Annotated in this window: 104 protein-coding genes, 3 tRNA genes, 1 pseudogene and 1 riboswitch (2 of these 109 running past the window's edge); of the genes and pseudogenes, 35 read left to right on the top strand and 73 right to left on the bottom strand. The window is 60.5% G+C overall.

From position 1 onward, the window contains the following. Together pyk and AACL53_RS02670 are read left to right on the top strand one after the other, a co-directional pair. Positions 1–1295, top strand: the 3' portion of a protein-coding gene (gene pyk, locus AACL53_RS02675; protein WP_339082214.1) for a pyruvate kinase. The gene continues 151 nt to the left of window position 1, outside the view; only the last 1295 of its 1446 coding nucleotides appear in the window; its start codon lies beyond the left edge, outside the window; its stop codon occupies positions 1293–1295. 149 nt (positions 1296–1444) lie between these two features. Then, positions 1445–2776 (top strand): TAXI family TRAP transporter solute-binding subunit, encoded by a 1332-nt coding sequence (locus AACL53_RS02670; protein WP_339082212.1) that lies wholly within the window; start codon positions 1445–1447, stop codon positions 2774–2776. 60 nt (positions 2777–2836) lie between these two features. Here AACL53_RS02670 and AACL53_RS02665 read toward each other — a convergent pair whose 3' ends face one another. Together AACL53_RS02665 and ykgO are read right to left on the bottom strand one after the other, a co-directional pair. After that, positions 2837–3490 carry a tetratricopeptide repeat protein gene (locus tag AACL53_RS02665; protein ID WP_339086859.1) on the bottom strand — a complete coding sequence of 218 codons (654 nt, stop codon included), beginning with the start codon at positions 3488–3490 and terminating at the stop codon, positions 2837–2839. A gap of 164 nt (positions 3491–3654) precedes the next feature. After that, positions 3655–3780: a type B 50S ribosomal protein L36 gene (gene ykgO / locus AACL53_RS02660; protein WP_013216601.1), complete on the bottom strand. Its 126-nt coding sequence runs from the start codon at positions 3778–3780 to the stop codon at positions 3655–3657. Positions 3781–4356: 576 nt separating this feature from the next. Between ykgO and AACL53_RS02655 the strand changes: the two genes are divergently transcribed. The 3 genes from AACL53_RS02655 (at position 4357) to AACL53_RS02645 (ending at position 7096) form a co-directional block, all read left to right on the top strand. Then, on the top strand, positions 4357–5262 hold the full coding sequence (locus tag AACL53_RS02655) for a Kdo hydroxylase family protein (protein ID WP_339082205.1): 906 nt from the start codon (positions 4357–4359) through the stop codon (positions 5260–5262). 388 nt (positions 5263–5650) lie between these two features. Further along, on the top strand, positions 5651–6829 hold the full coding sequence (locus AACL53_RS02650; protein ID WP_339082203.1) for a DUF937 domain-containing protein: 1179 nt from the start codon (positions 5651–5653) through the stop codon (positions 6827–6829). Between the two features lie 54 nt (positions 6830–6883). After that, the gene (locus AACL53_RS02645; RefSeq protein ID WP_339082201.1) at positions 6884–7096 is read left to right on the top strand and encodes a hypothetical protein; all 213 of its coding nucleotides are present in this window, start codon (positions 6884–6886) and stop codon (positions 7094–7096) included. A 341-nt stretch (positions 7097–7437) separates the two neighbouring features. Here the strand turns inward: AACL53_RS02645 and AACL53_RS02640 are convergent, their stop codons facing one another. Continuing rightward, a complete protein-coding gene (locus AACL53_RS02640; RefSeq protein WP_339082199.1) occupies positions 7438–7950 on the bottom strand; it encodes an ester cyclase in 513 nt (170 codons plus the stop codon). Between the two features lie 134 nt (positions 7951–8084). Between AACL53_RS02640 and AACL53_RS02635 the strand changes: the two genes are divergently transcribed. After that, the gene (locus AACL53_RS02635) at positions 8085–8444 is read left to right on the top strand and encodes a helix-turn-helix domain-containing protein (RefSeq protein WP_339082197.1); all 360 of its coding nucleotides are present in this window, start codon (positions 8085–8087) and stop codon (positions 8442–8444) included. Between the two features lie 103 nt (positions 8445–8547). On the opposite strand, the gene AACL53_RS02630 is transcribed toward AACL53_RS02635, so the two are convergent. From AACL53_RS02630 to AACL53_RS02620, 3 genes are all read right to left on the bottom strand, one after another. Next, on the bottom strand, positions 8548–8835 hold the full coding sequence (locus AACL53_RS02630; protein WP_339082195.1) for a hypothetical protein: 288 nt from the start codon (positions 8833–8835) through the stop codon (positions 8548–8550). Between the two features lie 498 nt (positions 8836–9333). After that, positions 9334–9408: transfer RNA gene (locus AACL53_RS02625), tRNA-Val, on the bottom strand. Between the two features lie 87 nt (positions 9409–9495). Next, positions 9496–9882 (bottom strand): cell cycle two-component system response regulator CpdR, encoded by a 387-nt coding sequence (locus AACL53_RS02620; RefSeq protein WP_045837081.1) that lies wholly within the window; start codon positions 9880–9882, stop codon positions 9496–9498. Between the two features lie 284 nt (positions 9883–10166). Between AACL53_RS02620 and AACL53_RS02615 the strand changes: the two genes are divergently transcribed. Next, a complete protein-coding gene (locus AACL53_RS02615) occupies positions 10167–11066 on the top strand; it encodes an N-formylglutamate amidohydrolase (RefSeq protein WP_339082191.1) in 900 nt (299 codons plus the stop codon). A gap of 547 nt (positions 11067–11613) precedes the next feature. Then, positions 11614–12426 (top strand): histidinol-phosphatase, encoded by an 813-nt coding sequence (hisN, locus tag AACL53_RS02610; protein WP_339082189.1) that lies wholly within the window; start codon positions 11614–11616, stop codon positions 12424–12426. Here the strand turns inward: hisN and AACL53_RS02605 are convergent. Further along, on the bottom strand, positions 12423–13391 hold the full coding sequence (locus AACL53_RS02605) for an alpha/beta fold hydrolase (protein WP_339082186.1): 969 nt from the start codon (positions 13389–13391) through the stop codon (positions 12423–12425). The two genes, hisN and AACL53_RS02605, sit on opposite strands and share 4 nt — an antisense overlap. A gap of 258 nt (positions 13392–13649) precedes the next feature. Here AACL53_RS02605 and AACL53_RS02600 point away from each other — a divergent pair, with 258 nt between their 5' ends. The 3 genes from AACL53_RS02600 to AACL53_RS02590 all read left to right on the top strand — a co-directional run bounded on the left by AACL53_RS02600 (position 13650) and on the right by AACL53_RS02590 (position 20908). Then, on the top strand, positions 13650–14108 hold the full coding sequence (locus AACL53_RS02600) for an Hsp20 family protein (RefSeq protein WP_339082183.1): 459 nt from the start codon (positions 13650–13652) through the stop codon (positions 14106–14108). Positions 14109–14695: 587 nt separating this feature from the next. Further along, a complete protein-coding gene (gene gltB, locus AACL53_RS02595; RefSeq protein WP_339082181.1) occupies positions 14696–19426 on the top strand; it encodes a glutamate synthase large subunit in 4731 nt (1576 codons plus the stop codon). Between the two features lie 42 nt (positions 19427–19468). Then, entirely contained in the window at positions 19469–20908 is a 1440-nt protein-coding gene (locus AACL53_RS02590; protein WP_339082178.1) for a glutamate synthase subunit beta, read from the top strand. A gap of 134 nt (positions 20909–21042) precedes the next feature. On the opposite strand, the gene AACL53_RS02585 is transcribed toward AACL53_RS02590, so the two are convergent. The 4 genes from AACL53_RS02585 to galE form a co-directional block, all read right to left on the bottom strand. Beyond that, on the bottom strand, positions 21043–21573 hold the full coding sequence (locus AACL53_RS02585; protein ID WP_339082175.1) for a dihydrofolate reductase family protein: 531 nt from the start codon (positions 21571–21573) through the stop codon (positions 21043–21045). Between the two features lie 56 nt (positions 21574–21629). Beyond that, positions 21630–22976, bottom strand: a complete 1347-nt coding sequence (locus tag AACL53_RS02580; protein ID WP_339082172.1) for a GDSL-type esterase/lipase family protein — start codon at positions 22974–22976, stop codon at positions 21630–21632. Positions 22977–23098: 122 nt separating this feature from the next. Next, the gene (locus AACL53_RS02575; RefSeq protein ID WP_339082170.1) at positions 23099–24364 is read right to left on the bottom strand and encodes a lytic murein transglycosylase; all 1266 of its coding nucleotides are present in this window, start codon (positions 24362–24364) and stop codon (positions 23099–23101) included. Between the two features lie 79 nt (positions 24365–24443). After that, complete coding sequence (gene galE, locus AACL53_RS02570) at positions 24444–25445, bottom strand: UDP-glucose 4-epimerase GalE (protein ID WP_339082169.1); 1002 nt, start codon at positions 25443–25445, stop codon at positions 24444–24446. A gap of 200 nt (positions 25446–25645) precedes the next feature. On the opposite strand from galE, the gene AACL53_RS02565 reads away from it, so the two are divergent. Next, positions 25646–26542, top strand: a complete 897-nt coding sequence (locus tag AACL53_RS02565; RefSeq protein WP_339082166.1) for a UTP--glucose-1-phosphate uridylyltransferase — start codon at positions 25646–25648, stop codon at positions 26540–26542. Between the two features lie 29 nt (positions 26543–26571). On the opposite strand, the gene AACL53_RS02560 is transcribed toward AACL53_RS02565, so the two are convergent. Further along, positions 26572–28203: an outer membrane beta-barrel protein gene (locus tag AACL53_RS02560; RefSeq protein WP_339082164.1), complete on the bottom strand. Its 1632-nt coding sequence runs from the start codon at positions 28201–28203 to the stop codon at positions 26572–26574. Positions 28204–28396: 193 nt separating this feature from the next. On the opposite strand from AACL53_RS02560, the gene AACL53_RS02555 reads away from it, so the two are divergent. Then, positions 28397–29428, top strand: a complete 1032-nt coding sequence (locus AACL53_RS02555; protein WP_339082162.1) for an SIS domain-containing protein — start codon at positions 28397–28399, stop codon at positions 29426–29428. A gap of 45 nt (positions 29429–29473) precedes the next feature. On the opposite strand, the gene hemH is transcribed toward AACL53_RS02555, so the two are convergent. From hemH to thiS, 5 genes are all read right to left on the bottom strand, one after another. Beyond that, positions 29474–30535 (bottom strand): ferrochelatase, encoded by a 1062-nt coding sequence (gene hemH / locus AACL53_RS02550; RefSeq protein WP_339082160.1) that lies wholly within the window; start codon positions 30533–30535, stop codon positions 29474–29476. Between the two features lie 39 nt (positions 30536–30574). Continuing rightward, positions 30575–31651 carry a CHAD domain-containing protein gene (locus AACL53_RS02545; protein WP_339082158.1) on the bottom strand — a complete coding sequence of 359 codons (1077 nt, stop codon included), beginning with the start codon at positions 31649–31651 and terminating at the stop codon, positions 30575–30577. 103 nt (positions 31652–31754) lie between these two features. Continuing rightward, positions 31755–32372 (bottom strand): thiamine phosphate synthase, encoded by a 618-nt coding sequence (locus tag AACL53_RS02540; protein WP_339082156.1) that lies wholly within the window; start codon positions 32370–32372, stop codon positions 31755–31757. 7 nt (positions 32373–32379) lie between these two features. Continuing rightward, complete coding sequence (locus AACL53_RS02535; protein WP_339082154.1) at positions 32380–33195, bottom strand: thiazole synthase; 816 nt, start codon at positions 33193–33195, stop codon at positions 32380–32382. A 46-nt stretch (positions 33196–33241) separates the two neighbouring features. Continuing rightward, the gene (thiS, locus tag AACL53_RS02530) at positions 33242–33460 is read right to left on the bottom strand and encodes a sulfur carrier protein ThiS (protein ID WP_339082152.1); all 219 of its coding nucleotides are present in this window, start codon (positions 33458–33460) and stop codon (positions 33242–33244) included. Positions 33461–33619: 159 nt separating this feature from the next. Between thiS and AACL53_RS02525 the strand changes: the two genes are divergently transcribed. Next, on the top strand, positions 33620–37066 hold the full coding sequence (locus tag AACL53_RS02525; protein ID WP_339082150.1) for an acyl-[ACP]--phospholipid O-acyltransferase: 3447 nt from the start codon (positions 33620–33622) through the stop codon (positions 37064–37066). Here the strand turns inward: AACL53_RS02525 and AACL53_RS02520 are convergent. Both AACL53_RS02520 and ggt read right to left on the bottom strand, forming a co-directional pair. Further along, positions 37022–38020, bottom strand: coding sequence for an FAD-dependent oxidoreductase (locus tag AACL53_RS02520; RefSeq protein ID WP_339082148.1), 999 nt, complete (start codon positions 38018–38020; stop codon positions 37022–37024). The genes AACL53_RS02525 and AACL53_RS02520 overlap by 45 nt on opposite strands. Before the next feature lie 37 nt (positions 38021–38057). Continuing rightward, positions 38058–39800 (bottom strand): gamma-glutamyltransferase, encoded by a 1743-nt coding sequence (gene ggt / locus AACL53_RS02515; RefSeq protein WP_339082146.1) that lies wholly within the window; start codon positions 39798–39800, stop codon positions 38058–38060. A gap of 106 nt (positions 39801–39906) precedes the next feature. Between ggt and AACL53_RS02510 the strand changes: the two genes are divergently transcribed. After that, positions 39907–40356: a cupin domain-containing protein gene (locus AACL53_RS02510; protein ID WP_339082144.1), complete on the top strand. Its 450-nt coding sequence runs from the start codon at positions 39907–39909 to the stop codon at positions 40354–40356. A 24-nt stretch (positions 40357–40380) separates the two neighbouring features. Here AACL53_RS02510 and AACL53_RS02505 read toward each other — a convergent pair whose 3' ends face one another. After that, positions 40381–40806: a cupin domain-containing protein gene (locus tag AACL53_RS02505; protein WP_339082142.1), complete on the bottom strand. Its 426-nt coding sequence runs from the start codon at positions 40804–40806 to the stop codon at positions 40381–40383. A 179-nt stretch (positions 40807–40985) separates the two neighbouring features. Here AACL53_RS02505 and AACL53_RS02500 point away from each other — a divergent pair, with 179 nt between their 5' ends. Next, positions 40986–41243 (top strand): hypothetical protein, encoded by a 258-nt coding sequence (locus tag AACL53_RS02500; RefSeq protein ID WP_339082140.1) that lies wholly within the window; start codon positions 40986–40988, stop codon positions 41241–41243. A gap of 67 nt (positions 41244–41310) precedes the next feature. Here AACL53_RS02500 and AACL53_RS02495 read toward each other — a convergent pair whose 3' ends face one another. The 4 genes and pseudogenes from AACL53_RS02495 to AACL53_RS02480 form a co-directional block, all read right to left on the bottom strand. Then, positions 41311–44166: an error-prone DNA polymerase gene (locus AACL53_RS02495; RefSeq protein ID WP_339082138.1), complete on the bottom strand. Its 2856-nt coding sequence runs from the start codon at positions 44164–44166 to the stop codon at positions 41311–41313. Positions 44167–44520: 354 nt separating this feature from the next. Beyond that, positions 44521–44916, bottom strand: a pseudogene (locus AACL53_RS02490) (PHP domain-containing protein); the annotation flags it as partial. A 10-nt stretch (positions 44917–44926) separates the two neighbouring features. Beyond that, positions 44927–46525 (bottom strand): DNA polymerase Y family protein, encoded by a 1599-nt coding sequence (locus AACL53_RS02485; protein WP_339082136.1) that lies wholly within the window; start codon positions 46523–46525, stop codon positions 44927–44929. Beyond that, positions 46422–47123: a hypothetical protein gene (locus AACL53_RS02480; RefSeq protein ID WP_339082134.1), complete on the bottom strand. Its 702-nt coding sequence runs from the start codon at positions 47121–47123 to the stop codon at positions 46422–46424. Before AACL53_RS02480 ends, AACL53_RS02485 begins: the two co-directional genes overlap by 104 nt. A 594-nt stretch (positions 47124–47717) precedes the next feature. Between AACL53_RS02480 and AACL53_RS02475 the strand changes: the two genes are divergently transcribed. From AACL53_RS02475 to otnI, 3 genes are all read left to right on the top strand, one after another. After that, a complete protein-coding gene (locus AACL53_RS02475) occupies positions 47718–48962 on the top strand; it encodes a L,D-transpeptidase (protein WP_339082132.1) in 1245 nt (414 codons plus the stop codon). A 183-nt stretch (positions 48963–49145) separates the two neighbouring features. Continuing rightward, complete coding sequence (lipA, locus tag AACL53_RS02470; protein WP_339082130.1) at positions 49146–50105, top strand: lipoyl synthase; 960 nt, start codon at positions 49146–49148, stop codon at positions 50103–50105. Positions 50106–50132: 27 nt separating this feature from the next. Beyond that, positions 50133–50927 carry a 2-oxo-tetronate isomerase gene (gene otnI / locus AACL53_RS02465; RefSeq protein ID WP_339082129.1) on the top strand — a complete coding sequence of 265 codons (795 nt, stop codon included), beginning with the start codon at positions 50133–50135 and terminating at the stop codon, positions 50925–50927. A gap of 30 nt (positions 50928–50957) precedes the next feature. Here the strand turns inward: otnI and AACL53_RS02460 are convergent, their stop codons facing one another. The 12 genes from AACL53_RS02460 to AACL53_RS02405 all read right to left on the bottom strand — a co-directional run bounded on the left by AACL53_RS02460 (position 50958) and on the right by AACL53_RS02405 (position 62768). Next, on the bottom strand, positions 50958–51887 hold the full coding sequence (locus AACL53_RS02460) for a CysB family HTH-type transcriptional regulator (RefSeq protein WP_339082127.1): 930 nt from the start codon (positions 51885–51887) through the stop codon (positions 50958–50960). Then, on the bottom strand, positions 51884–52981 hold the full coding sequence (locus tag AACL53_RS02455; RefSeq protein ID WP_339082125.1) for a sulfate/molybdate ABC transporter ATP-binding protein: 1098 nt from the start codon (positions 52979–52981) through the stop codon (positions 51884–51886). Before AACL53_RS02455 ends, AACL53_RS02460 begins: the two co-directional genes overlap by 4 nt. Beyond that, positions 52978–53874: a sulfate ABC transporter permease subunit CysW gene (cysW, locus tag AACL53_RS02450; RefSeq protein WP_339082123.1), complete on the bottom strand. Its 897-nt coding sequence runs from the start codon at positions 53872–53874 to the stop codon at positions 52978–52980. Before cysW ends, AACL53_RS02455 begins: the two co-directional genes overlap by 4 nt. Next, entirely contained in the window at positions 53874–54707 is an 834-nt protein-coding gene (gene cysT, locus AACL53_RS02445; protein WP_339082121.1) for a sulfate ABC transporter permease subunit CysT, read from the bottom strand. The genes cysW and cysT overlap by 1 nt, the downstream gene beginning before the upstream one ends. Before the next feature lie 224 nt (positions 54708–54931). After that, the gene (locus AACL53_RS02440; RefSeq protein WP_339082119.1) at positions 54932–55567 is read right to left on the bottom strand and encodes a helix-turn-helix domain-containing protein; all 636 of its coding nucleotides are present in this window, start codon (positions 55565–55567) and stop codon (positions 54932–54934) included. 245 nt (positions 55568–55812) lie between these two features. Next, a complete protein-coding gene (locus AACL53_RS02435; RefSeq protein ID WP_339082116.1) occupies positions 55813–57144 on the bottom strand; it encodes a porin in 1332 nt (443 codons plus the stop codon). A 134-nt stretch (positions 57145–57278) separates the two neighbouring features. Continuing rightward, positions 57279–58001 (bottom strand): alpha/beta hydrolase, encoded by a 723-nt coding sequence (locus AACL53_RS02430; protein ID WP_339082114.1) that lies wholly within the window; start codon positions 57999–58001, stop codon positions 57279–57281. A 292-nt stretch (positions 58002–58293) separates the two neighbouring features. Then, a complete protein-coding gene (locus AACL53_RS02425; protein WP_339082112.1) occupies positions 58294–59328 on the bottom strand; it encodes a sulfate ABC transporter substrate-binding protein in 1035 nt (344 codons plus the stop codon). Positions 59329–59570: 242 nt separating this feature from the next. After that, entirely contained in the window at positions 59571–60146 is a 576-nt protein-coding gene (locus AACL53_RS02420; protein ID WP_339082111.1) for a DUF3299 domain-containing protein, read from the bottom strand. A 29-nt stretch (positions 60147–60175) separates the two neighbouring features. Then, on the bottom strand, positions 60176–61435 hold the full coding sequence (locus AACL53_RS02415) for an ABC transporter permease (RefSeq protein ID WP_339082110.1): 1260 nt from the start codon (positions 61433–61435) through the stop codon (positions 60176–60178). Further along, positions 61432–62190: an ABC transporter ATP-binding protein gene (locus tag AACL53_RS02410; RefSeq protein ID WP_339082109.1), complete on the bottom strand. Its 759-nt coding sequence runs from the start codon at positions 62188–62190 to the stop codon at positions 61432–61434. Before AACL53_RS02410 ends, AACL53_RS02415 begins: the two co-directional genes overlap by 4 nt. Before the next feature lie 2 nt (positions 62191–62192). Further along, positions 62193–62768, bottom strand: a complete 576-nt coding sequence (locus tag AACL53_RS02405) for a DUF2796 domain-containing protein (RefSeq protein WP_339082107.1) — start codon at positions 62766–62768, stop codon at positions 62193–62195. A gap of 829 nt (positions 62769–63597) precedes the next feature. Between AACL53_RS02405 and AACL53_RS02400 the strand changes: the two genes are divergently transcribed. Both AACL53_RS02400 and AACL53_RS02395 read left to right on the top strand, forming a co-directional pair. Further along, positions 63598–65523 carry an HWE histidine kinase domain-containing protein gene (locus AACL53_RS02400; RefSeq protein ID WP_339082105.1) on the top strand — a complete coding sequence of 642 codons (1926 nt, stop codon included), beginning with the start codon at positions 63598–63600 and terminating at the stop codon, positions 65521–65523. 89 nt (positions 65524–65612) lie between these two features. Further along, positions 65613–66044 (top strand): response regulator, encoded by a 432-nt coding sequence (locus AACL53_RS02395; protein ID WP_339082103.1) that lies wholly within the window; start codon positions 65613–65615, stop codon positions 66042–66044. 19 nt (positions 66045–66063) lie between these two features. Here the strand turns inward: AACL53_RS02395 and AACL53_RS02390 are convergent, their stop codons facing one another. Beyond that, complete coding sequence (locus AACL53_RS02390) at positions 66064–67497, bottom strand: CHASE3 domain-containing protein (RefSeq protein ID WP_339082101.1); 1434 nt, start codon at positions 67495–67497, stop codon at positions 66064–66066. 642 nt (positions 67498–68139) lie between these two features. Between AACL53_RS02390 and AACL53_RS02385 the strand changes: the two genes are divergently transcribed. Beyond that, entirely contained in the window at positions 68140–68577 is a 438-nt protein-coding gene (locus tag AACL53_RS02385; RefSeq protein ID WP_339082099.1) for a PRC-barrel domain-containing protein, read from the top strand. A 66-nt stretch (positions 68578–68643) separates the two neighbouring features. On the opposite strand, the gene AACL53_RS02380 is transcribed toward AACL53_RS02385, so the two are convergent. The 7 genes from AACL53_RS02380 to cbiE all read right to left on the bottom strand — a co-directional run bounded on the left by AACL53_RS02380 (position 68644) and on the right by cbiE (position 74227). Further along, a complete protein-coding gene (locus AACL53_RS02380; RefSeq protein ID WP_291164632.1) occupies positions 68644–69450 on the bottom strand; it encodes a response regulator in 807 nt (268 codons plus the stop codon). Positions 69451–69582: 132 nt separating this feature from the next. Beyond that, positions 69583–70140: a sigma-70 family RNA polymerase sigma factor gene (locus AACL53_RS02375; protein ID WP_339082093.1), complete on the bottom strand. Its 558-nt coding sequence runs from the start codon at positions 70138–70140 to the stop codon at positions 69583–69585. After that, a complete protein-coding gene (locus AACL53_RS02370) occupies positions 70127–70309 on the bottom strand; it encodes a NepR family anti-sigma factor (protein WP_339082091.1) in 183 nt (60 codons plus the stop codon). Before AACL53_RS02370 ends, AACL53_RS02375 begins: the two co-directional genes overlap by 14 nt. Positions 70310–70521: 212 nt before the next feature. After that, entirely contained in the window at positions 70522–71853 is a 1332-nt protein-coding gene (locus tag AACL53_RS02365) for a cobyrinate a,c-diamide synthase (protein WP_339082089.1), read from the bottom strand. A gap of 15 nt (positions 71854–71868) precedes the next feature. After that, a complete protein-coding gene (gene cobM / locus AACL53_RS02360) occupies positions 71869–72624 on the bottom strand; it encodes a precorrin-4 C(11)-methyltransferase (protein ID WP_339082086.1) in 756 nt (251 codons plus the stop codon). Further along, complete coding sequence (locus tag AACL53_RS02355; protein WP_339082082.1) at positions 72621–73037, bottom strand: cobalamin biosynthesis protein; 417 nt, start codon at positions 73035–73037, stop codon at positions 72621–72623. Before AACL53_RS02355 ends, cobM begins: the two co-directional genes overlap by 4 nt. Further along, positions 73004–74227, bottom strand: coding sequence for a precorrin-6y C5,15-methyltransferase (decarboxylating) subunit CbiE (cbiE, locus tag AACL53_RS02350; protein WP_339082079.1), 1224 nt, complete (start codon positions 74225–74227; stop codon positions 73004–73006). Before cbiE ends, AACL53_RS02355 begins: the two co-directional genes overlap by 34 nt. 17 nt (positions 74228–74244) lie before the next feature. Here cbiE and AACL53_RS02345 point away from each other — a divergent pair, with 17 nt between their 5' ends. Beyond that, positions 74245–75030 (top strand): cobalt-precorrin-6A reductase, encoded by a 786-nt coding sequence (locus AACL53_RS02345; RefSeq protein ID WP_339082078.1) that lies wholly within the window; start codon positions 74245–74247, stop codon positions 75028–75030. Here AACL53_RS02345 and cobJ read toward each other — a convergent pair. From cobJ to cobW, 6 genes are read right to left on the bottom strand one after another with little or no spacing between them, the layout of a single operon-like run. Next, positions 75003–75758 (bottom strand): precorrin-3B C(17)-methyltransferase, encoded by a 756-nt coding sequence (gene cobJ, locus AACL53_RS02340; RefSeq protein WP_339082076.1) that lies wholly within the window; start codon positions 75756–75758, stop codon positions 75003–75005. The genes AACL53_RS02345 and cobJ overlap by 28 nt on opposite strands. Then, on the bottom strand, positions 75755–76498 hold the full coding sequence (locus AACL53_RS02335; RefSeq protein WP_339082075.1) for a precorrin-2 C(20)-methyltransferase: 744 nt from the start codon (positions 76496–76498) through the stop codon (positions 75755–75757). The genes cobJ and AACL53_RS02335 overlap by 4 nt, the downstream gene beginning before the upstream one ends. Next, positions 76495–77124, bottom strand: a complete 630-nt coding sequence (locus tag AACL53_RS02330; protein ID WP_339082074.1) for a precorrin-8X methylmutase — start codon at positions 77122–77124, stop codon at positions 76495–76497. Before AACL53_RS02330 ends, AACL53_RS02335 begins: the two co-directional genes overlap by 4 nt. Next, on the bottom strand, positions 77121–78404 hold the full coding sequence (cobG, locus tag AACL53_RS02325) for a precorrin-3B synthase (RefSeq protein WP_339082071.1): 1284 nt from the start codon (positions 78402–78404) through the stop codon (positions 77121–77123). Before cobG ends, AACL53_RS02330 begins: the two co-directional genes overlap by 4 nt. Continuing rightward, a complete protein-coding gene (gene cobN / locus AACL53_RS02320) occupies positions 78401–81685 on the bottom strand; it encodes a cobaltochelatase subunit CobN (protein ID WP_339082069.1) in 3285 nt (1094 codons plus the stop codon). Before cobN ends, cobG begins: the two co-directional genes overlap by 4 nt. Beyond that, positions 81685–82722, bottom strand: a complete 1038-nt coding sequence (gene cobW / locus AACL53_RS02315) for a cobalamin biosynthesis protein CobW (RefSeq protein WP_339082067.1) — start codon at positions 82720–82722, stop codon at positions 81685–81687. The genes cobN and cobW overlap by 1 nt, the downstream gene beginning before the upstream one ends. A 174-nt stretch (positions 82723–82896) precedes the next feature. Then, a riboswitch (cobalamin riboswitch) is annotated at positions 82897–83080 on the bottom strand. A 59-nt stretch (positions 83081–83139) separates the two neighbouring features. On the opposite strand from cobW, the gene cobU reads away from it, so the two are divergent. Genes cobU through AACL53_RS02300 form a run of 3 tightly spaced genes read left to right on the top strand, consistent with a single transcriptional unit; the run spans position 83140 to position 85757 of the window. Next, complete coding sequence (cobU, locus tag AACL53_RS02310; RefSeq protein ID WP_339082065.1) at positions 83140–83664, top strand: bifunctional adenosylcobinamide kinase/adenosylcobinamide-phosphate guanylyltransferase; 525 nt, start codon at positions 83140–83142, stop codon at positions 83662–83664. Between the two features lie 3 nt (positions 83665–83667). Further along, a complete protein-coding gene (gene cobO, locus AACL53_RS02305; RefSeq protein ID WP_339082063.1) occupies positions 83668–84285 on the top strand; it encodes a cob(I)yrinic acid a,c-diamide adenosyltransferase in 618 nt (205 codons plus the stop codon). Further along, a complete protein-coding gene (locus AACL53_RS02300) occupies positions 84285–85757 on the top strand; it encodes a cobyric acid synthase (protein WP_339082060.1) in 1473 nt (490 codons plus the stop codon). Before cobO ends, AACL53_RS02300 begins: the two co-directional genes overlap by 1 nt. Here the strand turns inward: AACL53_RS02300 and cbiB are convergent. The 7 genes from cbiB to rfbC form a co-directional block, all read right to left on the bottom strand. Further along, positions 85741–86715 (bottom strand): adenosylcobinamide-phosphate synthase CbiB, encoded by a 975-nt coding sequence (cbiB, locus tag AACL53_RS02295; protein ID WP_339082058.1) that lies wholly within the window; start codon positions 86713–86715, stop codon positions 85741–85743. The genes AACL53_RS02300 and cbiB overlap by 17 nt on opposite strands. A 48-nt stretch (positions 86716–86763) precedes the next feature. Beyond that, the gene (gene cobA, locus AACL53_RS02290; protein ID WP_339082056.1) at positions 86764–88260 is read right to left on the bottom strand and encodes a uroporphyrinogen-III C-methyltransferase; all 1497 of its coding nucleotides are present in this window, start codon (positions 88258–88260) and stop codon (positions 86764–86766) included. Between the two features lie 153 nt (positions 88261–88413). Next, entirely contained in the window at positions 88414–89235 is an 822-nt protein-coding gene (locus AACL53_RS02285; protein WP_339082054.1) for a rhodanese-related sulfurtransferase, read from the bottom strand. Positions 89236–89400: 165 nt separating this feature from the next. Then, positions 89401–90279, bottom strand: coding sequence for a glucose-1-phosphate thymidylyltransferase RfbA (rfbA, locus tag AACL53_RS02280; protein ID WP_339082052.1), 879 nt, complete (start codon positions 90277–90279; stop codon positions 89401–89403). 10 nt (positions 90280–90289) lie between these two features. Beyond that, a complete protein-coding gene (rfbD, locus tag AACL53_RS02275; RefSeq protein WP_339082050.1) occupies positions 90290–91246 on the bottom strand; it encodes a dTDP-4-dehydrorhamnose reductase in 957 nt (318 codons plus the stop codon). Further along, complete coding sequence (gene rfbB / locus AACL53_RS02270; protein ID WP_339082048.1) at positions 91243–92334, bottom strand: dTDP-glucose 4,6-dehydratase; 1092 nt, start codon at positions 92332–92334, stop codon at positions 91243–91245. Before rfbB ends, rfbD begins: the two co-directional genes overlap by 4 nt. 26 nt (positions 92335–92360) lie before the next feature. Continuing rightward, positions 92361–92912, bottom strand: a complete 552-nt coding sequence (gene rfbC / locus AACL53_RS02265; protein ID WP_339082046.1) for a dTDP-4-dehydrorhamnose 3,5-epimerase — start codon at positions 92910–92912, stop codon at positions 92361–92363. 428 nt (positions 92913–93340) lie between these two features. Here rfbC and AACL53_RS02260 point away from each other — a divergent pair, with 428 nt between their 5' ends. From AACL53_RS02260 to AACL53_RS02250, 3 genes are all read left to right on the top strand, one after another. Next, positions 93341–94276 carry a glycosyltransferase family 2 protein gene (locus AACL53_RS02260; RefSeq protein WP_339082044.1) on the top strand — a complete coding sequence of 312 codons (936 nt, stop codon included), beginning with the start codon at positions 93341–93343 and terminating at the stop codon, positions 94274–94276. A gap of 76 nt (positions 94277–94352) precedes the next feature. Next, a complete protein-coding gene (locus AACL53_RS02255) occupies positions 94353–95501 on the top strand; it encodes a glycosyltransferase family 4 protein (protein ID WP_339082042.1) in 1149 nt (382 codons plus the stop codon). Between the two features lie 105 nt (positions 95502–95606). Further along, positions 95607–96686: a rhamnan synthesis F family protein gene (locus AACL53_RS02250; protein WP_339082040.1), complete on the top strand. Its 1080-nt coding sequence runs from the start codon at positions 95607–95609 to the stop codon at positions 96684–96686. A 15-nt stretch (positions 96687–96701) separates the two neighbouring features. Here the strand turns inward: AACL53_RS02250 and AACL53_RS02245 are convergent, their stop codons facing one another. Next, complete coding sequence (locus tag AACL53_RS02245; protein ID WP_339082037.1) at positions 96702–97577, bottom strand: ParA family protein; 876 nt, start codon at positions 97575–97577, stop codon at positions 96702–96704. 943 nt (positions 97578–98520) lie between these two features. Here AACL53_RS02245 and AACL53_RS02240 point away from each other — a divergent pair. Next, entirely contained in the window at positions 98521–99045 is a 525-nt protein-coding gene (locus tag AACL53_RS02240; RefSeq protein ID WP_339082035.1) for a tetratricopeptide repeat protein, read from the top strand. Positions 99046–99163: 118 nt separating this feature from the next. On the opposite strand, the gene AACL53_RS02235 is transcribed toward AACL53_RS02240, so the two are convergent. From AACL53_RS02235 to AACL53_RS02225, 3 genes are all read right to left on the bottom strand, one after another. Beyond that, positions 99164–99239 (bottom strand) — tRNA-Phe (locus AACL53_RS02235). Between the two features lie 90 nt (positions 99240–99329). Then, the gene (yacG, locus tag AACL53_RS02230; protein WP_339082033.1) at positions 99330–99554 is read right to left on the bottom strand and encodes a DNA gyrase inhibitor YacG; all 225 of its coding nucleotides are present in this window, start codon (positions 99552–99554) and stop codon (positions 99330–99332) included. Positions 99555–99561: 7 nt separating this feature from the next. Next, the gene (locus AACL53_RS02225) at positions 99562–100311 is read right to left on the bottom strand and encodes a Maf family nucleotide pyrophosphatase (RefSeq protein WP_339082031.1); all 750 of its coding nucleotides are present in this window, start codon (positions 100309–100311) and stop codon (positions 99562–99564) included. A gap of 150 nt (positions 100312–100461) precedes the next feature. Here AACL53_RS02225 and AACL53_RS02220 point away from each other — a divergent pair, with 150 nt between their 5' ends. Together AACL53_RS02220 and AACL53_RS02215 are read left to right on the top strand one after the other, a co-directional pair. Next, a complete protein-coding gene (locus AACL53_RS02220) occupies positions 100462–101169 on the top strand; it encodes a Crp/Fnr family transcriptional regulator (protein WP_339082029.1) in 708 nt (235 codons plus the stop codon). Positions 101170–101201: 32 nt separating this feature from the next. Then, a complete protein-coding gene (locus AACL53_RS02215) occupies positions 101202–102524 on the top strand; it encodes an adenylate/guanylate cyclase domain-containing protein (protein ID WP_339082027.1) in 1323 nt (440 codons plus the stop codon). Here the strand turns inward: AACL53_RS02215 and AACL53_RS02210 are convergent. The 5 genes from AACL53_RS02210 to AACL53_RS02190 all read right to left on the bottom strand — a co-directional run bounded on the left by AACL53_RS02210 (position 102490) and on the right by AACL53_RS02190 (position 106506). Next, positions 102490–102987, bottom strand: a complete 498-nt coding sequence (locus AACL53_RS02210; protein WP_339082025.1) for a UPF0262 family protein — start codon at positions 102985–102987, stop codon at positions 102490–102492. The genes AACL53_RS02215 and AACL53_RS02210 overlap by 35 nt on opposite strands. Before the next feature lie 6 nt (positions 102988–102993). After that, the gene (gene hisD / locus AACL53_RS02205; protein ID WP_339082023.1) at positions 102994–104292 is read right to left on the bottom strand and encodes a histidinol dehydrogenase; all 1299 of its coding nucleotides are present in this window, start codon (positions 104290–104292) and stop codon (positions 102994–102996) included. A gap of 36 nt (positions 104293–104328) precedes the next feature. Next, positions 104329–104802, bottom strand: a complete 474-nt coding sequence (locus tag AACL53_RS02200; RefSeq protein ID WP_339082021.1) for a DUF2948 family protein — start codon at positions 104800–104802, stop codon at positions 104329–104331. A 107-nt stretch (positions 104803–104909) separates the two neighbouring features. Continuing rightward, positions 104910–106202 (bottom strand): UDP-N-acetylglucosamine 1-carboxyvinyltransferase, encoded by a 1293-nt coding sequence (gene murA / locus AACL53_RS02195; protein ID WP_339082019.1) that lies wholly within the window; start codon positions 106200–106202, stop codon positions 104910–104912. Positions 106203–106323: 121 nt separating this feature from the next. Further along, a complete protein-coding gene (locus tag AACL53_RS02190; RefSeq protein ID WP_339082017.1) occupies positions 106324–106506 on the bottom strand; it encodes a hypothetical protein in 183 nt (60 codons plus the stop codon). 184 nt (positions 106507–106690) lie between these two features. Here AACL53_RS02190 and AACL53_RS02185 point away from each other — a divergent pair. Then, positions 106691–106765 (top strand) — tRNA-Thr (locus AACL53_RS02185). Between the two features lie 283 nt (positions 106766–107048). Here AACL53_RS02185 and rnk read toward each other — a convergent pair. Then, on the bottom strand, positions 107049–107462 hold the full coding sequence (rnk, locus tag AACL53_RS02180) for a nucleoside diphosphate kinase regulator (protein WP_339082015.1): 414 nt from the start codon (positions 107460–107462) through the stop codon (positions 107049–107051). Between the two features lie 250 nt (positions 107463–107712). Continuing rightward, positions 107713–108489 (bottom strand): glycosyltransferase family 25 protein, encoded by a 777-nt coding sequence (locus tag AACL53_RS02175; RefSeq protein WP_339082014.1) that lies wholly within the window; start codon positions 108487–108489, stop codon positions 107713–107715. Between the two features lie 365 nt (positions 108490–108854). Here AACL53_RS02175 and mgtE point away from each other — a divergent pair, with 365 nt between their 5' ends. Beyond that, on the top strand, positions 108855–110225 hold the full coding sequence (gene mgtE / locus AACL53_RS02170) for a magnesium transporter (RefSeq protein WP_339082012.1): 1371 nt from the start codon (positions 108855–108857) through the stop codon (positions 110223–110225). Positions 110226–110465: 240 nt separating this feature from the next. Next, positions 110466–111059 carry a GTP cyclohydrolase I FolE gene (gene folE / locus AACL53_RS02165; protein ID WP_339082009.1) on the top strand — a complete coding sequence of 198 codons (594 nt, stop codon included), beginning with the start codon at positions 110466–110468 and terminating at the stop codon, positions 111057–111059. Here the strand turns inward: folE and truA are convergent. The 5 genes from truA to AACL53_RS02140 all read right to left on the bottom strand — a co-directional run. After that, a complete protein-coding gene (truA, locus tag AACL53_RS02160) occupies positions 111007–111807 on the bottom strand; it encodes a tRNA pseudouridine(38-40) synthase TruA (RefSeq protein WP_339082006.1) in 801 nt (266 codons plus the stop codon). The two genes, folE and truA, sit on opposite strands and share 53 nt — an antisense overlap. 94 nt (positions 111808–111901) lie before the next feature. After that, a complete protein-coding gene (locus tag AACL53_RS02155) occupies positions 111902–112324 on the bottom strand; it encodes a hypothetical protein (RefSeq protein ID WP_339082004.1) in 423 nt (140 codons plus the stop codon). A gap of 80 nt (positions 112325–112404) precedes the next feature. Beyond that, entirely contained in the window at positions 112405–113340 is a 936-nt protein-coding gene (gene fmt / locus AACL53_RS02150; protein WP_339082002.1) for a methionyl-tRNA formyltransferase, read from the bottom strand. Between the two features lie 66 nt (positions 113341–113406). Further along, entirely contained in the window at positions 113407–113922 is a 516-nt protein-coding gene (gene def, locus AACL53_RS02145; protein ID WP_339082000.1) for a peptide deformylase, read from the bottom strand. Positions 113923–113953: 31 nt separating this feature from the next. Further along, positions 113954–114881 carry the 3' portion of an NAD-dependent epimerase/dehydratase family protein gene (locus AACL53_RS02140; protein WP_339081997.1) on the bottom strand. The gene runs 77 nt beyond the window's last position, so only the last 928 of its 1005 coding nucleotides appear in the window; its start codon lies beyond the right edge, outside the window — the gene reads right to left on this strand; its stop codon occupies positions 113954–113956.

Raw genomic sequence — 114881 nt, 5'->3', positions numbered from 1 at the left:
ATGCCGTCCGTGCCTGCGCCGCGCGCCATCGCCACCCGATCGGCATTCTCGCCGATCTCCAGGGCCCTAAATTCCGCATCGGCAATTTCGAGACCGGCCGTGTGAACGTCGCGACGAAATCGATCTTCAAGTTTGATCGCGACGAGACGCTCGGAACCGAAGAGCGCGTTCATCTGCCCCACGCTCAGATATTCGAGGCGATCCAGCCCGGCCACATGCTCGTTCTCGACGACGGCAAGCTGAAAATGCGCGTCGTCGAAACGACGCCTGTACAGATCAAAGCCGAAGTCCTGACTGGCGGAATGCTGGCAAGCCGCAAGGGCATCTCGATGCCCGATACGCTGCTGCGGATCAGTCCGCTCACAGAGAAAGATAAGGCCGACCTCGCGCACGCGCTGAAGCTCGGCGTCGATTGGGTTGCACTGTCGTTCGTCCAGCGCGCCGAAGACGTCCACGACGTCAGGAAAATGATCGGCACCCGTGCCGCCATCCTGTCCAAAATCGAAAAGCCCTCAGCCGTCGCCGACCTCGAGGAAGTCATCGCGGCATCGGATGCCATCATGGTCGCGCGCGGCGATCTCGGCGTCGAGATGCCCGTCGAGAAAGTTCCAGGCATTCAGAAGCGGATTACGCGTCTGTCACGGGCAGCCGGCAAGCCCGTCATCATCGCGACGCAGATGCTCGAAAGCATGATCTCCTCCCCCATGCCGACGCGCGCGGAAGTCTCAGACGTCGCAACCGCCGTGTTCGACGGGGCCGACGCGATCATGCTTTCGGCGGAAAGCGCCGTTGGCCAATATCCCGTCGAAGCCATCCAGATGATGGACAAGATCGCCGTCGAGGTTGAGCACGATCCGGTTTACGAGCCTATGCTCTACGCAACGCAGACGGAGCCGCAGCCGACGGGCGCCGACGCGATTGCCGCCGCCGCGTCCGCCATCGCCGATACAGTCCGCCTCGGCGCGATCGTTTGCTATACGGCGACCGGCTCGACGGTTCTCCGCGTAACGCGCGAACGCCCGGGCATTCCGGTCATCGGCCTAACGCCGATCGAGTCGACCGCGCGGCGCTTGGCCCTCGTCTGGGGCGTGCACACGATCCTGACCGGCGATCCGGAGAATCTTTCGCACATGGTCAGGAAAGCCTGCCGCATCGCGTTCGAGGAAGGTCTCGTCAAAGCCCGCGAAGGCATCCTCATCACGGCAGGTATTCCGCTCGGAAGCCCCGGCGCAACGAACATGATCCGCATCGCCTTCGTCGACGAATCCGGCGCACCGATCGCTGAAGAGGTCTAAGGTCATTGAAATCCCGCGCAAACCGCGCAGGGTTTCGCTAGGCGCTTACCCTTGAGCATCCCAGGCGCAATAGACGTGACATGTTCGCGGCTATCCATCGTGTTATGTCCGACACTGGCTTGTAGCGGTTGAAGTCGGGGGGACATCCAATGCGATCTAGATTTGTGCGCTTCCAGCTCCGCGATTTGCTGCTGATCATGGTGCCGGTGCTGATAGCCGTCGCAGGCGCCACCTGGATTACCTTTCGTTTCGCCCATCCGGCGCCGCCCGATACTCTTGTGCTATCCGCGGCTGCTGCCGGCAGCCCCTATTATCGTTATGCCGAGCGGTACCGGGCGGTCTTTGAACGCAACGGCGTCAAGCTCGAAATCCGCGAATCTGGCGGATCGCTGGCCAATCTCAAATCTTTATCTGACCCCGGCTCTGGCGTGGACGCGGCCTTCGTCCAAGGCGGACTTGCCTCAAGCAAAGACACGCATGGGTTGCTGTCCCTCGGGCGCGTCGCGTACGAGCCGCTTTGGGTTTTCTATACCGGCAGCACGCCGCTTGAGCGGCTAACCGAGCTCAAAGGCAAGCGCATACTGGTCGGCCCTGCTGGCAGTGGAACCAATAGGCTGGCGTTGCGGCTCCTTGCGGCCAACGGCATCACCAATGAAACGGCGACGCTGATCAATCACGAGCTACCGGATTATGTCGACCTGCTCGCCAAGGGAGATGCGGACGCGGGCTTTCTCGTGCTCGCGCCAGAGGCGAAGACGATCCAGCGGCTGCTGAGAACTCCCGACATTCACTTTATGAGTTTTGCGAACGCTGATGCTTACGCCCAGCGCTTCCCATTCCTTTCACGACTCGTATTGCGGCAGGGCGTCGTCGACTTCGCGGACAATGTCCCTCATAGCGACACCACGCTCATCTCGACGACCGTAGCTGTAGTGGTGCGGGAGAGCCTGCACCCTGCACTTATCAACCTCCTGGCCCAGGCCCTGCAGGAGGTGCATGGACAGTCGACGGTCAACGATGCCGGCGAAGTGCAATTGTTTCAGAGCGCCGGCGAATTCCCGACGGCCAATGATCCCGAATTCGCATTTTCCGATGAGGCACGCCGGGTTTACCGCTCGGGAGCTCCGCTTCTTCAACGCTACGTGCCGTTTTGGGTGGCAACGACTGTCGATCGCTTGATGATTTCTCTTGTGGTCTTGGTGCCAATTCTCATTCCGCTGCTGCGCTTCGCGCCCCAGATTTATGATTGGCGCATTCGCCGCCGCATCATCCATTGGTATGGAGAACTCAAGCGTTTGGAGTCCGCCGCCAAGAGCGCAACAACCTCCGAGGAACGCGCCGCAAAGTTGCGAGATCTCGAGATGATCGAAGCGGCTGTCGACAACCTGCCAATTCCGCTTGGCTTTGCTGACCGGCTGTATCAATTGCGCCAACACATTGAACTGGCGCGCCGCCGCCTGACGTTCGCCGGACGGTTCTGACGTTTCAATTGCGGGAGTTAGGAATTCAGTTGGAGTTAGGAACGAGCGGAGTACGGGAACTCAAATCCCCTGGCCCTGAATTTCTTTCTTGAGCTTATCGCGCGCGGTCTCGGCGCCTTCGATGTTGGGGTGCACCTTGAGAAGCTGGTCGTAGACCTCGAGCGCGGCCTTCTTCTCGCCCATCAGAACGAGAATCTTCGCCATCCCGTCCAACGCCCGAAAGTGGTTCGGCTCGATAGCGAGCGCACGCCGGAGATCGCCCAGCGCAGCCGTGTAATTGTTCAGCCGGTATTCGACATAGGCGCGATGGCTCCACGCCTCGGCGTATTCGGGCGCGAGTTCCACCGCCGCGTCCAGGAACGGCATCGCCTTCTCGTTCTCGTTTCGAGAAGAGAAAATCTCCCCGCGATCGATGAGCAGGTTGACGGTGTCGCCACCTTCGAGCCGCCACAGCCGCTCAATGGCGGCACCGATTTCGCCCCCCTGGCGATGGTCGCTCTCGGTTGCGAGAAAGGCGTAAAGGTTGTCGAGAGTCTTGGCGGTTTCTTCCGGCGTCTTCGGCCAGGGCAAGCCCATCATGCCGGGTTCGCCCTTTTGGCTTGCGGCAGCACCGGGCGAAGGCGCGACCGGCGGCGACTTCTTCTTTACGGCAGGCAGCTCCTCGCGCGGCCGCGCCGGCGGGGCCGGGACTTCGGGGAAAGGCTGGGTCTTCAAAAGCTCATCGTCGGCTGCAGCGTTAGCCGCGCCGGCTGAGACCGCCAAAAGAAGGAGAAGAAGGCGTGCGCAAAAAATCATGCCTCGAAGCTAATCGAGGCATGGGATTTGGTCAAAAAGACTCTCGTGAATTCGCCGTAACGTCGCGCTCTGGCGCAACGTTCTCAACCCTGGCGGGCCTTGAAGCGACGGTGAGTCTTGTTGATGACGTAAACCCGGCCTTTGCGGCGGACCACGCGGTTATCGCGGTGCCGTGAGCGCAGGGACTTCAAAGAGTTTCTAACTTTCATAACGACACCGGTTAATATGGTGGGCCCCAGAGAGATCGACCCTCCGACCCTGACCATGTCAAAAGAGATGGAAGCCGGGCTTGTACCCGCCAGAAGCCGGGAAAACAAGGCCATTCCGACGAAAAGCCGCGCTAGAACGAGCCAAGAAGCCTCAAGTCCCGAAAACGACGGCCGATTCAGGCCCAAACGGCCGGAATCTGGGCGAATTTGCCGTCAGGCAGCCGGAGCACTCCACCCCTTGTATTTCGACACCCCAGATGGCGGATTGAAGGCTCAATCGCTGCCAAAATGAGCTTGGCCCTGCATATCCATTAGAACGCATTTGAGCCCTCCGACTTCCGGATTTTCTGTGGATAAGCAGAAGGCGAGCGCCTGAATAGACCGTTTGGCAGCTTTTCGACTCCCTCGCGGCCATGCTTCTTTCCGCCGGGGGTTGCCGGTATTTCAGCATCCACCGGCATGTCACTGATTTTTCGACGCTAATGTTTACGTAGGCCCGCATTTTTATTCAGCCGGGTCCGATTTTTATTTCGCACGAATTTTTACTTCATCAGGCACCGATATTGGGAGCCACCCATGCTTTCAGGGAATCCGTCGCTCGAAATTTTTAGCGCTTCCATCTGGAATGACTCGTTCGCGCCTGAAGATCAGCGCCGGGCAGTCAACAGCTTGGAAGACGGCCGCATCCTTTATTTCAGACACCTTTCGTTTCAGCTCGATGAGCCGGAAAGATTTCTGCTGGCGACATCCTGGTCCAACCAGAAGGCAAAAAACATCAGCCTCGATCCGAACGAAGGCAAGTTGCGCGGCACGAAGGTCGAGGGACCGGACAGCGATCAACTGACGGCGATGATGCGGCGGTATGCATCTTACACGCAGCAATTCATGCAATTGCTGTTGCCTGGGTACGCTCCACGTCTGCAACTCGGGCGAACCAGCTTTCGGCCGCAGGAGATCGAAGGCAGAGAACCCGCCTCCTATCGCAAAGATGATCGGCGCTTGCATCTCGACACATTTCCTTCGCGGCCGTGCCGGGGAGCGCGCATCTTGCGCGTGTTCACCAACATAAATCCTGCCGGCAAACCGCGCCAATGGCTGGTGGGAGAACCTTTCGAAGCATTCGCCGAACGGTTTCTACCGAGCGTGAGACCGGCGGTGCCCGGCCTTTCGCGCATCGAGTATGCGCTCGGCATCACCAAAAAGCCGAGAACACCTTACGATCACATCATGCTGCAATTGCATGACCGCGCTAAAGGCGACGCACGCTATCAGCGCGAGGCGCCACGCCAGGAGGTCGCCTTCGAAGCAGGTAGCACCTGGGTCGTTTTCACGGATCAGGTTGCGCACGCCGCAACGAGAGGCCAATTCGCATTGGAGCAAACGTTTGAGCTCCCGGTCGCAGCACAACAGCGGCCTGACCGGTCTCCTCTGCGCGTTCTCGAACGCATGACCGGCCGCTCGCTCGCGCCGGCAACGAACTGAAGCAAGGTTCTCGTACGCAACGCGGGTAAGCGTTACGAATCTTTGCTCAAGTGAGACGGCCGCCTTGCGTATCAGGCGGCCGTTTGCTTTGAAAAAAATGCATGTAAAGTTGAAATAACGAAGATCCACTTCGGGAAGCTCTTCAGAACCCGAGCGAAAAGCCCCTGGTTAGTTTTTCTTAAACGATTTCGAGACGATCTGCGTGTCGGTTGGCTTCAAATTTCTTACCAGAAAACGGCCTGGACTATCGTCGGATGAGCGCGCATATGGCCATATCGTATGCGCACTGATCAATGTGATCTAGATCAGTGCACCCCAAAAGAGACGGCACTAAGTAAGCAACGTTGGGGGGATTTGTCGGGGGGACAACCGATAAGGAGGTTGGCCCATGGACTTGGTCTCCAATATCACTCAGATGCTCAGCTCTAGTTTGGTATCGCGTATAGCTTCGAGCCTCGGCCTCGATAGGTCACTCACAGAAAAAGCAATCAGTGCTGGTGTCCCCGGCCTACTGGCTGCGCTCACGTCGCTCGTTTCCAGACCCAACGGCGCTACGGCGCTCAATGGCGCCATTGCGCGACAACAACCCGGATTGCTCTCGAGTTTAGGCAACATGCTCGGCGGCTCTGCGCAGTCGAACATTATTGAAACAGGCACCAGCACCCTCACGTCTCTTCTTGGCGGCGAGACTATATCTGCACTCACCAACGCGGTTGGTCAGTACGCAGGGATCGGGAACGCGGGCTCGAAGAGCCTTTTGGGCCTGCTCGGACCTGTCGTGATGGGCGTACTGGGACAGCAGCAGCGCGCAAGCGGGCTCGATGCGACGGGCCTCGCAAACCTACTCACTTCACAGAAAGATAATATCGCCCGTGCGCTTCCCGCTGGCTTCTCGAATTATCTTAGCGGTACGGGCATTCTGGACGGCCTTGGTGGCACGACCGATACGCGGGGTGCATCGGCGACAGCGAGACCAAGTTACACGACGATGCCACCACCGACACCGAGACCTGCGGACCGGTCTCCCAATATGCAATCATGGGGCTGGGTACTCCCCGTAATCGGCGCGCTGATACTCGGCGGCCTCGCTTGGCACTGGTTGCGCCCAAACCCAACGGAAACGGCTCTCAATTCTCCTCCGCCGTCTATGGCACCATCAAGCACGGGAACCAGCACCGGCGTCTCGGGGCTCGGAGCAATGCCCGCATCCTTTGAGGCGCTCGAAAATCTGCGTGGCATCAAGGTCGGTGACGTCGACATTGGCACGCAACTCGCCAACGCGGAGACCGGCATGCGTTCCGCGATTATCAGCGTTCAGGATGTGAATTCGGCGCAAGCAGCCGTGGCGCCGCTGGCAAGTTCCGCGAACGATTTTGCCAGGCTGACAAAGCTTCTCGATAAGCTCCCCCCCGACACCCGCATCTCGGTCGTGAAAACAGTCATTGCGACGAGACCGGCCCTTGATCAGCTCTTCGACAAGGCGCTCGCAATTCCTGGAGTGAGCTCTGTCATCAAGCCGACCGTCGATAAAGTTCACTCTCAGTTCGATGCACTGACGACGGCCTGAGCCACGCGAGAAGAATGCCCGAATTAGAAGATCAAATTGGAAAGGAACACGATCATGGCGACGACTACGACCAAGCATCCAGCAGTCGAGGAACATCTTTCGGCGGCTTCACACCACGCGGCAGCGGCTCATCATCACCACGAGGCAGCGCATCAGCATGCTCACGGCAAGCAGGAAGAGAGCAAACAGCACTCGGCGGCGGCGCATGAGCATAGCGAGAAGGCTCACAAGCACACGACTGAAGCTCACAAGCTAACAACCAAATAGCTTCGGCCTGAGTTCGGATAGTCGCTTTAGCCCCACGAGTTGGTGCACCATGGGTGCGCGCCAATCTCGGAGCCAACGAATGATGGAAACTCGATTGCTGGCAGTCCCTGTCGGCAACAGCGGCCATCTCTGGGACAATGCCGCAATGCGGCCGAGACCTCATCGCCTGAAAATTGCTAAAGCGAGCTCTCCTTCGTTTTAGGAACTCAAATATCCTCTGATGCGGTCAGACGGCGTCACGCTGGGCCATATTGAATTATTCTGGTTGATCACTGGAAAGTGGTTCCGACGGATTTCCAGATAGCAGAGCCGCGCAATTGGATCGCGCGGCTCCGAAGGTGTTAGTTGATGGTGCCCAGCTGCTTGAACAGACTGTAGACGTCGAGCACATCCCAATGCTCGGCGAGTTTGCCGTCCTGGACGCGAAAGATGTCCACTGCGTCGAACTTGTAAGCCTTCCCGGTGGCAGGGATGCCGAGCCAGTCGCCCTTGTGCGTCCCGGAGTAGGTTCCGTAGACCCACACCTTGTCGCCTTCGGACACGATCTGCTTCAGCTCGAACTTGAAGTCAGGAGACGCCTTGAACCAGGCTTCGAAGAAATCCTTGAAGCCCTTGCTCCCCTGCCCAACGAGCGGATTGTGCTGAATGTAGTCTTCCCGCATCAGGCCACCGAGAACGGTAAAATCCTTTTCTCCGAAAATCTTGGCGCCAAACTGTGCCAATAGTGCCTTCGGGTCTGACATCTGTACATCCTGTGTTTGCTGGGGCCGATTTTCCTCGGCGGCAAGTGCTTCGAGAGACGCCGAGCCTCCAAGAAGCGCGCAAGCAACCAGCGTGGCAGTAATCCTTTGCATTTCGATCATCCTCTCATGCGTGCAACTCAGCGGAAGCGCCGACGAAGAGGATTTCGGCACATAGGTTTCCATTGTAAAGAAGGCACCAGTTCGATATATAGGTACCCGTTGGTAACCTTGGGTAGTCATTCAAGATGAAGTGGAATCCTTACGCTGCAAAGTGCCCAACGCGTCAGCTACTCGACCGCATTTCGGACAAGTGGGTGGTGCTCGTGCTCTCACTGCTGGCCAATGGGCCAAAGCGTTTCAGTATGTTGAAACGCGAGATCGACGGCATATCCCAAAAGATGCTCTCGCAGACGCTGCGCGCACTCGAACAAGACGGACTTCTTACCCGTCGCGCGTTTCCGACCGTACCCGTGACGGTTGAATATGAACTGACCGCCCTGGGTCAGTCTCTAAACATCGCGATGGGTCCCGTCGAAAAATGGGCGATCGCGAACATGAGTCGCGTTCTGAAAGCGCGCGAAAGTTTTGATAAGAAGCCGATGTAGTGAATGCCGAGGCAGAGCCGCTTAGTGTCACAAGTATGAGCACGTCCGAGGCATCAGACAGGTGGAAGCACTTTCAAAATTGAACCACTGACGCGTCGAGATATCACGCTGGAGGCTTCAAAGGGGCGGGCGGATGACCCGGCTCATGGTGAAAATATTTGAGTGTTACATACGCACCGATCCAAGAGCCGACGATCGCAAATCCTACGTAGACCCAATTATTGGTATAGCTGATGACCGCGAACGAAGAGAGCATGTACCAGATGCCGCTCCAATTTGCTGCCGAGAGAGGCCGCTTGGAGACCACTGAGGCTGTGAACTTCACATAAGCCGCGTCGGTTGCCGCCGTCGCAATCAGTACTCCGGCTCCGATCCAGGGTTCGAAAATCATAAGATTCTCCTTTTCCAGGCAGTCCGGCGTAGCGCTTGCGCAGCGCCGACCGGGGGCATCGCGGCCGCTCGGAGATCGTAATCCAGACCGGTCAAGAATTCCCTCCGAACGGATCACCCCCGAACGGCGTCTCGACCATGAGCAGGGTCCCCACGCCTCAGTTGCGGAAGACAAAGAATGGGAAGCCGCGCGTGGTCGTGCTCGACTCGAGGCTGGTCAAAGCGATTCGGCTATTCGTTTCACAAGCTCGGCCGGCACGCGTTCGTGGCCCGGCTGCTCGAAAGCCGCGGCAGTCTCAAGGAGGCTCAGGAGGCTGGCGGCTGGGCATCGACCCAAATCGTCGCCGACACCTACCAGCATTTGAAGGAATGGCCGCTTTCCAGACCGCTCTTGGCAAAGCCGCTAAAGTCGCGCCCCTTTTCGTTGGCACACACGGCGAACGGCCAACACAGAAAGGGAAGTCTAATCCGGAAAAACCATCGAACCCTGAGGTTTCGATGGTGGGCACTACAGGGATCGAACCTGTGACCCCTACCATGTCAAGGTAGTGCTCTACCGCTGAGCTAAGTGCCCGGAAGAAGCGAGCTTCTAGAGTGTTAGCGATACTCCGGTCAAGCCCTGGAATACGGCAAATCGGCCGCAGGTGAAAATAAGCCCGTCTCAGACCGCCAGAAGACGGTCAACCTCGCGCACCAAATCCTTCAGATGGAAGGGCTTCGACAGAACGCGGGCGTCCTTGGGAGGCTGGTTTTCGCTGTTGAGAACGACGGCCGCAAAACCCGTGATGAACATGATCTTGAGGTCGGGATCGATCTCGCTGGCGCGGCGGGCGAGTTCGATGCCGTCCATTTTCGGCATGACGATGTCGGTGAGCAGAAGCGTGAAGGGCTCGGTCTTGAGGCGGTCGTACGCGTCTTCGCCATTCTCGAAGGCGACGACGTCATAGTTCGCTTTTTCGAGCGCCTTGACGAGGAAACCGCGCATGGAGTCGTCATCCTCGGCGAGCAGGATGCGGCGGATCGGCAGGCTGGAGGGCTTGGCTGTCATGACTACTCTGATGTGCGGAAGGTCCCAGACGAGAAGTACCCGATATCTCATCTAATGCAAACTTGGCCCGACTTTGGTAAACGGAGAATGAAACTGTGGAAATGCCGAACGCAGCGCGGCAGTACTGCATCACTCGGGCATGACGCCGGCAACCTTCGCTCCGCAAGTTATGTGCAATCGACGCGCGCCTAAGTCTTCCATGGACTTACGCGTGCTGCATTGGCAATGTATTCCGCAACGAAACACCGAATTGCGGCCGGGATCTGAACGAGACACAACTGACTATGGCCGACGATAGAACTCACGACGTACCGAGAGCATTTTTCCCGTCTTTCGACGTACTGGCACCACGCGTTCAATCCGCACCCTTCGTGTTCTCTTCGCCCCACTCCGGCAGGCTCTATCCTCCTGAGTTTCTTGCGATCTCGCGGCTTGATCCGAAAACGCTGCGCCGCTCCGAAGACTGCTTCGTCGACCGGCTTTTCCGGCCCGTGGCGAGTTTGGGAGCGCCGATCATCAGCGCCCGCTTTCCGCGCGCCTATCTTGATCTGAACCGCGAGCCTTACGAGCTCGACCCGGAACTTGTCGGCGAGCCTTTGCCGGCCCACGCGAACACGCAGTCGATTCGCGTGGCGGGCGGACTGGGTACCGTCGCTCGCATCGTCGCTGACGGCGAAGAAATTTATCCGGACCGGTTGAGCCTCGACAGCGTGCTCGCACGAATCGAGCAGCTCTATTTTCCCTTCCACGCCGAGTTGTCGAGGCTGATCACGTCGACGCGCGAGACATTCGGCTACGCCGTCCTCATCGACTGCCACTCCATGCCGTCGACGGCGATGGCACCGGGTGGCGCACAACGGCCCGATATCGTCGTAGGTGACAGGTTCGGCGCCGCCGCCGATCCGCGGCTGACGCTGCTGGTCAGAGACGAGTTTCAGCGCCGTGGCTTCAAGGTGCAGTTGAACCGGCCGTACGCCGGCGGCTACATAACCGAACATCACGGCCGGCCGGCGCGCGGCACGCATGCCATTCAGGTTGAAATCAACCGCGGCCTCTACATCAACGAACTGACATTCCAGGAAACGGCTGGCTACGCGCGTCTTGCAGAAGCGCTGAAAGAGATCGTCACGTCTCTGTTTCGCGAAGTACCGGCGCTGCTCGACTATCGCGCCGCAGCCGAGTAACGCGCCGCTTTACCAAATTTATAAAGAAAAAGGGCCGTCCGAATTTTTCACGAACGGCCCAAGTCTAGGGAGGAAACGCCCAAGGAGGGCTGCGAAGCGCGAGCCGAGCTCACATATCGCACTGCAAAAAATAAAGGTGCAGCGCATTATCAGCAAATGCGATTTGCGCAGGTCTGACGAGCTTGAAACGCGGACCTCGCCGCAAGGCCCATTTTCCGGGCGTCCCAGTTGCAACTGGCGCGCGAAGAGCAATTCCCATAAAGAAAGGCCGTCCGAAGCCGAACGGCCCAAGTCTAGGGAGGAAACGCCCAAATTGGGCAGCGATTGCGATGAAGCGTGTCAACGCAATCACCTCGTAACGATGGGCTGCTTCGACCCTCGCCGCAATCTCCACGAGTATTATCCTAGCACATTGGGATGCGCGTGTATCAGGCCCGCAACAACTTACGTTACTAATGTGTATCTAGCTCAAGATTGCAGTATCTCGAAGTAACGTCTGATAGTAATTGGGACATCTAGCAAACACTTGAAATCGCAGGGTGAGCGCGTGCCGGGAACGTCACCCGCAGCGGAACTTCAGGCCATAATCCGCGTGGCCCACGAACTGGCCGATATTTCAGGCCCGGTTATCCTCAAGCATTTTCGCAAGACAATGCCTGTGGAAAACAAAGCCATAGGCGGCGCCTTCGACCCGGTAACCAAGGCTGACCGCGGCGCGGAAAAAGCCATATCGCAAGCGCTGGCAACAAGATTCCCTGATCACGGCATCGTCGGCGAAGAGTTCGGAACGAAATCCGGTTCGAGCCCCTACCAATGGATCATCGATCCGATCGACGGCACGCGATCATTTATCATCGGGTCGCCGCTTTGGGGCACGTTGATCGGCGTTCTCCAGGACGGCGTGCCGGTCTTCGGCCTCATGGATCAGCCCTTCACCGGCGAACGCTTCTGGTCCACCGATAAGGCTGCCTATCACAGCGTCCGAGGCGGCCGGCCCGTGCGGCTCAAGACGCGCGAGTGCACCCGCATCGACGATGCAGTTTTGACGACCACCCACCCCGAAATGTTCGAAGGGCCCGAACAACAGTCCGCCCTTTCGACGCTGAAGGAAAAGGCGCGGCTCACGCGCTATGGCGGCGACTGCTACGGTTACTGCCTGCTCGCCGCAGGTCTCATCGATATCATCATCGAGCCCGGTCTGAAGTCCTACGATATCGCGGCGCTCATCCCGATCATCGAACGTGCTGGCGGCGTCATCACGACGTGGACCGGCGGCAGCCCAGCGAGCGGCGGAAACATCATTGCGACGGGCGACGCCCGTCTGCATGAAGACGCCCTCACGATGATCAATAAACTCTAAACCCGTTCCGACAACGACGTTTCGATGCCCATGTACGCGTCGAAGGCTGCCCAAAACCGCTGGCGTATGGCGTCGGTCTCTTGCAAAATTTCGTGTCGCGAGCCCGGCATGAGGATGTGCCCGCCGGATTTGAGATCCACGGCGAAATCCTCGATTGCCTGCGATGAAACGACATGATCCGCACCGGCGGCGAACACCATCATCGGCACAGAGACGTATTTCGGGTAGTCCGGCCGCGAAAGCATCGCACAACTGCGAAGGGCAGCTCGGAGCCAGCCGACGGTCGGCGCACCCAGCGCCAGATCAGGGGCGGCTTCGATGATCGATTTAACGCGTGACCAGCGCACGTGGTCGGCCGTCAGCCTGTTGCCCTCGAATTCGCCGAGGTCGTTCGGCTCATCCCCGCCGCCGCGGACGTACGTGGTCGCAAACCCGCAGAGCGACAGGATCGAAGAATACGCTGTCGCAACGGGCCGGCTGGCGCCAAGCATCCGCTCGTGGATCTCGATCATCGGCGACAGCAGGATCATCCGCGCGAAAGGACTCGCTTCGTCCTGCGCCCCGCGCAGCAGGATATTGCCCCCGAGCGAATGGCCAAGCCCGATCAATGGTTGCGGCAACGATGGCTTCACGACCTCATCGATGAAGATTGCGAGATCGCGGTCGTATTCGGTGAAGGCCACGACGTGCCCTTTGCGCCGGTTCGAGAGCATGCGCTCCGAACCGCCCTGCCCGCGCAGATCGAATGTCGCGACGGCGAACCCGCGCCGCCGCAAGTCCGCGATAACCTCGAAATACTTTTCAATGAACTCGCCGCGGCCCTGCACGATGCAGACCGTACCCCGCGATGGCCCCCGCGTCGCTTCCCAGAGAGCGCACCGAAGCTTCAACCCGTCGTAGCCGTCGAAGGCTGTCACCTTCGCGCCGCTCGGAACGGGATTGATTGAGAGTGAAACGAGTTCCATCTGCCTCTCTTTTTAGGCTGCATCCGGCGGTCGGCCACCCCGGAGCCGGAGCCCGGCTACGGTAATTCCGAATAACGCCGTAACACACGATATCGCCGGAAACTCTCGCGAAACTCTCGCGAAACTCTGGCGAAACCCTCTTGAAGCCCTTTTTCCGCTTCCTACCTCTGTGTTGCGGTCGCCGCAAAGCGGGGCCGCACAAAGAAAAGGGCCGGTCCAGAAGGCCGGCTCACATGTCGCTTCTTAAGAGGATATGTCATGAGACACGCAGAATTCGCTCCCTTTTATCGCTCCGCTATCGGCTTCGATCGGCTCTTCCAGCTGTTGGATCAGTCCGCCGGCTACGACAGCGAATCCACGTATCCGCCATATAACATTGAACGCACCGGAGAGAACGCCTACCGGATCACTCTGGCGGTCGCAGGCTTTGCGCAGAACGAGCTGATGATCGAGGTCAAGGAGCAGACCCTTTCGGTTGCTGGTGAGAAGGCTCCAGAAGCCGCGGAGAAGACATATCTGCATCGCGGCATTGCAGCCCGAGCGTTCGAGCGCCGCTTCCAGCTCGCTGATCACGTCGATGTCACTGGCGCGAAGTTCGAGAACGGCCTCCTCCACATCGACCTGGTCCGCAACGTCCCTGAGAGCAAGAAGCCCCGGACGATCGCGATCGGCACATCGGGTGGCGTCCAGCAGCTTGAGGCCAATGCTGCCGCCTGACGTCTGACGGCCACCGCCTGACACCCGCGCCCGGCGGACCCCGTTTCACCACTTAATGCCACGTATCGAGCGGCAGCTGCGTCCCGGCGCGGCTGCCGTTTGCATTGTCCCCTCCGCCTGAGGAAATTTTGTTGCTGCGCGAGGTCTTGAACCTTGCCAAAAACGATTGCGACGGTCAGTGCTTCTTACCGCTTGTGCCGCAGTGCCAAATCTGTAGAATTTGTTAGATAGGTCAACATTGCTGTCCTTTGTGCGCCGATCCGGCTAGCACGAAGAACGGTGCGGACGTTACACGATCGGCCGAGGCAATGCTTTGCGGCGTGACGTGGCGTGGGAGAACATTAGGTGTTTGATAGCAGGATGTGCGGTTTGCAGAGCCGCGAATTCGGCCGCGGGCTTCATGCCGTACGCCGCAGCGCCTTGGCCCGATGTGACCGAAAACGCCCGCGCTATGCGTGACCGGTGGTCTCCTCCGGCGGCGTAGCGCTGCACCAAACATTGAATGAGCCGCGCCTTCGATAGGCGTCCTACCACACCGAAGTTTTGAAATTTAGGCCACACAGGCCTACGAGGCAACGAGGCAACAGATGAGCGAAGGCTACCAGTATCCGCTGGATGATGAAATCGGCGATGAGACCCGCCCGGCGGCGCAAGGGCTTTTTGATCCAGCCCTTGAACGCGACGCATGTGGCGTCGGATTTATTGCGAACCTCAAAGGACTGAAGTCGCACGCCATTGTTGAAGGCGCGCTCAAAATTCTCGAAAACCTCGAGCACCGTGGCGCTGTTGGCGCCGACCCCCTCTCCGGCGACGGCGCCGGCATTCTGATACAAATTCCCCACGATTTCTTAGCCGCCGAGACGAAGGCCGCTGGCTTCGAACTGCCGGCGCCGGGTCACTATGCGGTCGGCCAGATCTTCATGCCGCGCGATGACCGGCTGCGCGCCCACTGCGAGCGCGTCTGGTCGCGCTGCCTCAAGGAAGAAGGTCTCGAGCTGATCGGCTGGCGCACGGTGCCCGTCGACAACAGCTGTCTCTCGGTAATGGTGCGCGACGTCGAACCGGTGCAGCGTCAGGTATTCATCCGCCGACCCGCATCGATGACCGATCAGGAAGAATTCGAACGCCACCTCTATATCGTTCGCAAGGTCGTCTCGAACGCAATTCACGATGCCTACAAGGGTCGCGACATCGGCCATTACACGGTGTCCCTGTCGACTCGCACCGTCGTCTACAAGGGCATGTTCCTGTCGTATCAGGTGAAGGCCTATTACAAAGACCTCTCCGATCCGCGCCTCGTGTCGGCGCTTGCCCTCGTCCACCAGCGTTTCTCGACCAACACCTTCCCGTCGTGGAAGCTCGCCCATCCCTACCGGATGGTTGCCCATAACGGCGAAATCAACACGCTGCGCGGCAACGTCAACTGGATGGCGGCACGTCAGGCATCCGTATCGTCGCCGCTATTCGGCGATCGCATCTCGAAGCTCTGGCCGATCTCCTATGAAGGCCAGTCCGACACCGCGTGCTTCGACAACGCCCTCGAGTTCCTCGTCATGGGCGGCTACAGCCTTTCGCACGCTGCGATGATGCTGATCCCGGAAGCCTGGGCCGGCAATCCGACGATGGATACCAAGCGCCGTGCATTCTACGAATATCATGCCTGCTTGATGGAGCCGTGGGACGGCCCCGCCGCGATGGCGTTCACCGACGGCCGCCAGATCGGCGCGACGCTCGATCGCAACGGTTTGCGCCCGGCACGCTATCTCGTCACCAAAGACGACACCGTCATCATGTCGTCGGAGTCTGGCGTGCTGCCGGTCGCCGAGGAAAACATCGTCAAGAAGTGGCGACTGCAGCCCGGCAAGATGCTGCTGATCGACCTCGAGAAGGGTTGCATCATCTCCGATGAGGAGCTGAAGGCCGAGATCGCGGCAAGCCATCCATATGAAACGTGGCTGAAGCGCACGCAGATCAAGGTCTCCGACCTGCCGCTCCCGTCAAAAGGCATCATCGCGCCGAAGTCGAACGTTGCGCTGCTCGATCTGCAGCAGTCGTTCGGCTACACGCAGGAAAGCATCAAGTTCCTGCTGACCCCCATGGCCGAGAAGGGCGAAGAAGCCACCGGCTCGATGGGAACCGACACCCCGATCTCGGCGCTCTCGTCGAAGTCGAAGCTGCTGCACACTTACTTCAAGCAAAACTTCGCGCAGGTGACGAACCCGCCGATCGACTCGATCCGCGAAGAGCTGGTGATGAGTCTCGTCTCGTTCATCGGTCCGCGTCCGAACCTGCTCGATCTTCAGGGCACCTCGAAGCAGAAGCGGCTCGAAGTCGATCAGCCTATCCTGACGAACGAAGACCTCGAGCGTATTCGCGGCATCGGCGCCGTGAAGGACAACGATTTCGAATCGATCACGATCGACATCACCTATCCCGCCGAGAAGGGCGAAGGCGGCATGGGCCCCGCGCTCGACGGCATCTGCGCCGAAGCGGAAGAGTACGTTCGCGCCAAAGAATACAACATCATCATCTTGTCCGATCGGCGCGCCGGTCCGGACCGCGTGGCGCTGCCCTCGTTGCTCGCAACCTCGGCCGTCCACCATCACCTGATCAAGCAAGGTTTGCGAACCTCGGTCGGTCTCGTCGTCGAGACGGGCGAAGCCCACGAGATCAATCAATTCTGCACGCTTGCAGGCTACGGCGCCGAGGCGATCAATCCCTATCTCGCGTTCGAAACGCTCTACACCATGCTGCCGGATCTTCCCGAGGGAACGACCCCCGAGATGGTCAAGAAGCGCTTCATCAAGGCCATCGGCAAAGCCATGCTGAAGGTCATGGCGAAGATGGGCATCTCCACCTATCAGTCCTATTGCGGCGCGCAGATCTTCGACGCTGTCGGCCTGCGTTCGAGCTTCGTCGATCGCTACTTCACCGGCACGCATACGCAGGTGGAGGGCGTCGGCCTCCGAGAGATCGCCCGCGAAACGGTCGAGCGCCACAAGACGGCATTCGGCGACGTACCCACTCTTGCCAACGCGCTGGAAGTCGGTGGCGAATACGCTTACCGCGTCCGCGGCGAAGCCCACATGTGGCGGCCGGGAACGGTGGCCGATCTTCAGCACGCCGTTCGCGCAACCGACAACAAGGATGCGATGGGCGGCAACGTCCCGCAGAAATTCCGCGAATACTCGAAGTCGATCAACGACCAGTCGGAACAGCTGATGACGCTACGCGGCATGTTCCGCCTGCGCTCGGCGGAATCCTTGGGCCGCAAGTCCATTCCCATCGAACAGGTGGAACCGGCTGCCAACATCGTGAAGCGGTTCGCGACCGGCGCGATGAGCTATGGCTCGATCAGCCGCGAAGCTCACACCACGCTCGCGATCGCTATGAACCGCATCGGCGGCCGCTCGAACACGGGCGAAGGCGGCGAAGAATCCGATCGCTTCAAACCGATGGCGAACGGCGACTCGATGCGCTCCGCGATCAAGCAGGTTGCTTCCGGCCGCTTCGGCGTGACGACGGAATATCTCGTCAACTCCGACGTGATGCAGATCAAGATGGCCCAGGGCGCCAAGCCCGGCGAAGGCGGCCAGCTACCCGGACACAAGGTCGACGCAACGATCGCCAAGGTCCGTCACTCGACGCCGGGCGTGACCCTCGTCTCGCCGCCGCCGCACCACGACATCTACTCGATCGAGGATCTCGCACAGCTCATCTACGACCTGAAGAACGTCAACCCGACGGCTGACGTCTCGGTGAAGCTCGTCTCCGAGGTCGGTGTCGGCACCGTCGCGGCAGGCGTCGCCAAGGCGCGCGCCGATCATGTGACGATTTCCGGCTTCGAAGGTGGCACCGGCGCATCTCCGCTGACGTCGATCAAGCACGCGGGCTCTCCGTGGGAAATCGGCCTTGCGGAAACGCATCAGACCCTCGTCGCCAATCGGCTGCGCGGCCGTATCGCGGTCCAGGTCGACGGCGGCATCAGAACCGGCCGTGACGTCGTCATCGGTGCCCTTCTCGGCGCCGACGAGTTCGGCTTTGCGACCGCACCGTTGATCGCAGCAGGCTGCATCATGATGCGCAAGTGTCACTTGAACACCTGCCCTGTCGGCGTCGCCACGCAAGACCCCGTCTTGCGCGCGAAGTTCTCCGGCAAGCCCGAGCATGTCATCAATTTCTTCTTCTTCGTCGCCGAAGAAGTCCGCGAGATCATGGCGCAGCTCGGGTTCCGCAACTTCAGCGAGATGATCGGTCAGAGCGACCAGCTCGATAAGGATCGCGCCATCGAGCACTGGAAGGCGCGCGGGCTCGACTTCACGAAGCTCTTCCACAAGCCCCATGCTCCGAAGGGCGTCGCGGTGTTCAATAGCGAACGCCAGGACCACGGCCTCGAAAAGGTGTTGGACGTCCAGCTGATCGATATCGCGAAGCCGGCGCTCGAACTGAAGAGACCGGTAAAAGGCGAACTGGAAATCAGGAACGTCAACCGCTCGACGGGCGCCATGCTCTCAGGCGAAGTTGCTAAGCGCTTCGGCCATGCCGGTCTGCCGGAAGACACCATCTGGCTATCCTTCAAAGGCACGGCCGGACAGGCGTTCGGCGCGTGGGTGGCGCATGGCGTCACGCTCGACCTCGTCGGCGAAGGCAACGACTATGTCGGCAAGGGATTGTCGGGCGGCAAGTTGATCGTCCGCCCTGATCCGAAATCCGGGATCGTACCGGAAAACAGCATCATCGTCGGCAATACCGTGCTTTACGGCGCGATCACCGGCGAATGCTATTTCCGCGGTGTCGCCGGCGAACGCTTCGCCGTCCGCAACTCCGGTGCCTACGCTGTCGTCGAAGGCACCGGCGACCACGGCTGCGAATACATGACCGGCGGCGTTGTCGTTGTTCTGGGTGAAACCGGCCGCAACTTCGCAGCCGGCATGTCAGGCGGCATCGCCTACGTGCTCGACGAGAAGGGCGACTTCGAAAACCGTCTCAACAAGGAGATGGTCCAGCTCGAAGCGCTGACGGCTGATGCGGGCTCTCTGCAGAAGCTTGCCCAGCAAGGCGGCGATGTCGCGATCGCGGTTCGTAACGTCATGGTCGATATGCGCGAGCAGGACGTCGAACGCCTGCACACGCTCATCTCGCGTCATGCCCATTACACCAACTCGCGCCGCGCCCAGGAAATCCTGAAAGACTTCCCGGCCTTCCTGCCGAAGTTCAAAAAGGTGATGCCGGTCGAATACCGTCGCGCACTGACTGAGCTGGCCAAGGCCCGCGAAACCAATCGCGAGGCTGAGCTTGAGGCCGCAACCAAGCAATAGCTATCGCTCTGCCAATCGCGAATTAGAAAGACGAAAGAAGAAATGGGCAAGCCGACTGGTTTTCTGGAAATCGACCGCGCCGACCGCAAGTACAAGCCGGTCGAAGAGCGTTTGAAGCACTATAAGGAATTCGTCGTTCCGCTGGCCGAGCCTGAGGTCAAGAAACAGGCTTCGCGCTGCATGGATTGCGGCATTCCCTATTGCCACACGGGCTGTCCGGTGAACAACCAGATCCCCGATTGGAACGACCTCGTCTATCACGGCGATTGGAAGAACGCGGCCGACAACCTCCATTCGACGAACAACTTCCCCGAGGTAACGGGCCGTATCTGCCCGGCGCCATGCGAAGCGGCCTGCACGCTGAATATCGACGACAAGCCGGTGACGATCAAAACGATCGAGAACTCGATCGCGGATCGCGCTTGGGAAGAAGGCTGGATCCGTCCGCTGCCGCCCGAAAAGAAGACCGGCAAGAAAGTCGCCATTATCGGCTCTGGCCCCGCAGGCCTCGCGGCAGCCCAGCAGCTCGCGCGCGCCGGTCATGACGTTCATGTCTACGAGAAGAACGCCCGCCCGGGCGGCCTGCTCGTTTACGGCATTCCCGACTTCAAAATGGAAAAGGCGATCATCGCTCGCCGCGTCAAGCAGATCGAAGCGGAAGGCGTCACGTTCCATTGCGGAATTCACGTCGGCCAGGATCTCTCGGCAAAGTACCTCGAATCGAAGCACGACGCGGTGTTGATCGCGATCGGCTCCGAGCAGCCGTTTGACTTCTTCGCCAAGTCGCCGGGACGCGATCTCGACGGCCTTCACTACGCGATGGACTTCCTGCCTCAGCAGAACCGGCGCAATGCCGGCGAGGCGCAGAAGCCAAAGACCCATGAGATCTCTGCAAAGGACAAGCACGTCATCGTCATCGGTGGCGGCGACACCGGCTCCGACTGCATCGGCACCTCGTTCCGCCAGGGCGCGAAGAGCGTGACGCAGCTCGAGATCATGCCGATGCCGCCTGAGAAAGAGAACAAGGCGCTCTCTTGGCCACATTGGCCGCTGAAGCTGCGCGTGTCCTCTTCGCAAGCCGAAGGCGCGAAAACCGAGTACTCGATTTCTACGACGGGCTTCTCGGGCGAAGGCGGCAAGGTCAAGAAGCTCCACTACACGCGCGTGAACGCCAACCTGCAGCCGATCAAGGGAACCGAAGGCGCGCTCGACGCCGATCTCGTTCTTTTCGCCATGGGCTTCTCGGGCCCAATCGAAAGCGACATCGTCAAGGAGTTCCAACTTCCCGTTGTGCCGCGCGGGCGCTTCAAGGGGCTGGACGCGACGGACAAGGATTACAAACTCGCGACCTCGCCGAAGCTTTTCTGCGCTGGCGATATCCGGCGCGGTCAGTCGCTCGTCGTGTGGGCGATCCGCGAAGGCCGTCAGGCGGCCCACACCATCGACAAGTTCCTGATGGGCTCGACCGTTCTGCCGCGCTGAACGGCGACGTTACGCGACACGCGGCGCAGTTGCGCCGAGACCGATAAGGCAGGCGCCGGCAATTCGTGCCGGCTCCAGCTGCTTGCATTCTAGCGCAACTGACATGGCGTATAGGCGCAGTACGTCCGTCGCTATCAAGCGGGAACGTACGTCAACCTGATCACGTCCTCGCCAATTCGATCGCTGGCCACAAGGCGGAGCGGTGGCCGGGGGCCGGCGAAGAAAGGCTTGCCGCGACCGAGCACGACGGGATGAAGGTACAGCCGATACTCATCAATAAGACCAAGGTCGCCTAGGCTTCGTGCCAAGTCTGGTCCGCCAACTTGAACCTCCCCAACAAGCTGAGCCTTGAGCGCGCGTATAGCCGCCTCGATGTCATTGTCGACAAGCGTGGCGTTAGGGCCGACCGACTTCAACGAGCGCGAAACGACCCACTTCTGTTGGCGCCGCCACGCGGCTGCGAAGTCGCGCCGCGCCGCATCCCACTCGGGATGATCGTCGTCCCAATATCGCATGAGTTCGTACAAGCGGCGACCGTACACGCTACCCACCTGGTCGCGCGCCTGCTCGATGTAATGATGGAAAAGCGTTGGGCTTGGCGCATACGCCATGTGATCGACGTAGCCGTCTAAGGACTGGTTCATTCCAAATACGAGCTTCGCCATACTGCGCTACCGCGGGATCATGTTGGCTGTGGACCGGTGAATCGGTTGCGCATCCCTTAGCCCCGGGGCGCGGCTTCTGAAGGCTTCGCCTGGCTCGTCGTGTCGGGCTTCGGCGGCCACGTCACATCGTCCGCACGACCGGCTTTCGGTTGCAACCGCTCGCCCTTTACCAGCAGCCGGAAATACGGCGCCTGCGTGGGCGACAGACGTCCGCGATCCTTGTTGCCCGCAGGCGAGATCGAACTCATCAACGTCAAGCCGCCCGCGATCTGATCGACGAGAAGATCACCCCTCTGACCCGATCCTTCGCGCCGCGCCATCAGCGTCACGACCGACGCCGGGATCGCTGGCCTGACGATTTCGATCGTCTGAGATTCCTCGCGGCCGTTATTGCCGATCATCTTGAGCGTGATCTTGCCGTTGTCCGCCTTCTGATCGCCGGTACCGTCACCTGCTGCCGACGGCGGCGATCCATCGAGCGAAGCCCCGCGCACGACCGGCGCATGCGAAGCGGCCTCCGCTTTCTGCGCCACGGGCGACGATGGCGCTGGAGTCTTTACCGCATTGTCCGGATTGATCTTCGCCTGCTCGGGCTCGGCGCCGAGCAACGGGATGTTGCGATTGGCCTTGGCCTGAATGAGATCCGGCCGCAATTCCTTCTCGACGAAATGCGCGAGCTTGCGATTGCCGGCATCCGTGAAGTGGACGCCATCCCTGAGACGCAAGAGCCGGATCGCGCCTTCGAGATCGGGGCCATAAGACGAGTAAGCACCATTCTCGTCGGTGAAGCCCTGATAGGCATCGATATATTTATAGCCGTTGAGGTAAGCGCGCTCGCGGATGACATCGTTCATTTTCTGCGCGAGTTCGTTCGCATCCGAGCGCGCCAAATTCGGCATGCCGACCCAATAAACGCCCGCGTTCTTGGCTTTGAAGGCCCGCATGAGCCGATCGACGCGCCGCGTATATTCGGCGAGCCACGCATCGCCTCCGACCGGCAATCGTTTGCCGTCGGGGCCACGGAATGACATGCGGTCGTCTTCGCCGACCATGACGATGGCGATGTTGAGCGGCTGCGCGGCGATCGCCTTTTCGAGCGTCGCGACTTTCGCGTCGAAGTCGCCGAGACCGATGCCCGAAAATGGCGTCACCTGCCGCTGAATATTCAGCCGGATATCCGGACCGAAGGCTGCGACGAGGCCCGCGAGCAGACCTTCCGCAAACCCGTCGCCATAGACGCTCACCTGATAGACGTCGTTATCCGGAAATGAGGTGAGGAACGTCCCGCCCTGATTCTCGTCTCCGGCGCGCGCGGGCAATCCAGGCACGACCAGAAACGCCAGGAGAAACGCCACGAGAAACGCGGCGAGCATGGGGGTCAGGTACCTGGAGAAGGCGCTCATCCGGTCGTGTGCCTTTTGCAACCCGCAAGCCTGCCGAGGTTTGATTCCGGGCCCCACCATACAGCGCCGGCCCCAGGTCTCCAACGGGGTCTCCAACCGCCGCAGCCGGCAACGCACTCGTCTTAGCGCGTCGCCTGCGAATTCGCGTGCGCCAACACCCCGTCGGAGGGCCAGCAATCGATTTTCAGCCCATTGGCCTTCTGATAGAGGCCGATCTGCTTGCGCGTGTTGGAACCGATTTTTCCGTCGGTCTTGTCCATCGGATAGCCCAGCACTTTGAGCTTGGCCTGCAGATCATGAACCGTTTGCGTTTTCGGCTGCGCGAACGACTTCCACGGCGTCGCGAAATCTCCCTCGCCCCGTATGCGGTCGCCGAGGTTTCCGACGAACAGCGCATAGAGATCCGACGTGTTGTAGAGCCGGATGACGCGAAAGTTCTGGGCTGCCAAAAACGCCGGGCCATAGGCTCCGGCCGGCATCATGAGATAGGCGTCTTCAGCAAGTTGCGCCTTGCTGAACGGCGCGCCGTTCGCCTTCTTGAAACCCATCGCCACCCAATCGCCGATCGGGCGCGCATCGGGCGGTCCCTCGAGCGAACAATCGGCTTTCGGCGGCGCGATCACCTCATACCCCCAGCGTGCGCCACGAACCCAGCCCTTGCCCTCGAGCTGCTTGGCCGTGAATGCAAGCGCATCGGCAACAGACCGCCAGATGTCGATCTTCCCATCGCCGTCGCCGTCGACAGCGAATTTAAGATACTCGGTCGGCATAGCCTGCGTGAGGCCGAGCGCCCCGGCCCACGATGATTTCATGTCCGAGCGCGGCACGCCCTGTTGCAGCATCACGAGCGCCGCGATCAGCTCCTCCCGAAACTTCTCCTTGCGCTTTCCGGTGTAAGCGAGCGTCGCGAGCATGCGGATCGCATCGTTCGGGGGATGATATGAGCCGTAAGCCGTTTCACGACCCCAAATGGCGACCAGCGTATAGCGGTCGACGCCCGTCATCTTCTCGATGCGCTCGAGGTCGGCCTTGTGCTCGGCGAGAAACGCGCGGCCTTGAACGGCAAGCTTTTCGAGATAAGGCTTCGACAAGTAATCGGCCGCCGTCTTCGTGAATTCAGCCTGACCGCTGTTGTCGACTTTGGGCCGTCCGGGAATATCGAGATCGGGGATCGTCAAGTCGGGTTCAACACCGGCAAAGGCGGTGTCGAACGTCTGGCGGCTGACGCCGGCGCTCTTTGCGTCGGGCCACAAAGTCTCGACGAACGCACGAAACTCGTCCGCCGGTTTCGCGTGAACATCCGGCGCCGCAAAGGTCATCGCAACCGCCAGGAACGCAACCAGGAAAGCAGCAGACAAAATCTCGAAATGGCGTCGTATTAACAGCATTGAATCGCTGCCTTCCTTGCATAGCGGGCCGCAGTGCGGATGACAGCGCGTGCCCGATTTTCAGGGCATTTTTGGGGCCTCACGCCTCGTGAGCCGCGGCCTTTAAGGCGTCGACACGCCGCTCCCAGTTAAGCGCCTGCGCGACGATCTGTTCCAAATCGTCATGCTGAGGCTGCCAGCCGAGCTTCTCGCGGATTTTGGCCGACGCGGCAACGATGGCCGCCGGGTCGCCCGGCCGCCGCGGAGACAGCAGAACCTTGAAATCGACGCCGGATACGTGCTTCACCGCGGCGATGACCTCGATGACGGAATACCCCTTCGAATAGCCGCAGTTGAAGATATCCGAAACACCGCCCCGGCGCAGATGATCGAGAGCGACCGAGTGCGCGTTGGCGAGGTCGCTGACGTGGATGTAGTCGCGCACGCAGGTGCCGTCGGCGGTCGGATAATCGGTCCCGAAGACTTCCATCTGCGGCCGTTTGCCGAGAGCCGTTTCGCACGCGACCTTGATCAGATGCGTAGCGCGCGGCGTCGACTGGCCGGATCGGCCCTCGGGATCGGCGCCCGCGACGTTGAAATAGCGAAGTGCGACAAAACGGAAATCATGTGCGCGCGAGGCGTCCGACAGCATGATCTCGGTCATCAGCTTCGAGGAACCGTAGGGCGACATCGGCGCCGGAGGCGCGCTTTCCGAAACGGGATTGTCTTCGGGATTCCCGTAGACGGCGGCGGTCGAGGAAAAGATGAAATTCTTGACGCCGGTCCGGACGGCCGCCGCAATCAGGCCCCGTGATTTGACCGTATTGTTCAAATAATAGCCGAGCGGGTCGGCGACTGAATCCGGCACCACGATCGACCCGGCGAAGTGAATGATCGCATTCACGCCATGAGCACGGATCGTTTCCTCGACGAGAGCGTTATCGGCAATGTCTCCCACCACCAGCGTCGCCCGGCGATCAACGGCCCACCGAAATCCCGTAGACAGATTATCGATGACGACGACGTCCTCACCCCGATCCACCAACTCCAGCACCATGTGGCTGCCGATGTAGCCGGCACCGCCCGTGACGAGAACGCTCATGGTTGCATTGGACTCCCGAGTTAGATACCCACACTCGCGGCCGATTTTCCGTCAAAAAGGCCGTTCAGACCTAAAGGAGACGGCGCCCCGGCGCAAACGACCCTCCCGCGTTCCCCGCGAGAAACTTCTCAAATTCGGGGATTAGACATAAATCGTTACCAAATGGGCTTAGACCGCTTCTGCTGTCCTCGGAGCATATGATGAGCGTTGTGAAAAGACCTATCCGTAAAGCCGTCTTCCCGGTCGCCGGTCTCGGAACCCGATTTCTCCCCGCGACGAAGGCCGTGCCCAAGGAAATGCTGACCGTGGTCGACCGGCCCGTCTTGCAGCACGTCGTCGACGAGGCCCGCACCGCCGGCATCGAGCATTTCATTTTCGTCACGGGACGGAACAAGGGAGTCATCGAAGATCACTTCGACAAGCAGTTCGAATTGGAATCGACGCTTGCCGCCCGCGGCAAGAACAAAGAGATCGAGGCCCTCGCGCGCGACCTTCCGCAGGCGGGCCAAACGAGCTTTACCCGCCAGCAGTCTCCACTCGGCCTCGGCCACGCCGTTTGGTGTGCGCGGGAACTCGTCGGCGACGAGCCGTTTGCATTGCTCCTGCCGGACATGCTCCACCATGGCCGCTCGTCATGCCTCGCCGATATGATCGAAGCCTACGCCACGACAGGCGGCAACCTAATCGCTGTCGCCCCCGTGCCCGATGATCAGACGCATCAGTACGGCATCGTCGGCGTAATGGATGCAAAGGCGAAGGTTTCCCCGATCACCGGAATGGTCGAGAAACCGAAGCAAGGCACCGCGCCGTCTAACCTGCACATCACCGGCCGCTACGTCCTGCAGCCTGAAATTTTCGGCCTTCTCGAGAAGCAGGAGCGGGGCGCGGGCGGCGAAATCCAGCTCACCGACTCGATGATCGGCCTGATGCAGGCCGCCGACCAGCCATTCCACGCCGTACGTTTCGACGGCGAGATTTATGACTGCGGATCGAAGCTCGGATTTCTGACAGCCAACGTCGCGCTGGCCCTTGAGCGACCGGATCTCGCCGACGACTTCCGGCGTGATTTGAACCGGCTGCTCGCGACCAATAAATAAGGGTCCGAGCCGCTTAACAGCGAAGATCCCTATTGGCGCAACCGGACGCCGAAGTGGACTTCGTCTCCGACGTAGTCGTTCGGTGCGCCAACGCCATTGAAATCGACGTGCGCGTATTTCCCGAAGAGCACGGTGTTGCGGTTGGCATAATATTCGATGCCCGCCGTTTGCCGCCATTCGGTATCGTTGATGATCCCGTCTTGCGAGTTCTGGTTGGAATAGATCAACCCAGCCGAAGCAACGAGATAGCTTCTGAGCTCGTGACGAACCTCAACGCCGACCGTGCGAAAGAATGCGCCGCCGACGTTGGCGGTTGTCGTCTCGGAAACATCCGTACTGGCGTTGAGCAGAACCGACGTCAGTGCCGTCGCCCGCCACGTCGCGTTGGCATCGAACGTCAAACCGTCGACTGAGTGCAGACGCGAATCTTCGGGCGTCTGAATACCGTAGCCGAGACTGATGTCACCGCGAATAATTTCGCCCGTATTTCCGAATGACACGCCGAACCGGTAACGCTGGCCGTTCGAAGTACGATTGATAAAATCGTACTGCGCCGCTTCGCCATAGTCGCGATGATTATAGGCGAACTCGAAGTAGGGCGAGAACGATGGCTTGAACTCCCACGAGGTCCGGAACGTCTCTTCATAGATCGTGTAATCGCGATCGCTGTTAGAGGTGACCCGGCCGTCATCTTCGACGCTGCCGTAAGTATAGTCCTGCACGCTGCCGCGCAGCTGATACGACAGGCGATTGAAGCGCTGATTGTAGGCAAGTTCCGCGCGGTTCGTATCGATGACCGATCGCGTGCCGGCCGAACTCGCATCGAGCGCCGAACGGCTCTCGAGATATTGCTGCCGGGAAACGAGCGCCTGGATATTCGTGCGCTTCGTTATGTCGAGCCGCCCGCGCGCCTCGAGCGTATAGTCGCGATCGTCTTCGGTCGGAAAATCATTGTAGAAACTCAGCACGCCGACGGCTCTGAACTCGAGCGCATGCGTTCCCCAGTTCGAAACGAGCCGCGCTCCTGGCTTCACATCCATCGCCCAATCGGACGGCGAGCCGGGCGCGTGAAAGACGTTCGAGTAATAGGACGCGCCGAACTCCACCTCGGGAAAGAGCACGAAACTACCGACCTTGATGCCGACCGGATCATAAGGCTCCTGACGGAAGAGGCGCCTTGGCGTTCGGTTATCGACGTAGGGATTGAGATCTTCGATCTGGAAGAGCAGTGGGTCGTAACCGGCAGGCGGACCAGCGAAGATTGCCGCATCATCACCATCCCGCGCCTCGCTGGCGGCAGGATCGGTCCCCTCGACCGGCTCCGCCGCATCGACGCCGCCATCGACGACACCCGAAGTATCGGCTGTGAGGCCCGCGTCGCCATCCGCCGCTTGTCCCGCTTTCGAAGCCGGGTCGAGCAGGTCTTGTTCGGTCGTCTTGAAATTTGGATCGTCGCCCGACGCCGCGGCATCGTCATCGTCTTGGGAATCGGATTGGAGCGAGATCGGCCGCGTCGGCCCGGACGCATAACTTTCGCTGATCGTCGTCTCGCCGCCTTGTGCGGCATTAGGTACCTGAGCGCGGACAGACGGACAGAACACGCCCGAGAGCGTTACAGCCACAATTCCACTTATCAACCAGGCGAACGGCCGGTCGACCATTTCAGCGTCCCCATGCGCGACTTCCACTCGAAACGCTACTAACGATCGACCGTAGAAACGGTTGGTTAATGCCGGTTTAAAATGCTCGCAGGGGTTGCTTCGAGCGCCGCCAGACGCGAAAGTGTTAACGCGGTTCGGCCGAGTCTTTTTTTGGACGGGTCGATCGATCGCGCAACGGGGGAACATCGAGCGGATGCAGAAGGTAATTCCATTCCAGCTGCCCGAAGGCGAGCGCCGGGAAGCTGAAAGCGAAACCGACCAGACGACGCCGATCGCTTCAGCGCTTCGAACGCTCAACCTCGGGGCCGAAGGGTTGGCCCAGCTCGCCAACGAGGTCGCCGGCCCGATGGCGCCGGCTTTCGATGAAGCCGTTCGACGCCTGAAGGCCGTCACGGGCCGGGTCATCGTGACTGGCATCGGCAAGAGCGGTCACGTCGCCCAGAAGATCGCCGCAACGTTCGCCTCCACGGGGACGCCCGCGTTCTTTGTCCACCCAGGCGAGGCCTCACACGGCGACCTCGGCATGATCACGCGATCGGATCTCATCCTCGCGCTGTCGTGGTCCGGCGAAACCGTCGAGTTGAAGCCCATCATCACCTATTCTCGCCGGTTCGCGGTTCCATTGATCGCGATAACCTCGCAGGCGAATTCCGCGCTCGGAGAGCAGGCCGACATTCTGTTGCTTCTGCCGCGCGTGAAGGAGGCCTGCCCGCACGGCCTCGCACCGACGACCTCGACCACCATTCAGCTCGCGATCGGAGACAGTCTCGCCATCGCGTTGCTCGACGCGCGCGGCTTCACGGCCCACGACTTCAAGATCTTCCATCCGGGCGGATCTCTCGGCGCCAACCTCAAGTACGTCGCCGACGTCATGCATCCGTCCGATCAACTGCCGTTGATCGGCAGCGGCGCGCTGATGTCGGAAGCACTTGTCGCCATGACCGAGAAAAGCTTCGGCTGCGTCGGCGTGACGGATAGCAAAGGCAAGCTGCTCGGCGTGATCACCGACGGCGACTTGCGCCGTCACATGGGCGACAAATTGCTCGAAGCCAAAGTCGATGACGTGATGACGGCGAAGCCCAAGACGATTGCGCCGACACTGCTCGCGTCGGCCGCCCTGGAGCTCATCAACTCATCGCGCATTACCGCGCTGTTCGTCGTCGAGAAGCAGAAGCCCATCGGCATCGTGCACGTTCACGATCTGCTGCGATTGGGCGTCGCCTAGGCGAGCTGCACGAAACAAGTTGCACGCGGCAAGCTGCGCGGCCGGTCAAAGCCAGCCTTGCAGCTCCCGGCGCACCACCGCCTCGATCACATCGACGCCTTCAGCACTGTCGTTGAGCGCTTTGAGATAAGCGAATTTCTCGCCGCCGTTCGACTCGAAAATGTGCCGGTTCTCAACGTCGAGTTCTTCGAGCGTCTCGAGGCAGTCGGCCGAAAATCCCGGCGCAACCAGAGCCAATTTTTTGACGCCCGACTTGGCCAGCGCTTCGACGGTTTTATCCGTATAGGGCTGCAGCCAGGGATCGTTGCCGAAACGCGACTGGAACGTCGTCAGCCAGCGCTCCTCGGGAATTCCCAATTTCTGCCGCAGCAACCGCGACGTTTTCTGGCACTGACAATGGTAGGGATCGCCCGCCTTGAAATATTTCTCCGGCATGCCGTGGAAGGTCGCGATGATTTTCTCCGGCTCGAAATCGAGTTCGGCCAAACTCTTGCGCATCGAGCGCGCGAGCGCATCGATGTAAGCGGGATGATCATGATAGCTTGGCGCCGTGCGAACCGCCGGTTGCCAGCGCATTTTCATCAGCGCCCGAAATGCTTGATCGCACGCAGTCGCAGTCGTCGCCGCCGCGTATTGCGGATAAAGCGGCACGAACAGAATGCGGTCGCAACCTTGCTCCTTGAGCGCAAGTATGCGGCTCTCCGTCGACGGGTTGGCGTAGCGCATCGCCCAGTCGACCACGATTCGCGGCTCACCCCCGAACCTCGCCGTCAATTGCTCGGCTTGATTGCGCGTGATCGTCTTCAGGGGGCCTTCGTCGCGCTCGTTATTCCAGATGGTCGCGTAGTCGCGCCCCTTTCGGCTCGGCCGCGACGTCAGAATGATGAGATTGAGGATCGGCCACCACTTCCACTTCGGTTCCTCGATGACGCGCTCATCGGACAGGAACTCCCGCAGATAGCGGCGCATCGGCCAGTATGTGGTGCCGTCGGGCGTTCCGAGGTTGAGAAGAAGAATGCCGACCCGGCCGAGCGCGACCGGAGCATGCCCAGGCGGCAGCTTCACGGACTCGGTATCAAAGCGATCTTGTTTTGGAACTTCGTTCATCCGCTCTCCGAAATCAGAAATCAGCGCGACCCTAACGGATCATGCGCGCCGTTGCGATGGGGCAGAGGCGACGGATTTCGTGGCAAGCCTCGGCTTGGACGACGCCCGGGCTTTTTCAGGCTCCCCCCCTCGTTCATCGCTCCGCTCATCAGCCCGGCCATTGGCGTCGGCCCGTACGGCATCCGCCGGTTTCGGACCCGGCGGCACTAGAGATGGTGCGTCGACCAGCGGATCCAATGCCCGGCCATGCTCCCAATATGCCGCCGCGCGCTTGATGAAGGCCCGCGTCTTTTCGGAGAATAGCCGCTTCACGCGAAATTCGGCCTTTGCGCGGAGAACCTGCTGCTGCCGCCGGCAAATGGAGATAGCCGCTTCCTTCTGCTCGTCCGTCATATCGGGTGCGGCCGAGACAGCAGCGGCCAGCACTGCAAGATCATGGTCGTCGCCGAGCCACTGCGATAGCTCACGCGAGGCATTCACCCGGACCGCGAATTCATCCGGCCACGCACGCGCAAGCAGCGCCATCTGACGCCAATGCCATTGCACGGCCTTCCGCAATTCGTGGAAATTTTCATCCGTCGGCTCGTCGTAAGCGTAGGCGATCGCCTTCCTGGCCTTCCGGTAACTTGTGTCGAGGCCACCCGCGAGCGCCGCGAAGCCCTGATGCTTGAAATCGAGACGCTCGATCTTCTTCGCTTCCGCGCCGAGCAACCCGCGCGCGCGATCGGCCGTCTCGGCGTCGAGCCGCTCCGGCTGATTTCCCGCCCGCGCTGTCAGCGTCGCCTTCAATGGCGCGAATGCGGCTCCTGCCTCCGGAAACTCCTGGGCAAGTTTTTCGATGGTTTCGAACATGACGGTCTGGTCGCGCCGGGCCGACAGAAGTCTCCCGATTTCGCCGAGCGCCTTCGTGCGCCGCCGCGCCTTTTTGGTTCCGATGGTCGCCGCCGTAAGACGTATGAGCGCGCGCAGCCGCTTGATGGATTTCCGGCACTCGTGCACGCTCTTGGGATCGGCCGTCGGACCCGCCAATTCCGCAATCGAGCTATCGAATTGCTCGCGCGCAATGCGTCGAAAACCCTTTTCGACGGGCTCGTTGATTTTGAATCGATACGGCATAACGCGGGAACGGCTTCGAAAAGAGGAGAAGGCTTGTCGTAGATCCGAACCACATAAAACTGTCACAAACAACGCCGCGATAGTTAACACATGGTTGCCCTACTTATCGAGCCTCCAACTGTCGCAACCATTGAACCACGCGTTCATTTGGGTCTGAGGCCGTTATGAAGTCGGTTATGACGGCCAAGGTATCGGCCCCCGCCGCCAGCACCCCGGTGGCCCTCTCCGGCGTCAAACCGCCGATGGCGACCAACGGCAGCTGACCAATTTTACCGCGCCATTCCTTAACCTTCTCAAGCCCTTGAGGCCCCCAGGGCATGGCTTTGAGCTTGGTTTCGTAAATCGGGCCCAGCGCCACATAGTCAGGTTCCGCAGCCAGAGCGATCTCGAGTTCGGCTTCATCGTGCGTCGATACCCCAAACCTGATCCGAGCGAGCTTAATCGCCTCGAAATCAGCCGTGCGCAGATCTTCCTGGCCGAGATGAATGTAGTCGACCCCGGTATCGAGCGCGACTTCCCAATAGTCATTGAGGATGAGCTGACAGTTGTTCTCGCGGCAGAAATCGAACGCCCGCTTCGCTTGCGCCGCGATCTCGGCTGGAGAACTATCCTTGATCCTGAGCTGCACGAGCTTCACGCCGAGCGGCACGATGCGTTCGAGCCAACCGACGTCGGGCACGATCGGATAAAAGCGCGCGAGCTTGGTTTGCGTTGAATTCAAAGCACGTTCAATCGAGATCGAAAAACGGAGTGCCGGCGACGGGCGTCGACGGTACCGCCATATCGCGAGGCGGGATCAGCCCGGCTTCATACCCCAAATGCCCCGACTGGATCGCCGACGCGAATGCCGCCGCCATCTTCACCGGATCAGCGGCTTTCGCAACCGCCGTGTTGAGCAATACGGCGTCGTAGCCAAGCTCCATGGCGAGCGCCGCGTGCGACGGCGCGCCGATGCCCGCATCGATGATCAGCGTCACATCGGGGAAGTAGGCGCGCAAGCTTGTCAGCGCCTGAACGTTGGCGAGACCGCGGCCGCTGCCGATTGGCGCGCCCCACGGCATGATCACCTCGCATCCGGCGCGCTGCAGCCGTTCGGCGACGGAAAGATCTTCTGTTGTATAAGGCAGAACCTTGAAGCCGTCGCGACTGAGCGTGCCAGCCGCTTCGACGAGACCGAAGACATCCGGCTGCAGAGTGTCGTCGTTGCCGATGACCTCAAGCTTGATCCAGTCCGTTCCGAAAAGCTCGCGTGCCATCTGGGCGGTGGCAATGGCTTCCCCCGGCGTCCGGCATCCGGCCGTGTTGGGAAGAACACGAACACCCAAATCCTTGATGATGTCGAGGAACCGCTCGCCGGCCTTCCCGCCGGCGGCCTCACGGCGCAACGAGACGGTGACGATCTCCGCACCCGACGCCTTCACCGCGCTTGCCAGAATGGCCGGAGACGGATAGCCCGCCGTCCCGACCAGAAGCCGCGAAGAAATCGCCTCCCCGTAAACGGTGAGCGCACGCCCCGCATGCAACGACTGATCACGAACGTTCATTTTAAGCGTAACTCGTCCTTTTGACCGCTGAGTTTAGGCGCCGATCTTATCCGCCTTGCCGAGCCGATACGATCTCGACACGGTCGCCGCTGCTCAACGCCGTCGTAGCACGCCGCGCCTCAGGCACGAACTGTCCGTTGAGCGCCGTCGCGACCTTCGCCTCGCCGAGGCCCTGCTCCACAATGAGCGCCGCAAGCGTACCAGCCTCACTGACGGTTTTGCGGCCGTTGACGATCAATTCAGTGCTCGCTTCGTGTTGTAGCATCGCTCAATTTGACCTGAAGGGCGGACATGGGCATTTAATCGCCGTTTACCAGAGCATTGGAGAGTTTTTTACCGCATATAATCCGGGCGGGTCAAAGGGACCCGCCAATCCGCCGCAATTAGCATCTGAATCTCCGGCGTCGAAATTGAGGATCGCCCGATGTTTTCGCGCCTGATGTCGTCTCGCCGTTTCGCTCCGCTCTTCTGGAGCCAGCTGCTAGCTGCCCTGAACGACAACCTTCTCAAGAACGCCCTGGCGATGCTCGTCGTCTACAAGCTGGCGATGGAAAACGGCCCGGCCCTCGGAACGCTTGCAGGCGCGGCCCTCGTACTTCCCTTCTTCGTCTTCTCCGCGCTTGCGGGACAGCTCGCCGACAAGTTCGACAAGGGGAAGGTTGCAGTTCGCGTTCGCCTCTTGGAAATTCCGGTCGCCGTAATCGCGGCCACCGGATTCATACTGCCATCGGTGCCGTTGCTGTTTGCGGCTCTCATCCTCTTCGGCACACTCAGCGCCTTCTTCGGACCAGTAAAATACGGGCTGCTCCCGTCCCATCTCGAAACCAGAGAGCTTCCATCCGGCAACGCCCTGATCGAAGGCGCAACCTTCATAGCGATTCTGATTGGAACCATCGGCGGCAATCTCGCGTCAGGCGGCGAGACGGAAATCATCATCATCGCGAGCGCCATCGTCGGCATCTCGGTGCTCGGCTGGATCTCGGCGCGCTTCATTCCGCCCGCGCCGTCCTCGGTGCCCGATCTCGTCGTCGATAGAAACGTCGTCACCTCGACCGCCACGCTGTTGAAAGACCTGCGCGCCGACAAACGCATTTGGCAAGGCGCACTTATCACGTCCTGGTTCTGGCTTGTTGGCGCCGCCGTGCTGGCACTGCTGCAAAACCTCATTCCACAAACCTTGAACGGCGCACCATCCGTTTATACGCTGGCGCTTTTCACATTTGCGGTCGCAGTTGCACTCGGATCTATCGTCGCGGCGCGCGCCAGCACCAATCGGCCCAACCTCGCGCTCGTCCCCATCGGTGCACTGTTGATGGGCCTTTTCCTGCTCGATCTGGCGTGGGTCGCGTCCGCCATGAAGCCAGCTCCGGAACCCCTCGGCGCGGCAGCCATTTTGACCTCGGTCGAAGGCCTTCACATGCTTGTCGACCTCGCCGGCATTGCATTCGCCGGCGGCCTCTTCATCGTACCCTCGTTTGCAGCCGTACAGGCATGGTCGCCCGTCGAGCGCCGCTCTCGCGTCATCGCCGGATGCAACGTCCTGTCGGCCGCATTCATGACGCTCGTCGGCATCGCGATCGCGGGGCTCCAGTACGAGAAGATCTCCGTCGCGCTCCTCTATGCCGGCCTCGGAGTTGCAAACCTTCTCGTCGTGGTGCTCGTCCTTCGAGCTTGGGGCGCCGAGGGCGTGAAGGACGTCGTCGTCTTCATGTTCAAAACGTTCTTCGGGCTGGAGGTCAGAGGTCTCGAAAATCTCCCCAAACCCGGACAACGCGCCATCATCGCGCCCAACCACGTCAGCCTTCTCGATGCGGGATTGTTGAACGGGCTTCTTCCGTCCCACAATGCCTATGCAGTCGATACCGCCATCGCCAACACGTGGTGGGCGAAGCCGTTCCTGAAGCTCGCACAGTTCTACACGGTCGATCCAACGCGCCCGCTCGGCATGCGCCATCTGATCCAGGCCGTCAAAGATGGAACCTCGCTCGTGATCTTCCCCGAGGGACGCCTGACCGTCACCGGCGGACTGATGAAAGTCTACGACGGCACGGCGATGATCGCGGACAAGGCGAATGCACCGGTCATTCCCGTTCGCATCGATGGCCTTGAGCGCTCGCATTTTGGCTATCTCAGCAGCTCTCAGACAAAGAAAGTCTGGTTTCCGAAGACAATCGTCACCATTCTTCCTCCGGTCTGGCTGAAGGTCGATCCTGCGCTCCGCGGCAAGGCGCGGCGCCAGGCGGCAGGCGCGGCGTTGCAAGACATCATGACTGACTCTGCAGTGCTGACGACGCCGATCGATCAAACGCTCTTCGAAGCGCTCGTAGCCGCCCACAAGACGCGCGACACCGGCAAGCCTGCGATCGAAGATCCGCTCGGAACCAAGCTCTCATACAAGAAGCTGATCGTCGGCGCGCAGGTGCTGGGAGCGAAACTCGCGCCGATGTTGCCGCCGCCTGGGTCATCCGTCGGCGTGCTGCTGCCGAATTCCGCGGGCGTCGCGGTGACGTTCTTCGCACTGCAGACGGTCGGGCGCGTCCCGGCGATGCTCAATTTCTCGGCCGGGGCTGCCAACGTCGTCTCTGCCTGCAAGGCGGCGAACGTGTCGGTCGTGCTGACATCCCGCGTCTTCGTTGAAAAGGGACACCTGGAGCCGCTCATCCAGGCCCTCGAAGCGGTCGTGCGCGTGATCTATCTGGAAGACGTGCGCCCGACGATAACATTTGGCGATAAGCTGAAAGGCCTCGTGCAAGGTGGAAGGCCCCAAGTCAAAGCCGACTACAACGCGCCCGCAGCAATCCTCTTCACGTCGGGCTCCGAAGGAACGCCAAAGGGCGTGGTTCTCTCTCACCGAAACATTCTGGCGAACTGTGCTCAAAGCCTCACGCGCGTTGCCTGCAACGGCACCGACAAGGTTTTCAACGCGCTTCCAGTGTTCCATTCGTTTGGCTTGACCGCGGGCCTGTTGATGCCACTCGTCGCCGGCGTGCCGGTCTATCTCTATCCGACGCCGCTGCACTACCGCATCATTCCCGAACTCGTTTATCAGTCGAATGCCACCATCATGTTCGGCACCGACACCTTCCTCGCCGGCTATGCACGCGTCGCGCACCCTTATGATTTCGCGCGCGTACGCCTCATTCTCGCGGGCGCCGAGGCGGTAAAGGATCGGACAAGGCAACTCTACATGGATCGTTTCGGCGTGCGCATTCTCGAAGGCTACGGCGTGACGGAAACCGCGCCCGTACTCGCGATCAACACGCCGCTTGCGAATAAGGCTGGCAGCGTCGGCCGCCTTTCGCCGCTGATGGAAGCGCGCCTCGATCCGGTTCCCGGCATAGAGGCCGGCGGCCGCCTCTACGTTCGCGGGCCGAACGTGATGCTCGGCTATTATCGGGCCGAAAACCCCGGTGTTCTCGAACCGCCAACGGACGGCTGGCATGACACGGGCGATATCGTCGATATCGATCCGCAGGGCTTCATCATGATCAAAGGCCGCGCCAAGCGGTTCGCCAAGATCGGCGGCGAGATGATTTCGCTGTCCGCCGTGGAGGCATTGGCCGCCGAGCTTTGGCCGCAACAGATACCGGTCGTCGTCGCCCTCCCCGATCAGCGAAAAGGCGAGCGCCTGGCGCTGCTGACGACCGATCCGAATTGCACGCGCGACGCGTTCTCTCAGTTCGTGCGCAGAAAGGGCGTAACCGAGCTTATGACGCCCGCGGACGTTTTCGTCGTGTCGAAAATTCCGCTGCTCGGCTCCGGCAAGCCCGATTATGTTGCAGCTCTCGAACTCGCGAAGCAAACGTTGGCCGCCAAGGCTAGCCCCTCAGGGAGCAGCGAACAGCGGCCCCTCACGCCGGTTGTCGGATAGATAACCGGCAACGGCCCGCGCAAGTACCGGCGCCAGAAGGAACCCGTGCCGGTACGCACCGTTGACGCGGACGACGCGCCCCGCGTCCTCGACAATGATCCGCGGCACGTTATCGGAAAAAGCAGGCCTGACCCCCGCGCCCATCTCGAGAACGGATGCCTCCCCGAACGCCGGATGCACCGCATAGGCCGAGCCGAGAAGATCGAGCGCCGATCGGAGCGACATCGGACCATCGTCTTCCCGCTCGATAACGGTCGCGCCGACGACGAACCGCCCATCCCCCTGCGGCACGACATAGATCGGCTGACGCGGATGCAGGAGGCGAACCGGGCGCGACAAGCTCACATCGTTCGTTCGAATGAGAACGCGTTCGCCGCGCACACCCCTGAGCGACGGTAGATCTTCGTGGGCGCCAATCCCCCGGCAATCGATCGCAACGTCTTCCGGCGTGCCGTTCCAACGGCTTTCAAACTGGATATCCGCACCGAGCAAGCGAAGCTGATCGACGAGCCAGCTCATTGCTTTTTGCGCATCGACGTGCGCTTCGCTCTCGAAATAAAGCCCGCGCTCGAAACGGCCGGCGAGCGACGGCTCGAGATCGGCGATGCGTGGACCCGCAACCGCCGCATGGCCTTCCGTCATGTTGGCGAAGCGAGCCAGATCCCCCGCATCGCGTGCGTGCGCCACCACGAGTGTTCCGTTGCTCATGATGTCGGGATAGGTGTCGCGCCAAATGCGGAGCCCTTCACGTCCCAAATCGCGAACGCTGAGCGGCGCACCTTCGGCCTCGCACTCCGGCGCGATCATCGCCCCAGCCCAACGGCTCGATGATCGCGCAAACGGATCGCGACCCGCCTCGATCAGGCGTACGCGATATCCGGCGCGCGCCAAGGCAAATGCTTGCCAAAGGCCGAATATGCCGGCGCCGACGACGAGGATTGACGGTTTGCTCAAGGTCGAAACTCTTCAGGACGTTTCGCTTCCTCTAGCATCAATCGCCGAGAGCGACACCCTCGCGGCGCGGATCGGCCCCGCCTTCGAGACGGCCGTCGCGCCGAACGATCATGTTCACGCCGGACGTCATGGTCGCCCCCGAGATCGTTTGGCCATAGGACGTCAGCTCGTAAGCCGGCCAGACAATTGGCAGCGAATATTCGATCAGGAACGGTCCGCCCTGGCTGCCGAAATTCGTGAGCGACGCGGCTTGCTGCGCATCGAGCCCCCAATCCAGTACGGCAACGAGAGTTTTCACGACGTAGAGGATGATCTGCGAGCCGCCCGGCGAGCCGGTAACGATTTCGGGCGTGCCATCCGCAGCAAGAACGATCGTCGGCGCCATAGAGCTTCTCGGCCGCTTTCCACCCTCTATTCGATTGGCGACGGCCATGCCGTTCGGATCGACCGGCGCGAATGAGAAATCCGTCAGCTCGTTGTTGAGCAGAAAGCCTTTCGCCCAAAGGTGTGACCCAAACGCGCTTTCGATCGTCGCAGTCAGCGACACCGCGTTGCCTTCGCCGTCGATGATCGAAACCTGCGTCGTTCCCGGCACTTCGTAAGTGGCATCCTGACCGAACGACTTTTTGGCAAGGCCCGGCGGTAATCCAGGCTCAGCCTTCGCCATCGCCTTCTTCGGATCGATAAGCTTCCGCCGCTCGGCGAGGTAAGCGTCATCGAGCAACCCTGACGGAACCGCAACCCGATCCGGATCGGCGATGTACATATTGCGATCGGCAAAGGCGAGCTTCTCTGCCTCGGCGATGATCTGCATAGCGGGCGCGGTCATCAGCGCTGAAGCACCCTGCACCTGAGGAAATGGCTCGATGAGTTTCAGCACCGCGCCCACGGTGAGTGCGCCCGAGGAAGGCGGACCGACGCTGCAAACCTGCCGGCCGCGATAGGCGACACAAACTGGCTCGCGCTCCTTTGCGGTATACCCCGCAATATCCTCAGCACTCAGATCGCCAGGAATGGTGTGAGCTTCTTTGACGGCCTTGACCATCGCATCGGCAATGTCGCCGGTGTAAAACGCATCAGGCCCGCGCTCTGCAATCGTTCGGAGCGTCGCCGCGTATTCGGGGTTCTTGAGCAGCGATCCTGCAGCTCTCGGCGTAACGCCGCCCTCATAAAAATATGAGCGCGCATCGAGCGCGAACTTTTCCGCGCTCTCGGATTTCAGAAGAACGTTGAGCCGTGGCGATACGGGAAATCCATTCTCGGCGAGCGTTATCGCCGGCTCGAAGAGCTTCGCCCAAGGCAGCTTACCGTATTTCTCGTGTGCTGCATGAAGCGCGCGCAGAAGGCCCGGCACACCGACGCTCAAACCCGAGTTCACGGCCTCCTCGAACTTCATCGGCTGGCCGTCTTTGAGAAACCGGTCGGGTCGCGCCGCGGCGGGCGCCGTTTCGCGGCCATCGAACGTCGTCATCGAACGCGTTTTGGCATCCCACAGGGTAATGAACGCGCCGCCGCCAAGACCCGACGACTGCGGCTCAACAAGGCCGAGCACCAGCTCAGTCGCAATGGCGGCATCGATTGCAGATCCGCCTTGCCGCAATATTTCGCGACCTGCCTCGGCAGCCAGGGGCTCCGCAGCGACGACCATGTGATGCTTGGCTACAACGAGAGATTTCTCGCGCCTGCCCGACGCACCTTCAGGAACCGGCCGGAATTCCTGCGCCGACGCCGTAACCGCGACAATCGAGCACAAAACCGCGAGCAAAATTCTGAAAGTCATGAAATCCCCAGGGATGAGCCGAGCCAAATGAAGCTACCGGCGAACCTCACAGAGCAAAAGATTAAGGTCCGCAGGTTATCTATGCCGGAAAACATGGGTGACAACGATGTCTCTTTCCATAAGCAAAAAAGTCCTATGCGCACTGGCTGCGCCTACACTTTTCGCCCTCGGCGCCGCAACTGCGATGGCGCTCGCGCCATCGATAACGTTTACGCCGCTGCTCCAAACGTCGAAAACAGTCATCGACGAGCCGATCGTCTACCCGACCGGCGCGCCGGCGAAGATCACAGCCGGATACATCGATGTGCCGCCGGGCGTCTCCACTGGCTGGCATCAGCACGGTATTCCTCTTGTTGGCATGGTGATGGAAGGGGAGCTGACCGTCGACTATGGAAACAAAGGCAAGCGCACCTATAAGCAGGGCGATACCTTTGTCGAAGCGATCAACCAGACGCACCAGGGCACCAACACAGGAACTGCCCCCCTCCGGCTCCTGGCCGTCTACATCGGCGCGGAAGGCATGCCGACCTCGATCCCGGAAAAGCCCCCCGAATAGTTGCCGGATTGGTTCGCAAGCAGATCAATAGCTCTGCTGAACGAAACTTTCCGGCGTACCATCCTCGGGATTGACGAAAATGATATCCTTCGGATCGCGCCGTGGCGTATCGACCGACAGAAAAACAACCGGCTCTTCGATGATCTCCGGCAGGGCGTGAACCGTTCCCTTCTCGAAGAACAGCAATTGCCCGGGACCGAACTCCCCGATCGTCGAGGCATCGCGCATCCAGAAAGTGCCGCGCCCCGAAAACACATAGAGATATTCATCGCACGTCGCGTGATAGTGCGGCGGCGTCGGCCTGTAGACGCGAAAGACGCGGGCGCTCGCCGCCTCGCGGTCGGTCAGATAGCGGTCGACGAGCAGCGTCGTCGCGGATGATGGAAACGACGCGGCGACCTCGCCGATATCGAACCGGCCAACGCTCGCCTGCTGAGCCTTCTCGTCCATGTGCTCAACCCCATTCCAATTATCACGAATTCGTAAGGTTTGCCGTGCCGCCGGTCGTTCAGTGGCAATTCCGGCACGCACTTCAATTCCTTTGTGCATACCACAACGAGACTGCCTGTCCTTCGGTTGAACCCTCGACTAATTTCCCCGCCGAAAGACCTGATTATCTGGAGGGGCAAATGCGCTCATTGAAACTCGGCGTCGCTGCGGCTGCGGTGATGGTTGCACTATCTGCGACGGCTCAAGCCGCCGACTGCGTCCGCGTCGGAGCGATTGGCGATGGGCTGACGCACGACCTCGCAGTTATCATGTCGACGCACGGCTTGGCGAACATCATCGAAGCCAAGGGCCGGACGCCGAAGGGCACGGTCCACACGTCCTGCAAGCCAGGCACGTTCGGCGAGCAGTGCCAGTCGTCGCAGCTGGCCTGCAAGTAACAAGACATTCTGACTTTCGAGGGCTAACGGCATCATCGTGCGGAATTCCGCACGATGATGTTTTCGTTTAGTGAAAGTCCCGTGATTTCGGAATGACGCGAACGTTGCGCGGATGACGCGGCTTCGGCTCGCGCGAGAAACGCGGATGAATACGCCGGTCGTCTTTTCGGCTCGGATGCGCGGAGCCGGGCTCCGGGTGCAGCACCTCATCCGCATTCGCCACCGGCACGTCCATATCCGCAGCCCATTCCGAAAGACGCAGCAGCCAATCGCTTCTGTCGATAAGCTTCGTCGACACCACGTGAATGATATCCGCGTGCTTCTCGACCTGCCTTTGAAGACGCCCTTCAATCACGATGAGCCGCGACGTCATCACGACCTTGCGAAAACGTTCGAGCAGCTTCGGCCAGATGATGACATTGGCAATGCCGGTCTCATCCTCGATCGTCATGAACACGACGTTCCCCGTCCCCGGCCGTTGCCGGACGAGCACGACGCCCGCCACCCGAACGAAGGAGTCGTTTTTCGCATTGGCCAACTCCTTGCAGGAAAGCACGCGCTCGCGGCGAAAATCCTCGCGCAGAAACGACATCGGATGCGCCTTGAGCGAAAGACGCAGCGTCTGGTAATCGTTGACCACATGCTCTGAGAGCGCCATCTCGGGCAATTTGACGTCGGCCTCCTTCCCAACGTCCTGCGTCTCGCTCCAGGAAAAGAGTGGCAGCGGCGGCGCATTGGAGAGCGCTTTGACTTCCCACAGAGCCTGCCGGCGATCGAGCCCCAGCGAGCGAAACGCATCCGCCGCCGCAAGCTTCTCGAGCGTGCTGACGCTTCCGCGCTTTGCGACATCCGCAATGCCTTGAAATCTTCTGTTCGTCCCGTGCTTCTGCGTCCCATGCGCAGTCGGAGGTGACGGCGGAATGAGCGTCGGGAATTTTCGGTGCAAAGCCTGCTTCTTCTCCGGATCTTTTTCCGGAACCTCATGAATGTCGGCTTCGCTGAGGCCATCGATGAGACGCAGTCCGAGCCTCAACGCGGGACGGCCTCCTTCGAGTGTCCGCTCCAATGTCGAATCCCAGTCGGAGAAATTGACGTCCGTCTCCCGAACCTCCACCCCGTGCTCGTGAGCATCGCGCACGATCTGCGCGGGCGCATAAAATCCCATCGGCTGCGAATTCAAAAGCGCGCACGCAAACGCCGCCGGATAATGACATTTGATCCAGGACGACACATAGACGAGCAGTGCGAAGCTCGCCGCATGGCTCTCGGGAAAGCCGTATTCGCCGAAGCCCTTGATCTGCGCAAAACAGCGCGCCGCAAATTCCTCTTCATAGCCGCGCTCGACCATGCGCGAGACCATCTTCTCTTCTAGCAGACCGATCGTGCCGACACGGCGAAACGTTGCCATCGCCCGCCGGAGATCGTTGACCTCCTTATCGTTGAACTTGGCGGCAACCATCGCAATGCGCATCGCCTGCTCTTGAAAAAGCGGCACGCCTAATGTCTTGCCGAGAATATTCTTGAGTTCGTCCTCGTCGCCACCCTTGGGATAAGGATAGACTACGGCCTCGAGTTCGTTGCGGCGCCTGAGATAGGGATGCACCATGTCGCCTTGGATCGGCCCCGGACGCACGATCGCGACCTCAATGACGAGATCATAGAATTCCTGCGGCTTCAGCCTTGGCAGCATGTTCATCTGCGCCCGGCTTTCGACCTGGAACACGCCGAGGGAATCCGCACGGCACAGCATATCGTAAGTCGGCTTGTTCGCACGCGGCACGGTTGCGAGCGTATACGTCTCGCCATGATGCTTCTCGATCAGATCGAAAGCCTTGCGGATGCAGGTCAGCATGCCGAGCGCCAGAACGTCTACCTTCATCAATCCCAGCGCCGCGATGTCATCCTTGTCCCATTCGATGAAGGTGCGGTCAGCCATCGCCGCATTGCCGACCGGCACGACCTCGACCAAAGGACCGCGCGTCAGCACGAAGCCGCCGACGTGCTGCGACAGATGCCGCGGAAATCCCATCAATTCCTGCGCAAGCTTCATCGCCGCAGCAAGCGTCCGGTCCGCCGGATCGAGCCCCGCGCCGCGCACGTGTTTTTTTGGAACGCCGCCCCCATGCGTTCCCCACACCATGCCGGCAAGCGCCGAGATCGTATCTTCCGAAAGGCCGAACACCTTGCCGACATCGCGCACGGCCGATCGCGAACGATACGAAATGACGGTTGCGGTCAGCCCCGCACGGTCGCGGCCATAGCGTTCATAGATCCATTGAATGACCTCTTCGCGCCGCTCGTGTTCGAAATCGACATCGATGTCGGGCGGCTCCAGACGCGCAGACGAGATGAAACGCTCGAAGAGCAGATTGACCTCGATCGGGTTCACCGCCGTAATGCCGAGGCAATAGCAGACGACCGAATTCGCAGCCGAACCACGCCCCTGGCAGAGAATGTCCTTGGATCTCGCGAACGCAACGATGTCGTGGACGGTCAGAAAATACGGCGCGAATTTGAGCTCGCCGATCAGCTTGAGCTCTTTCTCAATCGTGTCCCGAACTTTTTCCGGCAAGCCTTCGGGAAAGTGGCTTTGCGCACCTTTCCAGGTCAGCTCGACGAGATGCTCCTGCGGGGTCTTGCCTGGAGGCACAGGCTCGTCTGGATATTCGTATCTGAGATCGCCGAGCGAAAAGCGGCAGGCGTCCACGATATCGAGCGTCCGCGCCAGCGCCGCTTCGTGGCCCCTGAAGAGATACGCCATTTCCTCGGGGCTTTTGATGTATCGCTCGGCGTTGGCCTCGAGCCGAAGACCCGCTTCACGAAGCGTCGTCTTCTCGCGAATGCAGGTGACGACATCCTGCAGCGGACGGCATTCAGCGTGATGATAAAGCACATCATTGGTCGCGACGATCGGCGTGCCCAATGATGTGCTTTAACATCACGTTGAATGGCGTCCGCTGCAGTATCTCGTCATCTGCATGCTCGAGAAGACGACGCTTCGTGAAGCGGGTCTTCGGCTCGCGCCCGACGCCTAGCGATGCAGCAAAATCCTCGAGGAACTTGTGTATTTCTGTCCATTAGACACATCTGAAGCTGACGACGATCTTACTCGTCGTATCTTGCTCGGGGAGGGGTTAGGGGTGGGGACTGCAACGATCGCTTACCCCTTCCCCGCAAGGGGAGCCGAACGGTCCAAACGCTCACGCACGAATGGAAAAATCTGCGCGCTCGTCGGCTGAGCTGATGGCGTCACCTCCCGCCAATCCCAATCGTCCGGCGGCAGCGCAATGAAGATCTGGCCTTCCGCATGCGCGGCGACATCGGCGAGATAGAGAATGCATTTGCCTTTGTCCGCTCTGAGTTGCCCATGCGAGAGTAAGCGGCAGAGCCGCCCATAGGCCGCGCGGTCCGTCGGATAGACGAGCAGGCTCGGCGCATCTTCGAGATCGAGACGCGCGCCGATCACGAGACGAATTTTAGGGTTCTCTTCCCCCTCGTCCTGTTTCGCCGCAACGTACGCACGCACGACGCCGGCGAGCGAATTGCGATCCGTCACCGCAATCGCCGCAAGACCAAGCGCCTTAGCCTGCTCGACAAGATCCTCCGCATGCGAGGCACCCCGCAGAAACGAAAAATTCGTTGTCACCTGAAGCTCGGCGTAGCGAAGCGTCATCGGCATCGCCTCACGCAAATAGCCCATGCAGGAACCAACGAGGCCGCTCGCTTCCCTCTTCGCCCTCATAAAGGCCATGCCGGAAAACCCAGTACATCGCGCCTTGCTGATCCTCTATCCGGTAATAGTCGCGCGTGCGCGGCCGCTTCTGATCTTCATCGAGATAGAGCGTCCGCCACCATTCAGGCGCGATGCGCTCCGGCCCTTGGGCGCGCGCCACGCGACGCTCGACACGCCGCCAGATGAAGCTCGCGGGCGGCCCATCCGGCACACCGGCCGTAACTTGGATCGGCTCAGGCCGCGAAAGCATGAAGGCCGGACGAAGCAATCGCTTCGGATAGGGCCAAGGCGGCGTGTAGGACTGAACGCGCGAAGACGTTTCAGCCGCCAGAACATCGAGCGCCGGGAGCCGAATTTCCGCACGCTCCGGGATGTGGCTGCCATTGGGACGCAGCACCGTTATCGCGTCGCGCCCGAGACGATTGACGAGACGGTCGACAAGTTCCGAAGGATCACGAAAGGCCGCGCTCTGAGGCGAGGCAAAACCCTTTTGATTGGCTCCGCGCTTTCCCGCACGCACCGCGTCGAGCCGGAGAATATCGACCCCGAAGCCCGCGTCGATGCTCGAAAATTTCTCGCTGAGCAGGGCCATCATGTGGCGAGCGTCGTGACAAGGCGTGCTCATCGCGGCAGCTATCGTTCCGCTCGTGCCGTCGGCCCGATAGAACGTCAGCCGAAGAACCCGCGCGCCGAGATCCTTCGCAGCAAGCGCGGCAGCGAGTTCGTCCGCGAGTTCATTCGTGAAGGCCTCCAAGGCTTCCGAAGAGATCAGAGGCTCGGCGAAAGCCCGCGCAACCGAGAGGACGGGCGGCGGCTGCATCGGCCGGCGCGGCTCCTCCATCGCGCCAAGGGCCTGATCGAGCCGCACGAGAACGGCAGCGGCAACGTCGGAGGAACGAAACCGGCGCGCCAAGCTATCGCGCGGAATATCGTAGAGCTGACTGATGTGGCGGAGGCCCAGTCGCTTCAGCAGCAGAATACGCGGAGCATCGAGCCGCAGCGCCTCGACGGGAAGAAAGCCGATCGCCGCGCGCGTCTCGGAAACCGGCGCCATCGCCCACGCAGCATCGGGCGGACAGCCAAAACGGGCGAGCGCATGCGCGGCGCCAAGCGTATCGGCAAGCCCAGCCTGCACGGCAACGCCGAACGACAAAAGATGCTGCGTCATATCATTGAGCAAGTTCTCTTCGCCCCCGAAGAGATGAGCGACGCCGCTGACGTCGATCCATAAGCCATCACTTCCCTCGACGTGCCGGTTCGGACCGTAGCGGCCGGCCCAGCGCGCAAGCTTCAAAAGCGCGATGCGATCCTTCTCGGGCTCGGAGGGACGCGACAGGAGATCGGGATGCGCCGCCCTGGCATCGGCCAGCGATGTGCCGGCCTCGATTCCGAGACGCGCGGCAGCCTCGTTGACGGCCACGATCGCCAGACCATGCGCTCCGCTCTCAATAAGCGCGAACGGCTGCTGGGACGGTACAGCCGTCGGCTCCGCGCGCTTGAGCCGGAAGATCGGCCACGACGGAAGCCAAATCGAAACGACGCGTTTCATCACTCCACTCCAGAAGCATAGGAGACCGGGCGGCGCTTTCAGGACGCGCCCTGCAACGCTCCAGCGCGATCGAAAAGCGCGTAGATCCTGGCGCACGCGGATCGAAAGTGTGCGGCGCACTCCCACCGCGCTTAACGCGCCATCGGGTTGCCGTTGCCCCGGCGGGCTCGGAAGCGGGATGCGTGACGAGAAGGCAGGGCGTTGCCGTCTCTCCAGACGCAAGGCTCAAGCGGCGCGCCGGTGTCAACTCCGCCTCCTCGACAATGCCGATGACGACGGCGAGGCTCTGAGCCCGGAGACTCTCTTCGATCGCATTCAACGCGTCGCCCGCACGCGCCGTCTCGACGATGATGAGGCGCGATGGATCGAGACCGAGGCTCGCAAGGCCAGCCGCCGACGGAGAACCGAATTCGCCCGCAAGCTGACGCGGCCAGCACCACAGCACCCAAGGCCCAATCCCGGAACCAGCCATCGAAGAAGACCCATTGGTTTCTTGGGTCGTCGCAAATGTATCGAGCCGGCGAACGGCGAGCCGAGCCGCAAAACCTATCCCAGCCATCCAGTCGGCCGCCGACGCGCCATGAATAGCAGAAGGCACGCCCTTGATTTCATGAAGAGAATTCGCCTCGAGCCCTCTCGGCAGAAGATCATCGCAGGCCGGACAGCCAAGCTCCCAACGCAACCGCCGCCGCGAGCAGGGCAATGGGGAATTTTCCGGCACCGCAGATACCCCCCGGCGCGGAGCATGCCGCTCGATATGTAAAATGCGGGAGCGCAAGCTCTCGATAACCGCATCCTTCCCGGACTCCGGGGATAGACCCGAGACGGCGGTGGAAACTCTCGGGTCCAATAGGAACCTCATGGTAAAGAAGTCCGTTTAGGGAACGCCCACGAGCGACCCCATAAATGTTCGCCTTTTGTTCTAATGCCAGCCCTTCAATCCGTCAAGTCTGCGCAGACAAAGAACGAACTCGGATTACGCCGTCATCCAACCGCAACACATCGTTCTAAAATTCGTAAAACCCTAGGAATGTCAGCGGGGAGCGATGCAATCCCCATGGAACTGTGACTTCCCTGCTCTGCCGACGGCACCGAGACTGAATTATACCGGCTCTTCACCATTCGAAGCACAGGATGACCCCCTCATTCTGTGTTTAGTATATTTGTTGTTCACCAACCGGAGCATCCCCCGATGAGCCTGCGCTTCCTCAGCGGATTAACCCTCTCCGCCATCGTTATGGCCGGCGGGTTGATGTCCGCATCATCGGCCAAGGCCGAAGACCTGATCGATTTCCTCTGGGGCGGCAGCGCCGAATACGGCGGCGGCCGCAGCATTGTATCGTTCGATCCGAAGTACAAACCCGGTCAGGTGATCGTTTCGTTCTCCGACCGCCGGCTCTATTGGATCACGAAGCCCGGCGAGGCGATGACCTATCCCGTCGCGGTTCCCAAGGAAGGCGCCCGTTGGCAGGGCGTGACCTCGGTGACCAACAAGCGCATCAACCCGCCGTGGACCCCGACGCCGGAAATGGTCAGCAAAAATCCGCGCCTGCCGCGTTGGGTTCCAGGTGGCCATCCGATGAACCCGCTCGGCATCCGGGCGATGTATCTCGGCAGCAGCACGTACCGTATCCACGGCACCGACGCGCCCTGGACAATCGGCCAGGCCGTTTCGGCCGGCTGCATCCGCATGACCAACGAAGACGTGCTCGACCTCTATCCGCGCGTACCTATGGGTACGCGGGTGACTGTTACTTGGCAGCAGTTCTCGACGCGGCCTATCGCTTCCAGCGACAAGTACCCGCGCTACGGCGATGCCGATTCGAACCCTCGCGCAGCCTCAGCATCGTCCGCTTCGGCTAACCCGGCGCCGAAGGCTTCTGCCTCGGCCTCTTCGTCGAACTCGTCCTACGAATACGGAGCTTACAACTCGGGCAAAGCGCAGACCGCCCGCGCCGCCAGCACACAATCGAACGGCGATGACCAGAATAACTACTTCTGGGACGACAATCCGAAGAAGACGGCGTCTGTTTCCCAGGCCGCTCAGCAAGCACCGGATCAAGCCTCGCAGGACGCTACGAAGGACGACGATCTGGCGCTGACCCAAAAGTCCGATCCGCAGCAGAGGGACGCCGAGAAGGCGCCCAAGCACAAATCTGTTGAGGCAAAATCGGAAACCGAGCAGTCGGCGTCATCGGAGAAGAAGAAAGTTGCCAACACTTCGAGCGCGAAGAAGAAAGCAACGTCCGATTCCGCATCCGACCCCCATGTTGATCCGGTTATGAGCCCCGCGATGGCTGTTCCGGATCCGGTAAAGCCGAGCGCAGTGTCGGCTCCGGCGAAGGAATCCGATTCCGGCGCGGCGACAACGCGGGCATCGGCTTCGGAAGCAGATGGGCTCCCCGTCCATAAGGCTGCTGCCGTCCAGGTTCAGTGACGCGGCGCCTGAAGTCCATCATCGAGAATTTGAGGGCGGCTGATCAAGCCGCCCTTTTTCTTTGACGTCTTCAACGGCCGATCCCACATGAGCGAAGGGGCGAGCGCGCCTGAATAGGCGTCTGTTACATTCTGCCCGCACCGGCTAGTATGTTGCGACAGTTGTCTTTTGCCGATGGCGCCCTTGGTGACCTTGCTCGACAGTACCGGCACGACGCCGCGCCCGCGCCACCCCGAGAAGGTCGCGCATTCTGACACGCCGTCGTTGCCCAAACCGAACTGGTTAAGGGTCCGCGCACCAGGCTCGCCGGGGTACGACCATACGCGAGCCATCGTTCGCGAACACAAGCTTCACACCGTCTGCGAGGAGGCCGCCTGCCCAAACATCGGCGATTGCTGGCAAAAGCGGCACGCCACAATGATGATCATGGGCGGGATTTGTACGCGCGCCTGCGCCTTCTGCAACGTCGCGACAGGCCTGCCGTCAGCTCTCGACGCCGATGAGCCGCGACGCGTCGGCGATGCCGTCGCGCGGCTCGCACTCGAACACATCGTCGTAACGTCCGTTGATCGCGACGATCTCGCAGATGGCGGCGCCCAGCATTTTGCCGAAACCATCCGCGCCATTCGCGTGGCTTCCCCGGGCACGACGATCGAAGTCTTGACGCCGGACTTTCTGCGCAAGGATGGCGCGCTCGAAATCGTGATTGCAGCGCAGCCCGACGTCTTCAACCACAATCTTGAAACCGTGCCGGGCCTTTATCTGCGCATTCGCCCGGGCGCCCGTTATTTCCATTCACTCCGGCTCCTGCAGCGAGCCAAGGAAATCGACCGGAAGACCTTCACGAAGTCGGGGATCATGGTCGGCCTTGGAGAAACCCGCGAAGAAGTCCTCCAGGTCATGGACGACCTCCGGTCGGCGGGCGTCGACTTCCTGACGATCGGCCAATACCTGCAGCCGACGCGGAAACATGCCGCTGTCGCCCGCTATGTTCCGCCGGAAGAGTTCGAAGGCCTGGCACAAGCCGCACGCGCCAAGGGTTTCCTGCTCGTCGCCGCGTCTCCTTTGACGCGATCGTCTTACCACGCCGGCGACGATTTCCGCCGCCTTCAGGCAGCTCACCGCGCGCACGTTTCAACTTAATCAACTCATCTTGCAAGCAGAGCGATCATGTTAAAATTCGCGGCCAATCTATCGCTGCTGTTCAACGAGATGCCGTTTCTCGATCGCTTCGAAGCAGCCGCGGCGCAAGGCTTCGAAGGCGCCGAATTTCTTTTCCCCTATGAGTTCAACGCCGACGACATCGCCGCGCGTTTGAAGGCGAACGGGCTTCGCCAAGCGCTATTCAATTTGCCCGCCGGCAACTGGGAAGCCGGCGAACGCGGCATCGCGATTTATCCGAACCTCGTCAGCGAATTCCGCGATAGCGTTGCCCGCGCCGTGAAGTACGCGAAGGTGCTCGGCTGCACGCAGCTCCATTGCCTTGCAGGCATCGCGCCCCTCGGCGCCGACCATCGGGCGATGCGCAAAACTTACGTCGATAACCTACGTTTCGCCGCGCGCGCCCTGGCGGATGAAGGCATGACGCTGCTGATCGAACCGATCAATACGCGCGACATCCCAGGCTACTTTCTCGATTCGACCGCGAAGGCGGCAGACATCATCGAAACGGTGGAGGCGGAGAACCTGCGTCTCCAATACGACGTCTATCACATGCAGATCATGGAAGGCGATCTGACGCCGACGATCGACAAGTACCTGAAGATCATCGCCCACATTCAGATCGCCGACACGCCCGGCCGCCATCAGCCCGGCACCGGGGAGATCAACTACCCGTTCATATTCAGCCATCTCGACCGGATCGGCTACAAAGGATGGGTCGGCTGTGAATACAGGCCGCTCGCCGGAACCTACGACAGCCTCGCGTGGTTCCGGGCGCAGAAGGCGAAGTCGCCGGTCGCCTGACGTCGTCCGTCATCGAGCGTGCCAGCAGCGTCAGTCGGACGGCGAAGCAATGCCGTCCTTGATGACCTTCTCGGTGAGATCCGGCGCGCAAAGCTCGATGAACCGGTAGGCGAAGCCGCGCAGAAAGCGGCCGCGGCGGAGCGCGATGCGCGACGTCGATTTCGGGAAAAGGTGCGTCGTGTCGAGAAGCGTCAGGCCCGTATCACGGCTGGCATCGTAAGACATCGACGCAGCAATGCCGATGCCGAGACCGACTTCGACATATGTTTTGATGACGTCGGCATCGAGCGCGACCATCACGATATCAGGCGCGAGATTGGCCGAGGCGAACGCCGCATCGATTGCGGGCCGCCCCGTGAAGCCCTCGTGATACGTGATGATCGGCCAATCGGCGATCTTCTCCAACGTCACCGGCGTCTGCGTTTCGAGCGGATGCCCTTTCGGCACGATCACGCCGTGATGCCAGGAATAGAATGGAAAGGTCACGTGCTCGGCGGTGTCTTCCAGCGCCTCGGTGGCAATACCGATGTCGGCCGTACCATCGTTGAGCATCGTCGCGATTTCTCTCGGCGTCCCTTGATGCAAAACCAGATGGACGTTCGGAAACTCCTTCCGGAACGCCGCGATCGGCCCCGGAAGCGCATAACGCGCCTGCGTGTGCGTCGTTGCGATGAGAATCTCGCCGCGATCCGACCCCGCGAACTGATCGGCAAGCCGTTTGATGTTCGCCGTATCGAGCAAGATCCGGTCGACGATCAACGCCAGCTCTTTGCCGGGCTCGGTAAGACCGAGGAGCCGCTTGCCACGGCGCACGAACAGCTCAACCCCGAGTTCATCCTCGAGGTCTTTGATGTGTTTCGAAACGCCGGATTGCGACGTATAGAGCGCATTCGCGACTTCGGTAAGATTGAAATTGCGGCGGAGTGTTTCGCGGATAATGCGGAGTTGCTGGAAGTTCACGATGCGGCCTGTGTTCCGTTCTGATCTGCAAAGACGCTCAACCGCCGCCCTCTGAGCTTGACGTGCTGGCCCGTCGATAACCCGAGCGACTGAACATCGGAGCCCGGAATTTCGACTTCGAAGAACTCCTTGCGGCCCTCGCGCGCCTCGCCATTGGCCACAAGTTCTACCCGCGCCACGGCGCCGGTGCCAAGAATTCTCTTGATGCTCGCAGATACGCCGTCTTCAGACTGCGGGTTCGCAACGATTTCGGTATCGTGAGGACGGCTGAACGCAATGACCTCTTGACCGTTCTTGAACGTCCCCGTCTGGAAACGCAGCTTCTCATCCCCGACGCGCACGAAGTCGCCGTCGACGCGGCCGCGGAATTCGTTAACCGAGCCGATAAAGCTATAGGCAAACGCCGTCGCCGGCTGCTCGTAGATCTCTTTCGGCGTGCCGATCTGCTCGACTTGCCCCTTGTTGACGAGAACGATCCGGTCGGAAACTTCGAGCGCCTCTTCCTGATCGTGCGTCACGAATATCGACGAAATGTGCAGTTCGTCGTGGAGCGTGCGAAGCCAGCGCCTGAGCTCTTTTCTGACTTTGGCGTCGAGCGCGCCGAACGGCTCGTCGAGAAGCAGAACGCGCGGTTCGACGGCGAGAGCCCGGGCGAGCGCGATGCGCTGCCGTTGGCCGCCCGAAAGCTGCGACGGAAAGCGGTTCGCCACCCATCCGAGCTGCACGAGATCGAGCAGCCGGTTGACCTTGGCGCGAATGTCTTTCTCGCTCGGCCGCTCACGGCGCGGGCGAACGCGAAGACCAAAAGCGATGTTTTCAAACACCGTCATGTGCCGGAAAAGCGCGTAATGCTGAAAGACGAATCCGACGCGGCGTTGGCGCACATCTTTGTCCGTCGCGTCCGTGCCGTCGAGCACGATGCGACCGGTGTCGGCATGCTCGAGGCCCGCGATGACGCGCAGAAGCGTTGTCTTTCCGCAGCCCGACGGGCCGAGGAGCGCGACGAGCTCTCCATCCGGAAAATTGAGCGAGACGTTGTTCAGTGCCTTGAACGTGCCGAACGTCTTGCTGACGCCAATGACCTCGATGCTCATGAAACCTGTTCCTCGGCAACCGGACGGTGGGAGCGCCACTCGACGTAAGTTTTCAAAACGAGCGTTACCAGCGCCAGCAGCGCCAATAGCGATGCCACTGCGAAGGCGGCGGCGAATTGATATTCGTTGTAGAGAATCTCGACGTGCAGCGGCATCGTGTTCGTTTCGCCGCGGATATGGCCTGAGACGACCGACACCGCACCGAACTCGCCCATCGCGCGAGCGTTGCACAGGATGACCCCGTAGAGCAGCGCCCATTTCACGTTCGGGATCGTCACGCGCCAGAACGTCTGAAGGCCCGACGCGCCAAGCGATATCGCTGCTTCCTCCTCGTCGCGTCCCTGCGCCTGCATCAAGGGAATGAGTTCGCGCGCGATGAACGGAAACGTGACGAAAACCGTAGCGAGGACGATGCCCGGCACCGCGAAGATGATTTTTATATCGTGCTCATGCAGCCAGGGACCGAACCAGCCCTGCAATCCAAACACCAACACGTAGATCAGACCGGCGACCACGGGCGATACGGAAAACGGCAGATCGATGAGGGTGATCAGAAAATTCTTGCCGGGGAATTGAAACTTCGCGATCGCCCAGGCGGCCGACACCCCGAAGATAAGATTGAACGGCACGGCGATTGCGGCGGCCAGGATTGTCAGACGAACTGCCGACAATGCGTCGGGTTCGACAAGCGCTGCGAAATACGTGCCCGCGCCTTTGCGGAAGGCTTCCACGAACACCGCGATCAAGGGCAGCAAAAGGAAGACGGCGAAATAGGTGAGCCCAACGCCGATCACCAGGTACTTCACCCAAGCCGAATCCCGCGTCGCCGGATTGGCTTCGAATTTACCGGCCGTATCGGACCGGGCGTCGAATGTTGCAGCAACGACAGCCATCAGATCGCCCTCCCCGTACGTCGCGCCGTCCATGCCTGGAGGCCATTGATCACGAGGAGCAGCAGGAACGAAATGACCAGCATGACGGAAGCAACGGCCGTCGCGCCCTTGTAGTCGAACTGTTCGAGCTTCGTGATAATGATGAGCGGCGTGATTTCGGAAACCATCGGAATATTCCCGGCGATGAAGATCACCGATCCGTATTCCCCGACAGCGCGCGCAAATGCCAGCGCGAAACCGGTCAGCAACGCCGGAAAGAGCGTCGGAAACACAACGCGCTGAAACGCCTGCCAGCGGGTCGCCCCAAGGCTCGCAGCAGCCTCCTCATACTCTGTTTCAAGATCTTCAAGCACCGGCTGAACGGTCCGGACAACGAAAGGCAGCCCGATAAAAGTCAGCGCGACGAGAACGCCCGGAGGGCCGAAAGCGATTTTGATTCCGAGCGGTTCGAGAAGCGCGCCGATCCATCCGTTTTTCGCGTAGATCGCGGTCAGCGCGATACCCGCAACAGCCGTCGGCAACGCGAAGGGAAGATCGATGAGCGCGTCGACGATCTTACGGCCGGGAAACGTGTAGCGCGTCAAACCCCAGGCGAGCAGCAAACCGAAAACGGCGTTGATCGCCGCCGCCAAAAACGATGCCCCGAACGTCAACTTGTAGGACGCGACGACGCGCGGCGCGGCAACCGCATTCACGAATTCATCCCAGCTCATCGTCGATGTCTTGAGAAAGACGGCCGACAGCGGAATGAGAACGATCAGCGACAGGTACACAAGCGTAAACCCGAGCGATAGCCCGAAGCCCGGCAGCACCCTCTTATTGACCCCAGACATCCCCGCCCCTTAAATCAGCACAGCCAGCACGACCACGAACCCGGCGGCAGCGATAACGCCGGCCCAGGAAAACGCCCTGCCGAAAATGGTCCCGTCGAGAGTCATTCACTCGTCTTTCTGCTAAAACGACCGACCCGCACACTATTTGAGAGCCGCGCCACGGCTAACGAACAATAGCTGCTAAGCATATGAGATTATCGGGGGTTGCTCAGGTGGCGGTCGCCTTAACCCTGCCGGCCCCGCGAGTTGGAACCATCAAGCCCCGTGACGACCAAGAATGCTTTTGCGTCATCGTCCCCCGGATTGTGAAAATGATGCGGAGTATCCGCATTGAAGAGGATCGCATCACCCTCGATCAACCGGGCAGGAGAATCCTCCCCCACGACGATTTCGACCGTGCCCTTGACGACGACGAGGTTCTTTTTGGCGCCCGCTGTCTGCGCCGCGAACACTTCGCGATGCTGCGCGCCAATCGTCACCTCATAAATTTCAATGCGTTGTGGATCCCCCCAGGGGAAAAGAGCGCGGCTGACAAAACCGCCTTCGCTCGATGAAACCACCGTCGCTCGGTCGCGCGGGACAACGACCGTGCCGCCCACGCCTGGACTGGAAATGAGGCTTGGCACCGAGACCTTCAACGCCTCGGCAATGCGCCCCAATAGGTTGATCGTCGGCGCGCTCTTGCCCGTTTCTATCTGCCCGAGCATCGCGCGGCTGACGCCCGAGATGATACCAAGCTGTTCCAACGACAGACCGCTCTTGCGCCTGAGATGACGCAAATTTTCCCCGACGATGATGGAAAGCTTCGCCGGGCCGCTGTCTGCACCTTCGAGAGTCTCGAAATCTTCTTTTCTCGCCATTACCATCGCCGCCGACTTTCGCAGTTCGCTTTGCGTCTGCAAATACGGATAGCCGAGCTGCGATACCGGCGGAACGAAGAAGAAGTTATGAGCTTATGAGGGAATTGCTTGCTGCGAGCATGGCTCAAGCGGCGGCGCGTATTCCGCGCAAAAGGCGAGAAGGAAAGCCTGAAAAGCCATCCTTCTCGCATGTGATCTGACGGGAGCGTCAGACGTTTCCTGACTTCCGAAGCGGCAGCGCCGTCTTAGAAGTTGATCTTCATACCGCCGATGACCTGCTGCATCGCCGACAACTCGGTGGCTGACGTATTCGTGCCGACCGTCACATCACCATCAGCATGCTGATAGATGAGATAGAGGGTCGCTTCAGCAGCTTCGATGTTCTGCGCAGCACCAACTGCCCAGAAATCGATGTTGGCACCCGTTGTTCTGATAGTGCCCGTGCCGGTCACGTCAGAACCGGAGTCATCCTGGCGGTACATACCGAATACGTTGGTCTTACCCAGCGGGATCCACTTCTTTTCGATGCCACCCTGCACGAACCAGGTCGTGCTGTCTTTATCGAGTATCTTAGCGTCGATGGCGGGGTTGTTCGAGCCGTCGTGCTGCTTGCCGTATCCGCCGTAGACGAACAAACCCGTTGGCGCGTGCTGCAGGAACGCCGAAACGCCCCACCACTCGCAATTGAGAGCGTTATCAGGCGAAGAGCCGGAGCCGTGGCACGGTGTCGAGAAGCCATCCGTAGACTGGCCATATCCGGCCCGCGCGTTGTAGTTGAAATCTCCGGACTCGCCCTTGTAGATCACAGCGGCATCCCAGATGTCGTCCTCGCCCCAGGCGGTCGCAACACTGAAGCCCGCGAACGTCGGCGACTCGTAACGCACAACGTTCCGGCGTCCGTCATCGCCTGGCGTCGAGTTGTTGAAACCGCGGAGCGCGTCCCCCCACTTCAAGTTTGAAGAGCCAGACGGAATCCGATTCCCAGCCTTATCGCGCAGGTAAAACGACTGCAGATAGTCAGGAGGACCTTCAGCGTCGTAAAAATTACGCGTCAAAGACGTGTCGGCATCGTCGAGCAAATGGTAGGTCGCCGTGCTTTCCTGACCAACGGAAACTTTACCGAACGTCTTGCTCTTTAAGTACCAGTTGCTTTTGCGAACCGAAAGGCTGTTGGCGCCAGTCGCGCCATCCGGGTTGTCCTGGTCGGCCTTACCGAGGTTGCCGCCAAATACGCCGATCTCAAGCACATAACCCGCCGACCAATCTGCGTTTATCTTCGCGTCGCCGACGAAGCGGAAACGGGATTGCTCAACAGGGTTCGTACCGACGTAAGCATTCCTCTCGCTGCCGTCGTCCCACCAGATCACGCTCTCGTTCACCCAGCCCGAAACCGTCAGGCTGACCTTACGGTTGCCTTTGCGAGCCGTTGTAGCTTCGAGTTCCGCAACGCGCTCTTCGAGATCCGCGCAGCAATCGCCGCCGAGATCGGCAGCGGCTACGGGCATCGCCCATCCGCCAACCATCAAGGCAGCTACCGAGACACCCCAGAGGCGTCCCTTTCTCGTTACTAGTTTCATGTACTTCAGACCCCCGTCTGTTTAATTAGATGAACTTCTGATTAGTTCATTGATTTCTCAGCTATTTTTTACGATCCCTTCTCCAAGTCAATTACATATCCTCAGTGGCACGTACATCTGCAATAGCGGAGTGACTATCTTGCACCTTGGGCTGTCACCCTCGGCGCACCCACGGTCCAACCGGCTGCGCGAAGCAGCGCCGCGGCGCCGGCGAGATCGCGATGATCGATGGATTGTGCGCCCCGTCCCAACGCATATCGCCGGCGCGCGAGCCAGTGCCGTTGCAAAGGCTGAGACTGAGACAAATCCAAAGCCGCAAGCCGTTCAGCCGCCGAGCGAAATTCTCCGGCTCGCCGTAGCCTTTCAAGCAGCGCGAGACCTTCCGGCCACGGGCCGAAGCCGGCCTCGGAATTGATGTGCCCGGCCTCGCCGAGATCGATGAAATCGGCTCGCCAGAGATCAGCCCAGCGACGCGCCTTCTCGATCGCCATCCAAGGGTCGTTCCTGCTGGCAACGAGGATGACGGGAAAGCCCAAAGGCTTCGTCGGCAGGAATTCGGCGACCCCGAAGGCTTCGGGATCCGCCGGAGCGACAAGAAGTGCTCCGGTGATTCGCTCAGCGTGATCGCTTGCGGCCTGTACGGCGGCCAAGGCTCCGAACGAATGCCCAGCGATGAAGATCGGTCCCGTTGCGCGCACAATTTCGCGACGGACGCGCGCCGACCATTCGGGCAGATGAGGATCGTTCCAGTCCCGCTGCGTGATGCGGACGCTGCCGCTGACGCGGCGCTCGAGCCAGGTTTGCCAGTGCGTAGGCCCACTCGATCGGAGGCCGGGTACGATGAGAGTTGTCGACATTGAATTCACCCTTGATGCTGAGCCATCCAACGGAAATTGGCTCTGGTCTGTTCGGGCCTGCGGCGGACTTCGCGCGCCGCTCGAATGGCAGTCGCCGGCTCCTGCGCCGGCTAGCGGACAAACGACCCGCAACACCTTTCTCGACCACGTCCTGACATCAGCATTGTTTCGAATTCCGTGACGAAGTGATCAAACGTCCTGCTTCGTGCGTCGCCCAGTTCTCTTTCCGAAATGGTCTGGAGGAGCTTCCGGCCGAGAAGGCGACGCACGAATTCAGTTTCTAGTGAGACGTTCAGCTCTTGTTGCCGGGCGTGTAGATCTGATCGAACACGCCGCCGTCCTTGAAGTGTTCCGCCTGGGCCTTGCCCCAGCCGCCGAAAACTTCATCGATCGTGAAGGTCTTCACCGGTCCAAACTGGCTCGCATATTTCTGCGCAACCTTCTCGTCGCGGGGACGATAGAAGTTCTTCGCCGCGATTTCCTGGCCTTCTTCGCTGTAGAGATGCTTCAGATATTCCTCGGCAACAGCCCGGGTGCCACGCTTGTCGACGACCTTGTCGACGACGGCAACGCTCGGCTCAGCAAGAATTGAGATAGACGGAGTAACGATCTCGAACTTGTCGGGACCAAGCTCTTTAACCGAGAGATAGGCTTCGTTTTCCCAGGCAATCAGCACGTCGCCAATACCGCGTTCGACGAATGTCGTCGTCGAACCACGCGCGCCCGAGTCGAGAACTTTGGTGTTCTTGTAGATCTTGCTGACCAAATCTTTCGCCGTCGCGTCGCTACCGCCGGGCTGCTTCAGCGCATAACCCCAGGCTGCAAGATAGTTCCAGCGCGCGCCGCCCGACGTCTTCGGGTTCGGAGTGACAACTTCGATGCCGTCTTTCGCGAGATCCGACCAATCCTTGATGCCCTTTGGATTGCCCTTGCGGACGAGGAAGACGATTGTCGAGGTATACGGAGCCGAGTTGTCGGGAAGGCTCTTGATCCAATCAGCTTTGACGAGATCGCCGTTCTTGTGGAGCGAGTCGACGTCCCCCGCGAGTGCGAGCGTCACGACATCGGCATCGATGCCGTCGATGACCGAGCGAGCCTGCTTGCCGGAACCGCCATGCGACTGCTTGATGGTGACGTCATCACCCGTCTTCGCCTTCCAGTACTTCGCGAAGGCCACATTATACGCTTGATAGAGTTCGCGCGTCGGATCGTAGGATACGTTGAGCAGCGAGATCTCTGCAGCGGAAGCGTAGCCGGAAAGCCCGGCGAGGCCGAGGCCAAGCACGGCCCCGATGGCTGATCTGCGGGTCAGGGGTAGGAACGACATCAGAACCTCTCAAGTTGGAATTGGCTTGAGAGTGAACCTATCCAGCGCTATCGCGCCGACGAACGAAGAAGAAATGCTGAGCTTATTAGACGTTTCGCTGCTCGAAACCCCAACGCTGCCGGGCTCCCATCCGCTAAAATGGAAATCTAAGGCAGAACGATAAAGCGAAATTTTCGCGTCGCCCCGCACAGAATGCGAGGACGCATTCATGGCGGAAAACGTGAACGCCCGCTCCGTTGCAGCTACTGCTTTCTTAGCTCCACGCTGTCAGCCGTGATCGTATAACCGGCGTCGGCGAGCCCCGTGAACGCTTCACTCGTGTTGATTTTACCGGTCACCGTCACCGGATCGAACATACCGCCGACTTCAAACCCTTTGTCTGTCTTCACGTAGATGATCTGATTGGCCGGCGGCGGCGGCACGTGAATGCAGGCCCCGACGAACGGCACGAGAAGAAATTCCTTCACCGTCGTCGCATCGAAGTCCAGAGGAACGACGTAACCGCCGATCGAAACGCTTTGTCCGTCAAGCTCCGCGACGATTGCAGGCGGACGATCGCTGCCGGGCTGCCGGCGCTTAACCGCCATGAACTTGCCCTCGGGAAGCGGAGGCGGAGGAGGCCCCGCATCCGTCGTCGGCGGCACGGAGCCGCCGAAAAACGTCTTGGACTGCATTGTCGATGCCGCCGGAACGCTCTTTGGAACGAGATCGGCCCACTTGAGTTGCCGCGGTGTATCGGCGCCGGCGTTCGACGACGACGCGACCGCGAGCATCAGATTGAGCATGACGCTTAGAGCGAAAACATATTTCGATGCCATATCCGCACCCTTTCAAAAAATGAGCGTGCTCACACTCTGACCATCATGCCGTCCGCCAGAGACAGCCGGTAAGCACGGATCGCAGGCAACAATCCGGCGACGAACCCGGCAGCGACGATCAAGCCGAGCTTCATCCATTCGTCGGCGCGCGGCGGATCAATCGCAAGGCTCAGCCCGTACGTGTGATCGATGTACGGACGCGCCAGATAAAGACCCACATAAAGGCCGACAGTACCCGCGATGACGCCGGCAAGCGTCAGCAACCCGCCCTCGGCCGCAAGGAGGCCGAGCACTGTTGTGGGCGTTGCCCCGACCGAACGCAGGATAGCCATTTCGCGTCGTCGCTCGTTGAGCGTGGTCAGGATCATCGTCACCATCCCGAGCAGCGCCGTCGCGACGACCATCGCTGAGACGACCGATAGAGCCGTCTCGGCCGTACCGATGAGGCCCCACAGCTCCTGCAGCGCGACGCCCGGCATGATCGCCGACAGCGGCTCCTCGGCATAATCATTGATCCGCCGCTGAACCTTGAATGTCGCAAGCTTCGAGTCGAGACCGACCATCGCTGCCGTGATCGCGTGCGGCGTGAGATCCATCTTGCGAACCGCATCGGCCGAGATGCTTTCGCCCGGAACCGGTGCCCCGCTCTGCCAATCGATGTGAATGGCTTCGATGGCCTCGAGACTGACGTGAACCGTCCGGTCTATCGGCGTCCCGGTCTTCGCAAGGATACCGGAAACGCGGAACGGTTTGTCCTCGTGTTCGATAAACGAGATCGATCCGACTCCGTGCGCGACGATGATCTTGTCGCCCACTTTGTAGCCGAGCGCGTCGGCAACGTCTGACCCTATGACCGCATCGAACAAATCGGCGAACGGACCACCGGCAGTAAACGTCATGCTCTGCCCGCGGCGGAATTTGTAATGCGTGAAGTAATCGCCATTCGTTCCGAGCACGCGGAAGCCATGGTGACTGTCCCCGAGCGATATCGGAACGATCCATTTGACTTCAGGCATCTTCGCGATGTCCTGATAGGTCTTCCACGTGACATTGTTGGTCGCGTTGCCGATGCGGAAAACGGAATAGAGAAGCAGGTTGAGACTGCCGCTACGCGCGCCGACGATCAGATCCGTTCCCGAAATCGTATCGGCGAAGCTTTGCCGCGCCCCTGTCCGCACTTTCTCGACGCCGAGCAGCAGCATGACGCTGAACGCTATCGCGAGCACCGTCAGACATGCCGTCACCCAGCGGTTCATCAACGATTGAAATGCGAGGCGAAAGATCATCATTGCTGGGCACCTCGCGATGAGACGGCAATGTCCTGAAGACGCACCACGCGGTCAAAATGTGGGGCCAATCCTTCATCGTGACTGACCATGATGACGCTCGTGCCGGCCTTCTCACTTTGCGCGAATAGGAGCTTCAGAAACGCTTCTTCCGTGTTTCGATCGAGTGCGGAAGTCGGCTCGTCCGCAACAAGGATCGGCGGCGCACCAATCAACGCCCGTGCCGCGGCGACACGCTGTTGCTGGCCGACGCTAAGGTTCGCCGCTTTGACGGTCGCGACAACCGTCTCGTCGAGACCGAGCGCCGCAAGCAAACCCCTCGCAACCGCATCGAGCGATCCTTCGGCGAGCGCATTGGCCCGCCGCGTGCGCGAGAACCGGAGCGGAAGCAGCACGTTGTCGATGAGAGATGCATAAGGGAGTAGATTGAACATCTGGAAGATGATGCCGAAGTGGTCGACGCGAAACCGGTCGCGCCCGGAACCGCTGAGCTTTGCCATCTCCGTTCCAAGCACATCGATCCGCCCTTCGGTCGGCGCAACGATGCCTGCAAGCAAACTGAGAAACGTGCTCTTGCCGCTTCCCGACGGGCCGACGAGCAGAAGTTTTTCCTCGCGCCCCAGCGTGAATTTCTTGATCGTCAGCGAGAACGGCGATGGCCCAGGCCACGAATACCGCACGTTCGAAAACGAAACCGCGTCAAGAGGGCTTTCGCCCTCTATCCGCGTATCGCGTGAAGACACGATGATGTCGCTCATAATCACATCGCGCCCGTGAGATCGAGGGTTGGCTTATCGCGCGTCATCTGCGCCTGCGTTTGTCCCTTCGGGGTCGTGACATTGACGTTCAGAAGCTGCGCGCCGGCAAAGTTCGAGAAATAGACAGTCTCGAGACCGGTCACACGTTCGGGCGCTTCGCAGGTGATCGTGTATGTCGCATGAAATTCCGAGTGCTGCGGCGCGCCAGGCTTATCGTCATCGTCGTCGTCCTTCTCGCCGGGCTTATGCGTTTCCTTCCGGTTCTCGACGTTGGCCGTCTCTGCCTTGCAATTGGCCGCCGCGGGAAGTTTGAAAACGGCAAGGACGTCGGCGAGCTTTGCCTTCGCCTTCTCGACGGCCGCTTTCTGATCGTCCGTCGATGCGACGTGCTCGAACCCGACGATATCCATGCCCGGAGAAACAAGCTCCATTTCAATTTTGTTTCCCTCGATGGCGATATCGAGCGTCCCTTGCCCGTGCACGTGCGGGCCGAGTTGCCTGTGCTCAGCCTGATCTGCGAAAGCGGGAACGGTAATCAGCATGGCCATCGAGGCCAGACCCGACAAAACTTTCGACATCGTTCTCTCCAATTGGATGATGATGCGCCGGCACGCGCCATTGCGCGGTGTCAGCCCAGGGGCGTGGGCGCGCGATTGAAAATCGTGCGAAACACAGCCGGATACGAAAAGGTGTTATGGGATACGAAACGAAGACGCCGGAGCGATCTTCGAATGTCAGACGGCACTCGTCGCGGGAGGACCACGCGCGCGCTGCTCGTAGCAGCGGATTATGCAGCTCTGAATACTTAGAGGAGCATGAAGCTCGGCAAAGGCAATTTCAGAGGGTGCGGGAAAATCAAAAAGCGAAGGCACGAGCGACGTCGCGGCAATAGCCGCCGCCCAACATAATGGGCAGCCATCGTGATTGTCACTGGCGGGCGGGCAAGGCTTCGCGGCCGTTGAGACGCAATGACCCGCAAACGCAGTGATGGATCGAGCGCCGATTTCGCGGCTTGTATGGTGATGGAACGACGCCACGGCCAGTTGCACGCTGAAGGCGAACAGCGTGAGCAAAACAAGCCTGATGCGGAGTCGCGATGCGGTCATGATCTCCGGCCGTCTTTATAGGTATTCAGAATTCGACTGTTCCTGTGTCACAATCGTGGCAAACGAATACCCGCTTCCCCAGGTTATCCCCACAACGGACGCAGCGCGCCCGACAAAATGTCTCGTCCGCTTAAAAATTGGAACCATTGGAGGCCTAGCGCATTTGTCTTGAGGCGAGATTCTTTTTAGCCCGTCCAAAACCGATAAGAAGCCAATCGTGAATACTAATCCCCCGGGGAGGGAGGGCCGGGGTCGGCCAGCCAAATTCCTACGCCAATTAATTATTTTTCCCCGGCTGTCGTTGAAGGCAGCGGTTTACCTTGTCTGCCTCGGGCTTCTCATTCCGACCTTGGGCGGCGCCGCGTATCTGCTGAGCGCGGTGCATTTCCAAGAACTTGCAGGTCTGCAGGCCGACGCCCGCACGCGCGCTTTGCTCGCCGCAAGTTTCGTCGACGATCAAATGGATACCATTGTCCGCGCGCTCAAGGCGCTCCCGGCGGAAGACGTCACTCAAAACACTGAAAGCGGCATACGCGCGGAACTCGACCGAAAAGGCATTGTGCTTTTCACGAGAAGCGAAAAACTCGACCTCTTGTCACCCGTCGGCGGGCTCGATTCGGACCGGATCATGCTCGATGGCGCTTCACGATCTGCCGCGGCAGCCGCTTTGTCGAACCGAACGCCTCAAATCACGGCGTATGAAAACGCGCCGGACAAAGGCATCGATGTCTGGCTGGCCGCCGCATCGAGCAATGCGAAACCGGTCCTCATCCAGGCACGTATCCCGTCGACCTTTTTGACCTCTGCGCTCAAGAAATTTGCTTCTGGCGGCCCGTGGTCGATTTCCATTCTCGGAGCCGACGGTCAAATACTGGCCAGAACGCGCGCCAAGCCGGACGCGGCGGCAAGTCCCAATGAACCGAACCGTACATCCATCGTACAGGCCGTTGCCGAAACTTCACAGTTCGGCTGGAAAGTTGCTGCTCAAATTCCCAAAAATGCGGTGGACCTGCACGATAAACGCAACTGGATAACGTTTGTCACGCTTTCCTCATTGTTGGCGGTTGCGTCGTTCGCCGGCGCGACGTGGTTGACGCGGAACATTTTGGAAGACCCGAACGCTAGCAACTTGACCCCCGCGAGGCGGCGATGGGGTGAAACAGCAGACCAATCAGCAGGCATGCCGTTGCAGTTCGATAGCCAGGATAAGGCACCCCACCAACGTGCGCCGGATGGAGCTAGGGAAAAGCGGCTGCGCCAAGCTTTGCGCGCGGGCAATGTCGGCGTTTGGGAATGGAACCTCAAGACGGGAACTATCTGTTGGGATGCAGACATTGCCGACATTTTTAATGATCTCGAGCCTGCGTCCGAGTACCCGGCGCGCACACTTATCCGCCGGGTCGAGGGCTGTGACCGCCGCCGATTGCTGAAGGCGATTGGTGCCGCGATCGCTGGGTCGAAACCCCTTGCTCTAGAGGTTCGCATTCGCCGCCGCAACGGGGATGCCCGTTGGATCGCGATCCGCGGTGCGCCGACCGAAACGGCGGAAACGGAAGTAAAGACTCTCTCGGGCGTTGCCTACGATGTGACAGATCAGAAGCTGAGCCTCACGCGCACTGACGCCCTGCTCCGCGAAGTTTCGCATCGCTCGAAAAACCTGCTGGCTTTGATCCTCGCGATGGCACGATTGACGGCGCGCGATGCAGTGGACGTCAAATCTCATCTCAAGGATTTCACACTGCGCGTCGCAGGCCTCGCCGCCTCTCAGGATCTGATCGTTGCTTCAGATTGGCAAAACGTTGATCTTGCGACTTTGGCGTCGGCCGAGATCGGCGCAGTCGCACGTACCGACGCCGATCGCGTCGCGATCAAGGGCCCCCCGGTAATGCTCACGCCGGAGGCCGCCCAGACATTGGGAATGGTCCTGACCGAGCTTGCGCTCAATGCCGTCGAGCACGGGGCATTGTCTACTGCAACCGGCAAGGTGCGGCTCACGTGGTCATTTCCTGATCCCGCAACAATTTTAATTTCATGGCGCGAAACCAGCGGGCCGCCATTCGTCGCCGATGGCCCGAAGGGATACGGTATGTCGGTCGTCGAGCGCTTCTCGACCCAAGGCCTGAAGCTTTCTGCTCGCGCTGTTGGGAATGCCGACGAGTTCACGTGGACGCTGACCGGCCCTCTCGTCAACATCGGGCACGCTCCTAAAAGCTCGGGCCAAGTGTAAACAACATCCCTTAACAACAACGTCGCCCGTCGATGGAACCGCCGCCGCGCTCGCAAGTTCTCGGGCATAGGGCCAATAGCGGGGGCGCCATGAAAATTCTCATCACCGAAGATGAAGCGATAGTCGCCGGCGAACTCGAAGCGATCGTCACCGATTTGGGTCACCAGGTCGTCGGGATTGCGGGTTCGTCTCGTCGCGCGTTCAAGCTTGCAGAGACGACAAAGTGCGATCTGGCATTCGTCGACGTTCAACTGAGTGATGGGATGACTGGCCCTGCCGTCGCGCGACACCTAAGCGAAGACGCGCGCGCCACAGTGATTTTCACAACGTCGAACCCGCACCACGTGCCGGCAGACTTTTCGTCGGCCTGCGGTATCCTGATAAAGCCATACTCCGAACATTCCGTGAAATCGGCGATCGCATTCGTCGTTGATTGCATGGAAACGGGGCGCTCTCTGCGCAGAAAACCGCGCGCTCTGGAGCTTTCGCCAGCATACGCCGAGCGCTGGAAAATGAGCTAAGAAAGCTATTCAACGCTTTCTACGCCGTTGTGGTCTTCGCCGCTTTCATCGGGTGAGCTGCAGGCTCATCCTCCGGAACCGACAACGCCAGGTCCGTCAATTTGATCGTGACGCGCGTTCCCGGCCGGGCATATCCCGGGTGAACCTGTTCGTAGGCGATCGCTCCAGAGAATTGACGAGTGAGCAAAGCCGCAATTTTAGTTCCCAATCCATCTCCCGCATGACTGGCGGTTCCGTGCAGCAGCTTGTCCATCTCATCGCCCGCAGCCGGATAGAGGTTGGCATCAACCCCGTTGCCGTCATCTTCGACTATGAGTTCAGCTCCGGTTTCACCGCATCGGTGAAGGCGAACGCCGATATGGCCGGAACCATCTTCGCCAAATGCATGCTTGAAGGAATTCACGACGAATTCTTGCGTTAGAACGCACAACGACGTCGCAACCTGAGCCGGCGCAAGAAGCGGCGGAACATCAACCGTCAGTTCAATTCGCCCTTCACCGGCCGTTTCGACCACATCGTCCAACACGGCTTGAATGAGCGTGTCGATCCGCACCAATTCGAGATCGTTGACGACATTCATACGCCGCTGCGCACTCGCGATCGCATGGATGCGATCGCGCGCGCCGGTGAGAGTTTTCAGAGACTTTGGATCGGACGTGTGCCTGATGTGCAGGTTGATGAATCCGACGACGAGCGACAACGTATTGCCGATGCGATGCGTCACATCCCGTAGCAGCGCTTCAGCGCGCTCTCGTTCGCCTTCGGCGCGATCCCGTTCGATTGCAAGCTCTTCAGTACGCGCTTTCACTCGCGCTTCCAGCGATCTATTCGCGGAGGTCAGCGTCAGAGCGGTGATTTCGAGCGCCGCCACGCGCTGTCGCTCGCGTATTAACGCGACCATCGCCAAGGCGGCGCAAGCGAGCAATATCGCGAGCATTGCAGCCAAAAGCCAAAAGCTCTGATCGTGGAATTGCGCCACGCGCATTTCAAAGAGGCGGTGTTGTTCCTGTTCCGTAGCGTCGATCTGGTCGCGCAACCGGTCCGAGAGTTTGATGTCGAGATTATTTGAGGCTAGGTCCGCCGCTGCATTTGGACTGCCTTTTGCAACGTCCAAAATGCTCTTGTCGATCGCCGATAGGTGCGCCTGCTGCGCCTTGTCGACAGCGTCGATCCGCGTAAGCAGTTCTCTATCGCCTCGCGCGAGCCGGACGAAATCGGAGTGGATGTCGTCAACCGCCTTCTTCGCCGTCTCATACGGCGCGAGATATTTCGGATCCCTGGTAAGCAGGTACCCCCGCTGCGCGATCTCAAGATCCTGCGCCGCGCTGAGCCACTTCGTGAGGCCTTGCTGATAGAGCAGCGTCTGCGCCACGCGATCGCCGGCAGCAACTGTCCATTGCCAGGCAACGATTGCTGCAAGACCGGATAGGATGGCTATCGAAACCCAGACCAACAGTGTTCGCGTCGCGCTCGACGTTAGAAACGCTGCTAATCTCCGCGATATGTGATGGCGGGCCATAACCTATGGAAGCATTGATTGAGGGAAGCCTATGCAATGCCACGACTTCGCCGCCGTGCCAATCGCTTGTTAGGCCGATTTTTTTTACAACGATACTACGATTGGGCTGATCAGATCTTTCGAACTCGTTCCACATTTCGCAGAGCCGTTCTGCTCAATTTAATTGCATTTTGGTCAGTAAGTCGCATCACCATATTTAAATCGAAACCAAGCTAGTTCTTCAGCCAGCATCCACTCCCCAAAAATCCGCCCACGTATCTCGGGAACCGATGCTCACTCGCTACGTTCTTTCAATGTGGCCGTGCCCACATACTCCCTCCCCACTCCCCCGTGGCCCAGGGCACGGCGTCACCTAAGAGAGTTCGCGACCGCTTTCCCCCGGGCGGCGCGAACTCATTTTTTTTTGCACCCCATCGTCATACGCCCAAGCGTCGCGACTACGCACCGCGCCTTGACCGCAATTTGCCGCGCGATGCGAGCCCTAATTTGAACGATAGGCAAATGATCTGAAAGAACGGAACAAACAATTCATGAATGCGATTGACCGAGCGTAACGTCACTAGGAGATGAGCCACAATGAACAAATTGACCTTGAGCCGTGCTTTCCTGATCGCAGGACTTGCTGTCGCGCCCGTAGCGATCAATTCGTCGGCACAGGCCCTTTCGTTCGTCAAAACGCAATCCACTGGCGAGCAGAGCACCTCGAGCCTTATCGGATTGCGCGTCGAGAACACGGCTGGCGATAAGCTGGGAGATATCAACTATCTCGTTCTCGACGAGGCAGGAAAGATCAGCACCGCGGTGATCGGCGTCGGCGGCTTTCTAGGCGTCGGAGAAAAGAACGTCGGCATTCCCTACAATGAACTGAAGTTCTCCGACAAGGACGGCACTCGCGTCGCCGTCATCGAAGCCAGCAAGGATAACCTGTCCAGCGCGCCTAACTACGTCTGGACCGAAAATTCCTCGGCGAAAAAGCCGGCTGGCGCTACGCAAACCCCATCACAATCGCAATAAATCGGATAAAAAAGGCGCGGCTCCAATTCGGAACCGCGCCCTTTTTCTTTCAGAATTCAAAATCCGTCACGCGGCACGTTGACCGGATTTCTTCGATCGAAGCCCGAAGAACAGCGATTGGCTGATCATCGCCTTCACGACAGCAGGCTCGAACGGCTTGGTTATGAGGAACACCGGTTCCGGCTTGGTGCCCGTGAGCAACCGCTCGGGGAATGCGGTAATAAAAATAACGGGAACGCTGATCGTCTCGAGAATTTCATTCACGGCCTCGAGCCCCGAACTTCCATCCGCCAGATGAATGTCTGCGAGAACCAGAGACGGCGCCTTCTTTGCGACTTCCGCGACGGCTTCCTGATGGGTCCTCGCGACACCCTGCACACGATGGCCGATATCGACGACCAGCGCTTCGAGATCCATCGCAATCAGCGGCTCGTCCTCGATGATCAGCACGTCTGCGGAGAGTTGCTCCGCGATTTCCGCACCGGCCAGCTGTAAGAGCTCCGTCACGTGCGCGGGAGTAACGTCGAGAACCTGAGCAGCTTCCGCCGTTGAAAATCCTTCCACAGAGACAAGAAGGAAGGCCTGTCTCGGAAGGGGCGTAATCGAATCGAGCCGCCGCTCTGCCAGAGGCTTGTCGAGCTGGCGCATGTCATCCGACACACGGTTTACGGCGAGCGAATTCCAAACTTTAGTGAAAGTGCGATAAAGCGCGACGCGCGGCGCGATCGATCTGTCGAACGCATCGGAATCCGCAATCAATGTTTCGAGCACCGCCGCGACGTAGTTGTCGCCGGATTGCTGGCTGCCCGTGAGCGATCGCGCATACCGGCGCAAATACGGCAAATGGGGAGCTATGGATTCGGCTATCGACATTTTGCACCTCGTAATCTCGTTTAACAACAAGATGATCTTTCGTGCCGGGGGCACACGATCATCTCCGGCAGGGGTGTTACGTTTGTGTACCCCATGATGCTGTCCGTCACAATTGCACGAGTGATCCGGGAGTTAACCCCGGCTAACCACCGCTCGCGCAACACCGACGAACTCGCTATTGGAATTGAAATTTTCGCCGACCTCAAACCCGAGGGCCTTGTTCAGAGCCACGCGGGCGCGGTTGACGCGACTTTTCACCGTGCCGACTGCAGCATTGGTGATTTCGGCCGCTTCTTCGTATGAGAAACCTTCCGCACCAACGAGCAGCAAGACTTCCTTCTGATCGTCGCTGAGGACGTTGAACGCTTTCTTGAAATCGACGAGATCCATATGGACGTGCTGCTCCGGCAGAACGGACATGCGCTCCGCCATTGCGCCGTCCGCATCCTCGACCTCGCGGCGACGTTTGCGAAGTTCGGAAAAATAGGTGTTGCGGAGGATCGTGAACAGCCACGCTTTCAGGTTCGAGCCTTTCTCGAATCCGTCGAGATTGGACCAAGCCTTGACGAGCGTATCCTGCACCAGATCGTCGGCACGCGTTGGATCGCCGCAAAGCGAATTCGCAAATGCACGCAGATTGGGAACAGCCCCGATCAAAAGAGCTTCCAGATCGTCGTCACTTTTCGTCACGACTCTCCTCCTTGCTCTTCTCCTCGAGCTGCTTGTCCTCGTGCTGTTTGAGTTTTTGCAGAAGCGCAACGAACCGATCCGGGACAGGCTCGTTGATGAGTTCGATATAGGCTTCCCTTAAGCGCTGCCCTATCTGACCCTGAAGCTCCACCGGTAGCGGTGCCTGCATAGTGACTGAATCCCCTCGTTTGGGATCACTGCCCGTGCCCATCTTTCAAGACCCTATTGACGGAATTCCGAAATACTCGTGTGCGCACGCCGGGTTCCAGACAACCTAAATGCGCAAGGTTCGAAAAAGTTCCGGAACCTCCGTTAACTTGTCATGTCGGCGGCCTGCTCGCACGTTGGAAATCTAGCCGGGAAAACCGAAGAAAGCGCCCGCTATTTATCAATAAAATGAAAAAACGTACCCGTAACGTGCCCTCTGCGGCTCCCGCCCGCGGGAAGCGTCTCCCCGTCCGAATTCTGCATTTTGAACAGGGGGGCGTCTGGCGAAGAAAGAACGCTGGCGTAATGAAACTCGTGGCCCATTAGGATCTCGCCAACCACGCCCAGGGGGCAGTCCGCCACAAGCTCCGCCCTGCGATACCCAAGGTTCATTTTCCGGGCAGCGAACGACGTTTCCAGCGCCAAAAGGCCTATCATTTCGTGGCTGTGGCCTGCCGCATCAATGAGACCGGCCCCGAGCGCCATGTATCCTCCGCACTCTCCGTGAACCGGGCGTGAACGCGCGAATTCAGTTATGGACGATTTGAAGCGGTGAGCATTGGCCAATGCGCCCGCATGAAGCTCCGGATAGCCGCCCGGCAACCAGACGAGATCGGCGTCCGGATCGGGTGCTTCATCGCCAAGCGGTGAGAACGGAATGATTTCCGCGCCGGCCGCGCGCCAGCCCTCGAGGAGATGCGGATAGACGAATGAAAATGCCGCATCCCGCGCCAGCGCAATCCGTTGCGCCGGCGGAATGACGTTCACGCGACTTCCAGCGTACGCTGAGTTCAATGCTCCGGGACTGGCGAGCTGCAGCAGGCGGTCGACATCCACATGCGCTTCGATGAAGTCCGCCAACGCATCGAGGCGGGAATTGATTTCCGCCGTCTCCTCGGCCTGCACCAGCCCCAAGTGCCGCTCCGGGAGCACCACGGTCTTTTCCCTCGGCAGGGCACCGATGACAGGAAGCCCCGCCGCTTCCAGCGCCTCCGAAGCGAAACGCACGTGGCGCGGACTACCGGCGCGATTGAGCACGACGCCTGCAATCGTCACGCCCTCGCGGAAGCCCTGGAAGCCGCGAGCGGCGGCCGCCGCCGTTTGCGATTGGCCGGAAACATCGAGTACCAGGATGACTGGCCAACCCGTCTTTGCGGCTAGGTCGGCGCTCGCACCGTTGCCCCACGCCCCCGCTTTGGAAACCCCGTCGAAAAGGCCCATCAAGGCTTCGCAAACAACGACGTCCGCACCGCTTGCCGAACGCGACAGAACATCAGCCGCACGATCCAAGCTCATCGCCCAGCTGTCGACGTTGTACGATGGCCTGGCCGCCGCAACCGCATGAAACGCCGGATCGATGTAATCGGGACCGCATTTGAACGGTTGTACCGTGAGCCCGCGCCGGACGAGCGCGCGAAGCAGGCCGAGGGTAACGGTCGTTTTGCCGGAACCCGAGCGCGGTGCCGCTATCATCAGTCCGCGCGGCAACGTCACAGTCTCAGGCATGCTCAACCGCTCACTTTAGCCGCCGCGAAAGCGACGGCGGTAATCGACGCTATAAAGAGCGCTCTCTCGGAAATCATCGCACCCGAGCGCCTCGCCGACCAAAATCAGCGCCGTTCGCTCCGGCCTCGCGTCAGCCGTCTGCGCACCGATCGTTTGAAGCGTGCCGCGAATGATCTGCTCATCCGGCCACGTTGCGCGATAAACGACCGCCGCGGGACAATCCGGGCCGTAGAACGGCACGAGACGGCGTACCACGTCTTCGATCGCATGAATTGAGAGATGCACCGCAAGCGTCGCCCGCGTAGCCGCAAAGGCCTCGAGCTGTTCCGTTTGCGGCATAGCCGAAGCCCTGCCCGAGGTGCGCGTCAACACCACGGATTGAGCAACTTCGGGAAGTGTCAGCTCCCGAGCCAATACTGCCGAAGCGGCGGCAAATGCGGGCACACCAGGAGTGATCGTATAGCCGATGTCGAGTTCATCAAGGCGGCGCAACTGCTCGCCAAGCGCGCTCCAGATCGACAGATCGCCGGAATGAAGCCGCGCCACATCATGGCCGTCGCGGTTCGCCTGAACGATCCGCGCAACGATCTCATCGAGCGTCATCGGTGCGGTATTGACGATTTCGGCTCCCGCCGGACAGTACGCCAGCAGGCCCTCCGGAATGAGCGAGCCTGCATAAAGGCAAACCGGGCAGCGAGCGATCAGATCGCGCCCACGCACCGTTATGAGATCGGGTGCTCCAGGACCCGCGCCAATGAAATGCACTGTCATTTCGGTCGCCTTCCAGCATCGACAGATCGCGCCGCCGCGACCGTGATATTTCCGATGATGCGTCTCGGCATGACGAGTTGGGAACCGGGCCCCGCTGCAAATAATGCCGCGGCTTCCGCGATCGAGTTGATGCCATAGAGCGATAAGGATCGCTCCGAGCGCGTCACGCAGTCCCCGCTTCGCTCGCGCAGCGCAATCAACATCAAGGGGCGATAGGAAACGGCCGCTTCCTTTGCGGCGGCTTCGGCGCGAGGGGCGAAAGACGCGGTGGCGAGCGTCGCAACGGTATCGCCGCCTTCGAGTTCACGACGTGCCGACTCGATGGCGTCGAGAAAATCTCGCTCATTTGCGAGACTGTTGCCGCCTATGCCGATTGCAATCATGCGCCACCCGAGGGCTTTGAGGAAACCCATTGTAAAACCGGCATCGCCGGACGCCACGCAGTCAACCGCCCCACAGGCTCCGCCCGTTCGACGCCGAAGCGCGTCAATGATCCGCCGTGCTCGTGATATGCGGAAAGCAATGCAGCCTCCGACTCGATGGTCACGGCGTTGACGACGATCCGGCCGCCCGGCTTCAACGCCGTCCAGCAAGCCTCGATAACTCTTCCGCCCGCCGTGCCGCAACCGATGAAGATCGAATCCGGCTGCGCGAGACCGCTCAAAGCATCGGGTGCCGCGCCCTCGCGAATGTCGAGATGCGGCACACCCAGAGCAACCGCATTCCTAACGGCACGCGCCGCGCGCTCCGCGTCACGCTCGATGCCGATTGCCGTGTTGGCCGGATGCGCGAGCAGCCATTCGATGCCGATCGACCCGCTCCCCGCTCCGACATCCCAAAGCAACTGACCGGCCCCCGGCTGAAGCGACGACATCGTGACCGCGCGGATCTCGCGCTTCGTCAATTGTCCATCGTTCTCGAAATATGAGTCAGGCAATCCGGCAGTATAGGGAATTGGTGCGGCACCAGAACCCGCAACGACGTCGACGCCTATGATATTGAGTGGATCGACGTCGGCAAAATCGAAATCCCTTGCACGGACATTTCGAATACGTTCGCGCGGACCGCCGAGCGCTTCCATCACGACGATCGCGCTCTCTCCAAACCCTGCGCCGGTCAAAAGCGACGCCACTTCGCGCGCCGTGTCGCCGTTGAGCGCCAACGCAAGGATACGCCTGCCGTGATGCAGGTGACGCCGGATGAGCGGCGTCAGCCCTTTCAAATTGAGCCCCAGCGTCGTCACGTCCTGCAAGGACCAGCCGAGGCGGGAAGCGGCAATCGAGAAACTCGACGGCGACGGCACAACCTGCATGTCCTCTAGCGGTATGGAGCGCGCAAGCGTCACTCCAGCGCCGAACCAGAAGGGATCACCAGATGCCAGCACCGCGACCGGCGTTCCCCGCCGCGCCAGGATCGTCGTGGCTGTCGCTTCGAGCGGCTTCGCCCATTCCATCTTCTCACCCGGCGTGTCGCCGACGAGATCGAGATGGCGCCGCCCGCCGACAACAAGTTCCGCCCGCTCGATCAAAGCGCTTGCCGCCGGAGACAACCCGGCTCGCCCGTCCTCCCCGATGCCAATGATGGACAACCAGCGTCCGCTCATGGCATTGGCCTCCTGGCATGATGATGAAGCTCGATAGCCCGTATCGCATTTTGCTCCTCGGCGGAACGACCGAGGCGACGTCCCTTGCACAAAGTCTCGCGGGCGAAAATGGCGTGTCCGCAACTCTGTCGCTCGCTGGGCGCACGGTTAATCCCGCGGCGAGCCCGCTCCCCGTTCGCATCGGCGGCTTCGGCGGCGTTGATGCGCTCACCGAATATCTGACGCGCGAGAACATCGATCTCATCGTTGACGCCACGCATCCGTTTGCAGCCCGCATCAGCAACAACGCCATCGCGGCGAGCGCTGCGGCTCAAATTCCGTTGCTCGCGATCGAGCGCCCGCCTTGGACGCCTGCAAACGGCGACAACTGGAACGAATACGACAGCATCGACACCGCAATCGCGGCCCTGCCCGACACGCCGCAAAACGTTTTCTCCGGTCTCGGCCGCCAAGCGATTGCTGCGCTGAGCGTTGCGCCCCAACATCGCTACGTCATCCGCGTCGTCGACGCGAGCGAACCGCCCGCGAGCCTTCCCCAAGCGACGATCGTCGCTGCGCGCGGCCCTTTCCGCACGGAAGACGATCTCGAACTTTTCCGGAAGCACCGCATCAGCCACGTCCTCGCCAAGAACTCCGGCGGCAGCGCAGCCTATTCCAAGATCGAAGCTGCGGGCGTGCTCGGCATCAAAGTCCACATGGTTCGGCGTCCCGCGATTGCGCCCCGGTCGACGGTCGCCTCCGTTGAATACGCTCTCGCCTGGATCAAGACCCATCATCAGCGTCGCTCCGAACGCGGCGTATAAATCCAGGCGCGCCCGTCGGCAGACTTAACCTGCCGTGTTGCCTGCGATCCGATAATAACGAGCGTGCGCATATCGCACGGCACATCCGCCGCACCGCCAAGCGTCGCGACGTCGATTTCCTCATCCGGCCTGCCGACAGCACGCGCGAAGACGACGATCGTTTCGGCAGGTAATACCGCACTCAAGATCTGGAACGCCTGCTTGATTTGCTGCGGACGCGCCTTCGATGCCGGGTTGTAGAGCGCGATCACGAAGTCGGCCTCGGCGGCGAGCCGAAGACGCCTCTCGATCGTCGCCCACGGCTTCAGATTATCCGACAGCGAAATCGCGCAAAAATCATGACCCAGAGGTGCGCCGATCCGCGCCGCCGCCGCGAGCATCGCGGTCACTCCGGGTTCCACGCGAATGTCGACACCGTTGGCCGACGCCGGATTGCTCTCGACCGCCTCGTAAACCGCAGCCGCCATCGCAAAGACGCCTGGGTCTCCACCGGAAACCACTGCGACGCGCTTCCCGCTTCCCGCTAGCGCCAACGCGCGTTGGGCTCGCACGAGCTCTTCGCGGTTGTCGGAAGCTTCAAGAATTTGCCCCGGCCCCGGAGTAATCCGGTTCACATAAGGCGTGTAGCCGAGAATGACATCGGCTGCCGCCACCGCTTCCGTTGCAGCGGGCGTGACCCAACCTTCGGGGCCAGGCCCAAGCCCAACAATAACGAGATCACCCTTCATGCGATGCGGCGTCCACGCCCGCCTGGCAGCAGCACGATTGAAAAATACGGAACCGCACAATCGCCGAGGTCCGCAAGCTGCACGATCCGCTCGCCCGGCATTGTTCCGCGCTCGACATAAATCGCATCGTTAAAACGCCCGGCATCTTTTAGCGCCTCTTTGATCTTCTCAAGGTTGTGGCCAACCTTCATGATGACCGCCGCATCCGCACCTTCGAGATGCTTCGCCAGCACCTCGCGATCCAATGTCCCAGGCAGCACCGTCAAGATATCGTCCCCATATGTGATCGGCGCGCGCGCAGCCGTCCAACAGCCGGACATCCCCGTGATACCGGGGATCACCGTCACCGGATGAGCCGCCTTGATGCGGTCGTACATATGCAGAAACGATCCGTAGAAGAATGGATCGCCCTCGCAGAGCAGCGCCACGTCGCGCCCCTGACCGAGATGTCCGGCAATGGTCTCTGCGCACTCGGTATAAAACTCGCGGATAGCCGAGACGTACCCCTCGCCGCGGAAATCGATCTCGGTCGTCACCGGATAGTCGAAGGCCGCCTCGGTAACACTCTCGCAGATGTGCGCACTTGCAATCGTGCGCGCGTGACCGGCCCTGCCGCGCTTGCGAAAATGCGCCACCACCGGCGCCGTACTCAGCACGCGCACCGCCTTCAGCGTCATGAGTTCCGGATCCCCGGGCCCAAGGCCGACGCCGAACAACGTCCCTGACCGCACCTCGCTCATTCGGCCTCACTTGCAAGTGCGTTGACGGCGGCGGCCGCCATGGCGCTACCGCCCTTGCGGCCACGCACGATAGCGAAAGGAATGCGTCCGTCGGCGGCGAGCGCCTCTTTGGATTCAATGGCACCGACGAAACCGACGGGCATGCCGATGACCGCGGCCGGCTTTGGCGCGCCCGCATCCATCAGCTCGAGAAGCCTGAACAGCGCTGTCGGCGCATTACCGACGACGACGACAGAACCCGCCAAATGCGGCTTCCAAAGCTCCATCGCAGCGGCTGTCCGGGTATTGCCGATGCTGGCCGCTATCTCCGGCACGCGCGGATCTCGAAGGGTGCAAATGACGGAATTCTTTGCTTGCAATCGCGCGCGCGTAATTCCGTCGGCCACCATCATCGAGTCGCAGAGTATCGGCGCCCCCGCTGCGAGTGCCGACGCTGCGCTCCGCGCAAAGGTCGGCGACATGATGATGTCGCGCGCGATCTCCACCATGCCGCAGGCATGAATGATGCGCACCGCGACACGCTCCTCCTCCGGCGAAAACCGCGAGAGATCCGCTTCGGCGCGAATGATCGAGAACGAGCGCGCATAGATCGCGGCGCCGTCCCGGATATAGTCCTGAACCGTCATGATGCGGATTCCATGATGAAACGTGATACGGCGTTGCCGATATCGCCGGGTTCGACTTCGGCCAACGCGACCAAAGCCCCCACACCGGCGAGTTGAGGCGATCCGTTGCGAATAAGATCGTAGCGTCCCTCACGCGCGACCAGCGTGAAATCCGCCGAGGACCGCCGCGCGCAACCTTTCTCGCACCCCGAGACGTGAACTGTATAACCGCTGAGCGAACCGTTGAGACCGTCAACCAGACGCTGCGCATCGCCGCGCGTGTCGGTCGTTGCATTCTTGCATCCCGGCGATCCGGGGCAAACGTCCATGGCCAAGCGAACGTCGCTGCCGGCTGTAATCAAGCCAATGTCGTCGGCAACCTTCATGAACGCCTCGGCCCGCGCGTGATCGTTGACCGGGAAAACGAGAATTCGTTGCGGGCTTGTAAAAACATCGTTGAGCTTCGCCGCCGCAGCCTCGCAAAGGCGATCAAGTTGATCGGCAACGATCCGTCCGAACGGAAGCCCGATGCCAACCCCGAACACTTGCTCTCCGCGAGCCAGCAATCCGACAGGCGGAGGAGGATCGATCCCCCCGTTGCCCCGCGACTGCGTTGCGTGCACTTCCGCCTTTGCAAAAATCATCGGAGCGCCGTGCGCCGCAACGGCATCACGCATGCGCCTGACGCTCGGATCGTTCGCCGCCAAATCGAGAAAAGCCAGCAAGAGACGGCGAACCGCTGTCAGCAGATTGTCTTCCGAAACAGCGCACGAGACCTCTGCCGCGCCATCGAGAAAAACGGCGAAGCGATCACCGTCCGATGCGATCATAATGTCGGCCGCCCTGCCACCGACGCGCGGTTCGGAAGTCCCCGAGAAGCTGACGCCGAATTTTCCCGGCAGCGCCCAGAGGCGCGCGTCATCCACAACGATGCCTTCGAATGCGGCAGCGAGAGCCCTGACATAGCTGCGCGCTGGATCAATACTGCTCAGCGGATCGACGACAACATTGCGCACAGCCTCTATCGCCGCCGTCTCGTCGATCAAACAGGCTGCACGGAGCGCGTCGATTGCCGCGTCGTAGCCCTCATTCGACACGCCCCGCAATTGTAGATTGCCGCGGTTCGTAAGATCGATCTCGCCCGAGCCGAAGTGCTTGGCCGTTTCAGCCACGGCATGAAGCGCCGAAAGCGTGAACGCTCCCGCACGCGGCCTCACGCGCACGAGCAGTCCGTCGCCCGAACGCATCGGCCGAAGCGCACCGGGACACCATCCCTTTCTCAAATGCGCCGCGGCGGTCATTCAGCAGCCTCACGTGGCTTGTGCGGACCAGCATTCAAATCGTTGCGGCGCGGCTGCCAGAGTCCGCGAGAGATGGCTTCCGCAAAACGCCGGCGCATTGCTTCCATCGCTGCGGGATTTTCCCGTTCGATGAAGGCCGCCACGGCCGGGTCGCCGAGGTAAGCATTGTAGAGCCGCTCGAACCCCCCGTTATCGACCGACGCCGCTGTCGCTGCAAAAGCAAACGCGGCATCGACGCTCTGCGCCATCTCCGCGGCGCCCCGGAAGCCGTGGCGCATCTGCCCTTCGATCCATCGCGTATTGGCGGCGCGGCCATGAATGACGCGTGCGCACTCTTCTTGAAGCGTCCGCACGCGCGGCTTCTCGGGGTCTGCCGTATCGCCATGATAGAGCGCGACGCCGCTGTTGCCGACGGCAGCAGCAGCGGCAGCGAAGCCGCCTTCGTGTGCCGCGAAATCGCCGCCTGTCAGCAGATCGATCTCGCTGTGGTCCTGAACGTGGACGAACGCATCCGCCGCCGCAACACGATCTTTGAACTCTCCGGCTGCATCCGTGCCGGAACTTTCATTGCGATAGCTTTGCGCCGAATTCTTCAGGTACGCGTCCCCGAGTTCCTCTCGCTTCGTCCAATCGCCGCGATCGATGTGCTGCATCACGCCAGCGCCGTAACTGCCGTCTGCCGGACCAAAAATGCGATCGAGCCTGACGCCCTCGCGATGCGCCACGCGCAACGGATTGTCAGCCCGGTCTTCAGTCAGTCCCGCAACGAGCGCTACAGCGCTGTCGAAGAGAACAAGCTGCGCCCCAAAAATATCGCGAAAAAGCCCGGAAATGCGCAGCGTAACGTCGACGCGCGGCCGGCCGAGTTCCGCCAACGCCTCCGTCTCGATACCTGTGATCCGATACGAGCGAAGGTCCCACACCGGACGGACGCCGAGAAGCGCCAGCGCCGTCGCAAGCTCTTCGCCGCCTGTGCGTAGCGTCGCACTACCCCAAAGGTCGAGCACGATGGCACGCGGCCAATCACCGTGATCACCCACATACCGGTCGAGAATTGCCTTTGCGGCGCGCTTTCCGTTCGCCCACGCCGTTGGCGTCGGAACGCTGCGTGGATCGACGCTATAGAGATTGCGGCCCGTCGGCAGCACGTCGGAGCGACCACGGCTCGGCGCTCCGGCCGGACCCGGCTCGATGAATTTTCCGTCGAGCGCGTGGACAATTGCATTAAGCTCCGCGTCGTCGAGAACGTGTAAGCCGTCGCGAATCGCAAGCTCTTTCACATCGCAGAGAAACGCATCGATGCGCATCAAAGCGTCGTTGGGCGACATACCGGCTTCGAGCCCGCAGCGCTCCGCGATCCCCGCGCGAAAAGCAGCGTCGACAATCTCTCCGGACAACACTTTGCGCCGCCGCGGATCGAGGCCATCGGCCGATGAAAATTCGTCGACGAGCCGCTCGACGTCGTTCAATGGACCCGACAAACCGGCTTCGATCATCGGCGGCGGCCGATGTCCGAGCGTCACGGCGGCAAGCCGGCGCTTTGCCTGCGCCGCTTCTCCCGGATCGTTGACGATGAACGGATAAATCATCGGCACCGGTCCGAGCAAAGCGCGCGGCCCGCATGCTTCGCTTCCGGCGATCGCTTTTCCCGGCAGCCATTCGAGCGTACCGTGCGCACCGAGATGGATCAGCGCGTCAAGTTTCGCGACATGCCGCAACCACAGATAAAATGCGACATAGCTATGCCGCGGCGGCGTCGACGGATCGTGATACTGCGCCTTCCGGTCTTGAACTTGGCCGCGCTCCGGCTGCAATCCGATGAGGAAATTGCCGAACTGCGCAACGCGAAATGAAAAAGCGCCGCCGACTGCAAAGTCGTCTTCTTCAGGCTCACCCCACGCGGCCGTGACGCTGTCACGAAACGCCTCGGAAAGCTGACCGAAGGCCGCGCGATAACCTTCGAGAGACCACCGCACCGGCGGCGCTTCGGAGCCGAGCAGCCGGGCAAGGTCTTTCGACCCATCCGGCGCAGAAGAAATCGAATAACCTTCATCACTCAATCGCGTCGCAATTTTGCAAGCGCTTTCGAGCCCGTCGAGCCCGACAGCATGGGCGATCTGATCCGGCCGCCCCGGATAGGTCGAGAGCAGCAGCGCGACACGGCGATTGCCGCGCGGCGACATTCTCAATGTCGCCCAAGCGGCTGCTAGATCTGCGACGTGTCCTATACCGGCGTTGTAGGGAGCATGCCGAAGCAACGAAATTCCGAGGTCGCTCCCGAGATCGTCCTCCTCCTTGAACGAAACGACTCCCGCAAAAAGCCGGCCGTCGAGTTCGGGCAGAACGACGTGCATTGCGAGATCCGACGCACCGAGACCGCGCTGCGATTTTTCCCATGCGGCACTCGACGCATTCGCGAGCGCCACCTGCAGAACCGGACAATTGGATCGGTCGAGCGGCGACCCATCGGCACCGTCACGCGCGGCAAACGCCGTCGCGTTGACGATCACGTTCGGCTTAAGCTGGCCGAGTTCTTTCTCGAGCCACACCGCCGCCTCTGGAGGTTTAAGACTCGGCACGTACAAGGCGGTCGTCGCGAGTCCACGTTGATCCAGCGCATCGATGAGCCCATCGATCGGCGCAACATCGCCGGCAAGCAAATGCGAGCGATAGAAAATGACGGCCGCCGTCCCCAGGCCATCCGACGCGAATTCGCCTTGAGGCGCTGTACTTTCGCGATAGATGCCGAAGCCTGGAATAATCGACGCTTCTGGAATGCATGCTTCGCCGCCCTTCGCCCGCGTGAGCAAGCCATTGAGCGCCGCGCGCGTATTTTCGACACCCCCGGCATCGAGAAGCGATTGCAGTCTCGTCAGATCCTCCGTCTCGATTGTCGACAACGCACCGAGTCGAATATCCGGCCGCCCGTCGCCCGGCACGATGGCCAACGCAATTCCAAGCTCCCGGCAACGCTTGCCGATTTGCTCGCCGCCATAACGCCAATAATCGAGCCCCCCGAGCAAGCGAACGAGTATCGCCTTCGTCCCCCTGAGAGTCGTGTCCGCAAAAATATCGACGGACATCGGATGGCACAGCGCACTGAGGTTCGCGATGCGAAGGCTTGGCCGTTCGTCTTCGGCAACTGAACGAAATGCCGCGGCCGCCATTGCCAAATCGGAATCCGAAAACGAAAGAAAGACGATATCGGCGGGCGCAAGTCCGAGATCCTGAGGCACGGCGGCCTCATCGAGATCTCGGCTCTCGCGAACGACGATATGCATTAGGCGGCGCCTGTCAGGGTCCTGGTGATACTCTCGCGGTCGAGACCTTTCTGACCGATGACAACGAGCTTGCCGAGCCGCGGCTCGCCGTCCCGCCACGCACGCTCATACCGCGTGTCGACGCGTTCGCCGACGCCTTGCAATAACAGCCGCATCGGCTTTCCATCGATTGCCGCAAAGCCCTTTATGCGCAGCACGTCATGCGCATTGGCGATCGCCTTGGCTCGTGACGCGAGATCGGCGGGGGACGCAAGCGCCGGCACCTCGACAATGAATGTCTCGAAATCGTCGTGGTCGTGATCCGGCTCGTTATCGTGATGCGAAGGACGGGCCGCGAGATCGTTCTCCGCCGCCGCCGAAAGCCCAAGCAATACACTAGCGGGAACGCGACCCTCACGCGTCGCCACGATCTTGATGCTGCGCGGCACGCCGCTCCTGATGGCGTCGGTAATCTGCTCGATCTCGACCTCTGACATCAGATCGGTTTTGTTCAGAACGACGAGATCTGCGCAGAGAAGCTGATCTTCGTAGACTTCTTCCAGCGGATTTTCATGATCTACGGAAGGATCGGCCGCGCGTTGCGCCGCGACCTTCACGGGATCGTCGGCAAACCGTCCCGCATTCACCGCAGGCCCATCGACGACGGTGACGACACCGTCGACCGTGACGCGATTGCGGATGTCCGGCCATTCGAAGGCTTTCACCAACGGCTTGGGCAAAGCCAGACCCGACGTCTCGACGATGATGTGCTCGGGCGGCGGATTTCGCGACAGCAAAGCCTCGAGCGTCGGCACGAAATCGTCTGCCACCGTGCAGCAGAGGCAGCCATTCGTCAGCTCGACGATGTTTTCCTCCGGGCAATTCTCGACACCGCAAGAACGAAGGATCGCCCCGTCGACGCCGACATCACCGAATTCGTTGACGATCAAGGCCAGCCGGCGGCCTTCGGCGTTCTCGATCGCATGTCTGACGAGCGTCGTTTTGCCCGCGCCGAGAAAGCCGGTAACGATGGTGACTGGCACCTTGCGCGCGCTCATTGGCAAAACTCCGAGTCCGAGTTGATATTTTGAGACCCACGGTCACAGGACCCCATCGCGGCAGCTCCGGTCGGAGCCGCACGTTTGAACATCCACGCATGATGGGATGGCGCGCAATGGCGTGCGCAGAGCATTCTGAAAGTCATGTTAACCTTTCTCGCCCCACCGGCGACGGTTCGATTCTTCTGTGACGGCAGGTCTCCTGGCTCGCGGGTCTCAGCGTCTGGCGACCTTCCCGGGCATAACCCAGTGGTCATATCGCCAGCGCTCACCGCTCACAGTTGCGGGGGCAGCTGCGGAGTAAATACCGCATTCCCATTGAACCCTCTTGCGAGGGACCGTCGTCCCCATCGATAAGTGAGCGACTATCCCTCGTCAATCGCCATCAGCGTGTCCTGGACCGCCCGAAAGTCGCTCATGCCAACGCCAACCCTGCCGCAGCTGACATTGGTTCTCGGAGGCGCACGCTCCGGCAAAAGCCTTTATGCCGAGCAGCTTTTGACGAGCCAGCCGGGGCCCTGGGCCTACATCGCCACTGCTGAGGCCTTCGACGGCGAGATGGACGAGCGAATCAAACTGCACCAAAGGCGTCGCAGCAGCGGCTGGGTTCAACACGAAACCCCTCTCGACATCGCCGATACCTTGTCGAACCGGACGTCCGAACTGCCGTCACTCGTCGACTGCCTGACCTTGTGGATATCGAATTTAATGCACGCGGAACGTTCGATCCCCGACGCGACCGATAAACTGATCGCGGCGCTCTCGAAACGGATCGCCCCCTGCGTCATCGTTTCGAATGAAGTCGGCCTAGGCATCGTCCCGGATAACGCGCTCGCGCGAGCGTTTCGCGACGAGGCCGGCCGCCTCAATCAGAAAATCGCGGCCGCGGCGGACAGGGTCGTCTTTGTCGCCGCCGGCTTGCCGCTGACCTTGAAAGGCTGAAACGTGACCACCGACCCAACGATAGACGAAGCCGAGCGCCACAAGGCCAAGATGGCCAAGCGCAAAGCCGTGCAGGACGCCGAGGTCGCCTCGAAGTCGATCGAAAAGGGCGTTCTCCTCGTGCACACCGGCCCAGGAAAAGGCAAGTCCACCGCCGCGTTTGGGCTTGCCCTGCGAGCGCTCGGTCACGGCTGGCGCGTCGGTGTCGTGCAATTCATCAAGGGCGCGTGGATGACCGGCGAACGCGACGCGCTGCGCATGTTCGGCGATCAGGTCTCCTGGCACACGATGGGCGAAGGCTTCACTTGGGAAACCCAGGACAAGGCGCGCGACATCAAGGCGGCGGAGCGCGCGTGGGAGAAAGCCAAAGAGCTGATGGCTGACCCATCCATTCGCCTCCTCATTCTCGACGAACTCAACATCGCGCTTCGTTACGATTACCTTCCGCTTGATGACGTCATCGAAGCGCTCCGCAACCGCCGCGCCGATCTGCACGTCGTCGTCACCGGCCGTAATGCCAAGCCGGAATTGATCGCGCTCGCCGACGGCGTGACCGAAATGGCCGCCGTGAAGCACCACTTCGCAGCCGGCATCAAAGCGCAGGAAGGCATCGAGTTCTAATGCCGGCGCGAACCCTGATGTTTTCGGGCACCGGCTCCGACGTCGGCAAATCCCTGATGGTGGCGGGCCTTTGCCGCTTGCTCGCGAACCGCGGCATCCGCGTGGCGCCGTTCAAGCCGCAGAATATGTCGAACAACGCCGCCGTGACGGCCGACGGCGGCGAGATCGGCCGCGCACAGGCATTGCAAGCGCGTGCGGCACGCGTCGCGCCGTCGGTGCACATGAACCCCGTGTTGCTGAAGCCCGAAAGCGAGACGGGCGCACAAATCGTCGTGCAAGGTAAAATGATCGGCTCGGCGAGGGCGCGTGAATTTCAGGCGAAGAAGCCTGAGCTTTTGCCGGCGGTTCTGGAAAGCTTCGGCCGGCTGAAAGCGGAAGCCGATTTCGTTCTCGTCGAAGGCGCGGGCAGCGCGTCCGAGATCAATCTCCGGAAGAACGACATCGCGAACCTCGGTTTCGCACGCGCAGCCGGCGTCCCCGTTATTCTGATCGGCGACATCGATCGCGGCGGCGTCATCGCCAGCCTCGTCGGAACGCAGCGCGTCCTCGAGCCGGAAGACGCGGCGATGATCAAGGGGTTCATCGTCAACAAGATGCGCGGAGATCCGACGCTCTTCGCCGACGGCATGGCCGCAATCTCGAAGATGACTGGATGGGCCGCGCTCGGCCTCGTTCCGTATTTCGACGATGCGCGGAAACTTCCCGCCGAAGACGCGCTCGCCCTGCGTGATCTTGCAAAAGCATCGAAGCCGAAGGGCGCCGTCAAGCTGCGCATCGCGGTGCCCGTACTTCCGCGCATCTCGAATTTCGATGACCTCGATCCCTTGCGGAGCGAGCCGGGCGTTGCCGTCGATATGATCGAAGCGGGCCAGCCTATTCCAGCAGACGCTGACGTCATTCTCCTTCCGGGATCGAAAGCCACGATCGATGATCTCGCCGCGCTGCGGGCCGAAGGCTGGGACATCGATATCAAAGCGCACGCTCGCCGCGGCGGCCACGTGCTCGGCCTTTGCGGCGGCTACCAGATGCTGGGCAAACGCCTTTCCGATCCGAACGGCATCGAGGGCCTGCCCAGAACCGTAGAAGGCCTCGGACTTCTCGACATCGAGACGGAATTTGGAACGGAGAAAGCGCTCGCAGCCGTCGAGGGAACGCTTCATTCGAACGGCGCTTCATTCCAGGGCTACGAAATGCACGTCGGCCGGACCGGCGGGCCGGACACCGCTCGCCCCATGGTCACATTCGCCGACGGCCGGAGCGACGGTGCGTCGTCGCCGGATGGCCGCATCGCCGGATGCTACGTACACGGCATTTTTGCATCTGACCCGGCCCGCGCCGCCATCCTCGCATCTTTCGGCGCTGAAACATCGGGGAACAGCTACGAAACGGAAATCGACGGCATTCTCGATGGCTTCGCCGAGCACCTCGCTCGCCACGTCGCGATCGATGAGCTTCTCAGCCTAGCAAAATAGCGGCAAAGACCAACAAAATCGCAATCATGATCGCCCATGCGATCATTGCGAGGCGAAGCGCCGCGTCGATGTCGTCTGGCCGGAGATCGCGACGCCCATTGCCCATATAGGCGTCCTCGACGCGCACGTTGCCATAGACCTTTGGGCCGTTGAGCTTGAAACCCAGCGCTCCCGCCATCGCACTTTCTGCCCAGCCTGCGTTGGGTGATCGATGCTTGGAAGCGTCCCGAGCCATCGCCTCGAGCGCTGCGGCAGGTGAAGCCTTCGGCATGAAGAGAGCAGCACCCGCGAAAAGCAATCCCGTCAGACGCGACGCCGGTAGATTGACGAGATCATCAAGCCGGGCCGCCGCCCACCCGAACGCCTCGTGCCGCGGCGTCCGATGACCGATCATGCTGTCCGCCGTGTTTATCGCCTTGTAGACGGCGAGACCCGGCAGTCCGAAAAAGGCGAACCAGAACACCGGCGCGACGACGCCGTCGGACGCATTCTCGGCCAGACTTTCGATCGCCGCGCGCGCGACACCGTGTTCGTCGAGCGTCTCAGGATTGCGGCCGACGATACGCCCCACCGCAAGGCGGCCGCCTTTGAGGCCATCGTTCGCGAGCGCGCGAGCGACGGCGGCGACATGGTCGTGAAGACTTCGGCTCGCAATGAGCGTCGAAGCCAGGACCGCGATCAGAATGTCACCAATCGCGCTATACGCGGACGCACGCTCGATGACCCAGGCCACCACGCCGGTAGTCACGACGATGATGCTGATTGCCAGAACGCCCGCCAAACGGCGCGCCTCGGCGCTTTCGCTCTCCTGGTTGAACCGCTGATCGAGCGCGGAGATGAGCGAGCCGATCCACGATACGGGATGGCCGATGCGCTCATAAAGCCAATTCGGATACCCAAAGAGCGCCTCCAGCGCGAGCGCCCCGGCGACGATGAGAAGGGTCTGGGTTTCACTCACGGAAATTGCACGTGATGCTGATGTGAGAGACGCGCACGGCGGCCGGTCTCAAGATTGCTCCGGCAGAACGCCGTGAGTTGCAGCGATCGCCTCAGCCTGCTGCACAGCGTCTCGGGCCGTCGCATAACGCAAAGCCTCCCCAAGCATGACAAGCACCGGTCCCTCCGGATGCGCCGCTTCGAGGGCCGTGGCAATTGCGCCGATGGTCGAGATGAAAACACGCTCATCCGGACGCGTTGCATTCGCAACCGCGATGGCTGGTGTCTTCGGGTCGAGCCCATGCACGAGCGCTATCTCGGTGAGTTCGGCGAGCGTCCGCTTCGGCATGTATATGACGGTTGTCGCCGCGCTGTCGGCAACCGCACTCCAGTCGATGTCCTTCGGCAGCTGTCCGCGACGGTCATGCGCCGTAATAAACTGCAAACGGCGCGCGTGATCGCGATTGGTCAATGACACCTTGAGATTGGCCGCAGCGCCCTGCGCCGACGTCACCCCCGGCACGACGCTGATCGGAATGCCAGCCGTCTCGCACGCTTCGATCTCTTCGCCCGCGCGGCCAAAGATCAACGGATCGCCCGACTTGAGACGCACAACATTCAGCCCCTCGCGCGCCAGCGATACCATCTGCTCGTTGATGTCGGGTTGCTTGCACGACTGCCGGTAGCCGCGCTTACCCACATCGATCAGGCGAGCGCCTGGACGGACCAGATCGAGGATGGGCTTAGCGACGAGATCGTCGAACAGCACCGCGTCGGCCGATTGCAGCGCATTAAGTGCCTTGATCGTCAAAAGCTCGGGATCGCCCGGCCCCGCCCCGACCAGCGTGACTGCGCCCTGACGTTTTGCGTCTCCCGGTCGAGATGCCGTCTCGCCGGTCGCCAGCGGCCCTGAACCGACCGTAAAATAGCGCGCATCGAAAGCCGTCCGCGGCTGCCACCCGTGGCGCTCGAGCTCGGGATCGAGATGTTCTTCGACCGGCCAACCGAGCGAGAGGTATCCGATAAACTTCCACTCGGCAGGCACACCAAGCACCCGCGAAACTTCCGCCGGATCGATGATCGACACCCAGCCAAGCCCAAGGCCGGCCTCGCGGGCAGCAAGCCAAAGCACGGTCACCATGCACGCACATGAATGGTCGAGCGCTTCCGGCATCGTATGCCGCCCGAGCCCGTGGCCTTGCAGCGTGCCGTGATCGGAAAATACCGCGAGATGCACGGGCGCCGCGTTCAATCCCTCGAGCTTCAATCGATTGTAGAGATCGGCCTGATCGCCGTCGTAGCTCGCTCCTGCCCGGCTGCGCGCCCCTTCGAAGTTCTTCGCAATCTCCGCCCTGACTTCAGGAGACCAAACGTTGACGATCCGCCACGGCTGACTGTTGCCGACCGACGGCGCGAGGTCCGCGAGCCGGAGAAGCCGGTCGATCAAAGCATCGGGAACTGCATCTGTCTTGAAGCGCCGAACGTCCCGCCGCCAGCGGATAAGCTCCTCCAGCGTCGCGCGCTCTTCCCCGCTAGGGCTGTCATTGTCGGGCTTGCGAATAGTCATTGCAAAAATATACGGTCAGGATGGCAGGGCATTTACTAGCTATATCATCATTCCGGCCCCGGCGAGCAAGCGGGCATCTGCGGCGCCTGACGGCGGGGTCGGGTGAGGTCAGAAAGCCTCTTTTTAGCGGTGGCGGCGCGATCCCGGCTGGATTTAGTCCGCGCCGACCATTGCTTCGCGGCAACCGTCACAGACCGCGGTTTCACTGTCCCCGCCCGAGCGCCTGATCGGAAATCCGCATTCGGAGCAGAGCGTGTGATTCCCTTCGCGAACCCCATGTTCCACCGCGACCCGCTCATCGAAAACGAAGCATTCGCCGCGCCATAAGCTTTCTTCCGGCGCAACCTGCTCCAAATAGCGCAGGATGCCGCCGTTGAGCTGATAGACGTTCGGAAAGCCCTCGCGAAGCATGAAGGCGCTCGCCTTTTCGCAGCGAATGCCGCCGGTGCAGAACATCGCGATCTTGCGCTTCGGATCATCCGAAAGCGCCCGCTTTACATAGTCGGGAAATTCGTTGAAAGCCCCGGTTTCCGGATTAAGCGCGCCGTCGAATGTGCCGACCTGAAACTCATAATCGTTCCGCGTATCGATCACGAGAACGTCCGGGTCGGCAATCAGGGCATTCCACGCCTCGGGTTCGACGAACGTGCCGGTCGCGACCGATGGCCGGGCATCGGGAACGCCGAACGTCACGATCTCTTTCTTGACCTTCACCTTCAGCCGCTGAAACGGATGCTCCGTCGCTTCCGAATATTTGACCACCAGATCCGAAAATCTCGGCTCCGCTACGAGCGCCTCGATCAGCGCATCGATGTCGTTCTCAGCCCCCGAAACGGTGGAGTTGATGCCTTCGCTCGCGATCAGGATCGTGCCCAGAATTCCGCGCGCCGCGCAAAGCTCGCGCAGGCTTGCCTGCAGCGTCTGAGGCTCGTCGATCTCGACGAATTTATAGAAGGCGGCGACTTTGACCGTCACGCACGTAGCTTTCATAATGAACCGGTGGATCGGCAAATCAGGGACGGCCGTCCGAGAGTTACGCCGGTTTCAATACGGTCACGGCCCCCGAAGAGCAAGACGCGGCATTTTGGCGGCATTCCGGGCACAGGCGTGACAATGCCCGGCAGCCTTAACTATTGGTGTTCAAATGCTGGCAATGACGCGCCGGACGTATTCGGCGTAGGGGCTCTTGCCGAGGCGGCCAAGCCAGGGATCGAGATCGGACGGGGAAATGAACCCCATGCGGACGGCGATTTCTTCGGGGCATGAAATCTTGAGGCCCTGACGCCGCTCGATCGTCGCGATGTATTCGCTCGCGTCACTCAAGCTGTCGAATGTGCCGGTATCGAGCCAGGCATAGCCCCGCCCCATACGCTCGACATGAAGCGCGCCCGCTGCGAGATACATTTCGTTGAGCGTCGTGATCTCAAGCTCACCGCGCGCCGAAGGCTCCACGCGCGACGCAAAGTCAACGACCCGTTGGTCGTAAAAATAAAGACCCGTCACCGCCCAATTGGAATTCGGCTTTTGTGGCTTCTCGTCGATCGCCTTCGCGTGGCCCGCCTTATCGAACGTCACGACGCCGTAGCGTTCAGGGTCGGCCACCTCGTAGGCGAAAACCGATGCGCCGTATTCGCGGTGCGCAGCGCTTCGAAGCAGTTCGCCAAACCCATGACCGTAGAAGATGTTGTCGCCGAGGACGAGCGCGCACCGGTCGTCACCGATGAAATCGCGGCCGATGATGAAAGCCTGCGCAAGCCCCTCGGGTTCCGGCTGCACCGCATAGCTCAAGCGCAGCCCGAACTGCTCGCCGGTTCCAAGAAGCGTTTGAAAAAGGATCTGGTCATGCGGCGTCGTGATGATCAGGATATCCCGGATACCGGCCAGCATCAGCGTCGACAGCGGATAATAGATCATCGGCTTGTCGTAGACGGGAAGCAGCTGCTTCGAGATCGTTAGCGTCAGCGGGTAAAGGCGCGTGCCGCTGCCGCCCGCGAGAATAATGCCCTTAAGGGTGCTCATGTGGGCGTGCTCATGCGAATTTCCCGGCGCTATTTATCTGTTGCGAATGTTTCGCCGCGTCATCGCGGGGAGGGCCGGCGAGCCGATCCAGGCAATCGGAAAGCGCGTCTCTCCACGGCCGAAGTTCTAGACCGTAGACGGCGCGGAGCTTTTCCGTCGAGAGCACCGAGTACGCGGGGCGCGCGGCCTTGGTCGGATAATCTTTGGTGCCGATCGGCAGAACCCCGATATCGCGCCCGCCACGGCGCGCCGCGCCTTCGATGATCGCCTGCGCAAAACCGAACCACGTCGTCTCGCCGCGATTGACCGTGTGAAAGACACCGAACATCCGCGGGTCCGCCGAGGATGCGCTTGCGAGAGGAATGAGCCGGCCGACGAGGTCCGCCAAGTCCGGCGCGAACGTCGGGTTGCCGCGCTGATCGGCGACGACTTTGATTTCCGGACGATCCACGCTCAGGCGCAACATGGTCCTGACAAAGTTGCTTCCGAACGGACTGAAGACCCAAGCGGTGCGAAGAATGATATGCTTCGGATTGGCTTGAGCGACGCGATCCTCGCCCTCTTGCTTGCTCCGTCCGTAAATCCCGAGCGGCGCCACGGGATCCGTCTCCACGTAAGGCACGCGCTTGCTTCCATCGAACACGTAGTCGGTCGAGAAATGAATGATCGTCGCGTCGATGTCGGCGGCAGCCTTTGCCGCAGCTTCCGCACCGGCGGCGTTTACGGCGAAAGCCGCATCAGGTTCATCTTCTGCCTTATCGACGGCCGTATAGGCCGCGGCATTGACCACGACGCTCGGCCGGGCCCCGAGAATGGCGCGTCTCACGGATTGCGGATCGCCAAGATCGGCCTCAGGTCGCCCCACGACAGTGAAACGTCGGCTGCCGGCCTCCAACAACTCGATAAGGGATCTGCTGACCTGACCGTGCCGACCGATGATGAGTATGCTTCGCTCGTCGCCGGTCACACGACCGACTCCGCCAGCGCGACGTCTTCCGGCATCGGCGTTTGAAGCAAGCCAAGCCTGTTCCCCGCGTAGACTTTCTCGCGGAGCGGACGCCACCACCACTCATTGCTCAAGTACCATTCGACCGTCGCAGCTATGCCGCTGCCGAAAGTCTTCTCGGCGCGCCAGCCAAGCTCCGTCTCGATCTTGGTGGGATCGATCGCGTAACGCCTGTCGTGTCCGGGGCGATCTGGAACAAATGTAATAAGGCTTCGGCGCGACTCTCCGTTTGGCCGAAGGCTGTCGAGAGCATCGCATATCCGCTCGACCACTGAGATGTTCTCCATCGGCGCTCGCCCGCCGATATTGTATGTCTCGCCCACGCGGCCTCTCTCGAGAACCATCGTGAGCGCCTTCACGTGGTCCTCGACGTAGAGCCAATCTCGAACCTGCCGCCCGTCGCCGTAGACCGGCAACGGCCGCTTCTCGAGCGCATTCAGCAGAACGAGCGGAATGAGCTTCTCCGGGAAATGATACGGACCATAATTGTTCGAACAGTTCGTTATCAGCGCCGGCAACCCGTATGTTTCGCGCCAAGCGCTCACGAGATGATCGGACGAGGCTTTGCTCGCCGAATACGGCGATCTCGGATCGTAAGCCGTACTCTCGACGAAGAAGCCGCCGTCCGCGAGGCTGCCGTACACTTCGTCGGTCGATACATGCAGAAATCTGAAAGCCTTCCGGCCTTCTGCGCCAAGCCCGTTCCAATAATGCCGGCTGGCCTCGAGGAGGACGTGAGTACCGAGAATGTTCGTTTTGATGAATTCGGCAGGCGACGTGATCGACCGGTCGACGTGGCTTTCAGCGGCCAGATGCATCACAGCGTCCGGCCGGAATTCCGAGAAAACGCGATTGATCGCATCGGCATCGCAAATGTCTGCACGGACAAACCGGTAGTTTGATTTGTCCGATAGCGAGGACAGTGACTGCAAGTTGGCGGCATACGTCAGCTTATCGACGTTCAGCACGTCCCAGCCGCGGTCCAGGACGAGGTAGCGAACGAGTGCTGAGCCGATAAATCCGGCTCCGCCCGTAACTATGACTCTCATCCCCCGCCCCCGCGTTCAAACGACGTTCAAACTGTCCCCGCGATGTCTCTCAGCAAAGGAAGCTTTGCATCCTTGTCCGAGACGATCGCATCCTGCGCGCTGACCGGCCATACAATACCGAGCTCCGGATCGGACCATAGAACGCCCGCTTCTGCTCCAGGAGCGTAGTGACTCGAAACTTTGTAAACGACCTCCGTGTCGGGTTCCAGCGTGCAAAAGCCGTGCGCAAAGCCGTCAGGAATATATATCTGCTGCCCATTCTCAGCCGATATCTCGATGGCTACGTGCCGTCGGTATGCTGGCGACGACGGCCTCAGGTCTACGGCGACATCGAGAATGCGGCCCCGGCTGACGCGAACGAGCTTGGTTTGCGAATAGGGCGGGACTTGAAAATGCAGGCCCCGGATAGTTCCGGTCTTTGATGACAAAGAAAAGTTATCCTGGACGAACACATCCCGGATGCCAGCCTCTTCGAGCGCCTTGCTGTTATAAAGTTCGGTGAAAAAACCTCTCGCGTCTTGGAAACGTTTGGGTGTGATTACGATCAAGCCGGGGATATCGAGTTCAGTTATTCGCACGCGAGATTTCCAAGTGGCTGTTCGGCTTCCCAATGTGCCGGTGGCGGGTAGTTCGCATATCAAACCTCGAAAGAACAATCCCAGACTTGCTCGAGTGCCCGCGAACGTCCGCAACGTCCGTCAACGTGTGCCCGTTGCGTCACGCCACTTGGCCTAACACATCTAATCGAAGCGCGTTCCCACGGCTTGTGCCATTGTCGCGTTTACGAACTTGAGTGAACCACTTGATCTGCTGAAAAGAGTGCGGCCGACAACGAACTTGACTCCAATGCCTCGCGTCGCAAACGTAGTAGGCCCGCCCGCAATTCTCAGGTTGTTGGAACCGGTGTTCTGAACTGGTGTTTCGAAGTTACCTTGCTCGAATACGGCGAAAGGCGCCCCGCGCCAAATTAGAACCATCCCAAGCAACGGGGGCCATCACTGCTGCAATGTCCGTTAGTTATCTCATCAGTTCGTATAACAAGTCCGAATATCTCGCCTCGGTGCTTGAAAGCGTTGCCACTGAGCTGACTATGACCGGCGGGGACGTTTTGATCATCGACGATGGGTCGAAGGATTCGTCGTGGTCTCTCATCCGCGAGTTCAGCGCAAAAGATCCCCGCATCACCTGCCGGCGTCAGGAAAATCGGGGCATTTTCAACGTTACCAATCAACTGATCGCATCCGCGACCGAGCAGTGGCTGCGCATCATCGATTGCGATGATCCTCTCGTGATCGGATCGACGTCATTTATGATGCAACTCGCGGAGGATAATGACGCCGACTATATCTTCGGCTCGACGTCGCCTTACGGTCCGGAACCATTGACCGGCGGACCGGTCAAACTCGGCGAGCCGCATCCATCGACAGTAACGATATTGTCCGATCCGCTGAATTACGCGATCAGAGACTTCAATCACATCCCGACTGCGGCCCTGATACGACGCCGAAGCATTCCTGCTTCTTTGCGGCTCAACGAGGAGCTGATCTCGTGTCAGGATCTTGCTCTTGCATTGCGGGTCTTTGAGCACTCTCGCGTTGCACGGGTCGACGCAGCCGTCTGCCACCAACTCGTTCAAAGCAGCAAACGGCTATCTGCGAACGAAGCCCTCACCTACTTCCAGACCATTCAGATACTGAAAGAGTTTGGCGCCTCCAAATTCGATGAGGAATATCGATACATCGCGATGAGGAAGATCGTTTCGCGGGCGCTGAAATGGATGCGGCACGAAAAACTGATTACGACCGCTCCGATGTTGTATTCACGGCTTTTGTTTCTCTACGCGACGTTGCTGGTATCAAATCCGGCGCGATGGGAATACTATCTTGACTCAGCAGCTGAGAGCTACGTAGGCTTTTTTCCTCCCGACGGGCGTGTGTATTGATAATGAATTAGCCTTGCTTTCGAATTATTCGACCTCAACGGATTGCAGGCCCACGGTTCATATTATGCGCATATTGATGTTTTTGCCTCGGCACATGCGTTTCGGTCCCAGCAACGCATCCTCGATTGACCTGTGCGTTCGCGATCTCGTCGCGGCGAGCCGTTACCGCCAAACGACGACGGTCATCTGCTGCGAGAACGAAACACTCTTTCCCGGCATCGACGTGATGACCTACTCACGTGCCGTCGACGACTCACGGCGCCGCAAGGTGGCGTTTGCGTTGCGCGAAGTTTCGCGCATATCGCCAGATCTTATCGTCGTCCAACAACATCTTCCGACAGCCGCAGCGCTTGCCGCGCGCACTCGCGTCCCAGTGGTTCTTCACAAGCACAACATGATCAAGCCCGTTCCAGGCGGCAGTTTTCTGAACGGGTTTCGACGGCGGTTTAAGCTCCGGCAATATCGCGGGCTCGCCGGTATGATCTTCGTCAGCGACTTTTGCCGAAAGACGTTCGAAGCGGACTGGCCGGAAGTGCGCCTGCCGACGTCCGTCGTTTACAACGGCCTCGACTTTTCACAGTGGCAGCCGTCGAAGCAGAAGCTGGACGAGATCATTTGTGTCGGCCGTGCGGCGCCAGAAAAGGGAATTAAAGAGGCGGCGCTGGCGGTTGCCGCCGTCTTGAAAGAGCAGCCCGGCTGGCGGGCGCGTTTTATTCTCGCCGAACCGGAACGCTTCCCGGCCTATTTGGAGGAAGTCCTTGCTGTCATTCGCCCTCTCGAAAGCAAGATAACAGTAGAACTGAGCCTGCCTTTCGCCGTGGTGAAAGAGCGCTATGAGAATGCGGCAATTGCAATCGTTGCTTCGAGATGGCAGGAGCCCTTTGGCCGGACGGCTCTCGAAGCGCACGCCGCAGGCTGCGCCGTGATCAGCTCAGGCACCGGAGGAATGGCCGAAATTTCGCCGGACGGCACTCTGATGCTGCCTTTGAACTTCGCGCCCGATCACATTGCCGCGCACTTGCGCAAGCTCCTCCTCGATCGGGACCTGCGTGTTCGTCTTGGTGAGACCGCACGAGAATTTTGCGCCAGAAAATTTGCACTCTCTGAAGTTGCTCACTCGGCGGATGCTTTCTACGAACGCGCAACCGAGAGCCGAACAAGCGGCATCGTCTCCACGCAGACAGCCGGCTCTGAAGCGTCTGCGAGCGCCAGCAGCCACCTCTAGCCTGTGGATTGCTCTGTAGACCGCACTTGACGCCTTGCCGAGAGGCCCGCCGCAACGTTACGAGAGCACAGGTGAAGCGTAGTGCTCGCGGAGCGGATTAGCCGAATGAGATATCATCGGATCTTCGAAACGCCTGCACCGATTTTTCAACTCGCCAAGGTAAGCCGCACCGCCGCCAGCCTCGCGATTTTCCTGCGCGCAGCTCTTCGCCATCCGGCAAATCGGCGAAAGCGGCGTCTCTCGTACGAACGAGCGAACGCCTGGATGGATGAGGAATTGCCTTTCGAAAAGTGGGTTCATCCACGGCGAACTCCGCCCGACGACCTTTGCATACGCTTTCCCGAAGATCGGCCTATTGATCGCGATGGACTGCCGCAACCTATGAAGGTCGCCGTCGTATGCCACCTTTATTACGATGACCTCGCCGAAGAAATACGAACACGCCTCGATGTCATTCCAACGAAATTCGATCTCCTCATATCCACCGACACCGCGGAAAAGAAGAGGCGCATCGAAACCGCGCTCTCGTCAAGCACAGCATCGAATGTCGTCGTTCGAGAATTTCCGAATGTTGGCCGCGATATCGCGCCGAAGCTGATCGCCTTCAACGACAAGCTCGATCAATACGATGTGGTTTTATTCATTCACGGCAAGAAGTCGGTATTTTCTCCGAGGCTCGGAGATTGGCGCGAATACATTTTCGACGCTCTGATAGGAACGCGCGATCGCACCCAATCAATATTATCGTCTTTCCAAGACATCCCCGAATTGGGGATGATTGCCCCGGAACATTTCGGCCCTGTCAAAGGCCTGGGCTGGAGAGACAATTTAAAAATTGCCGACGCGCTCTGCATCAAACTGCTCGGAGATAAATACGCGTTCAACTATTTGGACTTTCCATCCGGATCGATGTTCTGGTGCCGCCCGGCTGCGCTGAAACCGCTGCTCGATCTCAATTTGAGCGTGGACGAGTTTCCGGCGGAGCAAGGCCAAATCGACGGCACGCTCGCGCATGCGATCGAACGATTTTTTTTCGCTTCATGCGAACTCGCAGGGCTCCGCTGGTTGAAAACGGCAGCTGACGAAACGAAGATCTTGCCGGTGAAAATCATAGACGTTGGGTCGAGCACTGAGCTTCGGCAAGTCCTGAAGCGGGCAAGCGGCAGGATCGTCTCGCCACGGTGAGATGGCCGAAACCACTCACGCGCCCGGACTAATTCGTTCAACCACGGCCTTTGTCAGCGCCATGACCTCAGGCAACGCACTTCCGTATTTATCGCGCGCCGAGCGAAACACGCCGAGCCCCGGATGAGTAGCCGCATTCTGTAGCGCGCTTGTGTAAGGCACAGGCCGCGAAATTGCGTTGAGTTGGTGCAGACCCTGCTTGATGTGATGCAACATCTCGCGCTGCACCGTATTCGTTGCCTGATACTGCGTGATGAGCGGATGAACTTTCACCTGCGACGCGAGATCGAGATCGTCGGCGAGAATGAATTTCAAGAAATCCGTGAGGGTCGAATACGCGTTCGTCTCGAGGCTCGTCGGCGCTACTATGTGCTCGGCCAGCCTCATGGCCGCGAGCCCCAGCACGCCGGGCCCCGCGGGACAATCGATCAGAACGGCGTCGTAATTCCCGTCGATTTTCGAAAGCTCTGATCTCAAAGCATCCGATAGCAGGACATCGAGACGATCCTTGCGCTTCTTTCGCCGCGCCACGTGTTCGAACTCGGCCATCTCGCGAAGAAGTTCGTGATTGGACGGCAAGAGATCGATGAAGCCCGCTTGCCTATCGTGCAACTCGATCAAATCGCCTGCCGCCACGCGGTGCGCGGCAAGGCGCATACTCCGGCCGCTGGCGAAAGCTCGCAGCATGGCCGCCAGGCCAATCTGACGTTGGGTGAGTTGCTGCTCCGCACCGATACCGAGGAGCGCCTTCGTGACGCCGGCTTGCGGATCGGCGTCGAGAACGAGCACCCGCGCACCGTAGGAAAGGGCCAGCCCGTCTGCGAGCATCATGGTGGTCAGCGACTTGCCGACGCCGCCTTTCGGATTGGCGATCGCGATTCTGACGCTCATCGACCGGCATCCGCCGACCGCCTGACGAAGGGGCGGAAGGGAGCCTCAATATGAAACAATCCGGCGGAGGCGCGGCTTGCAACAGACGGAGCCCAGGGCTCCGCCATCGCGCGAGAAAAATCGCCTCCCGGCAGCCTCGGTCGATGTAGATCACGCCGCTTGCGATACATGAAGAAAGGCTCGTAAGGACAACGCAAGAGCATGCGGAAGCGCCCCACCCGGTTCTGCGCGCGACACTACGTGGAGGTCCGCCCAAATACCAGCGGCCAGAAATCCCAGCGCTATTTTTTCGTTTCGCCGACTGTGTCGCCGACAGGGCGCCGGGACGGCCCGTCATCGAAGCGCCACGGACTGTTTTTGCGGGCCCGCTCGGCCGCAGCGTCTTTGTCGACTTTGGGCCGCTTGTTTGACGGCCGGGGCTCGTCATTCGAAGGCCGCGGCTCGGAGGCGTCTTCAGGCACCTGCGGCGCGCGCTTACTCATCCATCCAAGTATGCCCATCGATTCATTCCTTCGGCAGAATCTCAAAATTGCATGCGCCAGACTTGAGAGGTGATTGCGCTTTCCATGTGGCTGCCGTCTGTCGGACATACGCAAGATTGCACGAGGGCCTTCTGCCGGACCTAATGTTGCAAAGGTCAGCACGTTGCTAACCGCATCGACTGAAAATTTCGCGGCAAAACAAAAATGGCGACTTGCCCATCTCGCGATCTGGACTAAGGAAGAAGCCTTACCCACTTTCAGAAAACGCTGCCTGATCGCTGGTTCGCCGAATGAGGGCGCGCGGCTATCTGGGTCATGAAAATTTAATTCCACTGCGAAGACACTGGCTTGACATCGGAGCTGGCGCGAAACCGTCCGATCCCTTGCGAAGTAGTATTGACGACGACGAAATGTTCGGTCGCTATTCGGTAGCTGACCCCCAAGCGACAAGGCATCCCCCGGTGAACCGCGTACTCAAGCTAGCGACGACCATTCTCATCCTAACGTCGATAAACGCTAGCGCGGACGCCACTGCCGACTGCAACGACGCGACCAATCTGGCCCAGAAAATCCGGGGATGCACCGAAGTCATCCAGCGCACGATGCTGAGCGACGCTCTTTCGACGGCCTATATGAATCGGGCCATCGCCCGCGCGGAACGCAAGGAAATGGCAAAAGCGCTGGCAGACTTCACCGCGGCGGTACATGCCGACTCGGAAAATAATTTCGCATACTACAATCGCGGCAACGTTTACCTCGACTTGCGGAAACCGAAGCAGGCGAAAGCCGACTTCACCAGGGCGCTTGAAATTGCGCCCGACATGTCGCCCGCGCTCCTCAACCGGGCGTTGGCCAATGAAATGCTTGGCGAACGCGAAGCCAGCATTGCCGATTTTCGCGCCGCGTTGGCACTCGAGCCGACACTCTTCGCAGCGTCCGAAGGTTTGAAGCGGTTGGGCGTAACGCCGCCTGATGGGCAGAAATGACTGCGGCCTGACAGCGATCCGGTCACGCGCTTAGTCTGCGTGTGATCGTCATTTCTCAGGACGGTGAAACTTCAGCGATCTCGCATCGACATTACGTCTGGCTGATCTCGTGGGGCTATGGTGCCCAGGGCCGGAATTGAACCAGCGACACTGCGATTTTCAGTCGCATGCTCTACCAACTGAGCTACCTGGGCCTGCCTCCGCGGCGCTGAGCCCCGTGCGAAGTAGAGGGGTCTTATAGGGGCGTGATCCGCAGGATGCAAGCACCTCGATACGACATGTTTTCAGTCTTCTTCGTCCTCGCCATTTGGTCGCTGGGACGGATCTTTCGCGGCCGGACCGTCGCCCTCGTCTTCTTCCCTGCCACCGATCGCGTAACTGCCGCTGAACCACTTCGCGAGGTCGATGTCGGCGCAGCGCTTCGAGCAGAACGGGCGATAGGCGTCAACCGCCTCCTTCCCGCAAATAGGACAACGCAACGGCTTGCTGGCGGAGCGGGACGCTGACATGGCGCGCTCAATCGCGATCGACTTCGGCGTATTTCAGCCAATTGTACTGGATCGGAAATTTTTCCGAGTTGAGGAGGCTGACGACCTCGGTCAGCGGCAACCCGACGACATTCGTGTATGAGCCGATGAGCCGCTGCACGAAACAGCCGGCAAGCCCCTGAATGGCGTAGCCTCCAGCTTTGCCGCGCCATTCGCGGGAGGCGATATAGGATTCGAGCTCTGAGCGGTTGATATAGCGGAACCTCACCCGTGTATCGACGATCTTCATGCGAACCCTGTCGTCGGGAGTGATCAGACAAATACAGGTCTGGACCTTGTGGGTTCGCCCCGACAGAAGTTGTAGCGACGCCATCGCCTCCTCGATGTGCGTCGGCTTCATCATCACCTTGCGCCCCATCGCAACGACCGTATCGGCCGCGAGGATGTAGGCCCCGGCGAGATCCCGGTCATTGGCGATTTGATCCCGCGCAACCTCCGCCTTCGCCCGCGCAAGCCTCGAAACGAGCGCTCGCGGCATCTCGCCCCGCTTCGGCGTTTCGTCGATGGAAGCGGGCCGCAAGGCATCCGGCGTCACGCCGACCTGTGCCAGGAGCGTCACCCGCCGGGGGCTGGCGCTTGCCAGAACAAGCTGCGGACGCTCGATTTCCGTTTTGGACGACGCCATCTCGCGCGCCAGCGAACGGCGCAACGTCTCGCGGCCGGGGGCTTCGGAGCGTGCAAAGGAGGGAAGGAAGCTGCTCATAAGACTCGATATCATGATCGTAACCACGGGAAGATTAAAGTGAGGCGGCGCAGCCCTTTTGCGACAATGGCGCAGGCATTCCACCCTTAGCAAGTCCGCCTGCGTTGCGGTTGAGAACAAAACAGGGCATGAATAGCGCATTCTTTAACAAAATTGATGGCGGCAATGGCTCTGAGACCAGACCCTGCGGACCTCCTTGCTCGAACGCCGCTTTTCGGCGCCCTCGATGAACCGAGCCGCAAGGCTGTCGCCCTCGAATTGCGGGACGCAGCCTTCGAGCCAGGCCAGATCATTTTCTCGCGCGGCCAGGCGGGCTCTGAGCTTCACATCGTCACGAAGGGCCGGGTCCGGCTGTCGGTCCTGACCGCTGACGGACGTGAACTTTCGTTCGCCCACGTCGAGGCCCCTTCGATTTTTGGAGAACTGGCGGTCTTCGACGGAAGGCCGCGATCGGCGGACGCGACGGCCGTCAACAAAGTCGAGACGCTGATGCTCTCGAAAACAGCATTTCTCCGTTTGCTCGGAACGCGCCCAGCCGTCGGTGAAGCTGCCGTGCGCTTTCTCGCCGGCCGGCTACGCGACGCCGATGAACAGCTCGAAGCCATCGCTTTGCATCCGATCGAAGCGCGGCTCGCACGGTTCTTCCTCGCCGCCGTGCGCCAGAAAGATCCGGCCAGCAAAGCCGAGAAGATCTCCCTTCCCCTTCCGATTTCGCAAAGTGAACTTGCTCTTCTTGTCGGGGCGAGCCGCCCAAAGGTCAACGCGGCTTTGGGGTTACTCGAATCCGAGGGCGCGATAGAGCGTCGGGGTCAGCAGGTCGTGTGTGATATCGCGGCGTTGAGCGGCATTGGGCGGCTCGACGAAAAGGAATAGCCGCCCTTGCACCCATTCGCGGGGCCACGCGCATGACGATCATGGATCGGCAACAACGGCGAGCACGACTGGCGATCCTGCCCGCGCCGGTGCTTGGAGCGTTTGGAATTGTCCGTTCCTTCGTCCGCCGCATAGCGAGCTTCGGCATACATGGCTACCCGCCGGATATTCAGCGGCGGCTGAAGATCGTCAACGTCTTCTCGTCCCTCGTCGTGGCAACGACCTTTATCTACGCCATGCAGCTTTGGGCATCGGGCAACAAGGAGATGATGCCCGTCGTCTATATCAACCTCGCGCTCGCGTTCATCGTCTCGCTCGTTCCTTTCATGCACCGGATCAACGAGCTTGCCGGAGGCCTTCTCCTGGTGGTCGCGGAATTCGTCGCGCTCATCGGCTTCACATTTTTCTTCGGACGCCTCGGGGGCGCGCCGTTGCAATATGTCGTGGCGGCAGCGGCACCCTTCGTCATTTTCGAAGCGCGGCGCTTCTGGCTCGTCGTCGCCATCGTCTTCGCCGCGCTCATCCTGCATTTGATCGCCTGGTTTCAGTTCCCGATGGAAGCCGCCCAGCTCAAGCCGGACGAAAAGATCATAAGCTCCCTCTACGTCCAGGGTGCGGTCACGACATTCGGCCTCATCGCGGCCTGCGTGTACTACGCCTTCAGCCTGTTCGAACGCGCGAAAGCCGAAACGGAATCAGTACTTCGCAACGTCCTGCCCGACAGCGTCGTCGAGCGCCTCAAAGCGTCGCCGGGCGAGACCATTGCCGATGGATTTTCCGAAGCCTCCGTTCTGTTTGCAGACATCACCGGCTTCGTAAGCATGGCCCGCGGACTTGGACCGGAAAAGACCGTGGCACTATTGAACAAGCTTGTCAGCGCATTCGACGAGCTGGCCGAGCGCCACGGCGTCGAGAAGATCAAAACGATTGGCGACGCCTACATGGTCGCGTCCGGCGTCCCGCTCATGCGCAAAGACCACGCGCACGCATTGGCCGCGATGGCGCTCGATCTGGTCGCAGTCGTGCAGGAAGTCAGCGCCGCCGAAAACCTTCCGCTCAATGTCCGGGTCGGCATGGCAAGCGGCCCGATGATGGCGGGCATCATCGGCAAGAATAAATTCAGCTATGACGTCTGGGGTGATCCGGTCAATCTCGCGAGCCGTCTCGAACAATCGAGCGTCCCCGGCCGCATCGTCATCTGCCCGTCGTGTTGCGCGGCGATCCGCGATGCGTTCTCGATCGAACCGCGCGGCCTCATCGAGATAAAAGGTGTGGGACCGCAGGAGTCCTGGTTCTTGCTCGGCCGCAAGGACGCGGACGTCAGCCCTTCCAGTGCAGCGAGCACACGAGTGTAAAGAGCCGGCGCGCGGTGTCGTCATCGACGATGATCCGCGGCAGCAGCTTTTCCTTGAGCAATGCGCTGCCCTCGTCGTGAAGCGCCCGTCGGCTGACGTCGATGGCCTGAATGCGAGCGGGAGGCGCAGTTCTGACGGCCTCATAGTAGGACTCGCAGATCATGAAGTAATCTTTGACGATGCGCTTCAGCGGCGTCAGCGCAAGCGTGTGCTCTACGGTCTCCGCTTCTCCCGAAGGACTGATCGCCATCGAAAGCCGGTCGTCCGCAAGCGAGAGATGGAGTTTGTATGGGCCCGCATCGATGCCATCGATGCGAAAGGCGTTACCGTCGAGAATGTCGAAGATCGCGACTTCCCGCTCGTGCTCGATATTCGAGTTGGCCCGCCCGAGCGATTTCGCATCGAGCGTAATGTCGACAAGGCGATCCCGGCTTTTCTCTTGAGCGGCGACCGTTTGATCCATCAAAAATCAGCCTGCCTTTTCGAGCCGGATTTCGACAGAGCGGCGGTGGCCTTCCAACCCTTCGGCGCGAGCGAGCGTCATGGCGGCAGGCCCGATTTTCTCGAGAGCGGCGCGATCGAGCTTCAGGATCGATGTTCGCTTCATGAAGTCCAAAACTCCAAGGCCCGACGAGAAACGCGCACTGCGCGCTGTCGGAAGAACGTGATTGGAACCGGAAACATAATCGCCGATAACCTCAGGCGTCACGCTGCCAATGAAAATTGCCCCGGCGTTTCGAATGCGCATCGCGAGATCTTCCGCATCCGCCGTCGCGATTTCCAAATGCTCGGCCGCGATACGGTCAGCCAAAGGAACGGCCTCCCCGAGCGATCCTAAAATGATCGTGGCGCCAAACGTGTTCCAGCTTTCGCCCGCGATATTTCCGCGCGGCAGCGTCCCGAGTTGGCGGCGAACAGCCGCCTCGACCGCCTCGGCGAACGCCTCGTCGTCCGTCATCAAAATCGACTGAGCTGCCGTGTCGTGCTCGGCCTGCGCAAGAAGATCCGAAGCGATCCACTCCGGATCGTTGTTCTTGTCCGCAATCACGAGAACTTCGGACGGACCTGCGATCGAATCGATGCCGACCGTGCCGAACACCTGCCGCTTCGCCGCCGCGACCCACGCATTGCCCGGCCCGACGATCTTGACGACTGGCCGTATCGTCTCCGTACCGTAAGCGAGCGCTGCAACAGCTTGCGCGCCGCCGACGCGGTAGATCTCCGATACGCCCGAAATTTTCGCAGCCGCCAGAACAAGCGGATTGAGTTCGCCGCTCGGCGACGGCACGACCATGACGATGCGCGGAACGCCCGCGACCTGCGCCGGCACGGCATTCATCAGAACGGAGCTCGGATAAGATGCAAGTCCGCCCGGAACGTAAAGCCCGACGGATTCGACGGCCGTCCAGCGGTGACCGAGTTCGACGCCGGCCGCGTCTGTGTAGCGATCATCCGATGGAAGCTGGCGCTTATGATGATCGGCAATGCGGTCGCGTGCGAAGTTCAACGCATCGAGCGTTTCTTTCGAGCACGCGGCATAGGCCGCTTCGACCTCAGCGGCCGTCACCGCGATACCGGTTTTGCGAAGATCGAGCCTGTCGAATTTGAGAGAGAGATCAACGAGCGCGGCGTCGCCGCGCGCCCGGACATCATCGATGATTGCGCGAACCGCGTTGTCGACGTCGGCCGAGACTTCGCGCTTCAGCCCGAGAAGCTCCACGAAGTGAGCCTCGAAATCCTTGTCGTTGCTATTGAGCCGTACAGGCATCGGGCATCGTTCCTTAAGGCAAGCGGTCGAGCGAAATCAGCTTGCGTCCTCGGGATGCTCCGGCGGGCGCTTGGTTGTCCAGGCTGCCCCGAGGTCCTTCAACTCGATCTCGATACACTCGACGCCCAGCCGAATGGCCGCACCGCCGGAAAATGTCAACGTGACATCGCCTTCGGGCGAATCTGAGCCGGCCGTCGGTTCGTATGTCATGGCGAGCAGCGCCAACGCCGCCCTTTTGTCGTGAAGGTCAAATCCGTGCACTTTCACGGCGTTGACGCGCTCGAACCGGACGGCGCACCGGCGGCGCTCGTACTCGGGTGCGATCCTGGTTTTGGATGCTTGCGCATCCTCCGCAAACTTCTGCCAATCGAACCGGTTGGCTATGCCGACGAAACGCTTCTGCTTCGGCAAATATTTCATATCACCGACACGCAAAACGGCGTCCTGCAACTGAGCGGAAATGACGCCGAGATCGTCCGTATCGAAGGCGATGAGCTTGAGGTCCGGCATCAGTATCGAAGGTCTCCGCTGTGCGGCCCCAAATGGCTTGGATCAGTGGCTATGATCGCAGAGTGTTACAAAGGCGTGCCGAAAGCTGCAACGCAAGAGCAAGCGCATCAGCTGCTGGCGAGGCGCTCGATGTCCGCGCCGCAGGCACTGAGCTTCCGCTCGAGCTGCTCGAAGCCTCTGTCGAGATGGTAAACACGGTTGATCACCGTTTCGCCCTCTCCGGTAAGCCCGGCGATGACGAGCGAAACGGAAGCGCGGAGGTCCGTCGCCATGACGGGCGCGCCCTTGAGCGTTTTGACCCCCGTGATCGTCGCGGTGTCGCCGTGCAGCTGGATGTCCGCACCGAGACGGACGAGTTCCTGCACATGCATGAAACGGTTCTCGAAGATCGTTTCGCGAATGACGCTCGTACCCGACGCCCGCGTGAGAAGCGCCATGAGCTGCGCCTGCAGATCGGTCGGGAATCCTGGAAACGGCTCCGTCTCGACCGATACCGGAGCAATGCCGCCGCCGTTTCGAGAAACGCGAACGCCCGTTTCGGTCTCCTGGATCGATGTCCCGGTATTCGCGAGAATTTCGAGCGCAGCCTTGAGATCGCCGAGACGCGCACCCTCGAGCGTCACGTCCCCGCCCGTCGCGGCAACCGCCATCGCGAATGTGCCGGTCTCGATACGATCCGGCAACACCGTATGAACTGCGCCTTCAAGACGATCGCGCCCCTGGATCCGAAGCACCGACGTGCCGATCCCTTCGACCTTCGCACCCATCTTGCTGAGGCAGAGGGCGACGTCCCCGATTTCAGGCTCCCGCGCCGCATTTTCGATAACGGTCTCGCCTTTGGCCAACGCGGCCGCCAAAAGAACGTTGTGCGTGGCACCGACCGACACCTTCGGAAACACGATACGCGCTCCGTGCAGCCCCTTCGGCGCCCGCGCGATGACGTATCCGGCGTCGATGTCGATTTCCGCACCCAGCGCCTTGAGCCCCATCAGATGCAGGTCGACCGGCCTCGTGCCGATCGCGCAGCCGCCCGGCAGCGACACGCGCGCTTCGCGCATCCGCGCGACGAGCGGTCCAAGCACCCAGAAACTCGCGCGCATGCGCGAAACCATTTCGTAGGGAGCCGTCGTGTCGACGATATCGCGCGCCGTGAGATGAATAGTGTCGCCGAGATGAGTGGTCGGGCCAGGCCGCTTGCCGTCGACCGCGAGATCGACGCCATGATTCCGCAGGATGCGAACCAGCAAATTGACGTCTGCAAGATTGGGGACGTTCTTGAGCGTCAGGCGGTCTTCGGTCAGAAGGCTCGCGATCAACAGGGGCAGTGCCGCGTTCTTGGCGCCTGAAATCGGAATGCTACCGCGAAGCGGCTTCCCGCCGACGATTTTGATCCGATCCATGTATGCCAATTGTCTCCGAATGATGAAAACGGGCGCGAATCTCGACCCCGCACGAACAAGCCAAGCGTGATTAAAGGTTGAGAGACCGCATCGGCAAGCGGCTTTTACGACAGATGAGGCCCTAGACGCCGCCCTCGTCCGGAGGCGGATCGCCACCCTCCCCCCTCTGACGGCGGGCCGCGGCCTTGCGCCGCTTCAAATTCGCGCGCAGCTCTTCCGCCAGCCGATCCTGGCGCGTGAGCTTGCCGGCACTTTTCGCCTTATCCGCATTTCCTGGCGGCTTTGGCTGGAAATTTCCCGTCATGCCCGTCTCGCGCGCTCCAAGTAGATGCCCGGCTTCAATTTTAGCGTGTCGGCGTCGTCCACGAATAGCTTGGCTTTCCGTCTTGCTCGCCGTCAAGCCTTGTGGCAGTGTCCGCCCGCCCGATGCAGGAGCGTACCAACGCGACGCCCCTGGCACGTTCGATTCTTCGAGGCATCCGCCTTCAGCTGCCGTAGCTCAGTGGTAGAGCACTCCCTTGGTAAGGGAGAGGTCGAGAGTTCAATCCCCTCCGGCAGCACCAGCGTAAAAGCTCAAAAATTCTGGAAAATCTGTATTCCGCGCCGCGACTCCGTCGCGCCCCGAAGTGCGCCGGATAAAATGCAGCAGCCTCATCAACCGCGACAGCTATTGGGGTCTCGTTCGGCGGTTCCGCGGGCTGCGCGCAATCGACACGCGCTCAGGGGCGAAGATCAGCACGGACATCCGGGTGCACGAGCCTGACTTGTCCCGCTTGGGACAAGCCAGAGCGCCGACCTATTAAATGACCGCCTTGGCCTGGCGCAGCGGATGGATGTTTGATGAATTTATTTGCCCCGCGGGGGCTGCGTCACTTTTTGAATCGTCAGTTGCCGTTCGCGACCTTCGCGATCGGGCCAGCGGATCGAATGACCTTCGCGCAAGCCAATTAGCCCTGCGCCGACAGGCGTGAGAATTGAAATTCGCCCGTTCGAAATATCTGCCTCCGCAGGGTAAACGAGCTGCACTGTGCGTTCAGCACCGCTCCCCTCGTCGGTGAATTCGACGGTCGAATGCATTGTGACGACGTCGGAAGGCATGCGCGTCGCTTTATGCATGGTGGCGCGCGCAATCTCGCTCATCAGCAGTTCGCTGACCTGAGGCATGGTCTCGGCCACACCCAATGCAAGATTGGTGAGATTGTCCGCCTCGGTATCGATGAGATGAACGGGAGGCCGCCCCGTTCTGGTGCTTCGGGTCATGGTGCTGGCTTTCGAGTGGTAAAAGTCGCTCGTCTGAAAGACGGCGTACGTCAGTCCTTCGAGTCATCCCGAGCCCGTGCCGAAATGCACCGGAGCCCGGGCTAGATGCCCTCGAGAAGCTGTCCCCCTTGGTGGCGGAAGCGGAAAAAATAAGCACATGACTGCATGGAGGCATGCCTTGGCATGCGGAGTCGTCCGTGTCAAATATGGTGGCTGACCCGGAACTGTGTTGGGGCGCCTGCTTGGCTCGCTAAGAATGTCGGGTTATCCGACTCGGCGCGACCGCCGCACTCAAGCCGATCGTCTTGACGATATGGGCACGCCGCCTGATTTCGTGGCCGAGTTTCCAGGTCCGGTAGGCGACAAAGCTGCGCAGGTCGGACGAAGGAGGCCTCTCCATCCGGTCACATTGAATCCGTGACCCGGCAAGATCCTCTTGCACAACGAGCGTCGGTACGACCTCGAACGTCCTCGCGCCATGCACGTGCGTGTCCCGCAGATAAATGTCATAGGGAAACCGGATCGGCAGAATTCGGCGCAAGAGCTGCGAAGCGCCCTGCCGCGAGATGACATAGGCATGCGCGCAAACCGTCGTCGCATGTGTTTCCACGATCTTGCCCACAGCGGTTTCCTGCAGCAGTCGCCCTCTGACACCTCCAATGCCGCCGACTTTGAGGATACCCCAATTCCCGGGCAGCCGATTGACGAGAAGAGCAATCGCGTCGCCGAGGTTCGACGGGATCACCGCGTCGTCCTCCAGGATCAGCGCCGTCGACTCACTGCTGGCCAGGAATGTTTCGAGTGCGAGCTTATGAGATAGCGTGCATCCGACCTCCGCCGGCCCGATCTCGCGGCGGAAGCGCGCCATGAACCGGAAGGGAGCAAAAGACCCGATCTCCGCCTCAGAAAGCTCGCTCCCGACGACGCCCGGAAGGATGGAAAATGACATCCCGGCCGCTTGCAGCCCGGCCGAAATTTTTTTCTGACGCTGCGTTGAAAGAGGCAAGCTGATGACGAGTGTAAGCATTGATGCCCCCGGCCGCCGGCTAGCCCATCGAGACTCGCTATCTCCAATAGCGTGTATACAGATTATACTTGCAGCACCAAGAGGCCCAGGGCCTTGCAAACACATTTTGAGATGTGCGCTGACCTTGTCGACGTCTGAAGGCCGCCGGCGAGATCGCCCAAAAATGCGGCTTCCCCTGCCCTTGACTATTATTGTCAATCGGATCATGTGGGCTTGTGGCCGCCATGATTTTGGCGCCGCGATTACGAAGGAACCCAACCCTTGTCTGGCGACAGCAGTCGAATGCTTCGGCCGTTGCGGCTCGTGGCCTGACCTCCGGGTCGGCTCGCCACGATCCGTTGCAACGGCGGATCGGAAGGTGAGCCATGGAAAACATCCGCACTGCATCGGGTGAAGACGTCGATCCGATTGTCTTGGTCGAGCTGCTCGAAGAGCACGATGCCGATATTGTCGCCCAGCTGAATGAGCTGGACCTCGAGACGGCAGGCTCGATACTCGCCGAATTGCCCCTTGATCGCGTTGTCGAAATATTCGACCGGCCCGAACTTGCGCGCGCCGGCGATCTCATCCTCGAACTACCCGACGAATTCGCAGGCCAAGTGCTCAAGGGCATGTCCGCGGACCGCGCGGCCGACACCCTCCGCCAGCTTGATGGGCCCGACCGCACCAAGCTGCTGACTCTGCTCGACTTCGAAACCGCCCAATCCCTGAAACTGCTGCTCGCCTACCCCGAAGGCACCGCCGGCAGCATCATGACGACTGAGTTCGTCAGCGTTCCTTCGACCTACACCGTCGCCGAAACCCTGAAGCTCATCCGCGAGGTGGAGCACACTCGGGAAACGATCTACGCGATCTATGTCCTCGACCCCCAATCGCGCGAACTCGTGCGGACGGTCACGTTGCGTCAGCTGATCATGGGACAGCCCGATCAGTCGATCCTCGACGTGGCGCCCGACCGCGATCCCGTCTGGGTTTCACCCGACACGGACCGCGAAGAAGTGGCGCGTCTGATCTCCATCCACGACCTTCTCGCCGTGCCCGTCCTCAACGCGCGGCATCGCGTGCTCGGAATCGTCACCGTCGACGACGTCGTCGACGCGATTCTCGCTGAAAGTACGGAAGACGTTCAAAAGTTCGGCGGCGTCGAAGGTATCGCGGAGCCGTATCTACAGATCGGCTTCGTGGAGATGATCCGCAAACGCGCCGGCTGGCTTTCCGCGCTCTTTCTCGGCGAAATGCTGACAGCCAGCGCCATGCAGCACTATTCCGACGAGCTGGAAAAAGCCGTCGTGCTTACCCTTTTCATCCCGCTCATCATGAGCTCGGGAGGCAATTCCGGCTCGCAGTCTACCTCGCTACTCATCCGCGCGCTCGCGCTTGGCCAGTTGCGTCTGCGCGACTGGTGGCGCGTGGCCATGAGGGAAATCCCGACCGGAGTGACGCTTGGCGTCATCCTCGGCGTGATCGGCATGGCCCGGATCGCGCTATGGCAGCAACTCGGCATCTTCGATTACGGCGAGCACTGGAAACTGGTTGCATTGACGGTGGGATTGGGACTCGTCGGCATCGTCACCTTCGGCTCGCTGACGGGCTCCATGTTGCCCTTCATACTGAAACGCCTCGGCTTCGACCCGGCAAGCGCCTCGGCCCCGTTCGTCGCGACGCTCGTCGATGTCACCGGTTTGATGATCTATTTCAGCGTCGCGCTGCTTGTCCTGCGCGGCACACTGCTTTGACAGGCAAAAATTGACGGGGGTGATCCGGCCGGGAATGCGCGCCGTATCCGCCCTGTGCCCCATATTAACTGCGAAAGGCGTCCCATATCGACAAACCGCGTCTCTGTTCACATCTAACGGCGGCCCCCATCCTACCGGCGGCAAGGTGACGTTTGCCGTCTCGAATCCGATAGGTCTATAAGGGCCGACGTCCAAAGCCGTGCTACGATCCCCCCTTCCGATAACAACCAGTGTTTTCCAATGAATTCAGATAACAAGCCGACGCGCGCCGAGGTTGAAGCAGCCGTCAAGACAATCCTCCGCTGGACGGGCGACGATCCTTCGCGCGATGGCCTGAAGGAAACGCCTTCCCGCGTGACGAAGGCATTCGAAGAATATTTCCGCGGCTACGACCAGGACCCGGTGGCGATCCTCCAGAAGACCTTCGAAGAGATCGAAGGTTATGACGAGATGATCGTGCTCCGCGGCATTCGCTTCGAAAGTCATTGCGAGCATCACATGGCGCCGATCATCGGCCGCGCTTGGGTCGGCTATATCCCCGATGGCCGCGTCGTCGGCATCTCCAAGCTCGCCCGTGTTGTTGATGCCTACGCCAAGCGTCTCCAGATCCAGGAGAAGATGACCGCTCAGATCGCCAACACGATCCAGGACGTGCTGCAGCCGCAGGGCGTGGCCGTCATGATCAAGGCCGAGCATCACTGCATGACGACGCGCGGTGTGATGAAGCCCGGCACCGACATGGTGACGAGCAGAATGCTCGGCGCCTTCCGCGACAACCCGATCACACGTCAGGAGTTTCTGGCGATCGTGACGGAGGATACGAAGACGGCTTAACGGCGTCCTCGGGATAATCCACACCAACGAGATAGAGGCCTGATGCGGGCGACACCGTCCCGCACGCCTCTCGATTGCGCGCGGCGAGCGCCGAAACGATATCCTCGCGCGACCACTTCCCTTCGCCGACGAGCTTCAGGCTGCCGACCATCGACCGCACCTGATGGTGCAGAAACGACCGCGCCGAAATCTCGCAAACGATTTCGTCGCCCGAACGCCTGATGTCGAAGACATCGAGCGTCTTCACGGGCGAGGGCGCCTGGCATTGCGCCGCGCGGAATGTCGTGAAGTCGTGTCGTCCGACGAAGACCTTGGCGGCATCGGCCATCGCCTCGGCATCGAGATCGCGCATCGTCCACCAGACACGATTTTTGTCGAGGATCGGCGGCGCGCGACGGGTCAGAAGCCGGTATCTGTAATGGCGCATCACTGCACTGAAGCGTGCGTCGAACGTGGGATCGATGGGGTCCGACGCAACGATTCCGATCGGATGCGGACGCAGATGAAAATTCATCGCGTCGCGCACGCGCGAGGCCGCCCAATCCTTCGTCAGATCGACATGCGCGACCTGCCCCAGCGCATGAACGCCTGCGTCGGTCCGGCCCGCCCCGCGCACGCCGACGGTTTCGCCGGTGAATTTACGAATTGCGTCTTCGAGCAGGCCTTGGATCGATAGGCCCTCGGCCTGTCTCTGCCAGCCGACAAAAGGCGTGCCGTCGTATTCGATGGTAATGCGGTAGCGCGGCATCGGGCTCAGGTTGAAAAAATGCTTCGGCCATCCCTAGCCTTTGCCGGGCAGCGGCTCAACGGCCCTTTATCACGTCGAGTGTCACGTCGATCCGCTAATGCGCCGGTTGAACCGCGTGCGGCTTGCCGTGATGACCCGGATGCAAGCCCCCGCGCGGTCCGCCGATACGATAGAAACCCGGCCGCCACTGGACAGCCCGGCCCCAAGCAGGTGCGTGGTAGAGCCCATCACCCGTGTAGACATTCCCGCCGCCATCATAGATCGCCGGCGAGCGCTGCCCGTAGATGTTCGTCTCGCTGATGCTGAGCGACAACGGAACCCGATCGGGGTTGATGACGACGTAGCGATCCGGCGGCAACGGGCGATAGACGTGAACCCCATGTTCGAGCGTCACGACGGCGCCGTAGTAAGGACGCGTCTCGATCCGGGTCGTGAAGCTATCGGCGCTCGCCGACGCCGCCAGCGCACACATCAGCGAACCGCAGGCTGCAAGACGAAGCGCAAACTTTGAAAGCACGGCTGGATCTCCGGACCGAGGAATCACTCGCGGAGATTAACCTCACACCGAGAAAGTCTCAGAGCCTTTCACGCCTATGATTAACAGGCGAGACGTAACCCGGCCGCGAGCCGCGTGCCACGAAGGAAGTCTGCTGCAGCCATCGGTTGCTTTCCGGCCCGCTGCAGTCTTTCGACGCGAACGGCGCCAGTGCCGCAAGCGATCGTCAGATTGTCGTCGATGAGCGTGCCGGGCTCGGCCGTCCCGTCGGCCGCCGTCGCCGTCAGGACCCTGATCCGTTCGGCCTTGCCGCCAATCGCGATCTCGAACCACGCGCCGGGAGCGGGTGACAGCCCGCGAATGTGATTGATGACTTCGCTCGCTGGGCGCGAGAAATCGATACGCGTCTCGCCCTTGCCGATCTTGGCGGCATAGGTCGCGCCCTCGGCCGGCTGCGGCACGCAAGTAATCTCGCCCGCCTCGACCTTGGCAAGCGCTTCCACCATCAGCGATGCGCCGAGCGTCGACAGCTCGTCGTGCAATTCTCCGGCAGTCATGCTGCCGGAAATGGGAACGTCCCTGCCGAGGCAGACCGGCCCCGTGTCGAGCCCCTGCTCCATCCGCATGATGTTGACGGCCGTCACCGTATCGCCCGCCATGATGGCGCGCTGGATAGGCGCGGCTCCGCGCCATCGCGGCAGCTTCGAAGCGTGGACGTTGAAACAGCCGAGCCGCGTCGCATCGAGGACCGGCTTCGGCAACAGCAGACCGTACGCGACGACCACGGCCGCGTCGGCGTTGAGCGCCGCGAAGGCCTCGCGATCCGCTTCGCTTTTGAAGTTCACCGGCGTCCGGACTTCAAATCCCCGCGCTTCGGCACGGCGCTGAACGGGAGATTTGACTTCCGCCATGCCGCGCCCGGCGGGTCGAGGCGGCTGGCTGTAGACGGCGACAACCCGATGTCCGGCCGACGCGATCGCATCGAGCACCGGCACCGAGAAATCGGGTGTCCCCATGAAGACGATATTGAGCGGCATGTCGCCCGTTTATGTTGGCGCGAGCGACTGCCCTGAAGGTCCAGCCGGCCGCACGCGCGCCAGAGTTCAGTCTCCGCCCGTCCGGACCTGCTTCTTGAACTTGCGGATGATGATGTCGCGCTTCAGCCGCGAAAGGAAATCTATGATCAGCTGTCCGTCGAGATGATCGATCTCGTGCTGAATGGCCGTGGCAAGCAAGCCGTCCGCCTCGAGTTCCTGCTCTTTGCCGTAGCGGTCGATATAGCGCACGGTCACCGTCGACGGCCGCTCGATCTCGACGTGCACATCCGGAATGGAAAGGCAGCCCTCTTCATGTACTCGGGTCGTCTGCCCGATGGCGACGAGTTCCGGGTTTGCCATGGCGATCGGCCTCGGGGCCTCTTTGTCCTCCGCCGCGTCGATGACGACGACCCGCTTCAGAATGCCGACCTGCACGGCGGCAAGCCCAACGCCCGGCGCGTCGTACATAGTCTCGAGCATGTCGTCCATCAGCTTGACGACGGCATCGTCCACGCGCTCGACAGGATCGGAGATCTTGCGCAGCACGGGATCAGGAATGGTGATGATCGGAAGAACAGCCATAGCGGTGACATATGAAAGCCAGCAGCGGCGGTCAATGGCGTGCGGCTCTATACCGTGGAGGTTTTGGATGCTCGGAGCTGGGACCCGCCCGCGCCGAAGCTGCGAGCGCCCCCAGGGTATCCTCCGGCGGGGCCCATCCGATCCGCCTGAGGCGCACGGCATCGACGACGAGATCGCCCGTCAGCCGGTCCGCGAAATGCGGCTTTCCGACCATCCGAAGCAACGCCACGAGGGACCCTTCCGGAACCGGCAGGAGCATTTCGGGCCGCCCGGCGCCCCGGCGTAACGCCCGAATGATCTCCGCTATTGTTAACGGCGCCGGGTCGGCCACGATGAATGTCGCGTTCTCGGCCGTTTGGGTTTGCAGCACGTATTGAATGGCACTGAGCAGATTGCCGATACTGAGTAGCGACCTGCGAGCCTTGAGCGCTGCGAATGGCAGCGGCAACGGCAGGGCGGCAAGCCGCATCAACGTCGCCATATTGCCTCTGACCCCACCGCCGTAGACGAGCACGGGACGAAGCACCGTCCAATGCGTCGGCGATCCCTCGAGCATCTTTGCAAGAACTCCCTCGGCCGCGAGCTTCGACCGGCCATAGGCGTCCGTCGGCGTCGGAAACGTCGTCTCGGTGACGACGCCCGGATGCGTCGCACCCACTTGCGCGCGAATGGAGGACATCAGGACGAACCGCTTCACGCGCGCCGCGCGGGCCGCCCGGGCAAGCTGGCGAGTTGCATCAACATTGATCGCCGTATAGGCGGCATCGGGCAAATTCGTGCGGGCATGAGACAAACCGGCCGCATGCACCACCGCATCGACACCCCGAACCAGAAATTCGGCGGCGAACGATCGCGACATGTCGCCGACGGCCACGCCCTCGACCCGCGGACTGTCGAAGACGATCGGCTGGCGCGAAGCCGCGCGAACGCTGTAACCGCGGTCGGCAAGCATCCGGACC

The organism is Hyphomicrobium sp. ghe19 (assembly GCF_902712875.1).
Lineage (GTDB): Bacteria > Pseudomonadota > Alphaproteobacteria > Rhizobiales > Hyphomicrobiaceae > Hyphomicrobium_B.
Note: the sequence above shows the minus strand (reverse complement) of the source record. Positions and strands in the feature narration are given on the sequence as shown.

Coding starts and splice junctions, on each gene's coding strand:
- AACL53_RS02620 (WP_045837081.1), bottom strand. CDS start 9,882: ATGACAGCCAAGCCCTCCAGCCTGCCGATCCGCCGCATCCTGCTCGCC.
- AACL53_RS02300 (WP_339082060.1), top strand. CDS start 84,285: ATGCCGGCGCGAACCCTGATGTTTTCGGGCACCGGCTCCGACGTCGGC.
- AACL53_RS02510 (WP_339082144.1), top strand. CDS start 39,907: ATGTCTCTTTCCATAAGCAAAAAAGTCCTATGCGCACTGGCTGCGCCT.
- cysW (WP_339082123.1), bottom strand. CDS start 53,874: ATGGCTGTCGTTGCTGCAACATTCGACGCCCGGTCCGATACGGCCGGT.
- cobJ (WP_339082076.1), bottom strand. CDS start 75,758: ATGAAGGGTGATCTCGTTATTGTTGGGCTTGGGCCTGGCCCCGAAGGT.
- AACL53_RS02385 (WP_339082099.1), top strand. CDS start 68,140: ATGAACAAATTGACCTTGAGCCGTGCTTTCCTGATCGCAGGACTTGCT.
- AACL53_RS02500 (WP_339082140.1), top strand. CDS start 40,986: ATGCGCTCATTGAAACTCGGCGTCGCTGCGGCTGCGGTGATGGTTGCA.
- AACL53_RS02345 (WP_339082078.1), top strand. CDS start 74,245: ATGATGATGAAGCTCGATAGCCCGTATCGCATTTTGCTCCTCGGCGGA.
- AACL53_RS02415 (WP_339082110.1), bottom strand. CDS start 61,435: ATGATGATCTTTCGCCTCGCATTTCAATCGTTGATGAACCGCTGGGTG.
- rfbB (WP_339082048.1), bottom strand. CDS start 92,334: ATGAGAGTCATAGTTACGGGCGGAGCCGGATTTATCGGCTCAGCACTC.
- AACL53_RS02370 (WP_339082091.1), bottom strand. CDS start 70,309: ATGCAGGCACCGCTACCGGTGGAGCTTCAGGGTCAGATAGGGCAGCGC.
- AACL53_RS02590 (WP_339082178.1), top strand. CDS start 19,469: ATGGGCAAGCCGACTGGTTTTCTGGAAATCGACCGCGCCGACCGCAAG.
- AACL53_RS02605 (WP_339082186.1), bottom strand. CDS start 13,391: ATGGAACTCGTTTCACTCTCAATCAATCCCGTTCCGAGCGGCGCGAAG.
- AACL53_RS02525 (WP_339082150.1), top strand. CDS start 33,620: ATGTTTTCGCGCCTGATGTCGTCTCGCCGTTTCGCTCCGCTCTTCTGG.
- AACL53_RS02260 (WP_339082044.1), top strand. CDS start 93,341: ATGTCCGTTAGTTATCTCATCAGTTCGTATAACAAGTCCGAATATCTC.
- AACL53_RS02430 (WP_339082114.1), bottom strand. CDS start 58,001: ATGTCGACAACTCTCATCGTACCCGGCCTCCGATCGAGTGGGCCTACG.
- rnk (WP_339082015.1), bottom strand. CDS start 107,462: ATGACCCGAAGCACCAGAACGGGGCGGCCTCCCGTTCATCTCATCGAT.
- AACL53_RS02600 (WP_339082183.1), top strand. CDS start 13,650: ATGAGACACGCAGAATTCGCTCCCTTTTATCGCTCCGCTATCGGCTTC.
- yacG (WP_339082033.1), bottom strand. CDS start 99,554: ATGTCAGCGTCCCGCTCCGCCAGCAAGCCGTTGCGTTGTCCTATTTGC.
- AACL53_RS02425 (WP_339082112.1), bottom strand. CDS start 59,328: ATGTCGTTCCTACCCCTGACCCGCAGATCAGCCATCGGGGCCGTGCTT.
- AACL53_RS02210 (WP_339082025.1), bottom strand. CDS start 102,987: ATGGATCAAACGGTCGCCGCTCAAGAGAAAAGCCGGGATCGCCTTGTC.
- AACL53_RS02475 (WP_339082132.1), top strand. CDS start 47,718: ATGAGCCTGCGCTTCCTCAGCGGATTAACCCTCTCCGCCATCGTTATG.
- AACL53_RS02335 (WP_339082075.1), bottom strand. CDS start 76,498: ATGAGCGAGGTGCGGTCAGGGACGTTGTTCGGCGTCGGCCTTGGGCCC.
- def (WP_339082000.1), bottom strand. CDS start 113,922: ATGGCTGTTCTTCCGATCATCACCATTCCTGATCCCGTGCTGCGCAAG.
- AACL53_RS02640 (WP_339082199.1), bottom strand. CDS start 7,950: ATGCAAAGGATTACTGCCACGCTGGTTGCTTGCGCGCTTCTTGGAGGC.
- cysT (WP_339082121.1), bottom strand. CDS start 54,707: ATGTCTGGGGTCAATAAGAGGGTGCTGCCGGGCTTCGGGCTATCGCTC.
- AACL53_RS02545 (WP_339082158.1), bottom strand. CDS start 31,651: ATGCCGTATCGATTCAAAATCAACGAGCCCGTCGAAAAGGGTTTTCGA.
- AACL53_RS02485 (WP_339082136.1), bottom strand. CDS start 46,525: ATGAAACGCGTCGTTTCGATTTGGCTTCCGTCGTGGCCGATCTTCCGG.
- AACL53_RS02670 (WP_339082212.1), top strand. CDS start 1,445: ATGCGATCTAGATTTGTGCGCTTCCAGCTCCGCGATTTGCTGCTGATC.
- ggt (WP_339082146.1), bottom strand. CDS start 39,800: ATGACTTTCAGAATTTTGCTCGCGGTTTTGTGCTCGATTGTCGCGGTT.
- cobN (WP_339082069.1), bottom strand. CDS start 81,685: ATGCATATCGTCGTTCGCGAGAGCCGAGATCTCGATGAGGCCGCCGTG.
- AACL53_RS02535 (WP_339082154.1), bottom strand. CDS start 33,195: ATGAACGTTCGTGATCAGTCGTTGCATGCGGGGCGTGCGCTCACCGTT.
- cobW (WP_339082067.1), bottom strand. CDS start 82,722: ATGAGCGCGCGCAAGGTGCCAGTCACCATCGTTACCGGCTTTCTCGGC.
- AACL53_RS02455 (WP_339082125.1), bottom strand. CDS start 52,981: ATGAGCATCGAGGTCATTGGCGTCAGCAAGACGTTCGGCACGTTCAAG.
- rfbA (WP_339082052.1), bottom strand. CDS start 90,279: ATGAGCACCCTTAAGGGCATTATTCTCGCGGGCGGCAGCGGCACGCGC.
- cobA (WP_339082056.1), bottom strand. CDS start 88,260: ATGACTATTCGCAAGCCCGACAATGACAGCCCTAGCGGGGAAGAGCGC.
- AACL53_RS02255 (WP_339082042.1), top strand. CDS start 94,353: ATGTTTTTGCCTCGGCACATGCGTTTCGGTCCCAGCAACGCATCCTCG.
- hemH (WP_339082160.1), bottom strand. CDS start 30,535: ATGAACGAAGTTCCAAAACAAGATCGCTTTGATACCGAGTCCGTGAAG.
- AACL53_RS02615 (WP_339082191.1), top strand. CDS start 10,167: ATGGCCGACGATAGAACTCACGACGTACCGAGAGCATTTTTCCCGTCT.
- AACL53_RS02225 (WP_339082031.1), bottom strand. CDS start 100,311: ATGATATCGAGTCTTATGAGCAGCTTCCTTCCCTCCTTTGCACGCTCC.
- AACL53_RS02200 (WP_339082021.1), bottom strand. CDS start 104,802: ATGCCGGACCTCAAGCTCATCGCCTTCGATACGGACGATCTCGGCGTC.
- truA (WP_339082006.1), bottom strand. CDS start 111,807: ATGCCGCGCTACCGCATTACCATCGAATACGACGGCACGCCTTTTGTC.
- fmt (WP_339082002.1), bottom strand. CDS start 113,340: ATGCCGCTCAATATCGTCTTCATGGGGACACCCGATTTCTCGGTGCCG.
- cobG (WP_339082071.1), bottom strand. CDS start 78,404: ATGACCGCCGCGGCGCATTTGAGAAAGGGATGGTGTCCCGGTGCGCTT.
- AACL53_RS02655 (WP_339082205.1), top strand. CDS start 4,357: ATGCTTTCAGGGAATCCGTCGCTCGAAATTTTTAGCGCTTCCATCTGG.
- AACL53_RS02330 (WP_339082074.1), bottom strand. CDS start 77,124: ATGACGGTTCAGGACTATATCCGGGACGGCGCCGCGATCTATGCGCGC.
- AACL53_RS02250 (WP_339082040.1), top strand. CDS start 95,607: ATGAGATATCATCGGATCTTCGAAACGCCTGCACCGATTTTTCAACTC.
- cobU (WP_339082065.1), top strand. CDS start 83,140: ATGCCAACGCCAACCCTGCCGCAGCTGACATTGGTTCTCGGAGGCGCA.
- cbiE (WP_339082079.1), bottom strand. CDS start 74,227: ATGAGCGGACGCTGGTTGTCCATCATTGGCATCGGGGAGGACGGGCGA.
- AACL53_RS02215 (WP_339082027.1), top strand. CDS start 101,202: ATGACGATCATGGATCGGCAACAACGGCGAGCACGACTGGCGATCCTG.
- AACL53_RS02565 (WP_339082166.1), top strand. CDS start 25,646: ATGAGCGTTGTGAAAAGACCTATCCGTAAAGCCGTCTTCCCGGTCGCC.
- otnI (WP_339082129.1), top strand. CDS start 50,133: ATGTTAAAATTCGCGGCCAATCTATCGCTGCTGTTCAACGAGATGCCG.
- AACL53_RS02555 (WP_339082162.1), top strand. CDS start 28,397: ATGCAGAAGGTAATTCCATTCCAGCTGCCCGAAGGCGAGCGCCGGGAA.
- AACL53_RS02435 (WP_339082116.1), bottom strand. CDS start 57,144: ATGAAACTAGTAACGAGAAAGGGACGCCTCTGGGGTGTCTCGGTAGCT.
- AACL53_RS02585 (WP_339082175.1), bottom strand. CDS start 21,573: ATGGCGAAGCTCGTATTTGGAATGAACCAGTCCTTAGACGGCTACGTC.
- AACL53_RS02580 (WP_339082172.1), bottom strand. CDS start 22,976: ATGAGCGCCTTCTCCAGGTACCTGACCCCCATGCTCGCCGCGTTTCTC.
- AACL53_RS02645 (WP_339082201.1), top strand. CDS start 6,884: ATGGCGACGACTACGACCAAGCATCCAGCAGTCGAGGAACATCTTTCG.
- AACL53_RS02380 (WP_291164632.1), bottom strand. CDS start 69,450: ATGTCGATAGCCGAATCCATAGCTCCCCATTTGCCGTATTTGCGCCGG.
- AACL53_RS02395 (WP_339082103.1), top strand. CDS start 65,613: ATGAAAATTCTCATCACCGAAGATGAAGCGATAGTCGCCGGCGAACTC.
- AACL53_RS02365 (WP_339082089.1), bottom strand. CDS start 71,853: ATGCCTGAGACTGTGACGTTGCCGCGCGGACTGATGATAGCGGCACCG.
- AACL53_RS02575 (WP_339082170.1), bottom strand. CDS start 24,364: ATGCTGTTAATACGACGCCATTTCGAGATTTTGTCTGCTGCTTTCCTG.
- AACL53_RS02245 (WP_339082037.1), bottom strand. CDS start 97,577: ATGAGCGTCAGAATCGCGATCGCCAATCCGAAAGGCGGCGTCGGCAAG.
- gltB (WP_339082181.1), top strand. CDS start 14,696: ATGAGCGAAGGCTACCAGTATCCGCTGGATGATGAAATCGGCGATGAG.
- AACL53_RS02355 (WP_339082082.1), bottom strand. CDS start 73,037: ATGGGTTTCCTCAAAGCCCTCGGGTGGCGCATGATTGCAATCGGCATA.
- AACL53_RS02440 (WP_339082119.1), bottom strand. CDS start 55,567: ATGGCGAGAAAAGAAGATTTCGAGACTCTCGAAGGTGCAGACAGCGGC.
- AACL53_RS02410 (WP_339082109.1), bottom strand. CDS start 62,190: ATGAGCGACATCATCGTGTCTTCACGCGATACGCGGATAGAGGGCGAA.
- AACL53_RS02190 (WP_339082017.1), bottom strand. CDS start 106,506: ATGACGGGAAATTTCCAGCCAAAGCCGCCAGGAAATGCGGATAAGGCG.
- AACL53_RS02405 (WP_339082107.1), bottom strand. CDS start 62,768: ATGTCGAAAGTTTTGTCGGGTCTGGCCTCGATGGCCATGCTGATTACC.
- AACL53_RS02650 (WP_339082203.1), top strand. CDS start 5,651: ATGGACTTGGTCTCCAATATCACTCAGATGCTCAGCTCTAGTTTGGTA.
- hisD (WP_339082023.1), bottom strand. CDS start 104,292: ATGCCTGTACGGCTCAATAGCAACGACAAGGATTTCGAGGCTCACTTC.
- ykgO (WP_013216601.1), bottom strand. CDS start 3,780: ATGAAAGTTAGAAACTCTTTGAAGTCCCTGCGCTCACGGCACCGCGAT.
- thiS (WP_339082152.1), bottom strand. CDS start 33,460: ATGCTACAACACGAAGCGAGCACTGAATTGATCGTCAACGGCCGCAAA.
- folE (WP_339082009.1), top strand. CDS start 110,466: ATGAATTCAGATAACAAGCCGACGCGCGCCGAGGTTGAAGCAGCCGTC.
- cobM (WP_339082086.1), bottom strand. CDS start 72,624: ATGACAGTGCATTTCATTGGCGCGGGTCCTGGAGCACCCGATCTCATA.
- AACL53_RS02420 (WP_339082111.1), bottom strand. CDS start 60,146: ATGGCATCGAAATATGTTTTCGCTCTAAGCGTCATGCTCAATCTGATG.
- AACL53_RS02560 (WP_339082164.1), bottom strand. CDS start 28,203: ATGGTCGACCGGCCGTTCGCCTGGTTGATAAGTGGAATTGTGGCTGTA.
- AACL53_RS02175 (WP_339082014.1), bottom strand. CDS start 108,489: ATGCTTACACTCGTCATCAGCTTGCCTCTTTCAACGCAGCGTCAGAAA.
- AACL53_RS02630 (WP_339082195.1), bottom strand. CDS start 8,835: ATGATTTTCGAACCCTGGATCGGAGCCGGAGTACTGATTGCGACGGCG.
- AACL53_RS02220 (WP_339082029.1), top strand. CDS start 100,462: ATGGCTCTGAGACCAGACCCTGCGGACCTCCTTGCTCGAACGCCGCTT.
- murA (WP_339082019.1), bottom strand. CDS start 106,202: ATGGATCGGATCAAAATCGTCGGCGGGAAGCCGCTTCGCGGTAGCATT.
- AACL53_RS02635 (WP_339082197.1), top strand. CDS start 8,085: ATGAAGTGGAATCCTTACGCTGCAAAGTGCCCAACGCGTCAGCTACTC.
- mgtE (WP_339082012.1), top strand. CDS start 108,855: ATGGAAAACATCCGCACTGCATCGGGTGAAGACGTCGATCCGATTGTC.
- AACL53_RS02505 (WP_339082142.1), bottom strand. CDS start 40,806: ATGGACGAGAAGGCTCAGCAGGCGAGCGTTGGCCGGTTCGATATCGGC.
- galE (WP_339082169.1), bottom strand. CDS start 25,445: ATGAGCGTTCTCGTCACGGGCGGTGCCGGCTACATCGGCAGCCACATG.